Source organism: Caballeronia sp. LZ034LL (assembly GCF_031451215.1).
In the GTDB taxonomy this organism is placed as follows: Bacteria; Pseudomonadota; Gammaproteobacteria; order Burkholderiales; family Burkholderiaceae; genus Caballeronia.
On the sequence record NZ_JARUXR010000004.1, the window covers coordinates 1,009,266 to 1,124,174 of the forward strand.

Below are 114,909 nucleotides of genomic sequence, written 5' to 3' on the forward strand. Positions count from 1 at the left end.
GCATGGCGTGCAGCGTCGGGCGTGTTCAGCGGCGAATCACGCAGCACCGCCGGCACCGACAGCCGCCCGCTGTTCGCCAGGCGGCGTGCGAACGGACAGTCCTTCGCGAGTTCCAGCGTCGCATCGCGGAACAGACGCGAGGCCGCGCTCTTGGGCGTGATGAAGTCGGTGGCGCGGGTCGAGTTGAGGATGTTCTCGTCGGCGGCGTACTCGCGCTCGGATGCGTAGGTATCGAGCAAGGTGTGCGGTGCATCGCCGTTCAGGACGAGCGCGAGCTTCCACGCAAGATTGTCCGCATCCTGCACGCCGCTGTTCGCGCCGCGGGCACCGAACGGCGATACGCCATGCGCCGCATCGCCCGCGAAGATCACGCGGCCATGCCTGAAATGCTCCATCCTCAAGCAGGAGAACGTGTAGACGCTGACCCACTCGAGTTCGAATTCGGCGTCTTCGCCCAGCAGCGCTTGCACCCTGGGAATGACGCGCTCCGGCGCTTTCTCCGCTACCGGATCCGCGTCCCAGCCCAGCTGGAAATCGATGCGCCAGACGTCGTCTGGTTGACGGTGCAGCAGCACCGACTGGTTGCGATGAAACGGCGGATCGAACCAGAACCAGCGCTCAGTGGGGAACGGCGCTTTCATTTTCACATCGGCGATCAGGAAGCGATCCTTGAACGTGCGCCCCTGGCTGTCGAGGTTCAGTGCATGACGCATTGCGCTGCGCGAACCGTCCGCCGCGACCACGTATTGAGCCTTCAGACGGTAAGCGCCATCCGGTGTGTCGATGTGCAGTTCGACATGATCGTCATGCTGAGTCACGCCCGTCACGCTGCTCTTCCAGCGCAGCTCCAGCTTGTCCAGCTGCATCGCGCGTTCGGCGAGAAAGCCTTCGACGTAGTACTGCTGCAGGTTGATGAAGGCCGGCCGTGCATGACCGGTTTCGGGCAACAGGTTGAAGGTGTAGACCAGGTCTTCATGCAGGAACACTTTGCCGACATTCCAGCTCACGCCCTTCTCCATTATCCGGTCGCCACAGCCCAGGCGGTCGAAGATTTCCAGCGTGCGCTTCGCGAAGCAGATAGCGCGCGAGCCTGTCGAGACGGTGTCGTCGTTGTCGATCAGCACGGTGCGTATGCCCTGCTGGGCGAGATCGACTGCCGTCGCCAGGCCGACCGGACCGGCGCCCACCACGACCACCGGATAGGGCATGGGCGCGGGCGCATCGTGATCGGGCGCGCGCTGGTATTCAAAACGCAAAGTGCCGTAATTCGTGGGCATTGAGATCGTCTCCATCGGCGGACCTGAGGCCTCTTCGCACTGTCAAGCAAGCTATCGTCGATTCATTATTGTAGAACTGGTTTTATATTATTGAATTTGCGTTTACCCGGACGTAATTTGGCGGTGTTGGGCTCCCGCTTACATTCATTTACATCCTCGAACGACGGGTTCGTCTTCGCCGAACGTTCAACAGAAACTCCGGCCACACGCTGGCCGGATCCGTCGCATGAACCAAGGGAGATAAAAATGAAGACGAAAGCTTCGATATTGCTGGCCGGTGCAATCGCGTCGGGTGTGTTGCTCTCGGGCTGCGTGGTCGAACCGGCGCGGCCGCCCGAGCCCGCGCCGGTAGCCGAAGTCATGCCGCCGCCGCCGGCTCAGGGATACCGATGGGTGAAGGGGCATTACCGCTGGGAAGGCAACCATTGGCAGTGGGTGCCGGGACACTGGCGTCCGGTCTGAGGCGGGTTGCCTTGGTTGCGTTCTGTAGCCTTCAGGCGGCGACGTAGCCCAGCATCTTCGACACGCGTTGCGCACAGTCGCGCAGCGCGTGGGCGAGGTCGCCGTCCCATGCGCCGTCGAACGAGCCGCTCGGCCCGATTGCCGTGATCGCGAGCACGATATGACGGGCATGATCGAACACCGGCGCGCTCATTGCGCTGATGCCGGCGACGGGTTCATCGAGGGCCCGCGCGATGCCGCGGTCGCGTACTTCAGTGAGCATCGCGTCGATCTGCCCGCGCGTGTAGTCGCGCCGCCGTGTACCGATCTGCAAGACTCCGGCACGCTCGATGGCCACCAGCGCCTCCACGGTCGAGGGCGGCAGCCAGGCGGCGAACACGCGGCCGGTGGCGGTCTGCAACAGCGACATCACAGTGCCGGTGCGCATGGTCACATGAATGGGCACGCTGGCCTGCTGGATATGGACGATCGTCGGTCCATAGCTGCCGGCGGTGGCGAGCGCGACCGTATGTTCAACAGGCGGCCGCAGGTTTGCCACTTCGGCGATCGCGACGCGCACCGGATCGACGCGCTGCAGGCTGATCAGTCCCATCTGCAACGCGAACGGTCCCAGCTCATAACGGCCGGTGGCGGGATCCTGCTGGATCAGGCCGAGATTGCCGTACGACACAAGATAGGGATGTGCCTTCGCCGAAGACATGCCCGCCTTTTTCGCGAGATCGCCCAGCAACATGGGCCCGCCATGATCCACCAGCGCACGCAACAGCGCGCCGCCTACTTCAATCGATTGAATCCCGCGGCGCACTCCGCTCATGCCCGTCCTCGTTCACCTGGTCGAGATGCGCGCGATGATAACCGCAGGCGCCGCAGCGTCAAGCACGCTCACGACTTCGGTCCGAGGCGTGCGATCAGTTCGCGGTGGTTCGGGTAGCGGGCTTCGAGCGCGCCGGCCTCGGCCAGTTCGAACTCGCTGAACTCGAAACCCGGTGCCACGGTACAGCCGACGAGCGCCGCACCGTCCGTACCGCGGCATTCGGCCGCAAACCAGTCGCCGGCTGTAACCACGGCCTGGAACGCCGCGGCCGGATGCATCACCGCATTGCCGAGACGATGCGTGGTCAGCGCACCGTGAGCATCGAGCACGTGGACATCGACAGGATCGCCCGCGTAGAAATGCCAGACTTCGTCGGAACGAATGCGATGCCACGCGGAGTGCGCGCCATCGCAGAGCAGGAAGTAGATGGCGGTGGACGCTGAGCGCGGTTGCGTTTCTCGTTCGCGCGTCACGTTGCCGGGCGCGCGATAGGTCTCGCGGAAATAGCCGCCCTCGGGATGAGGCGCGAGTTGAAGACGCTGAATCCATTCGCGCGGGTCGATGCGTTGGTGCTGCATGGTGGTTCCTTTGTCCTTGCGTTTTGCGTTTTGCGTTTTGCCAGTGCGGTCGTGGTTCGCGTATTCTGCATGCAATCGACCGTATCGTTCGAGTCCTCTCTTTGGTCACTTCCTTCAACTGACGCCACCATGACCCTGTCCTCATCGCTGCTGAACGCCCTCGCCCCGACCGGCACACTGCGTGCGTCGATCAATCTCGGCAATCCGATCCTCGCGCATCGCACGGAGGGCAGCGAGCCGGGCGGCGTGTCCGTCGACATCGCGCGCGAACTCGCATCGCGCCTCGGCGTGCCTGCTTCGTTCACGTCGTTCGACCGGGCGGCGGAGTCCGTCGAGGCCGTCACGAACGAAGCCGCCGACATCGGCTTCTTCGCTATCGATCCGCTGCGCGGCGCGGGCATTGCGTTCACGGCGGCCTATGTGTTGATCGAAGGCTGCTATCTGGTGCGTGAGGAGTCGCCGATCACACGCAACGAAGAGGTGGACCGCGAAGGCAACCGGATCCTGGTCGGCAAGGCCAGCGCCTACGACTTGTTCCTCACACGCGAGATCAAGCATGCGCAGCTGGTGCGCACGGCGTTGTCGCAGACAGTGGTCGAAGAGTTCCTGCGCGATGATCTCGAAGTGGCAGCGGGCGTCAAGCAACAACTGCAGGCCGATGCCGCCCGCCACCCAGGCGTGCGTCTGCTGGACGGCCGCTTCATGGTGATCCAGCAGGCGATGGGGCTGCCCAAGAGCCACGGCGAGGAAGCCGCGACCTATCTGCGCGGCTTCGTGGAAGAAATCAAGCGTTCGGGATTCGTTGCTGCCGCGCTGGAACGGCACGGCATAAGGGGCGCGTCGGTGGCGCCGGGCGCCTGAACGCGTTTCTGCGCGAGCCGCTCATGCAAGCAGACGATCCGGGGAAGATCACGCTCGCCGTGACCGACTGGATCGACGCCACGTTCGAAGAGGACGTCTCCGGCGGACTTGCGGCATTCAATCGCACGCAGCTTGGACCGAGTCGGTATCGCGATCTCGCGGTGTCGGTGTATCGCGGCGACGATTTCATCGGCGGTCTCGCGGGCTACACCGCGTGGGACTGGCTCTTTGTGAAATGGCTATGGATTCGCGATGACGCGCGCGGCCTGGGCTGCGGGACGCGCGCGCTCCAGGCCGCTGAAAGCGAGGCACTGAAGCGCGGCTGCCGGGCCGCCTGGCTCGACACGATCAATCCCGCGGCGCGCGCGTTATACGCACGCTGCGGTTATGAACCGTTTGGCGAGATCGCCGATTTTCATGCGGGGCAGCCGCGGTACTTTCTGCAGAAGCGGTTTGAGGGCGAAAGCGGAGAGTGAGGGGAAGTTGACTTAGACACCGTGGGAGATCACCGCTTGCCCGCCCCTCGGTGTGCACCCGGCGTTTTGCATTACGCATGCATAACGCAAACTGGCAATTTGCGTTTTGAATTGCAAATGCCGAATGCCTTTCTGGCGCTGGGCGCAGCGCATTAGGCATTAGGCAATAGGCAATAGGCACGCACAACGCCACCCCGCCCTTTGCACTTCACATCCCCAACCCCACCCGGAATTTTGCGTTTTGCATTGCGCACGCATAACTCCATTTGGCATTCTGCATCACCCATCCAACCCGAGCCGTTCAGCCACCCGCGCCACGATCGCGCTCCGGGCCGCCAACGACGGCGCAGAACGCTCGCGCACGCGCTCCAGCACTGAAGCGGGCGCGAGCGTCGGATCGCCGGCGTCGAACGGCGGAGCCGGCGCGTATTCCAGTTGCAATTGAATAGCCTGGGCCTCGCTCTCGCCGACCAGTTCGGCCACGAGCGTCAGCGCGAAATCGATACCCGCCGTGACACCGCCGCCCGTGAACAGGTTGCCGTCGCGCACCACGCGCGCCTGCACCGGAACGGCGCCCAACTCCGCCAGCAACGCGTGATAGGCCCAGTGCGTCGTCGCGCGTTTGCCGCGCAACAACCCTGCCGCACCGAGCACGAGCGAGCCCGTGCAAACCGAGGTCACGTAGCGCGCGTTCGCCGCCTGGCTCCGGATGAAGGCGAGCGTCGCCTCGTCTTCCATCAGGTCGCCGACGCCGGCCCCGCCCGGAATGCAGATCACGTCGAGCGGAGGGCAGTCGTCGAACGTGGTGTCGGGCGTCAGGATCATCCCCGCACTCGACTTTACGGGCTCGCGCGTCTTCGCGACGAGGTGAACCTTGGCGTCGGCGAGCTGTGCGAACACGTCGTACGGGCCGGTCATGTCGAGTTGCTGCACGCGGGGAAACAGCAGCAGGCCAATGTTGAGCGTCATCGTCATCTCCTTGCGATTGAGCCGTCGAGCATCGAATAAGTCGATGGTATGCTTCCTCACACTGGCGGAAATGACACATTCCCCACTTTTCACGCCAGACTGACGCTCGGCCTTTGGTTTATCGAATCCAAAATGCATCAAACCACGCCCCGCCCCGTCGACATCCTCGCGTTTCCGAACGTCCAGTTGCTGGATGTCGCCGGGCCGCTCCAGGTTTTCGCCACCGCGAACGATCTCGCCCGGACAGCCGGCCTGCCGTTGCCCTATCTGCCTCGCGTGATCGCCCGGGAGGGCACCGTGAGCGCATCAGCGGGGCTCGGACTGGTCGCCTGCCCGCTTCCGGCAGCGGATCAGGTCTGCGACACATTGATCGTCGCGGGCGGCTGGGGCGTGCATGAGGCGGCGCGTGACCCGCAACTGGTCGAGTGGGTGCGAAGCCGCTCCGTGCATGCGCGCCGCACGGCTTCCGTGTGTACTGGCGCGTTTCTGCTGGCCGCAGCCGGCTTGCTCGACGCGCGCCGCGCCGTCACGCACTGGACGCGCTGCGCGGAGCTCGCCGCGCGCTTTCCTGCGGTGCGCGTAGAAGCCGATCCGATCTTCATCCGTGACGGCGACATCTGGACCTCCGCGGGCATCACGGCCGGCATCGACCTGGCGCTTGCGCTGGTCGAAGACGATCTCGGACGGGCGCCGGCGCACGACGTTGCCCGCCATCTGGTCGTGTTCCTCAAGCGGCCCGGCGGACAGGCGCAATTCAGCACCGCACTGTCCCTCCAGCATGCCGGCGAGCGCTTTGGCGAACTGCACGCCTGGATCGCCGAACATCTCGGGTCCGACCTCAGCGTCAGCGTGCTCGCGGAACGCATGGGCATGAGCGAGCGCAGCTTCGTCCGCCACTACCGCGCCCAGACCGGCATGACGCCGGCGCGCGCCATCGAACGCATGCGGCTCGAAGCGGCGCGCCGCTTGCTGAGTGATACGCGCCTGTCCGTCAAGCGCGTCGCCGCCCATTGCGGCTTCGGCTCGGAAGAGACCATGAGGCGCGGTTTTTTGCGTGCAATCGGGGTACCGCCGCAAACGTATCGGGACAGATTTACCGGCTCCGAGGTCACGCCCGTTGAGCATCTGTAACGGATTCCTGTCCCGCGGCTTTTTTTGCTCTGCCTACTCAAGCCTGTATGCTCGATGCCGTTAGCACTAAAAGTACGTTTGCTTGATACGCGCGCCCTGAGCGCGGCGCGCAGGCACATGTCACTGAACGAGAACCGCCCGTCGCGGGCGGCAACAGGGCCTGGAGCGCCAATGACCGTGTTACCCGCGTACGACGTGCAGGAAGGTTGCGCGAGCGCCTTCGCCGCAGCCACCGCAACGGCAATGGAACAAAACAATTTGGCAAGCGCCGCGCCGTCGATCGAATACCTGCTGCGTCATTTCGCTGCGTCGGGCTGCCCGCAGCAATGGGCGTGGTATCGCGCGGGTGAGCAACTGCATCTCGAGCGGCGCGGAGACGCCTCTTTACCCAACGGCCAACTCTGGCCGCACAGCATCGCCGAAGACTCTCTCGCTGAATGGTGCGCGACACACGGCTGGCACGCATGGCCCACCGGACGAGGCGAAAGCACACTCGGTTGGCTGCTTGCCCCGGCTGTACAACGTGATGACCCGCGTCTCGCCGAACTCGCCCGCACGCTCGGCGAACGTGTCCAGGCCGATGTGCTCGCCCGCGCCCAGCTTACCCAGCGCGTGCTCTATGACATCGCCAATCTGGCAAGCTCGGTACCCGAGCGCGCCGACTTCCTGCGCGGCGTGCATGAACGGCTCGCCACCCTGATCGACGCCGAGAACTTCTATCTCGCGCTCTACGACCGCAAGACCGGCAAGATCACCTATCCGTACTACGTCGACGTGATCGACACCGATGTGGTCGCCGCCGAGAACTACGACATCCTGAATCCGGCGCGCCTGTCGATGACCGGGCAGGTGTTGACCAGCGCCCAGCCCTTGTTCATCACCAACGAGGACATCTGCACGGCGGAACGCGAAGGCCGCTTCTACTGCATCGGCGACCGCCCCGAGTTCTGGATGGGCGCGCCGCTCAAGAATGCATCCGATGAAGTCTTCGGCATGCTGGCGATGCAGGTCTACGACGTCTCGCGCATCTATACCGCCGAAGACCGCGCGCTGTTCCTCGTTGTCGCACGGCACGTCGCCATGGCGCTCGACCGGATCCTGCATCGCGCCGATCTCGAAGAGCAGGTCGCGCGACGCACCTCCGAACTCTCCAAGCTCAACGCCGCGCTGCGTCATGGCATCGCGGAGCGCGAGCGGTCCGAGCACTTGCAGGCGGCGCTCTATCAGATCGCGGAACTGTCGAGCCGGCCAGGCGACACGATGGAGTTCTTTCGCAGCCTGCACGGCATCGTCGGCGAACTGCTCTATGCCCGCAACTTCTACATCGCCCTGTTCGAAACCGATACGGGCGAGGTGTCGTTTCCCTATTACGTCGATGAAATCGTGCAGGAGCGCCCTGCTCCGCGACGCGGGCAGCGTGGCCTGACCGAGTACGTGATCCGCGAGCGGCGTGCGCGCCTGATCGATCATCAGGAGGCGTTGCGGCTCATCGAAGATGGCGCGTTCGAGATCGAGCACAGCGAAGTGCGGCTGCGCTCGTGGCTCGGCATTCCCCTCTTCGACGGCGACGTCGTGCGCGGCGTGCTGGCCGTGCAAAGCTATTCGCCGCTCGTGCGTTATTCGCTGCGCGATCAGGAACTGCTCACGTTCGTTTCGCGCCATATCGACACCGCGCTCTCGCGTCGTCGCGATGCCGAAGCGCTGCACGCCGCCAACCTCGAACTGGAAGCGCGCGTGCAGGCACGCACGCGTGAGCTCGACGACGTCAACGCGCGCCTGCTCTACGAGAACTCGCACGATTCATTGACGGGCCTGCCGAACCGCAGCCATCTGATGCACAAGCTGCGTTTTGCGTGGACCGAGTACCTGAGCCACGCCAATGACCTCTCGGTGATGTTCATCGACCTGGACCGCTTCAAGGTCGTGAACGACAGCCTGGGCCATCACTTCGGCGACATGCTGCTGGTGCAGGCCGCGGCCCGTTTGCGCGATTGCCTGCGCCCCGGCGATCTGCTCGCGCGACTGGGCGGCGACGAGTTCGCCGTGCTCTCGCCGGACGCGCCGGTACGCGAAGCCGTCGCGATCGCCAAGCGCATTCTCGCCGCATTCGACCTGCCGTTTCACATTGAAGAGCATGTGGTGTTTTCGTCGTGCAGCATCGGTATCGTGAGTGCCGACAGCGAGTTCCACACCGAGCCCGCTGACCTGCTGCGCGACGCCGATACCGCGATGTACCGCGTCAAGAACGCAGGCCGCGACAGCTTCGTCGTGTTCAATCAGGAGCTGCGCCGGCAGGTATCGGATCAAGTGGAACGTGAAGGCGCGCTGCGCAACGCGATCAAGCGCGATGACGAATTGCTGCCTTATTTCCAGCCTATCGTCGATGTGAAGAGCGGCGAGGTGGTCGCGCTGGAAGCTTTGATCCGCTGGCAGCAGCCGGACGGCCGTATCGTCGCGCCGGGGGAATTCCTGCCGTCGGTGGAAGGGCTGAGGCTGATCGGACGGCTCGATCTCTACATGCTCGAACGCGTCGCAGCCATTCTCTCCCATGCAAGCTTCGCGCACTGGCCGCCGGTGCATGTGAACTGTTCCAGCTACAGCATGACGCGTCCGGAATTCGCCGACGACGTCCTTGCGCTGCTGCGGCGCTATCGCGTATCGCCGTCGCGCGTATGTCTCGAACTGACGGAAGGCGCGCTCGTTGCCGAGCCGGATCTCGCACGACGCACCATGCAGCGGCTTGCGGACAACGGCATGTCCGTCGTGCTGGATGACTTCGGCGCGGGCTTCTCGTCGCTGAGCTATGTCCACCAGTATCAGTTCACCGGGCTCAAGATCGACAAGTCGTTCATTCTTGAACTGACTGAAAGTCCGCGTAGCCGCGCGATAGTTCGCGCCATCGTGCGCATGGCCGAATCGCTCGATCTCACGCTTGTCGCCGAAGGCGTGGAAGACGCGGCGACACTCGCCGTACTGCGCGACATGGGCGCCGCGCAGGCCCAGGGCTACTTCTTCGACAAGCCCATGCCCCTTCAGGCGCTCACACGTGCATCGCTCGCGCCGCGCGCAACGAACGTCAGCGCCACGCTTTAAGGCATGCCGCCCAGCGACGGCGAAATGATGCTGCCCGGTTCACCCTGCGGTGCGCCGCTCGCTTCATGCGCTGCGCGTGTTTTCAAGGGCGCATGATTCGTTGCGCACGTCTCGACTGAATCGTTCACCAGGCACTGCTGGAAAGCGTCGGCCTTGATCTTTGCATCGAACGAGTAGATGGTGTCCTCCACCTTGACCTCGGTGTCCGAGAGGCGCTCTGCTGTAATGGTCATGTTGTCGCTTCCTTATCACGGTTAATTCCCTGTTTCGACAAGCATCAAGCGCTCCTGCAACACAGGAACGACCGTTGCTGCGAAAAAGAAGTTATTGGCAGATGAACTTGGAGGCGAACCATGGCACAACATCCGGCACATGCGCAGAATCATCGGCATCCCGATGAACCGCGCCCCGACGAAATCGAGCAAGCCCTGAGAGGCGCGGTCTATCCACTGGGCAAGGAAAAACTGCTCGCGCTTGCGAAAAGCAATGGCGCCGACGGTGAAGTCATGGCCGTGCTCAACCGGATGAACGAGCGCAATTTCGACAGTGCGGACGCTGTGTTGCGCGAAGCTACGCGCGTCGAGTGATTTCACGGACTGCATTGAGGAAACCGTAATGGCAGAAAATCATCCGCATGAAGCGCCGCGCGCACCGGGCGGCAATAATCTGAGCAATATCGACAAGCAAGATGTAGACAGGGTAATCCCGAAGCCCGGCGAAGCACTCGAAAAGAATCCTGACAAAACAGACACAGTGCCTGACGATGATGGAAACCCGCCTCGTCCTCTATAAAAAATTTAAATGGACGCTTGGGCAAATTCCAATCGTTTCAGTATCGAAGTCGGGTTAGCATCAAAAGTGCGTCGATCTGGGGTGCGCGGCTATGCACGGCGCCTGGCAACAGTGGAACCGCGCAATGGCCCCGGCAACCGCCAGGCCAGACCAATTGCACAAGGAGGCTCTATGAAGTGGGAAACGCCGAGTTTCACCGATATGCGCTTCGGCTTTGAAATCACGATGTACATCGCCACGCGTTAAGTCGGAGCCTGAATGACAAGACGGCCACGTAAGTGGCCGTTTTGCTTTGATGCCGTCGAGACGACGGACTTATTTACGCGGTATGGACTCAGTATGCCGCTCAGCGGACTCAGGCTTCGCGGCGGGCTCAGGATCCATCCCGCCATGGCCCGCGATTTCCGGTTGATTGCCGGACCCATAAGGCACCTCCGCCGTCTGATGCGGATGTTGATCCAGGCGCCTGTTCTCGGGCTCGATCTCCGCCGCGTTGGGATGTGGTGCGGAAGTCGGCTGCTGATGCCGTTTCTCTTCGCTCTCGCTCATCTTCAGTCCCCTTTCGAAGGTGCATTGATGAGAAACACAGCAACCCGCGTTCCCATACGAACGAATACCACCGAAGCAAGCCTCAAACCGCCTGCGTCGACAACGCCGAACCAATCACCTCATTCGAAACAGCATCCACCGCCTGTTTCACGATGCCGACGATCTCGTCCACCTCGTCGCGCGTCGTCACGAGCGGCGGCGCAAAGCCGAGAATGTCGCCATGCGGCATCGCCCGTGCAATCACGCCACGCTCGAGCGCCGCAGCCGACACCTTCGGTCCCACCTTCAGGCCCGCATCGAAAGGCTTGCGGCCATCCTTGTCGGCCATGAACTCCAGCGCTGCCAGCATGCCCGCGCCGCGCACTTCGCCGACCAGCGGATGCGCATCGAACGCGGCGTGCAGTTGCTGCTGAAGATACGCGCCGACATCGGCGGCATTCTGCGTGAGGTTCTCGCGCTGCAGGATGTCCAGGTTGGCAATCGCGGCGGCGGCGCAGATCGGATGTCCCGAATAGGTCCAGCCGTGACCCATCGGGCCGAATTCGCGCGATCCCTTCTCGATCACGTCCCACACTTTCTCGCCGACGATCACGCCCGACAGCGGCGCATACGCGCTCGTCAGTCCCTTCGCGACCGTGATCAGATCCGGCTTGATGCCGAAGTGCTGCGCGCCCATCTTCGAGCCCAGGCGTCCAAAGCCGCACACGACTTCATCGGAGATCAACAGGATGTCGTGCTTGCGCAGCACGTCCTGAATGGCTTCCCAATAGCCTTGCGGCGGCGCGATGATGCCGCCCGTGCCCATCACCGGTTCGGCGATGAAGGCGGCGATGGTGTCCGCGCCCTCCTTCGCAATCAGCTTTTCGAGTTCCTCGACGCAGTACGCCGTGAACTGCGCTTCGCTCATGCCGGCGGGCGCCTTGCGATACCAGTGCGGACAGACCGTGTGCTTGACCCGCTCGATGGGCAGGTCGAAGTTCTGATGAAAGCTCGCGAGACCCGTCAGGCTCCCGGTCACGATGCCGGAGCCGTGATAACCGCGCTCGCGTGAGATGATCTTCTTCTTGTTCGGACGCCCGAGCACATTGTTGTAGTACCAGACGATCTTGATCTGCGTTTCGTTGGCGTCCGATCCGGACATGCCGTAATACACCTTCTTCATGCCCTCAGGCGACCAGTCGATGATGCGCGACGACAGTTCGATGATCGTATCGGTCGAGTGACCGACATAGGTGTGGTAATACGCGAGCTGCTTCGCCTGCTCATAGATGGCCTCGGCCACCTCCGTGCGGCCATAGCCGATGTTCACGCAATAGAGACCTGCGAACGCATCGATATAGCTTTTTCCCTGATGATCCTGGATGCGAACGCCCTTCGCGCCCGTGACGATCTTGCCGGGCAGCGCGCCGCTCGCGTGATCGTGCGCATGCGTGGACGGGTGCATGAAGTGGGCGCGGTCTTCCGCGAACAGCTGGTCGAGCGATTGATTCTGTTGGGTCATGTCCTTCTCCTTGATTCAGCGTTGTCCGTGTGATGATTCAGGCCGCGCTCGTAAGCGGCAGGCCGAGATTGCCGAGGCAAAAGTATTTCGTTTCGACGAAAGGCTCGAAGCCTTCCGCACCGCCTTCCCGTCCGAGTCCCGATGACTTCATGCCGCCGAAGGGAATCGGCGCGCCGGTGAACTTCACGCCGTTGACCGAGACCATTGCGAAGTCGAGCCGCCGCACGAGCTGGAAGATGGTGTCGATGCGCGTCGCGCAGACATAGGCGGCGAGGCCGTAATCGGTATCGTTGGCGCGTGCGACGGCTTCATCGAGCGTATCGAACGGGGAAATCGCGGAGATCGGCGCGAAGTTCTCTTCGTCGTAAATCCGCATGCCGGGTTGAGCATCCGCGACCACGGTCGGTTCATAGAACCAGCCGCCGAGCGCATGCGGCCGACCGCCCGCCGTCACGCGCGCGCCTTGCGCTTTTGCGTCTTCCACGCGTGCCACCGTGGCGTCGAACGCGGCCTGATGCATCAACGGGCCGACATCCACGTCCGCTTCGAATGCGCTGCCCACGCGGAGCGCGCGCACCGCCGCCGAGTAACCTTCGACGAATGCCTCGTAAAGCGGCCGTGCCACGAGAATGCGGTTCGCCGCGCAGCAGTCCTGTCCGGAGGTCTGAAACTTCGCGCCGACCGCGACGCGCATCGCCTGTTCCAGGTCGGCGTCTTCCGTCACGATGAACGGCGCGTTGCCGCCCAGCTCCAGCGCGAGCTTCTTGATGCCCGATGCAGCCGCCGTTTGTGCCACCAGCGCGCCGACGCGCGTCGAGCCGGTGAAGCTGACGGTCCGTACGCGCTTGTCGCCGACGAGCGTTTCCATGGCCATCTGCGGTTCGCCGAGAACGACGTTGAACACGCCCGGCGGAAAGCCCGCCTCTTCCGCAAGTTGCGCCAGTGCGATGGCCGAGAAAGGCGTCTCGTGCGCGGGCTTGATCACGACCGTGCAACCTGCCGCGAGCGCGGCGGCGGCCTTGCGCGTGATCATCGCGGCCGGGAAATTCCATGGCGTGATGAGCGCGGCAACGCCGACCGGCTCCATCACCGTGCCGAGATGCGCGCCGTCGATATGCGTCGGAATCGTGCGGCCGGCAAGCCGCTTCGCTTCGTTCGCGAACCATTCGATGAAACTCGCGGCATAGGCGATCTCGCCCTTCGCTTCCGCAAGCGGCTTGCCCTGTTCCAGCGAGAGAATGCCCGCGAGATCCGGCAGATGACGCACGATGAGTTCATGCCAGCGCAGCAACAGCGCGCTGCGCTTCTGCTGCGGCATCCAGCGCCACGACTGGAAGGCCCGATCGGCGGCATCGACTGCGCCGGTGATCTGCGCCCGGTCGAGCATCGGCACATGTCCGATGACCTTCTGATCCGCGGGATTGTGCACCGCGATCGACGCGGCGCTGTCGCTGTGAACCCAGCGGCCGTCGATATAGCAAAGCGATTTGAAGAGAACGGGATGACCGAGCAGCATGGTTGTCTCCTTGCTCAAAGCGTGCATTCGTTGAAGTGATCCGATGCATTCACTTTAAGCTTCATGCGCGTCGTGAATTTTTTGTTATGGCGCGGCCCGCGTGGTGTTTTTTCTGTTCATTGCAGCCGTTTCCTGAAGTTATCCGCGTGCGTCGGTCAAAGGATGTCGTCGGCCCAATCCGGCGGACCTTCCGCGCTGTTCTTGACCACCTTGGTGACGATATACGTAAAGTAACGTTCGATGCCGAGTTCCTCGACCAGCAGCGAATCGATGAAACGCTGATAGTGATCGATGTCGCACGACACGACATGCAGCACATAGTCCACGCCGCCGCCGGTCGCATAGCACTGCACGATCTCCGGCGCGGCGTTGACGCGTTCCTCGAAGCGTCGCATGTCCTGCGCCGTATGCCGCGACAGCGTCACTTCAACGACGATACGGCTGCCCTTGAACGCCGCCGTCCAGTCGATGTCCGCACGATAGCCGCGCACGAGACCGCTCTCCTCGAGCTTCTTCACGCGTTCCCAGGCGGGCGAAATCGACAGGTTGACCTCTTCCGCCAGACGCGACTTGGTGATGCGGCCATCCCGCGCGAGGATGCGCAGGATGGCGAGGTCGTAGCGGTCGAGCTTGATCAAGTCACACACCCGCGGGAAGGTTGCGCTCGATCACGTCCGCGAGCACCGCCACGGTGTCGCCGGTCTGGACGAGGCCCGGGAAGTGACGCGCCGCGAGCAGGCCGTCGCGCTTCGCCCGGTATTCGAACGGCGCCGCGCCGGTCCGCGCGATGTCATGCACGCGCGCGAGCACGTCGCCCGCCTTTACCTGTTCGCCGAGATCGCGGCACATTTCGAGCAGGCCACTGTGCTCGCTCGTCGTATAACAGGAGCCATCGGGCATGTCGAGGAGCGTCGTGGTGCGCGCCTCGCCCGCCTGCGCCGGCGCTTTCTCCACGATGCCCGCATACGCGAGAAAGCCATGCACGCCGCGCTCGGCAATCGCCACGCTCTGCGCCGTGGAGGTCCCGCCGCCGCCGAGTTCGGTGGACACAAACACCTTGCCCGCATCCTCGGCGGCACTGTCATAGAGACCGATGCTGTCGAGTTCGAGCATGCGCATCGAATACGGCGCGCAAAACGCGCGCATCGCGGCTTCGCAACACGACTGCTGGGTTGCGTCGTTCAGCACGTGAATCGCCGCGAACGGCAGGAAGTCGAGCGTGCGGCCGCCTGCATGAATATCGAGCACGAAATCGGCGAGCGGCAGCAGATGACGCTGGAAGTAGTCCGCGATCTTCTCCGTCACCGTGCCGTCGGGCCTGCCGGGAAAGCTGCGGTTCAGGTTGCCCGCATCGATCGGCGAGGTGCGCTTACCCGCACGGAACGCCGGGTAGTTCATGAACGGCACGATGATGACGCGGCCGTTCACGTCCTGCGCGCGCAGCGTCGAAGCAAGCTTCGCCAGTGCGATCGGCCCTTCGTACTCGTCGCCGTGATTGCCGCCCGTGAGCAGCGCAGTCGGCCCATCGCCGCGCCGGATCACGGTGATGGGAATCATCACCGCGCCCCATGCGGAATCGTCGCGCGAATACGGCAGCTTGAGGAAGCCGTGCTGAACGCCCTCGGCGTCGAAATCGACGGTCGGGCTGATCGGTGACGCGCGCATGCGCTACTCCTTCACGAACAGTTTGCGAGGCGTGTTGCAGAAGGTCTCGACGCCGGTGTCCGTAATCAGGATGCTCTCCGTGATTTCGAGGCCCCAGTCGTCGAGCCACAGTCCCGGCATGAAGTGAAACGTCATGCCGGGTTCGAGGACGGTCTTGTCCCCGGGACGCAGGCTCATGGTGCGCTCGCCCCAGTCGGGCGGATAGCTCGCACCGATCGGATAGCCGCAGCGGCTGTCCTTCTCGATGCCGAAATGCCTCAGCACCGCAAAGAACGCATTCGCGATGTCCTCGGTGCGGTTGCCCGGCTTCGCCATGGCAAGGCCCGCTTCGATCCCTTCGACCACGGCCTTCTCGCCTTCGATGAAATGCTGCGGCGGACGGCCCAGATACACCGTGCGCGAGAGCGGGCAGTGATAGCGCCTGAAGCACCCGGCGATCTCGAAGAAGGTGCCGGCGTTCGCGGTGAAGACCGAGTCGTCCCACGTCAGATGCGGCGCCGCTGCGTCCGAACCGGTAGGCAGCAGCGGCACGATTGCCGGATAGTCGCCGCCATGTCCTTCGACACCCGTGATGCCCGCTTCATAGATCTGCGCGACGAGATCGCTTTTCTTCATGCCAGGCTCGACTGCATCGAGAATGCGCGCATGCATCTTCTCGACGATGCGTGCCGCCACGCGCATGTATTCGATCTCGCGCGCCGACTTCACCGCGCGCTGCCAGTTGACGAGCGCGGTGGCATCGACGAAGCGCGCCTTCGGCAAGTGCTGCGTCAGCGACGCATACGCCTTCGCGCTGAAGTAGTAGTTGTCCATCTCCACGCCGATGCGCTTGCCATCCCAGCCGCGCCCGGCGATGACCTCGGCGCACAGGTAGTCCATCGGATGGCGCACGGTCGACTGCACGTAGTGATCCGGATAGCCGACGATATTGTCGTGCGCCATGAACACCGTGCGCTTTGCGCCGTTGGCATCCTGGCCGCGCCCGTACCACACGGGTTCGCCATCCATGGCCAGCAGCACGCACTGATGCACGTAGAACGACCAGCCGTCATAGCCGGTCAGCCAGCCCATGTTGGTCGGATCGGTCACGATCAGCAGATCGATGCCCGCCTGCTCCATGGCGCGCCGCGTCTTCGCGATGCGCACGTCATACTCGCTGCGCTCGAACGGCAGGCGTACCACGGGCGCCGTGCCTTGCTTCTCTTGCGTGATCTCGGACATCGTCCCCTCTGTCAAGCGGTCACATCGTTGTGGAAAATGGTCCCTGCCAGCGATGCACGCGCACGCTGCAGCGCAAGCGTCGCGATCGCCGTGTCCTGCGCGCCCGTGCCGGTCAGGTCGCACACGGTCACTTCGTCGTCGTTCGTGCGGCCGGGCGCCTGTTGCGCGATCACCTGCCCCAGTTCCGCGAAGCTCGCCTCCGCGCCGATCACGCCCGCCTCGATCGCGTGATGCAGTTCGCCCAGCACGCGCACCTGCTGCAAGCGGTCGCATACATAGCGCGCGTGCGCCAACACGTCTGGTGCGAGTTCGTTCTTGTGCTCGGCGTCCGAGCCCATCGCGGTGATATGCAGGCCCGGATGAAGATCGCGCGCATGGATCAGCGGCTCGCGCGACGGCGTCGTGGTGACGGCGATATCCGCGTGTTTCAGCGCGTCATGCACGCTGGCCGCGACCTCGCACGGCAGGTCCGCGCAATCGCGTGCGAAACGCGTGGCGCTCTCCGTATCGCGCGCCCACACGGTGACGTGTTCGATCTCGCGCACCATCCGCAAGGCCTGCAATTGCAGACGGGCCTGCTCGCCCGCGCCGATGATCGCCACGCGCTTCGCATCGCGGCGCGAAAGCCAGCGCGCGGCCACCGCGCCCGCCGCGGCGGTGCGCACGGCGGTGAGATAACCGTTGTCGAGCAGCACCGCTTCGGTGAGGCCCGTCTGCGCGGACAAGACCAGCATCAGGCCATTGAGACTCGCGAGCCCGAGCGACGGATTGTTGAAGAAGCCCGGACTCACCTTGATCGCAAAGCTCGAAAAGCGCGGCAGATAAGCGGTCTTTACATCGACTTCGCCGGCATGCTCGGGAATGTCGAGGCGCAGGATGGGCGGCATCGCAACGGCTTCCGTCGCAAGCGAACGGAACGCGGCTTCGACCTGCCCGATGGCGTCGAGATCGAGCGGCACGAGCTTTCGCAATTGCGTTTGCCCGAGCAGCACGGTGGATCGATCGATAGAAGACATAATTCAGGCGGCTCCAATCAGACGGCGATGCGTTTCGATATCGATGTTGCTGCCGCTCACGACGATGACAATCGGCCCGCTCCGCACCGGCACCACGCCGTCGAGCAGCGCCGCGATGCCGACGGCAGCCGCGCCCTCCACGACGAGCCGTTCCTCGCGGTATGCATGGACGATGCCGCGCGCAATCGACATTTCATCGAGCAACACGACGTCATCGATCAACGCGCGTGTCATCGCAAAGGTATGCCGGTTATCGAGGCCGATGCCGCCGCCGAGCGAATCGGCGAGCGTCTCGAGTTCATCGACGAAGACCGGCTCGCCCGCCGCGAGGCTCGCATGCATGGCGGCGCCGCGTTCCATCGAGACGCCGATCAGCTTCGTTTCAGGTCGAATGTTCTTTGCCGCGAAGGCCACGCCGCTGAACAGCCCGCCGCCCGACAGCGGCACGACGATGCTCGCCGTATCGGGCAAGGCTTCGAGAATTTCAAGGCCGATGGTGGCCTGGCCGGCAATCACACGCGGATCGTCGAAGGGCGGCACGAACACGTAGCCTTCCTCGCGCACCAGACGTTGCGCTTCGCGTTGTGCATCGTCCTGGCTCTTGCCCGAGATCACGACATGCGCACCGAGCGCGGCCACGGCTTCGACCTTGTTCTTCGGCACGAGCGATGACATGCAGACGGCGGCTTCCATGCCGAGTTCGCGTGCGGCATGCGCGACGGCGCGGCCATGATTGCCCGTCGATGCAGTGACCACGCGTGTGCCGCCTGCTTCGGCCACCTGGGCCAGCGCGTTGGTCGCGCCGCGCAGCTTGAAGCTGCCGGTGGGTTGCAGCGTTTCGAGCTTCAGATAAACCAGCACACCCGCGATACGCGACAAGCTGATCGAATGAACCAGCGGCGTAGCGATCGCGCGTCCTTCGATGCGCTGACGGGCGCGGTAGATATCGGCGAGCGTGAGTGAGGACATGTGAATCCGGCTTGCATGGCGAGCTTCGATGCAAACCAGTCTAATGTCCTAAAAAATCCTTTTCGATTGTCCTAGTTCATTTAGTTGAAGTCATGCACGTGCGGAAACTGGCCGAACACCTCGCGCATCGTCTCGACGGCCGTGCGGAAGGTGCTCTCGCCCACTTCCGCGCCCACGCACAGACGCACGGCATTGGGCCGCACTGCGCCGCGCACGAGGAACGGATCGGGCGAAGTTACGGCGATATTGCGATTACGTAATTCGCGCGTGATGCGCTCCGCCTCCCACTCGTCCGGCACGCGCAACCACACGGACAGCGCATTCGGATGACTGCCCAGCACATAGTCGCCGAGCACTTCGCGCACCACGCCCTGCCGCGCCGCCAGACGTTCGCGCTGGATCTGCACGAGCCGCGCCGCGGTGCCGTCCGTGATCCAACGCGCGGTGACTTCGGCAATCGGCGAGGTCGCCATCCAGCAGCTCACGCGCAACACGCTCTCGGCGCGTAAGGCGAGCCGGCGCGGCACCGTCATGAAGCCCGTGCGCAGCCCGCTCAGCACCGACTTCGTCATGCTCGTGCAATAAAACGCCAGCTCCGGAATCAGGCTCGCGATGGGCGTCTGCGTCTTCGCGGGCAGCGCGCCATAGACATCGTCCTCGATCACGTACACGCCATAGCGCTCGGCAATCCGCGCGATGGCGCGGCGGCGCGAGTCCGGCATCATCGCGACGGTGGGATTGTTGAGCGTCGGCGTGCACACCAGCGCGCTCACGCGCTCGCTGTCGCACATCTCCTCGAAGTGCTCGGGACGGATGCCGTGCTCATCGAGTTCCAGACCCTTGAGCGTAAATCCGAGCACGTTCGCCGAGCCGATCACGCCGTGATCCGTGAGACTCTCGCACAGGACCGTGTCGCCGGGTCCGACAATCGACGCCAGCGCGAGGAAGATGCTGTGCGCCACGCCGTTCGTGACCAACAAGGTATCCACGTGCGCCGGCATGTTGAGCGAGGCAAGCCATTCCACGCCCGCCTGGCGGTGATTCTCGAAGCCCGCGATAGGCCGGAACGCGCGTATCCACGGCTGGTCCTCGATGGTCGAGAGGGTCGCGCAGACCTTGCGCCACATCGCATCGTGCTCGGGCGTATGCACGATGCGCGCAATCGAGAAGTCGACGACCGAGCGTTCGGCGGTGTCGAGCATGTAGTTGGACATGGTCTCGGTCACGCGCGCCGCGACGAAACTGCCGCGCCCCACTTCACAGCGGATCAGGCCCTGGCGCTCCAGTTCCTTATAGGCGTTGGTCACGGTCTGCACGCTGATCGACAGATCGGCGGCGACTTCGCGCTGCGGCGGCAGGCGTTCGCCCGATGCCAGCGCACCGCTTTCGATGTCCGCGGCCATCGCCTTCACCAGCCGCTTGTACTTGGACTGCACGCCCTGCACGGTGCGCACGGCGTCGCGCCATCGTTCGTTCACACGCTGTTCCTTATATCCGGGTTGACCAAGCATCGTCATGCGCAATAGTGGCGCAAAAGCGCACCCGAAAATAATTGTCCTAGAGCAATCGGAACAAATATATGGCTTTGTATTCTGCGTTCGTGGCTGCGCGGCGAATGCCTTTGAGACCTTTGTGGCAAGGGTTTCCACGAGCTTCCACATGAATGCCCTTCTCCGACCACGCTTGAAGAACCACCACTACGGAAACGATATGAAGACGAAGCGACTGTCTGGATTGCTGGCAGCGGCGTGTGTCACAGCGGCATGCCTGGCCTCCTTTGCCACGAGCGCGAGCGCGGAAACCACCTTGCAGCGCATCCAGCGCACCGGCGAGGTGCGCATCGGCTACGCCAACGAAACGCCCTTCGCCTACACGACGGCCGACGGCACCGTGACCGGCGAGTCGCCGGAGATCGCGAAGAAGGTCTTCGCCAAGCTCGGCGTGAAAAAGGTCGATGCGGTCCTGACCGAATGGGGCGCCTTGATTCCGGGCCTCAAGGCCGGCCGCTTCGACGTCATCGCGGCGGGCATGTACATCACTCCGGAGCGCTGCAAGCAGGTCGCGTTCGCCGATCCGCAATACCAGATCCCCGACACGCTGCTGACGATGAAGGACAACCCGAAGAAGCTGCACAGCTATGCCGATGTCGCCAAGCAACCCGATACGAAGCTCGCGATCATGGCCGGCACCGCCGAACTCGGCTATGCGCGTCAGGCGGGCATCAAGGACGATCAGATCCTCCAGGTTCCGGACACCACGGCGCAATTGCAGGCGGTGCGCGCACGCCGCGCCGATGCCGCCGTGGGCACGTCGCTGACCATGAAGGGCCTGGCATCGAAAGGCGGCCCGCAAGTCGAAGCGGTGAGCCAGTTCAACGACGATCCAAAGCACACGGGCTATGGCGCGCTCGCGTTCCGCCCGGAAGACACCGACTTGCGCGATGCCGTCAACAAGGAGCTGCATCAATGGCTCGGCACGGACGATCATCTGAAGACCGTGGCGCCGTTCGGTTTCGACAAGTCCAATCTGACGACGAAGAAAGCGCCGGAGCTGTGCTCGGGCTGAAGCACGTCACGTCTCGCTACGGCAATTCACAGCGTTTCATCCACTCGCGAGGACCCATGTCATGAGCGACCTCAATGAGCTCCTGCCCCTGATGTGGAAGGGCACGCTCGTCACGATGCAGATTGCCGTGATCAGCATTCTCCTGGCCATCGTCATGGCGAGTGTCGCGACGACGCTGCGCGCCGCGCCCTATCGCCTCGTGCGCTGGGCCGGCAATGCGTACGTGGAAGTGTTTCGCGGCACCTCGCTGCTGGTGCAGCTGTTCTGGCTGTTCTTCGTGCTGCCGCTGCCGCCCTTCGACCTGAAGCTGACGCCCTTCACGGTGGCCATCGTCGGGCTGGGGCTGCATTACGGCGCGTATGGCTCGGAGATCCTGCGCGGCGCGCTGCGCTCGGTGCCCGGCGGCCAGTATGAAGCGGCGCTCGCGCTGAACATGCCGGCAGCGGCGCGGCTGCGCCGCATCATCCTGCCGCAGGCGATGATCAATGCCCTGCCGCCCGCCACTAACCTGATGATCGAGTTGCTCAAGGGAACCTCGCTCGTCTCGCTGATCACGCTCTCGGACCTGACCTTCCGCGCGCGTCAGCTCGACGAAGCAACCTTCAAGACGGCCGAGATCTTCGGCCTTACGCTGCTGATCTACTTCGTGCTCGCACAGATCATCGTCGCGGTGATGCGCGGCTTCGAGCGGCGCGTGAGCAGTCACGTCGCCGTTCGCAAGCCGGCGCGTGCGCTTCCGGGAGCGGCATCATGAATGCGCTCGGACAGCTCTTCGATGTCAAGTACGCGCTGCAGATCCTGCCCGAACTGGCGCGCGCGGCCACCTATACCATCGGCATCACGCTCGTCGGCTTCGCCATCGCTCTCGTGTTGGGTCTCGTGCTCGCGATCCTGCGGCGCAGCGAGATCGCCGCCGTGTCGCGGCCCACCGCGCTGTTCATCGAATTCATCCGCAGCACGCCGCTGCTGATCCAGGTGTACATCCTCTTCTACGTCGCACCGCTCTACGGGCTCACGATGTCCGCGCTGACGGCGGGCACCATCGGCATCGCGGTGCACTACGCGTGCTATGTGTCCGAGGTCTATCGCGCGGGTCTCAACGGCGTGGCGCGCGGTCAATGGGAAGCCTCGTGCGCGCTGTCGCTGTCGCCGTGGCGCACCTATACCGGCGTGATCCTGCCGCAAGCGATTCGCCCGGTGATTCCCGCGCTCGGCAACTACCTCGTCGCCATGTTCAAGGACACGCCGGTGCTGTCGGCCATCACGGTGGTCGAACTGATGCAGCAGGCCAAGAACGTCGGCTCCGAAACCTTCCGCTATCTCGAACCGATCACGATGACCGGGATCTTCTTCCTCATCATCAGCGTGACGTTCGCCTCGGGCGTGCGTCATCTGGAACGGCGCGTGAGGCTGCCATGACCGCAACCCACCTTCAGGAGCACCAGATGAAACGAGATCTCGATCCCGCGCTCGGCGCCGCCGCCGATGCCCGCGCGAAGGCCCCGATGGTGCGCTTTCGCAACGTGACCAAACGCTATGGCGCGCTGACCGTGCTGGACGGTCTCGATCTCGATGTCGCGCGCAACGAGAAAGTCGCGATCATCGGGCCGAGCGGCTCGGGCAAGTCCACGCTGCTGCGCGTGCTGATGACGCTCGATCCGCTCACCGACGGCGTCATCGAAGTGGATGGCGAGCCGCTCACGCATGAACGGCGCGGCGGCGCGCTCGTCGCTGCATCGCCGCGCCATGTGCGGCAGGTGCGCAGCAAGATCGGCATGGTGTTCCAGAGCTTCAACCTGTTCCCGCACATGACGGCGCTCGCGAACACCATCGAAGCGCCGATGAGCGTGCTCGGCCTCTCGAAGAAGGAAGCCACCGAACGCGCCCGCGAACTGCTCTCGCTGGTCGGCCTCGCGGACAAGAACAATCACTATCCGTCGCAGTTGTCGGGCGGTCAGCAGCAGCGCGTCGCGATTGCGCGCGCGCTCGCCATGCGTCCGCAAGTCATGTTGTTCGACGAAGTGACGTCGGCACTCGATCCCGAACTGTGCGGCGAAGTGCTCAACGTGATCCGCCGGCTCGGCGAGGAGCACAACCTGACCATGCTGATGGTCACGCACCAGATGGGCTTCGCCAAGGAATTCGCCGATCGCGTGTGCTTTTTCTCGCAGGGCAAGATCATCGAACAGGCGCCGCCGCAGCAGTTCTTCTCCGCGCCCCAGCATGAGCGCACACGGCAGTTCCTGCGTGCGGTGACCGAAGCGCTATAACGAGGTCACGCGGTCCGCAAATTGCTTCGCGCTCTCCGAACGCAAAACGTGCTTTGATGTTTGAAGCTACCGGAGAGTGCGATGTCCCCCATACAGCATAAGGTTGCGCGTGCCGCGGAGGTCTCCGCCGAACGCGGCAAACGCGTGTGCATCAAAGGCGATGAACCGGACGCGAAGGAAACGCCCATCCTGCTCGTGCGCGACGGCGATGACATTCGCGCTTATACGGCCGAATGTCCGCACGCGGGCGGGCCGCTCGACGAAGGAGCGATCTGCAACGGCCGCATCGTCTGTCCATGGCACAAGGGCACGTTCGCGGTGCGCGACGGCAGTCTCGTCGAACCGCCCGCGCTGAAGGCGCTGACCCGTTATGAAGCCACGGTTAAAGACGGCGATGTCTATGTCGCACTGCCCGCCGTCGATAGCGAAGAGTTCGCATCGAAAGCGCAGACGAATGCGCAGACGATGCTCATCGTCGGCGCGGGCGCGGCCGGCGCCGCTGCATGTGCCGCGCTTCGCGAAGCCGGTTTCGACGGCCGCGTGGTTCTGGCAGGCGGCGACGCGCGCGAGCCGTACGATCGCACGTCGCTGAGCAAGTTCACGCTCGCCGGCGACATGCCGCCGGACGACGTGCCGCCTCTGCTCGATGCGGATTTCTTCGAGAAGCATGACATCGAGCGGCTCGAGTCGGACGTCATGCATCTGGACGTCAGCGCACGGCACGCCGATCTGGTCGACGCCAAGAAGCTCGACTACGACACCGCGCTCATCTGCACGGGCGGCACGCCAAAGCCGCTGACGATGCCCGGAGCGAATCTCGACCATGTCCACCTGCTGCGTACGCGCGAGGATGCACGCGCCATCCTGGCCTCGCTCGAAGGTCACAAGCGCGCAGTGATCGTGGGAGCGAGCTTCATCGGACTGGAAGCGGCTTCATGCCTGAGAAAGCGCGGCGTAGACGTGACCGTGGTCGCGCCCGGCAAGGTGCCCTTCGCGAAGCAGTTCGGCGAGCGTATCGGCGAGATGTTAAGGAAGCTGCATGAGAAGAACGGCGTGGCGTTTCACATGAACACGCGCGTGAGTTCGCTCGTCGGCGGCAATGCGGTGCGCGAAGTGATGCTCGACTCCGGCGAGAAAATTGCCGCCGACATCGTCATCGCGGGTACCGGCGTCGAGCCCGCTACTCAATTCCTGACAGGCGTCGCGCGTAACGAGGACGGCAGCCTTTCCGTCAATACAAGCATGCTCGCCGCGCCCGGTCTTTATGCCGCAGGCGATGTTGCGCAGTTTCCGCTGCCGCGCTCGGGGCAGTCCGTGCGTATCGAGCACTGGCGTGTCGCGCAGCAGCATGCGCGCGTCGCCGCGTACAACATGGCGGGGAGGCCGCGCGACTATGCGGGCGTGCCGTACTTCTGGACCTTCCACTACGACAAGACCTTCGACTATCTCGGACACGTGTCGGAACCGGACAGCGTCGAGATTGACGGCGACCTCGACGCCCAGCACTTCATCGCCTTCCTGATGAAGAATTCGCGAGTGGGCGCCGTGGTGGCCTGCGAATACGATGCCGCCGTATGCAGGCTCGCCGAAGCGATGCGCGAACCGCTCACGCTGGAACAGGCGCGGCGCATCGCGCAGGGCTGACTTGAGGAATCGAGGAACGAAACATGGCCACTACAGCCGGCAAATCCGCCAAGACGCCCAAGCGCAAATCCAGCGGCAGCAAACGCCCGAGCACACGGCAGCGTCATTCGCTTGCCACCGCCCGCAAGAAACCCGCGCGCTCGACACACCGCTGGTCGCATCACGTCATGGAGACAAGCGACGCGATGGATATCCAGCGCGACATCTTCAAGACCGGCAATGCGCAGGAAATCGCCGATTCACTCAAGCGCTCCTCCACGCACAGCACTCGGCGCAAGGGGTCGCCATTCCAGTCGGCGATGTCGATGCTGAACTTTTATATCAATCGCGCGGGCCGCAATCTGCCGAAGTCACGCAAAAGCACGCTCGAGCGCGCCAAGAAGCGGCTGCGCGAGGCGTTCGGACGCAAGCCTTGAGGCGCGGTCGCGCGTGACACGAAACCGCGCGCCTTGAACGATTCAAGGTTGACGCTGCCCGCCCTGATGCTGAGGCAACGGCTGGTTCTGCTGACGCTGGCCACTCTGATTGTCCTGCTGCGGTTGTGCGGGCGGCGGCTCAGGCTGGCCGTGCTGCTGCTGTGATGGGTCCGACGGCTGATTGCCCACTTGCTTCTGCTTGTCGCTCATGTTCCCTCCTGCGCTTTGAACTGAAACACCCATGCGACCTGACGGCCGCTCACGGGTCGCAGCATCGCGCATACCCGGGACGACGAGGAACGTCGCTTGCTCGCTGTGCAGCTGCATGCGCGGGCGATCCGGCCTGCACGCATTCAGCCAAGGAGACAGCGATGGCCCAGCAACCTCCTCTCAATCCCGGCGATGAAGCCGAAGCTGGCGCGCCCGGCTCAGGCGAGGATCTGTGTCCGGACTGCAACGGCACCGGCAAGCTCGACGGTTCGGAGTGCGCCACTTGCGGCGGCACCGGCAAGGTGACACAGGGCATCGGCGGCGGCTGAGCGGATCGGCGGAATGTCCGCTCGTCACACCACAGGAGTCAAGCTTGAAGAAAACATCGAAACAACTCGTGCGTGTTGCAGCCAGCCTTTCCATGCTCGCATGCGGCAGCGCTTTCGCGGCAGGCTACGCCGCCGGCTTCGGCCCCGATCCCGAACTGCCCGCACCGCACAAGGGCTTGATGCCGACCGTGAACATCGCTCCGGCGAAGCCGTGGCAAGCGGGCGAGCAACCGGACGCCGCGCAGGGCTTCCAGGTGACGCCGTTCGCGACCAAGCTCGATCATCCGCGCTGGATCGCCACGCTGCCCAATGGCGACGTGCTCGTCGCCGAAAGCAATGCGCCCGCGCAACACGACGAAAACGCCGGCATCAAGGGCTTCGTGATGAAGAAGGTGCAGAAGCGCGCGGGCGCGGGCGTCGCGAGCCCGGACCGCATCGTGTTGCTGCGCGATACCAATGGCGACGGCATCGCCGACACGCGCACCGTGTTCATCGACAAGCTGCATTCGCCGTTCGGCATGGCGCTCATCGGCGACGAACTCTACGTCGCGGATACCGATGCGATCATGCGCTTCAAGTACGAGCCCGGCATGACGCAGATCACGACGCCGGGCGAGAAGTTCATGGATCTGCCCGCCGGCGAGATCAATCATCACTGGACCAAGAACATCATTGCGAGCCGCGACGGCAAGAAGCTCTATGTGACCGTCGGCTCGAACAGCAACGCGGCGGAAAACGGTATCGATGCCGAGAACGGCCGGGCGCAGATCATGGAAGTGGACATCGCGACGAAGCAGGCGCGGCCGTTCGCCACCGGTTTGCGCAATCCGAACGGCATGTCATGGCAGCCGCAGAGCGGCGCGCTATGGACGGTCGTGAACGAACGCGACGAACTGGGCAACGAACTCGTGCCCGACTATCTCACTTCGGTGAAGGACGGCGCGTTCTATGGCTGGCCCTATAGCTATTACGGCCAGCATGTCGATGACCGCGTGAAGCCGCAGCGCGCGGATCTAGTGCAGTCCGCGATCCTTCCCGACTACGCGCTCGGCGCACATACCGCGTCGCTCGGCCTGACGTTCTACGACGGCAGCGCCTTCCCCGAGCGCTATCGCAATGGTGCCTTCATCGGCCAGCACGGCTCGTGGAACCGCAAGCCCCGCAGCGGCTACAAGGTCGTCTTCGTGCCCTTCCAGGACGGCAAGCCCTCGGGACCGCCGGAAGACATCCTCACCGGCTTCCTCTCGTCGGATGGCCATGCGCGCGGACGGCCCGTCGGCGTGGCGGTGGATCATGCGGGCGGCCTGCTCGTCGCCGACGATGTCGGCAACGCCGTATGGCGCGTCGCGCCCGCCGGGAAGCCGCAGTAGATGGCCGCGCGCAAGCCTAAGCCCAAACACGCGCGCGGGCAGGGCAGCCTGTTTGCGCTCGCGGAGCGGCAGATCGTCGGGCTCTATGACGCCGGCGTGATGTCGCCCGCCGTGCTGCATCATCTCGTCGCGGCTTACGCGGAGAGCGGTATCGACTGGAACGAGGACAGCACGCTGCGCACCGTGGACGGCCATAGCGTGCAGGAAGCGGTGGTCATCGTGATGATGCCGGGACGCGCGCTGAAGACGGCGCGCAAGGACTTCATCTCGGTGGTCGAGCATCTCGCCGGCGCGTCGTCACCTACGGACCAGGCCGAAGACGCACCCGATGACGAAGACCTGTTGAGCCAGCTGAGCGGCGACGGCACACGTTCGTCCACGCGTGCCGCGAAGACAACCGAGTCGTCTCCGAAGCGCGCCGGCTTCAACCCGCTAGTCGGCGCGCGCTCGGTGCCGAGTCACAACAAAGGCTGAGCGCAGTCAATGCGCCACGCCCGGCGCAATCAATTCGAGCAGATCGTCCATGTCGAAAGGCTTCGCAAGAATCGGCACGCCGAGATGCTTCGCGCGTTCGAGTTCATCGGCGTAACCCGTCATCAGGATCAGCTTCTGCGCCGGCAGCCGCTTCGTGATCTGCTCGGCCAGGTCGATGCCGTTCATGCGGCCCGGCATCTGCACGTCCGTCAGCACGAGGTCGAAGCCGTAGCCCTCGCCCAGCAGCGTGAAAGCGCCGTCGGCGCTGTCCTCGTGATGCACCGCGCAACCGAACACTTCGAGCACGGCCATCACGCCCGCCGCCACATCCTGGTTGTCCTCCACCAGCAGCACCGACGTGCCACGCAGCGGATGCGCTTCGTCGTTGGCGTCGGTGGTCGAGCGGGCCGCGGGCAGCAGCGGTTCGATCTCGGTCTCCGGCGGCATGTAAGCCTTCGACATGACCGGCGCCGGCCCGTGATGGCGCGGCAGATACAGCCGGACCGTCGTCCCCGATCCCGCCACGCTGGTAATGCGCGCGGTGCCCCCGGCCTGTTCGCAGGCCGCCAGCACCTGCACCAGGCCGAGGCCCGTGCCCATGCCGCGGACTTTCGTCGTGAACAGCGGCTCGAAGGCGCGCCGCAGCGTCTGCTCGTTCATGCCTTCGCCGTTGTCGGTGATCGAGATCAGCAGATACTCGCCATCGGGGATATCGGTTTCAGCGCCCCGCACCCGCGCGTTCTGGCAGCGGATCAGCACGCGACCGCCCTGCGGCATCGCCTCGCTGGCATTGACCGCGACGTTCACGAGCGCCAGTTCGAGCTCCACCGGATCAGCCGTCACGCACCACAGATCGGGCGACAGTTCCAGCGTCACCGACACCGACGGATGCACCGAAGTCTTCACGAGGCCGAGCAGATTGCGCAGCCATGCCGCCGGCTCGATCAGTTCCTGCTTGAGCGGCTGCTTGCGCGCGACGCTCATCAGCCGTCGCGCCAGCGATTCAGCGCCGGACGTGGCGCGCTCCACCGCGAGCACTTCCGGCTCGACGCCATTAAAGCGCTTGCGCCGCGCCAGCTCCATGTTCGACGCCACCACCATCAGCAGGTTATTGAAGTCGTGCGCGACATTGGCGACGAGGTTGCCGAGCGCCCCCATGCGCCGCAGCTGGCGGCTCGACGCCTCGATGGACAGCCGCGTGGCCACCTCCGCGCGCCAGCGTTCCCACGCGGCCTGTTCGGCGTTCAGGCGGCGGATCGAGAATAGGATCAACAGCCACACGGCGATGCACGGCCCCAACGCAGCCGCCGCCGCGAGCGCGAGGCCGTGGATCCAGTTCGTGTAGATCGCGGAGACCGCGTAGCCCACCGCGACATAGAGCGGATAGTCGCCCACGCGCCGGAAGGCCAGCAGCCGCTCGACGTGATCGACGCTCGACTCCACGCGCAGGCGGCCATACAGCTCGTTGTTGCGGAAGGCGTTCGTAAAGGGCGTGTTGGCGGCGGGCTCGGCGTCGTCGGGCTTGGCGGGATAGCGCGCGAGAATGCCGCCGTCGCGCCGGTACAGGCCCACCACGGCCGCCTGATCGCCGCCGACGAGCTCGTGATAGAAGTCGACGAAGTAGCCCCGCTTCACCGCTATCGACACCACGCCGAGGAAGCGCCCATTGCTGGCAATGCGGCCCATGGTCGTGGTAAAGACATCCGAACGCGCCACCTTGCCGCGCAAGGGCAAGGAGAAGTACGTAACGGGCGCGACGGAGCGCGCGGACTGGAAGTCGTCGCGCTCGGCAATCGAGACGGGCGGCGCCGGGAAATAGCGGCTGTTCGCGAGCAGATTGCCATGCTCGCCGAACACGGATATGGCCGCGATCTGCGCGAGCGTGCTGTCCATCTCGTCGAGCGTGTGATGGAGCGAGGCCTCGCGGCCGCGAATGGCGTCGTCGTTACTGTCGCCGAGCAGATCGACGATGCGGGTCTCGAGTTGCTGGTTCAGGTCGATGACCTTCAGCGCATGCTCGTCCGCCACGCGCGTCAGGCGCTCGGTGAAGTCTTCCGCGTCGGAGAAGCGGCGCTGCAGATCGTAGTAGCCATACAGGGCCAGGCATGCCAGCGGAATGACGATCGATGCGGCCAGCACGCGCAGCAGCATCTTTCGCGTCGAAGCGAAATTGCGTGCGGGCAGCGGCAGATCGTATGTCGCGGTCTCGGTGGAGTCCAAGCGTTGCGCCTCCGGGGATGTCGACCGGTATATCGTAACCGGCGCGCGCCCGGGACGGCACAAGAACCTTGAAGACGCCGGGCCGGGAACCCGGTGTTGCGGCGCGTCACGAGCGCCGCCGCCCGCTACGCCTCAGCCCGCCAGATCCCGCTCCGGGGTCGCCGAGATGCGATGGATGGCCAGATCGGCGCCATTGAACTCTTCCTCGCGATCGAGCCGCAGGCCCACGGTCAGCTTGATCGCCCCATAGACGGCCGTGCCGCCGGCCAGCGCGAGCGCCACCGCGCCCACCGTGCCGATCAGCTGCGACACGATCGACACCCCGCCGATGCCGCCTAACACCTTCTGCCCGAAGATGCCCGCCGCGATGCCGCCCCACGCGCCGCACATGCCGTGCAGCGGCCACACGCCGAGCACGTCGTCGATGCGCCAGCGGTTCTGAACGCAGGTGAACATCTGCACGAACAGCACGCCCGCGACCGCGCCCACGATCAGCGCGCCCAGCGGATGCATCAGGTCCGAGCCCGCGCACACCGCGACCAGGCCCGCGAGCGGTCCGTTATAGGTGAAGCCCGGATCGTTGCGGCCCGCGAACCAGGCGGCGAGCGTGCCGCCGACCATCGCCATCAGCGAGTTGACCGCGACGAGGCCGCTGATCTTGTCGACGGTCTGCGCGCTCATCACGTTGAAGCCGAACCAGCCGACCGCCAGCACCCATGCGCCCAGTGCGAGGAAGGGAATCGACGAGGGCGGATGCGCGGCGATGCGCCCGTCCTTGTGATAGCGCCCGTGACGCGGCCCGAGCAGCACGACCGCGGGCAGCGCGACCCAGCCGCCGAACGCGTGCACGACCACCGAACCCGCGAAGTCGTGGAACGGTGCGCCGAAGGCCTGCGTGAGCCACGCCTGGATGCCGAAGCGCTCGTTCCACGCGATGCCTTCGAGCAGCGGATACAGGAAGCCGACGATCACGCAGGTCGCGAAAAGCTGCGGATTGAACTTGGAGCGCTCGGCGATGCCGCCGGAGACGATCGCCGGAATCGCGGCCGCGAAGGTCAGCAGGAAGAAGAAGCGGACGAGCGCATAGCCATTGTGTTCGGCGAGGATATCGGCGCTGTGCATGAACTGCACGCCGTACGCGATGTTGTAGCCGATGAAGAAGTAAGCGAGCGTCGAGACGGCGAAGTCCACCAGGATCTTGACCAGCGCGTTCACCTGGTTTTCGCGGCGGACCGTGCCGAGTTCGAGGAACGCGAAGCCCGCGTGCATCGCAAGCACCATGGCGGCGCCAAGCAGCAGAAAGAGTGTGTTGGTTCCGGACTGAAGTGCCTGCATGGTCGAGCGGTCGAATGACGAAAGGCGCTCAATTTGCAAGTTCCGGGCCAAGTTGGCGCATGTGGCATCGAAACGGTGCGTATGCGTGGCTCATAGGCGAACAAGGTGGTGCGGCGTGCGCCGTGAGCGATCAACAGGCATTGGTCGAACTTGGTGCAATGCTCTTTCATGTCGCATGAGCCGCACCTATTTCGTGCTTAAGTTTTCAGCGTGAAGGTTGATGAAGGGACATTGCAAGCATTGCAACAAGGCGTCCGCCTGCCTTGACCCGCGAGTATCCTGAAACGCGCGGCAACGTTCGGGAGGCATCCGGCATGGACTCCACATTCGACAACCGAAGGCACGCAGGCCGCAACCTCGCGACACGTCTCAGCGATTACGCCCATCGTGACGATGTCATCGTCCTCGCGCTCCCGCGCGGCGGCGTTCCCGTCGCGTTCGAAGTAGCCCGCGCGCTCGGCGCGCCGCTGGATATCCTCGTGGTCCGCAAGCTTGGCGTGCCGGCGCAGCCCGAGCTCGCCATGGGCGCGATCGCTTCGGGAGAGGCGTTCTTCCTGGACCGGAGCATCGTGGATTACGCGGGCGTGTCGCGGAAGCAACTCGAGCGCGTGATCGCCGGGGAACGTGCCGAGCTGCTCCGGCGCGACCGGCTGTATCGGGGAACGCGTCCGCCGCTCGACGTAAGCGGCCGCGTGGCGATTCTCGTCGACGACGGCATGGCAACCGGCGCGACGCTCAAGGCCGCGGCCATGTCGCTGCGGCACGCGCATCCCGCGAGGATCGTCGCGGCGCTGCCGGTCGCGCCGCTCGATTCGGATGCGCGGGTGGAACACGTGGTGGACGAGTTCGTATGCGTGCTTCGGCCGCGTGCCTTCTTCGGCGTAGGCCAGTTCTACGCCGACTTTGACCAGACCAGCGACGACGAAGTCCGCGACCTGCTCGACGCCGCGCGGCGCGACGCCTAACGCGTCCAGGGTGCACCGGAATCCTCGCTGCTGCGGCCGTAACGTGCGCGCGCTTCCTTCAGCACCGAACGCTCGATCACGCCGTCATCCACGAGCGCCTTCAACGCGGCCAGCACGATCGACACGCGGTCCACCTCGAAGAACGCCCGCAGCGCCTGCCGCGTATCGCTGCGTCCGAAGCCGTCGGCGCCGAGCGTCACATAGCGGCGCGGCACGTAGGCGCGAATGAGTTCGGGCAGCGCGCGCACATAGTCCGTCGCCGCGATCACCGGTCCCTGCGTGCCTTGCAGCGCGCGCGTGACGAACGGCTCGGATGCGTCATCGTCGCTCAGGCGCGCGAGACGTTCGCAGGCCGCGCCGTCGCGATGCAGTTCGGTGTAGCTCGTCACGCTCCACACGGCGGCTTCGATGTTCCAGTCTTCCGCGAGCATCGTGCGCGCCGCGAGCGCTTCATTCAGGATCGCGCCCGAACCCAGCAACTGCACCTGCGCCGCGCTCTCGGCAGCGTCGCCAAGCCGATGCATGCCGCGCAGGATGCCGTCGCGCGTGGCCTCGCTCAGCGTGCCGCCCGGCGCCGAAGGCTGTGCGTAGTTCTCGTTGGTCACCGTGACGTAGTAGAACACGTCGTTCTGACGCTCCATCATCTCCTGCATGCCTTCGTCGACGATGGCCGCCACTTCGTACGCGAACGCGGGATCGTAGGCACGGCAGTTCGGGATCGTCGATGCGCTCAGATGGCTCGTGCCGTCCTGATGCTGCAAACCCTCGCCGCCGAGCGTCGTGCGCCCCGCCGTCGCGCCGATCAGGAAGCCGCGCGAACGCTGGTCCGCCGCCGCAAAAATCAGGTCGCCGATGCGCTGGAAGCCGAACATCGAGTAGTAGATGTAGAACGGCAGCATCGGCAGGTCGTGCACGCTGTAGGACGTCGCCGCCGCGATCCACGACGACACCGCGCCCGCCTCCGAAATGCCTTCTTCAAGAATCTGGCCGCGCGTGTCCTCGCGGTAATAGAGCATCGAACCCATGTCTTCCGGCTCGTACAACTGGCCGAGCGGCGAATAGATGCCCACCTGCCTGAAGAGGTTGGCCATGCCGAAGGTGCGGGCCTCGTCGGCGACGACCGGCACCACACGCGACCCGAGCGCCGGGTCTTTCAGCAGGCTGCCGAGCATCCGCACGAAGGCCATCGTCGTGGACATTTCCTTGCCGGCGGCAGTCAGCGCGAATTGTCCCCAACTGGCGAGCGCGGGCGGCGTGACGCCCTGTGTCGCCTTCGCGCGGCGACGCGGCAGGTAGCCGCCCAGCGCCGCGCGCCGCTCGTGCAGATAGCGCATTTCGGGGGCGTCGGCGGCGGGTTTGTAGAACTTCACCTGTTCGACGTCTTCGTCCGACAGCGGCAGGCGGAAACGGTCGCGAAACGCCTTGAGGTCGTCGAGATCGAGCTTCTTCTGCTGATGCGTCGTCATGCGGCCCTGTCCCACCGTGCCCATGCCGAAACCCTTCATGGTCTTGGCGAGGATCACGGTTGGCTGGCCCTTGTGCGCGAGCGCCTTCGCGTAGGCCGCGTGCAGCTTGCGCACGTCATGGCCGCCGCGGCGCAGACGGTCGATGTCCTCGTCCGACAGATGCGCGGCCAGCGCTGCCAGCTCCGGGTTCTGGCCGAAGAAACGTTCGCGGTTGTAACGGCCGTCGTTGGCGGAGAAGGTCTGGAACTGGCCGTCGACGGTATGCGCAAAGGCGCGCAGCAACGCGTTGTTGCGATCGCGAGCGAACAGCCCGTCCCAGTCCGAGCCCCACAGCACCTTGATGACGTTCCAGCCCGCGCCGGTGAACTGCGCCTCGAGTTCATCGACGATCCGGCCGTTGCTGCGCACGGGACCGTCGAGCCGCTGCAGGTTGCAGTTGATGACGAACACCAGGTTGTCCAGCTGCTCGCGCGCCGCGAGCGACAGCGCGCCGATCGATTCCGGCTCGTCCATCTCGCCGTCGCCGAAGAAGCCCCACACCTTGCGGCCTTCGGTGATCTGCAGGTTGCGGTTTTGCAGATAACGCATGAACCTGGCCTGGTAGATCGAGTTGATCGGCCCGATGCCCATGGAACCGGTCGGGAACTGCCAGAAGTCGGGCATCAGCCACGGATGCGGATAGGAGCACAACCCCGGTCCCGCGATCTCGCGCCGATAGTGCTTCAGGTGTTCCTCGTCGAGAAAGCCTTCGAGGAAGGCGCGCGCATAGACCCCCGGCGACGAGTGCGGCTGGAAGTAGACGAGGTCGCCGCCATGATTCGCGCCCGCCGCGCGGAAGAAGTGATTGAAGCCCACTTCGAACAGATCCGCCGCCGATGCATAGCTGGCGATATGACCGCCCAGCTCGCCATAGGCGCGGTTCGCGCGCACGACCATCGCGAGCGCGTTCCAGCGCAGCACGGCGGCGAGCCGCTCTTCGACGTCGAGCTTGCCCGGATACGGCGGCTGCTGCGCGACGGGAATGGTGTTGGTGTAAGGCGTCGCGCGCGCCCGCGCCGATTCCACCCCGACCGACAGCGCGTGTTCCGCGAGCCGGTCGAACAGATACTGCGCGCGCTCCCGGCCTACGTGCTCCACGACGGCGTCGAGCGCCTCCAGCCATTCGGCGGTTTCCGCGGGATCGACGTCCTCGCGGCCCTTCGCGATGGAAAGAAGCTGGGTGGTTCCGCTCGACAAATCGGTCATGGCGACTCCGCGCTGGCTGATGGTGGCTGGTGGTGACTGATGGATCACACCAGCATATCCATGCTTGCGCAAAATGTGCGTCTCATTTGGCTGTTTCTGCGCTTTGGGATAGTGTGTTTATTCTTTCAAACCGCCCGAAACCGGAATTTCCCGACCATGAGCACGACGACCCGGCAACGTCTCGACCGTATCGATATCGGCATCCTCAACCAGTTGCAGCACAACGCGCGCATCACCAATGCCGAGCTGGCGCGGGCGGTGAATCTCTCGGCCACGCCGTGCTTCAACCGCGTGCGCGCGCTGGAGAAGGCGGGGCTGTTCCGCCAGCATGTCACGCTGCTCGATCCGGAAGCACTCGGCCTCTCGATCAACGTGTTCATCCAGGTGAGCCTGGAGAAGCAGGTCAAGGACGCACTGGCGCGCTTCGAGCAGGCGATCAGCGAACGTCCCGAGGTGATGGAGTGCTATCTGATGACCGGCGATGCGGACTATCTGCTGCGCGTGGTGCTGCCGGACATCGCCGCGCTGGAGCGCTTCATCCTGGAGCGTCTGACCACGCTGCCGGGCGTGTCAAACATCCGCTCCAGCTTTGCGCTGAAACAGGTGCGCTACAAGACCGCGCTGCCCTTGCCCGCCTCCGGACTGACACTGCGCGATCCGGATGCCGCCGAAACGGAATGGACCTGATTATTTCGCCAAACAGGTCAATTCTTCCGATTAAATCGACGGCAAGAGTAACTCTTGCCATGACTCGGAGTGTCATCTATAACTCGTGTGCCACGCGGCCCTGCCACCCGCGAATCCGCGTTCCTACAACGAAGCGCCACGCGAGAACAACAAAATGAACCTCGAGACGGTACGTGTTTTCATCATGACGCGCGGCGTCGATCTGGCGATCATGGTCGTCGGCGCCATCGCGCTGTGGATCATCGGACGCTGGCTCATCGGTCTCGTCACCGGCGGCATACGCAAGCTGCTGTCGCGCAACGGCCGCGTCGATCCGACGCTCGCCCATTACCTCGGCTCCATCGTCGGCGTCATTCTCAACCTGCTGCTGGTCCTCGCGATCCTGCAGATCTTCGGCGTACAGACCACCTCGTTCGCGGCGCTGCTCGCGGGCCTGGGTCTCGCCATCGGCACGGCGTGGGGCGGACTGCTCGCGCACTTCGCCGCCGGCATCTTCATGCAGGTGCTGCGGCCCTTCAAGGTCGGCGATTTCGTGACGGCGGGCGGCGTCACCGGCACCGTCACCGAACTCGGCCTGTTCGGCACGACCATCACGACGCCCGACAACGTCGCGGCCATCATCGGCAACAACAAGATCTTCTCCGACACCATCTGGAACTTCAGCCAGCTGCCGCATCGGCGAGTGGAGCTGACGGCGAAGATCGCAAACGGCGTCGATCCGCTCGACGCCATCGCGCGGCTGAAGGAAGCCGTCGCCCGGATTCCGAACGTCGCGACGACGCCGCCGCCGGATGTCGAAGTGCTGTCGTTCACGCCGGAAGGCCCGTTGCTGTGCGTGCGCCCTTACACCAACACGAACGATTACTGGCAGGTCTACTTCGACACCAACCGCGCGATCATCGAGACCTTCAAACAGGCCGGCTATCCGACGCCGGAAACCCCGCTCGCACGGCGCGTCATCGGCTGAACGCGGCGCTTCCGTTGCTCAAGCCGCACGAACGCGCGCACCGTGCGACGGCAAGCCCCCGAGGCGCGCCGCAACGTGATCGATAAAGGCACGCAGCCGCGGCGCTTCATGACGGCTCTGCGGCCACACGATCTGGAACGTCCCCTCCGTGCTCACGTGCGCGCCGAGCACGGTCCGCAGCAGGCCGGCCTCCAGCGCGTTCTTCGCGACGAAATCCGGCACGCAGGCGAGCCCCAGCCCTGCGATGCACGCAGCCAGCACTGCTTCCATGTCGTTGAAGGCGAGGATGGCGTGGGGATCGAGCGCATAGCTGTGATCGTCGCGGGCGAAGCGCCACGGCTCGGGCCGGCCGCTTGCCGGCGAGCGGAAGCGGATGCAGGCGTGGTCCGCGAGTTCCTCGGGCGTCGCCGGCTCGCCGCGTGCCGACAGATAAGCCGGCGCCGCCACGATCACCGGGCCATATTGCGCGAGCGGACGCGCGAGCAATTGCGAATCGGCGAGACGTCCGGTGCGGATGACCGCGTCATAGCCTTCCTGCGTGACGTCCACCAGACGGTCGCTGAAGTCGATCTCCAGTTCGATGTCGGGATAACGCCGCCTGAACTCCGGCACGAGCGGCAACAACAGCCGGCCGCCGAGCGACGGCGCGCTGATGCGCAGGCGTCCGCGCGGCGACGCGGTGGAATGGAACAACTCGTTCTCGGCGTCTTCGAGATCGGCGAGCATGCGCTTGCAGCGCGCGAAGAAGCGGGCGCCTTCGTGCGTGAGGCCGATGCGGCGCGTCGTGCGGTTCAGCAGCTGCACGCCGAGCTTCGCCTCCAGCCGCATCACGCTCTTGCCCACCGCCGACGCCGACAGCCCCAGCGCGCGGCCCGCCGCCACGAAGCTGCCGGTTTCGGCCGCCCGCACGAAGGCCACCATGCCGGACAGGCTTTCGGTGGAAAGAGAACCGTGCGTGACGGATGCGGCCGCTGCGGGAACCTGAGTCATGTGCGTGATCCAGCGAGAAAAAGAGGCGCGACGATTGCGCCCTGTTCTCTGCATGAACGTGCACGCACGGTTTTTATTCCCCGGCGCCGTCATGACCACCGGCGGCGCTTCAGCCGTTCAGTTCCTCATGCAGGGCCACATATTCCTGCGCGAGCTTGTGACGCGGTTCGAGGTAGATCATCGGCCGCGCGTGCTGATGGCTCTCGCGAATCTTCACCGACGAGGACAGATGTGAATTGAGCACCGGCAGGTCCTCGCCGCGCAGTTCGTCGACGAGTTGCTGCGGCAGGCTCGCGCGCGGCTGGAACTGGTTGATGACGATACCTTCCACGCTCAGGTCCGGGTTGTGATCGTGACGGATCTCCTGCACGTTATCGAGCACCGAATAGAGCGCGCGACGCGAGAAGTCGTCGCAATCGAAGGGAATCAGGCAGCGCTCCACCGCGATCAGCGCGGAACGCGTGAAGAAATTGAGCGCAGGCGGCGTGTCGATGTACACGGCATCGTAGTGTTCGAGATTCCTGAGCGCGTCACGCAGCTTGTAGATCTTGTAGCGCGATTCGAGCTTGCCTTGCAGCGCTTCGAGATTCGGGTGCGACGGCACGATGTCGAGATGCTCGAACGGCGTCTGGTGAATGAAGGACTCGAAGGCGGGTTCGCGAAAGCTGTAGCTCAGCGCGGACTCGAAGAAGCTGGCGAGATTCGGCTGGGCCTCGGAGGCTCGTGTGCCGAGCAGATACTGGCTGGCGTTGCCTTGCGGATCGAGATCGATGACGAGCGTGCGCAGGCCGCGCGACGCGCTGATGGCCGCCAGATTGCAGACGATGGTGGACTTGCCCACCCCACCCTTTTGATTGAAGACCACACGGCGCATCGGCTTATTCTTCCTCGGTTTGTGAACGGTCGTTTGTTCATGTTGCTTTCGGTGGCTTTTTACGGGTCGACCGGTGCCCGGTGGCAAATCTTAGCGCATCAAAATGACCGCCCTTCGACGCTGCACGCCGCGCGCGCCTGTGCGACGATGTTTCGCATGCCCGCCTACCCACGCCACCTGGTGCATCCTGACGCCCCTTCATGGCAGGACGTTGTCACGCAGACCGAACGCGCGCTTGCGTGCGGCGCGCTGCGCTCCTTCGACACCACGCAAAGCGTGATCGAAGACGGCGGCGTGCGCTTCCTGGTCCGGCAGGCCGCGAACCTCCGGCGCAAGGAGGAAGCAGCGACGCTCGCGGCCACATCGACCAGCGCATGGCGCGATCCGTTCTCGCCGTGCGAGGCGGCGTTGCGGGTCGGCGATATCGGCGCGCGGCACTTCCTGCTGCTCAACAAGTTCAACGTGCTCGCGCATCATCTGCTCATCGTGACGAACGACTTCGAAGCGCAGGCGTCGCTGATCGACGAAAGCGATTTCGCCGCGCTGTTCGCGTGTCTCGCGCGCTTCGACGCGCTGGGCTTCTACAACGGCGGCACGATCGCCGGTTCGAGCCAGCCGCACAAGCATCTGCAACTGGTGCCGCTGCCGCTCGACGGCCACGTCCTGCCCGTCGAGCCGTGCATCGAAGCCGCGCGCACGGACGCGCTGTTTCAGGCGCCGCAGCTTGCGTTCAGGCACGCGGCCGCCTGGCTCGCCGACGACGATCCCGTCCGCGCCCACACCGTGTATCGGCAATTGCTGAAGGCGATCGGCGTCGGGCGGGTCGAGATGGCGGGCGTCGCGCGGCAGAGTGCGCCGTACAACCTGCTGGTCACGCGCCGCTGGATGCTGGCCGTGCCGCGCAGCGTGCCGGACGTGCAAGGCGTGGCGGTGAACGCGCTCGGCTTCGCGGGCTCGCTGTTCGTACGCGACGACGCCCAGCGCCGCATCGTCGAAACACTCGGCCCGATGCAATTACTTGCGAACGCAACTATCTCTTGAAATCGGTCGGCGTGACCCGCATGTCCGCATCCAGACATCTGGAGTCATGCCAACATGGGAAGCCGGCCACAATTCATCGATGACCTCGGGCGCGCGCCGCATGCCGCCGCGTCGTCCGCGTCATCCACACACGCCGCGCCGCTCGACGACACCGCCCTGCTCGACGCCTATTCGCGCACGGTGATCGGCGCACTCGAACGCGTGCAGCAAGCTGTTGTGTTCATCTCGGTCGAGCGCGAGCTTGCGGACCCGCGCGGCGCGCGCCGTCAGGCGGGCGGCACGGGATCGGGCTTCATCTTCACGCCCGACGGTTATCTGCTGACCAATAGCCACGTCGTGCACGGCGCGACGCACATCGCCGTCACGCTCGCCGACGGCACGCGCTTCGACGCCGATCTCGTCGGCGACGATCCCGCCAGCGATCTCGCAGTGCTGCGCATCGGTTCGCCGGAGCCGCTGCCGCATGTGGAACTGGGCGATTCGGGCAGCTTGCGCGTCGGGCAGATCGCCATTGCCGTGGGCAATCCGCTGGGCCTCGCGCAGACGGTCACCACCGGCGTCGTGTCCGCGCTCGGGCGCTCGTTACGCTCCATGTCGGGCCGCTTGATTCATGACGTGATCCAGACCGACGCCGCGCTCAATCCGGGCAATTCGGGCGGACCGCTGATCAATTCGGCGGGACAGGTGATCGGCGTCAATACGGCGATCATCTCCGGCGCACAGGCCATTTCCTTCGCCACCGCGATCGATTCGGCCAAGTGGGTCATCATGCAGATCTTCACTCACGGGCGCGTGCGGCGCGCGTATATCGGCGTGGCAGGCACGACCACGCCCATCTCCCGGCGCGTGCAGCGATACTTCGGGCTGGCGTCGGCGAGCGGCGTGCATGTGATGGAAATCGTCAAGGGCAGCCCGGCCGCGATCGGCGGATTGCGTACGGGCGATCGCATCGTCGAAGTGGATGGGATCGCCGTGGACAGCGTCGACGGCCTGCAGCGCACGCTGGATGCGTCGCGCATCGACAAGCCCGTGAAGTTGGCCGTGCTGCGCGGCACGCAGAAGGTCGAGATCGATCTGACGCCGGTCGAGCAGACCGTTTGATGGCTCGAGCCGCATAGGCAGCGTACGACGGCGCCCGCCGCCGTACGCATGTTCACTTCATTCTTCCCGGCCGGTCTCACGCGCGGCTTTACCCCCGCCCCCCGTGACCGGTCTTGTCGACATAGCGAAGACGTTCGCGAGACGCTCGCGCAATGCGGCGGCATCGCGCCGCAAGGGCTCGTTGGCGCTGGCGTCGATCAAGGCATCGATACGCCGCCGCCAATACTCCGGCCGCAGCACCGCATGGTGCGCCGGCACGCGGCGCCCGCTCGTCGCGACGCGCGCCAGTTCGGCAATCATCCGCCCGATATGCACGAGTTCCTCGTGCGCGTAGTGATCGGCGCTCACGGCATGTGTCCTCCGCGTTTCCCTCTTGCTGAACGCACGACCCGAAAGATTTATTCCAATCCGAAAGCTTTTATCGCGAATGGGTCAGGCCCGCTCATTGCGCTAACGAACACATCCTGGCGGCTATGTGCGGCAACAGCCGGTAGGCGCGCCGCCGCTACGGTTCAATGCGAAGGCAGAAGGCAGCGCGCTCACGGGTCGCCCCGTTGAACGATCCTGCCCTGTCGGGGGGAAGGTCCTGGAAAGAGGATTGCCATGAACACGTACAAGAAAAATCAGGCTGCGCCGCGACGCGCAGCTTTCCGTTGCACAGGCCAGCAGCTGGACGCCATCATGCGCTTCGCAGAGGAGCGCAGGCTCGATCAGCAGCCGCTGCATGTGGTGGTCGAGGTCTTCTGGCGCTTCCACGCGCATGCGAAAGCCGCCTGAAACGACGACATGCGTCATGCGGTGATGCAGCGCGCTGCCATCACTGATTCGACAGCACGCGCTCCTTGAGCACCCAGATCGCGGTAGGCACCGCATAATAGCCGCTGACATTGCCGGTGACGAGCTTGCCCGTCAGCTGGATGCGGGCGTTCTCGGTAGGCGTGGCATCGATGATCTGCACCGCCGATACATTCGACTGCTGTCGAGCGTTCTGTCCCGCGCCCGCGCTGAGGACGCATACCGGACTCGCCAGCGACAGCACCCATGCGGGCTTGGCCGAGCTTTCCGCCTCATGCGGCGTCTGCCGCGTAGCGGTGCCTTCGAGCGTCACGACTTCGCCATCGCTGTAGCACGGCGCCGCCGATGCCGCGCGCGCCACCAGCAAGATCGTCAATGCGCAGGCTTTTGCAATCATTCGGACCTCGCGGATGACGCGTCATTCGACGCGCTATGTTGGCCAGGAAGCATTGTCACTTTAGGGTATCGGCCGTGGGGTCGCAACCCGGTGAAATCTCGCGGCGCCTGTGCTGCGCACCACCTTCAGACCTGTCATGCGGGAACGGGTGTTGCTGTCGATCATATGAGGATTACACCAGCGCGGAGGCTTGCCTGAAGCTGCGCGCGACGACATCTGAGGCTGGGATCGCATGAAGACGATCCATCACAGGGGGCGACGATGAATCAGGTCATAGTAGGTGTGTTCGGCTCCTATCGCGACGGACACGAGGCGCTTCGCGCATTGCAGCTCGCCGGCATGCGACGCGACGATGCCCATCTTTACCAGGCACGGCGCGGCGAAGTCGATATCGACATGCCATGGCAACCTGCGCACGACGAAGACGAAGCCGAATATGTTGCACACGGCGAGCATCAGGGCGTGATCGCGCGTAATCACTTCGTGCCCGACGCACCCTTGCCGAAGCCCACGCCTTTGCCATCGACAGAAACCGATGCCGCGCTGCTGCAGCGCACCTTGCTCGTGATTCGCATCACCGGCGATATCAAACCCGCGGCCATCGGCGAACTGATGCACGAACACGGCGCCATTGCCGTGAAGGACGCCAGCGGACACTGGCGCTTTTCACCGTATCGGAACGCTGCCCGAGTCTGAACGCATCAGTGGATGGCTGAGCGCGGTCCTTCGGCGTCCGTTGCGGAATCGGCGGGATCGTCGTCTTCGGGCGGGTCCGCCGCCGCGGCTTCGCTCGCCAGATCGCGGGCAGCCTGCGCCGCGGAAGCCGCACGCAAGCGTCTGCAATGGGCGGAATGCCTGAGCGTGGCGAGCATTCGCACGACTTCGCGTGGCCTGATTCTCATCGACGTCTCCATCTCGATAATGTTGAGAAACTACTTTAAGTTTAGGCGCCCGGACGATGATGGCAAGGAGCAAGCGTGAAACAATCGCCGGCCGAAAACGGTGCGCTCCCTACTGGTACGACATGGTGAAAGTCGCCTTGGCGTGAACGCTGCCCGGCACTAGCGCGCCGGCCGTGCGCACGTAACGCGCCGACAGCGGAATCTGCATCAGGCCGCCCGCCGACGTGCCCGCCGACCACTGATTCAGCGTGCCCGCCGCCTGCGAGTCCGGTCCGAACGCAATCGGGTCGGCGCCGTTCAGGATCTGGATGCCCACGCCCGCTGCCGTCGAGGCCGGCGCGAGCGCCAGGTCGGTGGAGCGGTTTCCGGGATCGATGGCGTCGGTCATCGTGATGTAGACCTTGATGCCCGGCTGGCAGTCCAGTCCCATCGGGACCAGCGTGTCGCCGGTGCTGTCGCCTTCGTTCGACAGGTCGGTCGTCAATGCGTTGGGCAGCGGGAAGTACAGCGCGGGCGTCAGCAGCCGGCAGGTGTTGCCGCTGACTGTCGTCGAACCGGTCAAGGTCTGGGTGGCCGTTACCGTCGGAAAACAGCTTCCCGAGAAATTGACCTTCATGCTCGGCAGGTTGCTCGTGACGCCGCTGGTGACGGGACCGGTGACCACGAGCTCGGCCTTGGTGTAGTGCACGGCGCGGCCATCGGGTCGCGAGAACGACTGCGACAGCGGCGCCTCCGCCAGGCCGCCGGAGAAGTTGCTCGTGATGTAGAAGCGCACGCCGAGGCCCGGCACGCCGCTCTCATACACGTTCGTGTAACCGGGCACGAGCGTTCCATAAACCGTGACGTCCTTCTGGATCGTGCAGTCGACACCGCTCGTGGCAATGCCGGCATTGCCGCTCACGCTTGCGAGATTGGTTCCGATTGCCGTGTCGCGTCCGATCGATACGCTCGCCGGAAAGCTCAGCACCGGCATGCTGCCCGCGTTCGGGAACGTGAGCGTGCCGGCGACGGCTTGGCAGGCTGGAAACATCAATGCGATCAGGCAGAGCGTATTGCGCTTCCGAAAGAACGCGCACAAGTGCTTTACGAAAGCGATCAGAGGGAATTTCACTGCACGCCCGTGCGTCGACAAGATCAGGGCGCTGTTCATTGATACGACATCGTGAACGTGGCCTTGCCGTTGACGCTGCCCGGCACGAGCGTGCCTGACGTGCGGACGTAGCGTGCGGTGAGCGGGATCTGCGCCGCACCGCCCGTCGATGTCCCGGCGATCCATTGATTGACCGTGCCCGCGACGGCTGAATCCGGACCGAAGGACACGGGCGTCGTACCGTTCACGATCTGCACGCCCACGCCCGCCGCCGATGAGTTCGCCGCAAGACTCAAGGTCGACGAACGGTTCGCGGGATTGACGGCGTCCGTGACCGTGATGCCGACCTTCACGCCCGCGGGGCAGTTCAAGCCGAGCGGCAGCGTGGTATCGCCGGTGGTCGCGCCTATGCTGGACAAATCCTTGAAAAAGGCCCTCGGCAAGGTGAATGCGAGCGTGGGGGTCGTCACGCTGCAACTGTTGCCCGTGACCGAGGTGTTGCCGGTCAGGGTCTGGGTGGCGGTGACGGTCGTGATGCAACTGCCGGAGAACTTGATGAACATGGAAGGCAGGTTGCTCGTGGTGCCGCTGCTCACCGGTCCCGTCACGACGAGGTCTGCGCGGGTGTAGTGAAGCGCAGCGTCGTCGGGTACGTAGAACGTCTGAGAGGTTGGAACATCGCTCCAGTTACCGTTGTAATTCGCCGTGATGTAGAACCGGACGCCGATTCCCGGTACTCCCGTCTGGTAGACATTGTTGTAACCCGGCACAAGCGTTCCTTTCACGGTGACGTCCTTGGTGATGGTGCAGTTGGCACCGCGCGTGGCAATGCCCGCATCGCCGGACGCTTCGGAGAGCACGCTTCCCGGCGCCATGTCGCGGCCCGCCGACACCCTGGCGGGAAAGCTCAACACCGGCATGCCCTCGGTCGGAAACGTGAGCGTTCCTGCATGGGCCGGCCGTGCTGCAAGAATCATGACGATGCACGGCAGCGCGTGCAGTCCGGCGAGCATCGTTTGTCCTGACGCCCGTGCGCGCGCCAAGGCGAAAAAAAAGTAGACGGTCTGGATGACTGATCTCTCTAACCACGAAGAAAGACCAAATCCGTTCACACGCGCGGCGCTCATTGATACGACATCGTGAAAGTGGCCTTGCCGTTGACGCTGCCCGGCACCAGCGTGCCCGAGGTGCGGACGTAACGTGCCGTGAGCGGGATCTGCATCGCGCCGCCCGTCGATGTCCCCGCGATCCATTGATTGACCGTACCCGCGACGGCTGAATCCGGACCGAAGGACAAGGGCGTCGTACCGTTCACGATCTGCACGCCCACGCCCGCCGCCGATGAATTCGCCGCGAGACTCAAGGTCGACGAACGGTTCGCGGGATTGACGGCATCCGTGACCGTGATGCCGACTTTCACGCCTGCGGGGCAGTTCAAGCCGAGCGGGAGCGTGGTATCGCCGGTGGTCGCGCCCGCGCTCGGCAGATTCTTGGAGAAGGCCCTCGGCAGGGTGAAAGCGAGCGTGGGCGTCGTCACGCTGCAACTGTTGCCCGTGACCGAGGTGCTGCCGGTCAGGGTCTGAGTGGCGGTGACAGTCGTGATGCAGCTGCCGGAAAATTTGATGAGCATCGAAGGCAGGTTGCTCGTGGTGCCGCTGCCCACCGGTCCTGTCACGACGAGGTCCGCACGGGTGTAGTGGGTGGTGGAGCTATTGGGTACGTTGAAAGTTTGAGTAGTTGGGACATCGCTCCATCCACCGTTGAATCCGAAGGTGATGTAGAAATGGACGCCGATTCCCGGTACCCCTGTCTGGTAGACGTTGCTGTACCCCGACACAAGCGTTCCATTCACGGTGACATCCTTTGTGACCGTGCAATCGACGCCGCTTGTAGCAAGGCCCGCATTTCCCATTGCTTGATAGAGCGACGTTCCCGGCGCCGTATCACGGCCTGCGGACACCGTGGTGGGAAAGCTCAGCACAGGCATGCTGCCCGTAGTAGGGAACGTGAGCGTTCCTGCGTGGGCGGGACGAGCTGCAATGATCAAGGCGACGAACAGCATCGCCAGCGCGGCGAGGCGAATGTTTCGCCGCGACATCCATGCGCGCCAGAAGAAGTTCTGCACGGCGTGCCGCTCGAACCGCGAAGCAAACGCAAGCCCACTCACAAGCGCCTCACTCATTGATACGACATCGTGAAAGTGGCCTTGCCGTTGACGCTGCCCAGCACCAGCGTGCCCGAGCTGCGGACATAGCGCGCCGTGAGCGGCACCCGCATCGCGCCGCCCGCCGATGTCCCGGCGATCCATTGATTGACCGTCCCTCCCGCCGCCGAATCCGGCCCGAAGGACACGGCCGTCGTGCCGTTCAGGATCTGCATCCCGACGCCCGCCGCCGACGACCCCGGCGCAAGACTCAAGCTTGACGAACGATTCGCGGGATTCACGGCATCGGTGATCGTGATGCCGACTTTGACTCCCGCCGGGCAATTGAGATCGAGCGGCACGACCGTGTCGCCGGTGGTCGCCCCGGCGCTCGCGAGGTCTTTCGAATACGCTCGTGGCAACTGAAAATTCAGCGAGGGCGTCGTGACGCTGCACGTGTTGCCGGTCACGGTTGTGTTGCCGGTCAGCGTCTGCGTGTAAGTCACCGTGGGGAAACAGCTGCCGGAAAACTTGATCTGCATGGAGGGCAGGTTCAATGTGGTCCCGCTCTTGACGGGCCCGGTCACGATGAAGTCCGCACGGACATCCTGCTCCACCGTGTTGTTGACAGGAACCGCGTATGACTGTGACACCGGAACCGTCACGAGTTGTGACTTGTAATCACTGGTCACGTAGAAGCGCACGCCAATGCCCTCCACGCCGGACTGATACATGTTCGAGTATCCCGGCACGAGTGTTCCGGTCACCGTGACGTCTTTCTGAACCGTGCAAGTCACATCGCTGACCGAGATGCCAAGATTCTTCATCAGTTGCCAGAGCGTCGTCCCAACAGGCGTGTCCCGGCCGAGCGAAAGGCTCGTGGGAACATCTAAAGCCTGTGCCCCATAAGCCGGATACGTGAGTGTCCCGGCTTCGGCACGCACTATCGGCAACATGACCGCCAGCGAGCCAGCCAAGCGGCTCGACCGAACGCGGGCCATCCGCACACCCTTCATTTGCTCACCCGATCCGATCCCGTGCTCACCGCCACAGGCGCATCCACGCAATGCGTCTCCACCGACGCATACAGCGCGTTCTTCTGCGTCGTCCGTGCCGGCAGCACGTAGTTCACGATGCATTGCTCGGACGCCTGCTCGCCCCACCTCACCACCAGGTTCCCCTGATCCTCGACGCCCCGCGCGAAGATCCGGCTGTCCTGCGCCACGACGCCCACCACCTGCCCCCTGCCGTCCGATACTTCCGCGCCGAACGGCAGCGACTCGCCGTCGATGCGCGGGGCGCGGATCAGCACCGCGCGGCCCGTCATCGTGCGGTACTTGAGCATCACGATGGAGCCGAGGTGCGGCGCCGCCTGATCCGAAGTCGATTCGAATTCCACATCCGGCGACGTGCCCTTCGGATCGATGTCGATGGTGTTCATGTCGTAGGGCGTCAGGAACGGCACGACCGCATAGCCGCGTCCATCGATCTTCGTGCCCGAGGTGCCCGCCACCGTCGCGCCTTCTGCGCCGTGCGCCTCGACGATCCCGAAGGTCTCGCCGACCGTCTGCGACAGGGTCACGCCGCCCGGATGCGCGACGATCGAGCCGCTCACGCCCGCCGACAACTGCGACGTGTGCGCGCTGCCGCTGGCGGACGCCGTGATCTGCGCATACGGCGCGCGATAGACGCCGCTCGCGCCGCCGTTGCCGCTGATGCTCGAGCCATTGGCGCGTGTCTGCGCGGCGTAGAGGTTGTAGGACATCTCGTTGCGCTCGCCCGCCGAGCCGCTCACGCTTTCCTGAAGACTGGTGACGTCATCGCCCGTGTTCAGGTTGACGCTCAACAGCGGCGCGTGCGGCGAGCGGCCGAGCGGCAACGTCACGCTCACCATGACCTCGTCCGACGCCTCGCCGTCCGTCGAGATGGTGCGGCCCGCCGTCACGCTGTAGCTGCCGTAGCGAAAGCTGTTCGAATAGCCGAGCTGATAGAACGTGTCGTGTCCCGAACGATTCCAGTAGTTCTGCGAGGTCAGCGTGCCGAAAACCGTACCGTAGTTCTTCAGCGGCTGATTGACCGTCAGTTGCAGACGCCCGCGCTGACGGTCGCTCACGGTGCCGCCGTTCATCGCGTAGTCGCGCGCGCGGGCTGCGTCGGCGAAACCCAGATAGCCCGAACTCGAATAGCGGTACGCACCGAGCGTGAAGTTGGTATTGGAGTAGTCGATCAGCTTGCTGTAGGCAATGTGCATGCTCTGCCCGCTCATCGTTCCGTAGCCAGGAATCTCCGTGCGCGCGGCGGTCACGTCGGCAGCGAACGCGCCCAGCGTCGTATTCAACGCCGCGCCGAGGTTCGCCGCCACATAGCCGCTTGCCGCAATCGCGCCGCCATACGCCGTGACGAGGTTCGTCAGGCCGCGCTGCAGCGTGAACTGCGTGAAGGTGGGCCGCGAATGCAGCGCGTCGTCGCGCAGCTGGCCCGCGGTGAACGCGAAGCGCGTCGTGCCCGGACGCAGCGACTGCGCCACCGCCGCATAAGGCACGCTGAACGACTTGGTGCGTCCGTCGGCTTCCGTGACGGTCACATCCAGATTGCCGCCATAGCCCGTCGGGTACAGGTCGCGCACTTCGAACGGTCCGGGCGGCACGCTCGTCTCGTAGATCACCTGGCCGTTCTGGCGCACCGTCACGCGCCCGTTCGATGCAGCGGTGCCGCGCACCACCGGCGCATAGCCGCGCAGCGACTCCGGCAGCATGCGGTCGTCGGTCGCGATCTGCGCGCCGCGAAACGCGACGCTGTCGAACACGTCGCCCGTGGTCTGGCTTTCGCCCAGCGTCACCTGGGCCTGGAGACGCGGCACGTCGTGCTGGGCGTAGGTGGCGATGTCGTCGAACTGGGTCGGCTGGCCGGTCGATGAGGTCAGCGACGACTGATGCCGCAGATGCCAGCCACCGAGATTCACGCCCGCGTTCAGGCCGAGATAGCTCTGGGTGGAATGCATGCCGTCGTTCGAAGTCTGGTAGACGTTCGCGCCATAGCTCACGAAGGCCGCGTTCACGCCCTTGTCCCATAGCTCGGGCGGCACGTAGCCGCGCGCCTGGTTGCGCATGTATTTCTGCGGCACCGAGAGCGTGAGCTTTTGCTCGCCGAAGTCAAAATCGACCGCGGCCTCGGGCACGAGCGCGCGCAGGTCGATACACGCGTCGGCCTGCGTCTCGCGTGCGCCGGCCAGCTTCGTGAAGTCGACGCCGGCGCGTTCCAGCATGCCGCGCGTCAGGCAGGGCGTCGCGCTTGCGTCCTTGCCCTGGTCGAGGAAGCGCACCGTGTCGCGCAGGACGCGGTTGCCGTTCATCGAGACATCCACCGGATACACGCCCGGCGACACATAGTTGCTGCGCGCAAGCCGCGCGATATCGACGCGCTGCGGATCGATGCGCAGGTAGGTCGTGTCGAACTCGACGGCCGGCTCCGACGGCGCCGCCGGACTCGTTGCCGCGGCCGCGAACGACGACAATACGAGCGCCATCGCCGGCGTCAGCGTCAGCGTGAATGCGCCGCGGCGGGCGTGCCAACGAAGCTTCCGGCGCAACGTGCCCCGCTTCACACTGCATGTCTCCTGCATCGATTCTCAAATCCATGGTTGTCGGCCCGAAGTCCGACGCGCACGCGAGCGCCCGCCGCACGCCGGCGGCGCAGCGCGTCGATCTCGTGTGTCGGGACTCGAACCCGTTGACGGGCGGGGATGCGCTCAGCCGGAGCGCGGAGGATGACTAATCGGATGCGTCGGCATCGCCCTCGATGGGACTGCCGAGATCGCTGATCGCCATGTAATGGACCTTGCCGGCATGCACTCCGCTCATCTTCGGCACCGCGATGATTTCGGTGCCGCGCGGCGCGACCATGCCGCCCATCTCGTTCTTGTAGTGCTTGCCTTGCGCCTCCACGCCGATCTCGCTGAACGACACGTAGTAGGCAGTCGGGTTCGTGACGGCGAGCGCGTCGCCGCCGCCTTGCGGCGCGGGCACGATCTTCCAGGCCAGCGCGCGCGGCGCATCCTCGGGCACGCCCGGCAGCTTCATCGGCCGGACGAATACCTTGATGCGCGTACGGTAGGCGAGCTGCAGCGTGTTCTGGTCGGTTTTGGGCTGCACTTTCGGCGGAACGTCGAGCACGTTCAGCCAGTACACCGACTCGCGATCCTGCGGCAGCGCGTCGCCGCCGTACATCACCCGCAGCGTCTGCGACTTGCCCGCGTCCATGCGGAAGATCGGCGGGGTAATCACAAAGGGCGTCTTGACGTCGCCGGGCGCGGCGTCGGCGCGGCCGTCGTCGATCCATACCTGGACCAGGGAGGGAAAGCGGCTGTCGTTGTTCAGCTTGACCGTGACTTCACGCTGATCCAGCGGATAGACGACCCGCGTGCCGCCGATCGTCACGCTCGCGGCCGCCGTGCCCGCTACGCTCGCGAAGCAGATGCCGAGGCATGCGGCCGCTGCGATGCGCCGCTTGTTCCTGTTCATGTCGAGTGCCTGTTTCTCAATGACCACGCTGTGACTGACTCATGCCGGGCGCGCCCACGCGCGCGCCCGGAACCTGCTTGCCGCGATGCGGTTACTGATAGGTCATCGTGTACTGCGCCGAGGTCGTCACGTTGCCCGCCGCGGCCTTGCCGGTCGCGTAGTACTGCGCGAAGTAGTTCAGCGTGGCCGCGCCGCTGGCGATCGTCGCGCCGTTGGTGGCCAGGTCGTTGTTCGCGTTCGTCAGGATGTTGATCGGCTGCATGTTCACGTTCAGCAGGCGGACCTGGACATTGGTCGCCGGCGTCGTCAGGGCCTTGTTCACCAGATTGCCGCTTGCCTGGTCCACCGTCGGGCCGTTCTCGAAGCGCGCGACTGCCTTGGTGGCAGCGCCCGTGCAGCCACTCAGCGTCAGCTTGATGTCGCCGAGATTGGACGTGCCGGCGGTCGTGCCCGCCGACGCCAGCGAGCCGGCCGTCACGGCCGGCAAGAGCACGGTGATGTCGGCCTGCGTGCCGCTGGCCTTGCCGTTGATCGAGCAAGTAGTGTCGGTAACGACGCCGTTGATGGTGATGGTGCCGTCAGCGGCCTGTGCGATCGTCGACGAAAGGGCGATGAACGCTCCGGACAAGATCGCGGCTGCGACGGAAAAGCGCTTCTGCATGGTGTGCTCCACAACTGGGACGGGTGAGTTCCTGTGCGATCGGCACGCGCGGCCCGCGTGCCATATCGCTGCTTCGAACGCCGGATGTTTGCCGAGCAACTTTGTTATCGGTCGACTGGTTGCATGACATCCGACGTCCAGTGAATCGTAGAGACAGCGCCCTAGGAATGATCTAGTCGAAGTCTGAAAAATGACGAAGGCATCATGAGATTTCGAACCGCATCGCATCCGTGTCCGAACCGTCTAGTTAATTTTTTGGGTCCGTGACGGTGACGCAACAAGACCGCACACCACATGACTGCGTCCTTGCAGCACCCTGACGATGACCGGAGAATGATGTAAGGCTGGAAAGGCCGTTCACTTTCAGAATCCCGTTCCATGATCCGCAGCTACGCGGCAACCGGTCGGACCAACTCACGGACATTCGATGGCAAGCTTGGGGAGCAAGGCGCGATACCGCATTGATACCGATAACACCGGCGCCGGCATCGCCATCATGATCCTGACCACGGCGACCTTCGCCGCCAGCGATTCGACGGTGAAGCTGATCGGCACGGCGGTTCCGCTGCTTGCGCTCTTGTGGGTCCGTTACTTGTTCCAGATGGTGGTGCTGGGCGTCTGGCAGGTGCGGCGCGGCGCGTTCGGCCTGTTTCGAACGGGCAGCGTGAAGCTGCAGATCGTGCGCGCGGTGCTGCTCCTGACCAATTCAGCGTGTACCTTCGCGGCCCTGCGGCATTTGCCGCTGCCGGTGACCACGTCGCTCGCGATGCTGGCGCCGCTGATTTCCACGCTGCTCGCCGCGCTCGTGCTGAAGGATCATGTCCCGCGCAGCAAATGGGCGATGGTCGTGCTCGGCTTTATCGGCATGCTGCTGGTGGTGCGCCCGGGCGGTAGCCAGTTCGACTGGAATATCGTCTATCCGATCGGCTCGGCGACGACCTTCGCGTGCTTCCAGGTGATCTCCAGCCATCTCTCCCGGGTCGACGACGCCATCACCACCAACTTCCTCACGGCGTTCGTCGCGACGCTGGTGCTGTGCGTACTCGTATGGATGGATCAGGCGGAGACGCTGCCCGCGATTGCGCGCGTACGGCCCGGAAGCTGGGCGCTGGTGGCGTTGATGGCGACCTTTGCGACGGTCGGCCAGTTGCTGATGCTGCAGGCGTTACGGCGCGCGCCGCTGGCCGTGCTCACACCGTTCTCCTATGGCCAGCTGGCGTTCGCGGCGTTCTTCAGCTGGCTGCTGTTCGGCCAGGTGCCGGATGGCTGGATGGCGTTCGGGATGTGCGTGATCGCGGCGAGCGGCATCGGCACCGTGCTGCTGCACGGGCGCGGGCAGCCGGCGCCTGCGATGACGCCGGAAGCCTGATGACGCGGAAATACGGCGGGAGAAGCGCGCTCAGTTGACTGCCTGAGACTGCGCATGCACCGGAGCCTGGCGGCTCTGGCCGGTGCACAGCCAGTGCACGTCGAGGTCGAGCGCGCGGGCGATGCGATTGAACGCCGCCAGCGGCGGCACCGTGATGCCGCGACGCCAGAATTGCACGTCGTGCTCGCTTACGTCGAGCCAGTTGGCGGCTTTTGCGGAACTGATGTTTGCCTTGTGCATGGCCCGGTCCAGACGCGCGGCCATTGCGCGCCGCAGGGCGTTGTCTTCTTCGCTGCGTTCAAGGTGGCCCAGGGTTTGAGAATGTTGCCCCATCTTCTTCAAGTCTCTCGATTTATATATATGCCGTTCAGCGCCGGCTGATTTGCGCGAGGGTGAATCCTATAGAGGCAAAGTGACGGGCTGGTGACACGGTTTGCGTCGAAATCCTTACCCGGCATTACGCCTTTCTCCTCGTTTGCTGCGGTGCGTGATTTTTTCAATTCCGACATCAATGCGTCAACTAGGGAAACATCGCATTCGGTAATAATTGGCTTAGGTGTTTACCAGCGTTTCGGCCAAAGCGCCGCCAGTCAAGGGATTGCGCGAACGAGCGTGCGCTCCGCACGGCCCTGAATAATTTTTCCACCGATGAAATATTGTTCAGAATTAAACGATCGATTCTGCCCGTCAGGCGTAATACGTGATGTGTGATCAAATCGCGTATATCGCGCAAGTGCATTTGCTTATTTCCCTCTGATTATTTTGACGAATATCGGAATGGTTTAATGTCTGATGGGAAACACGTAATTGACACGCAAAGCCGTTTCTTTAAAATGGGTCGCTCGCTGCACCGCACCAATCATCGCGCGTCCCGCGCCATTACGTATCAACCCACCTGGAGTCGAGAATGAGCAGTCTTGCGCCGGAAAAGGTAGTCGAGTCGCAGAAGGCGGGAGTAGACGCCACGTTTGGTCTCGCCACGCGGGCGGTCGGTGGCTTTGAACAACTGGTCGATCTGAATACACGCACCATCAGGACCGCGCTCGACGAACAACAGGCGTTCGTCGTCCGTGCGTTCTCGGCGCGCGGTCCGCAGGAATTCTTCACGCTGCATAACCAGAATCTGCAGGACGCCGCCCAGCGCACGCAGGCGTACTGGACGCAAGTCTACGAAATCGCTGCGGGCGTCCGTGGCGACTACATCGAAGCCGTGCAGGATCAGCTCGGCAAATCGCAGCGCAACGTCCAGGCGTTTGTCGACAGCCTGGCGAGCCATGCACCCGCCGGCAGCGAAGCCGTGGTGAATGCGTGGCGCTCGGCCATCGATGCCGCGACGGAATCCGCCAACTCCGCCTACGAAGCCGCCAGGAAGGCCGCCAAGCAGGTCGTGGACGCCGCGCAGAGCGACGCCGAAGTGGCGAGCGGCGCCGTCGTGCGCGCCGTGCCCAAGACGGCTACCGCGAAGAAGTAAGTTTCTTTCAGCGGCAATCGAGAGAACAAACAAAGGCGGGCATGACCCGCCTTTGTTGCGTCTGGGAGGCAGATCCGGTGATTCAGCCGCCCAGCGACTTCAGCACCAGTTCATGCGAACGCCCGATCCACACCGCGGCATCGCGATGATCCGACAGCGCGTCGCCGGTGTTGGGATGCATGAACACATCGAGCGCGCCATGATTGAGGGTCAGCCATTCGAGCATCGGCGCGAGCAGTTCGCCGCCGAAGGCAAGCTGGAACGACCACAACGGATGCGGTCCCACAGGCCGCTCGTGGAAGCGGCCCAGACGCAATGCGCCGCTTTGCAGCAGATCGGAGAAATGCGCTTCGATGACCAATCGCAGTTGCCAGGCGGCGTCGCGGGTGTGTGCATCGAAATAGACGTGGGCGTGCCAGTCAATGATGCTGCGGGTGTGCTTCGCGTCCATCTTGTCAGTCCTGCGCGGCGTAGTGCGGAACGCCGATTCTATCCTCCGGACCGCGCCCGCCGCGCGGACCGGCGGTCCTAGTATCGGCCGCTGCTGCTGCCCGAAGACGAACCCTGCGACATGCCGCTGCCATCGCTTTGACAACCCGCGAGCAGACCGGCGAGCAAGGCGACGACGATCGTGGCGATTCTGGCGCACTTCATGACACACCTCCGGACGAGTTAAGAATGGGCGCGGCGTATCGGCCGCTCCCTGATCAAACGCGCGAGCCCGCCGCGATATTCCCCGCGCGCGCCGTGCGACAATTCGCGCCGCGCATCGGCCGATGCGCGTCCAACCCGGCACACACGCGATGAAGCGCTACCAGGCCCTGGCCGACACAATGGCCGCCGAGATCCGCGCGGGCCGCTTGCCTGTCGGCGCGCGGCTGCCCTCGGTGCGGCATCTGACGACGCAATACGGCGTCGGGCAGTCGACGGTTTTCCGCGCCTATTACCTGCTCGAGGAATGGGGGCTCATCCGCGCTCGCGAACGCTCGGGCTACTACGTCGCGCCGGGCGCGATGCTCGCCGCGCCGCGCGCCGGGCACACGCAGACGGTGCTGGCCGAGCCCGCGCCAATCGACGTCAGCAGTCTCGTGTTCTCCGTGCTCGACGCGCTCAAGCGTCCCGATGTCGCGCCGCTCGGCTCGGCGTTCCCGGCGCCGCAACTGTTTCCGCTGGCGCGGCTCGCGAAGTCGCTCGGACAGGCGGCGCGGAGCCTCGATCCGTGGAGCACCGTCGCCGACATGCCGCCGGGCAATGAAACGCTGCGGCAGCAGATCGCGCTGCGTTACGTCGGCATGGGGATCGCGCAGCCGGTGGAGACGCTGATCGTGACGAACGGCGCGCTGGAGGCGCTCACGCTCTGCCTGATGGCCGTGACGAAACCGGGCGATGTCGTCGCGATCGAATCGCCCTGCTTCTATGCCGCGCTTCAGGCGATCGAGCATCTCGGGCTGCAAGCGGTCGAGATTCCCGTCGATCCCGAAGAAGGACTGGATCTCGCCGTGCTCGCCGAAGCGCTCGCGCGGCATCCGGTGCGCGCGTGCTGGTTCATGACAAATTTCCAGAACCCGACCGGCGTGACGCTGTCGGTCGCGAAGAAGCGCGCGCTGGTGGAACTGCTCACGCGGCACGACGTGCCGCTGATCGAAGACGATGTCTACGGCGAGCTGCATTTTGCGCAGGACCGGCCGCCGCCCGCGAAGGCGTTCGATACCGAGGGGCTCGTGATGCACTGCGCGTCGTTCTCGAAGACGCTCGCGCCGGGCTACCGGCTCGGCTGGGTCGCGGCGGGCCGCTACGCGCAGGCGGTGCGCCGTCTCAAACTGATGACGACGCTGTCGACCAGCATTCCGGTGCAGGCGGGCATCGCCGATTACTTGCAACACGGCGGCTTCGACCGGCATCTGCGCAAGCTGCGCGGCGCCCTGCTCGCCCAGCGCGGCGCGATGGAAACGGCGATTGCGCGCTGGCTGCCGCCGGAGGTGTCGTTCGTGCGGCCGGAAGGCGGCTATTTTCTGTGGCTCAGGCTGGCGGCGGACGTCGATGCGATGCAGTTGCACAGGCGCGGGCTGGAGCACGGCGTCAATGTGACGCCGGGGCCGATTTTCTCCGCGCGTCATGCGCATGGCAATTACGTGCGGATCAACTTCGGGCATCCGTGGTCGGGGCAGATCGAAGGGGCGGTGAAGGCGCTGGGGGAGTGGGTGCGGGGGGAGAGTTAGGAAGATGCATTCAGGGGCATTCCTGGCGTGACGCAAGTGAGGGACGCTGGTTCTTGCGTGCTAGAATTCTCGCCGTATCTACGTACCACTCCGTCGGACTTATTGAATTCAATAGCAACAGTTTTGGACAGTTCGTCTGCGGCCTACAGTGCTACCCATGCTGGATAGAGGGTAGGCAAGTGAAGGTTCCGATAGTTTGGAGAACGTGGTTGTCTCAACTTGTGTCTCGCGAGCCAGCCGAAATTTGAATCTCTATTGCCTCTGCGGGTGGAAATCGCGCTAGATACGAATTTTCCATATCGAGGAGATCCAGTTCGATCTCCCCGTTTGAGATCAGCAAAAATCATTCGCAAACATGTTTGCGTGGCTGCGACGAGGAGTTGCGGGGATGGTCTTGACCCCGCCGTGACAGTCCGGAAAATCTCCGGCGATGATTGTTTCGTCACCGTCGCCAAAGCTCACGTTGAAGTGCCGGCTCTTGTCGATTTGCCTTCCGAATCTGAATAATCCGTTCACGTGGCAAGCAGCGTTATGAGGCGCAGCCGTGTCGAAAAGCGCATGACGTTCATTCCCGTATACGAAATGCATCTGCTTGTCGTCGACAAAATATTTTGTCTGGTAGACGGATCTTGCCCGCTTACGCCGACGCTTGATCAGTCGAGTCAATAGCATCTCGAGTTCGCCTGCAAAGGCCGTGGAACGGCTCTCCTCGTTCACTAGCTGAATGATTTGCACAAGTTCCGCAGCTTCGAAATTGCGAAGTGGCAACATCAACGCTTGTTCCTTTTCCGCGTCGTGCATCATGGCTCGAAGCGCGAAGAAGTTTCGAAACAGCGGAGAGAAATAACTTCCAAAGAAATTCTTGAAGTTCCTCAGCCTCTTGTCCGCCGTGTCGAACACGGCGGCGAAGATTGCGCGCGAGACGTGCTGGACGTGATGTGCATGCTTCTTCTCGACGAGCAGAATGACCGCATCCATCCCCTTGATATGCGAGAGCAGATACTTGTCGAAACTCAAGGACGGAGTCGACGGATCGAATATCGAAATCTTGAAATGAATCGGGAAATCCGGCCCGGATTTTCCCTTGAACAAATCCTGGGGAATCAGTCTCTCACGCTGCTGGCTTACGGTTTCGTTGATTTCTTTTTGTGACGAAACCAGGCAAATCAATACTTTTATTTCCGGGACAGCTTCACAAGCACCGAAACCGGAATCGTGATCTTCTCGATTTCTTCGTCAGGAAGCGCCGACAAGATTTCCAGAAGCGCAATCGCCTTGTTGTGTCTGCGCTGTGTTTGAACTGCACTCCCGACTTCTTCAGCCGTCCCGGGCTGCGAGAATTCAAATTCTGCGTCTATCGGCGCCAACGCCACTTTCGCTATCTGCGAATCAGCGCAACCGCGAAAGCGCGAAAGCGCTGGTTATGCATATCCCCATGCTAGACTGCTGTACATGCATACAGTACCCGAGCCCGCCTACACCGTTGCCGTTCGCGCGCTGTGCGAATTCACGGCAAAGCAAGGCGATCTCGACCTGCGCTTCACCCCCGCACCGAGTGCTCAGGAAGGCATCGCCGGTCATCTGACCGTGACGGCAAGGCGGCCCGCCGGTTACCAGAAGGAAATCACCCTCGCCGAAACCCACGGCCCGCTCAGCGTGCGCGGCCGCGCCGACGGCTACGATCCCGCGCTGAACCGACTCGAAGAGATCAAGACCCATCGCGGCAAGCTCGACGCCATGCCGGCCAATCATCGTCACCTGCACTGGGCGCAGGCGCGCGTCTACGGGCATCTGATGTGCCGCAAGCTCGGGCTCGCCGAAATCGACATCGCGCTTGTGTACTTCGACATCGTCGATCAAACCGAAACCGTGCTGGTCGAAACCCAGACCGCGCACGCGCTCGCCGAGCATTTCGACACGCAATGCGCACGTTTCATCGCTTGGGCGCGGCAGGAACTGGCGCACGGCGCGGCCCGCAATCAAGCGCTGGATTCGCTCACCTTTCCCCATGCCGATTTTCGGCCCGGCCAGCGCACGCTCGCGGAGGCGGTGTATCGCGCGGCCGTGTCGGGCAAGCGGCTCGTCGTGCAGGCGCCGACGGGCATCGGCAAGACGGTCGGCACGCTGTTCCCGCTGTTGAAGGCCTGGCACGGGCAGCAACTCGACAAGATCTTCTTTCTCACCGCCAAGAGCGCCGGCCGGCAACTCGCGCTCGACGCGCTGACGACGCTGGCCGCACGCCCGTTGCGCGTCGTCGAACTCGTCGCGCGCGACAAGGCCTGCGAGTATCCGGGCCGCGCCTGTCACGGCGACGCCTGTCCGCTCGCGCGCGGCTTCTACGATCGCCTGCCCGGCGCGCGCGCCGCCGCGCTCGAGCGCGCGCTGCTCGACCGCGCGTCGATCGCCGACGTGGCGCGGGCGCACGAAGTCTGTCCGTACTATCTGAGTCAGGAACTGGCGCGCTGGGCCGATGTGATCGTCGGCGACTACAACTATTACTTCGACACCAGCGCGATGCTGTTCGCGCTCGCGGAGGCGAACCGCTGGCGCGTCGCGGTGCTCGTCGACGAGGCGCATAACCTCGTCGAACGCGCGCGCGGCATGTATTCGGCGACACTCGACCAGCGCGCCTTCGAGGCCATGCGCCGCGGCGCGCCTGCGTGGCTGAAGAAGCCGCTCGGCCGCGTCGCGCGCAGCTGGAACGAGACGACGCGCGAGCAGCGCGCCGCCGACACCGACTACGTTGCCTACCCGCAAGCGCCCGCCGCTTTCCTCGGCGCGCTGACTCAGGCGGTCTCGCACATGACCGAGGTACTCGCCGATCAGCCCGACAGCTTCACGCCCGAGATCCTCCGCTTCTATTTCGACGCCATTCACTTCGCGCGCATCGCTGAACGCTTCGGTACGCATTCAATCTTCGACATCGCGCTGGAGCGCTCGCACGGCGGCAAGCGTCCGGCTGTGCTGTGCCTGCGCAACGTGGTGCCCGGGCCGCATCTCGCGCCGCGGTTCGCGCGCGCTCACAGCGTCGCGCTGTTCTCCGCGACGCTCACGCCCGCGCACTTCTACGCCGACACGCTCGGCCTGCCCGAGTCGTGCGTGCGCGTGGACGTCGAGTCGCCGTTCGACGCCACGCAGCTCGACGTCCGCGCCATCGCCGATGTCTCGACGCGTTATCGCGACCGCGCGGATTCCGTGGCGCGCATCGCCGATCTGATCGCCGCCCAGTTCTTCCAGGCCGAGGGCAATTACCTGAGCTTCTTCAGCAGCTTCGAGTATCTGACGCAGGTGGCGGCCGCGCTGATCGAACGCCATCCGTCGATTCCCTGCTGGCAGCAATCCCGCGCGATGAGCGAGGCGGAGCAGCACGCGTTTCTCGAGCGCTTCGTGCCGGACGGACGCGGCGTCGGCTTCGCGGTGCTGGGCGGGGCGTTCGGCGAGGCCGTGGATCTGCCGGGCACGCGGCTGGTCGGCGCGTTCGTCGCGACGCTCGGCCTGCCGCAGCTGAATCCGGTCAACGAGCAGATGCGGGCGCGCATGCACGAAGCTTTCGGCGAAGGCTACGCCTATACGTACCTGTTTCCGGGCTTGCAGAAAGTGGTGCAGGCGGCCGGGCGCGTGATACGCGGGCCGCTCGATCGCGGCGTGCTGTATCTGATCGACGACCGCTTCGCGCGCGCCGAGGTGCGGCGTCTGCTGCCGGCGTGGTGGCAGGTGAAGGTGCTGCGACATCGTGACCTGGCGCAGATCGACAGCGACCATTTAGACCGGCGCGATGCCGCCGTTAACCGATGCAATCGCGGGCATTCGCTTTGCTTCTCTTCGGCGCCTCGGGGACACACATGATCCCTGCCAGGCCGTAGAGCCCTCATCTGGAGAACCCCACATGTCCACCGTTCACTCCCCGCGACATCCGGACGCGCTCGACATGCTCGAAGCCGATCATCGCGCGCTCGAACAGCTGTTCGACGCCTTCGACCGCGCCGGCGCCGCCGCGCCGGAACACAAGCAATCGCTGGTGCAGCGCACGTGCGAACTGCTGACGATCCATGCGATCGTCGAAGAAGAACTGCTCTATCCGATGGCTCAGGATGCGCTCGCCGCACAAGGGAACATCGACGTCGACGAAGCGTATGTCGAACATTTTCTGATGACTTCGCTGATCGATCGTCTGGCGTCGCTCACGGCCGGCGAAGACGGCTTCGACGCCACCTTCAGGATGTTGAAGGAACATGCGGGGCGTCACGTCGCGGAAGAAGAAACGATGCTCTTTCCCGAACTTCGTCGCGCGCAACTCGATCTCGTCACGCTCGGCGCCCGGATGGACGCGCGGCGGAACGCGCTGCGGGGGCGTATCGACGAGACGGCCATGACGGCGCTGCCGCACTAGACCATTCACGTTCTCGAATTGCGGCGCAAGACCCGGAGTGCGTGACGCGCGCGTGGCGAGCAGAATCACGCTTTTCGGAGATCCAGCATGAACTTGTCTGTTTCAACGGCGCCGGCGGTCAGCGAGCGCATCGACGCGCTCGACTGGGCCAGCCTTGAAGCACAACTCGATGCCTTCGGCTCTGCGACCGCGCCAGGACTGCTTTCGCCCGCAGAGTGCGAGGCGCTGGCCGGGCTTTACGATCGGGAAGGCGGCTTTCGGAGCCGCGTCGTGATGGAGCGGCATGGTTTCGGGCGCGGCGAATACAAGTACTTCGCGTATCCGCTGCCTGATGTGATCGGCGAGATGCGCCGTGCCGTCTATCCGCATCTCGTGCCGGTGGCGAACGGGTGGAACGAAATCATGGGCATCGACACGCGCTATCCACGCGAACACGATGCGTTCATCGACCGCTGCCATCGCGCAGGGCAGACGCGTCCCACGCCGCTGCTGCTGCGCTACGTGCCGGGCGATTTCAACTGCCTGCATCAGGACCTGTACGGCGAGCACGTCTTTCCGATCCAGATGGCCATCTTGCTGTCAGCGCCGCAACGCGATTTCACCGGCGGCGAGTTCGTGATGACGGAACAGCGGCCGCGCATGCAATCACGCGCGGAAGTGGTGCCGCTCAGTCAGGGCGATGCGGTGCTGTTCGCCGTGCATCATCGGCCGGTGCAGGGGACGCGCGGGCCGTATCGGGTGAACCTCCGGCATGGCGTGAGCCGCCTGCGTTCGGGACGGCGGCATATGCTGGGGGTGATTTTTCACGACGCGAGTTGAGCGGGCTTCGTCGGCCCTTTCGCGTTCCGCTCGGCACGAACGAAGCCGATTGTCTGAAAAGCAACCGTCAGTCCGCCAACCGTTCGCCATTGCTCGAAAATAGCCTGAAATTCGTGGACCAATTTCAGGTAAAAATCGCTGGATGCACACAAGAAACACGATCCCGCCCGCCTTCCCGAACGACGGAGAAATGGTCGAAGTTCTCGACAAGGTCGCGGATCTGCGGGCTGCGGCAGCGCATTTATCGGCCGGTGCCGGGCCGGCACCGCGCGCCGTTCTGGCGCCGCTGCTCCGCGCGATGAACTCGTACTACACGAACAAGATCGAAGGACAGCAAACCTACCCAGCCGATCTCGAAGCGGCAATCGAACAGAATTTCTCAAAAGAGCACGAGACGCACCGGCGGCAGCAGCTCGCCATCGCTCACATGCGGCTCGAAACCGAACTGGAGCCGCTTGCGCGCCAGTTGTCATGGGCCGAGCAGTTCGGCCGCGACTGGATTGGCGGTATCCATCAAAAGCTCTACGAGCAACTGCCGGAAGAGTCGCGTGTCATTCTCGACGCAAAAGGGCAAGCGCGCGGCGCGCTGGTCCCCGGAGCGCTGCGCGATATCGACGTGATCGTAGGCGGGCATCTCGCGCCTCCCGTTGCCCTGCTGCCCGATCTGCTTCGTCACTTCGCTTTTCGTTATGGCGTCGAGCAGTATTCCGTCAGCAGGAAATTGGTCGCTGCCGGCGCGTCACTGCATCGCCTGTCCTGGATCTATCCTTTTGCTGACGGCAACGGACGGGTCAGTCGATTGCAGAACCACTTGCTGCTCGTGCATCTGGGCTTGACTGACGGTCTATGGTCGCCCATGCGAGGCCTGGCCCGGCGACAGGAAGACTACTACGCAGCGCTCGGCGCGGCCGATCAGCGGCGTCGCAACGACACCGATGGCCGAGGCAACCTGAGTTCCAGCGGCCTGACGGAGTTTTTGACTTTCTGGCTCGATGTCTGCACCGATCAGGTCACGTTCATGGCCAGCCAACTCGATTTCGCGACGCTGGAGCATCGCTTCAACAGTCTGGCCTTGCAGGTCACGCATGATTTCGGCCGCAACATGTCCCACTCGCGCGCTGCCATTCAACCCGAGCAACTAGGGCGCGCGCTTTACCGTCTGTTCCAGATTGGAAGGCTCGATCGTGGGGAATTCAAGGCCCTGCTCGGCGCGGCGGACCGCACTGCATCGCGGGCGATTGCGCAACTGCTCGCCCTGCGGCTGGTGAAAACCACCAGCCGGGTCGGTTCCATCGAACCCGCGCTGCCGTTTTTCAGCCTGCGCTTCCTGTTCCCAGGGCTTTGGCCGGAGAGTGAGAGCGTCCCTCTACCGCGTGTTCCTACGGTCGAAGCACGCAGGCCCGATTGACCATTGCGGTCACATCAAGCTGAGTCAGAACCCAGGCCCGTCCTACTCATTCTCCTCGAAGTAGTGCCCGAACCGCGCCTGCTTCGTCTTGATATAGCGCTCGTTTTCCTCACGCATCGGAATTGCCAGCGCGACGCGTTCGCACACGGGAATGTCATGCTTGAGCAGCGTGTCGAACTTCGACGGGTTGTTGCTCATCAGGCGCACGGACTTCACTTTCATCGCCCGCAGGATGGCCGCGGCGGAGTCGTATTCGCGGGCGTCGTCCGGGAGACCGAGGTGCAGGTTCGCATCGACGGTGTCGAGTCCCTGTTCCTGCAGCGCATACGCGCGAATCTTGTTGGCCAGTCCGATGCCACGGCCCTCATGCCCACGCAGATACAACAGGATGCCGCGGCTTTCGGCGGCGATGTAGCGCAGCGCGAGATCCAGCTGCTCGCCGCAATCGCACCGATACGAGCCGAACACATCGCCGGTCACGCATTCGGAATGCAGACGCGTCAGCACCGAATCGCCATTGCTCACGTCGCCCATGACAAAGGCGATGTGCTCCACGTTCGTATGTTTCACGCGATACACATACGAACCGAAGGTGCCGTAGCGGGTGGGAATGGTGGCGGTGGCGACGAGTTCGACATCCGCGCACGCGTCGCACTCGCCAAAACGGGGTTGGGGATCCTTCACGTCCTGCGAGGGAGAAGCGGTTTTCATAGTCAATCAGCAAGTCCACGGCGCCCGGTCAGGCCAGACAGTACGCGCCGACCGAGGGTTGCCATGGTAAAGCCCATCAGGAAAGTTTGCTGATTGTCTCATGAGGTGCACCGTCTCCCGCACTAATGCGTACGAACGTTCCGACGCACGAAACACCCTTCACGCCCACGCGGCCTCAGGCGGGCGCGTCGAACGTGCCGGGACTCGCGTCGGTGGCGCGCCATTCGGGCTTGCGCACCGGATCCGCCTGCTGGAGCCCGGCCCGCACGCCGGCGGCGTCGAGATCGGCCGTATAGACGGGCGTGGCCGGCTGCTGGCGCCAGGAATCGTCGATCGTTCCGGCATCCACCGCGTCGAAACCCATCTCCTCCACCAATTGCATGACGAGCGTCTTCGCCTGAGGGTCGTCGCCCGCGACCGGCAGCGCGATGCGCCCCGCTTCGCCCGCCGGCTTGCCGCGATTGCGCAGATGCTCCGCGTAGATGTTGTTGAACGCCTTTACCACCGGCCGGCCGATCTGCTGCTCGACCCAGCGGCTCTCCGGCAGCCCTTGTTCGATTCCGTCGATACGCCCGTCACGCTGGCGCGGATAGTAATTGCCGGTATCGATGACCACGACACCCGCCGGCACGCCCGCGAACAGGTCCTTCGGCAGATTCGGCACCTTGGCCTCGGGAATCGTCACCACGATGACTTCCGCACCCGCTACCGTGTCACGCGCCTCGGCCGCCGTCGCGCCGGTCTCGCGCGCCACGTCGGCAAGCGATGCCGGTCCGCGCGAGTTCGCGATGCGCACGTCGTGCCCCTTCTCGCTCCAGCGCAACGCCAGCACCGCCCCGATATTCCCCGCTCCGATGATGCCGATTTTCATGACGCCTCCTTGAATATTGACAATGTAAAAAGCTGCTAAAAAGGAACCGCGAACGATGCGCGCAATCAGAATGCCGTGTGCGGGAAAACATCCAATATCGACCCGATAGGCTCGCCCTATCCCGACAATAAAATCAATCCACTTCGCAGCAACGATAGCTTTACTGTATAGTTCACTTACTTCTTCAACACCACTCCAAAAGGAAACTGGTAATGCCCATCATCAACAGCCAAGTCAAGCCGTTCAAAGCAACCGCCTACCACAACGGCGATTTCGTGACCGTCACCGATGAAGACCTGAAGGGCAAGTGGTCGGTGTTCGTCTTCTATCCGGCGGACTTCACGTTCGTGTGCCCGACCGAACTGGGCGACCTGGCAGACCGCTACGAAGAGTTCAAGAAGCTCGGCGTGGAAATCTACTCGGTGTCGACCGACACGCATTTCACCCACAAGGCATGGCACGACACGTCGGACACGATCAAGAAGATCGAGTACCCGATGATCGCCGATCCGACGCTGGCCATCTCGCGCGCGTTCGACGTGCTGATCGAGGAAGAAGGCCTGGCGCTGCGCGGCACGTTCGTGATCAACCCGGAAGGCGAGATCAAGCTGTGCGAAGTGCACGACAACGGTATCGGCCGCGACGCTGGCGAACTGCTCCGCAAGGTTCAGGCTGCCCAGTACATCGCCAAGAACCCGGGTCAAGTGTGCCCCGCCAAGTGGACGCCGGGCGCTGAAACGCTGACCCCGTCGCTCGACCTGATCGGCAAGATCTAAGACCCGCGCCTCCAGCGAGTCGAATGGGACGCACCGCGCGCAAGCGGCGCGTCCAGCAACACCCCAACGCTTACGCTGCGGCGCTGAGAACTTCAGCGCCGTATCGAAGCACGCCTGTACCAGTCACGGAACGGACCTCGCCATGCTCGACGCCAATCTCAAGAATCAGTTGAAAGCCTATTTGGAAAAGGTCACCCGGCCGATCGAACTCGTCGCCTTCCTCGACGACGGCGACAAGTCGCGCGAGCTGAAAGGCCTGCTCGACGACATCGCCTCGCTGTCCTCGCGGATCAGCGTCGTCCAGAAAGATGATGCGGGCGCACGCCGGCCGTCGTTCACGATCGGCGAGCCGGGCAAGCCCGCGGGCATCCAGTTCGCCGGCATCCCGATGGGCCACGAATTCACGTCGCTCGTGCTGGCGCTGCTGCAGACCGGCGGCCACCCGATGAAGCTCGACGACTCGACCGTCGAACAGATCCGCAATCTCGACGGCGACTTCGCCTTCGAAACGTATTTCTCGCTGACGTGCCAGAACTGCCCGGAAGTCGTGCAGGCGCTGAACATGATGGCGCTCATCAATCCGCGCATCAAGCACGTGGCCATCGACGGCGCGCTGTTCCAGAAGGAAGTGGAAGACCGCCAGGTCATGGCCGTGCCGACGATGTTCCTCAACGGCACCAGCTTCGGATCAGGCCGCAGCGGCGTGAAGGAAATCCTCGCGAAGCTCGACACGGAAGCGCCCGCTCGCGCCGCGAAGGAAATGGAAAACAAGCCGGTGTTCGACGTGCTGATCGTCGGCGGCGGCCCGGCCGGCGCGGCAGCCGCGATCTACGCGGCGCGCAAGGGCATTGCGACGGGCGTCGTCGCGGAACGCTTCGGCGGCCAGACACTGGACACGATGGCCATCGAGAACTTCATCTCGGTGCAGGAAACGGAAGGACCGAAGTTCGCGACCGCGCTCGAACAGCACGTCAAGAGCCATGAAGTCGACGTGATGGACGTGCAGCGCGCCGACAAGCTCGTGCCGGGCCGCATCAACGAGATTCATCTCGCGAGCGGCGCGGTGCTGAAGGCGAAGACCGTGATTCTCTCGACCGGCGCGCGCTGGCGCGAAATCAACGTGCCGGGCGAGCGCGAGTATCGCGGCCGCGGCGTGGCCTACTGCCCGCACTGCGACGGCCCGCTCTTCAAGGGCAAGCGCGTGGCGGTGATCGGCGGCGGCAACTCGGGCGTGGAAGCGGCCATCGACCTCGCGGGTCTGGTCGCGGCGGTGACGCTGATCGAGTTCGGCACCGAGCTGCGCGCCGACGCCGTGTTGCAGAAGAAGCTGCGCAGCCTGTCGAACGTGACCATCGTGACGAACGCGCAGACCACGGAGATTTTCGGCGACGGCAAGAAGGTCAACGCGCTGGCCTACACAGACCGCGCGTCGGGCGACAGCCATCGCGTGGAACTGGAAGGCGTGTTCGTGCAGATCGGCCTGGTGCCGAACACCGAGTGGCTGAAGGGCACGGTGGAGCTGTCGAAGCACGGCGAGATCGTCGTCGATGCGAAGGGCGCGACCTCGCTGCCGGGCGTGTTCGCCGCCGGCGACGTCACCACGGTGCCGTACAAGCAGATCGTGATCGCGGTCGGGGAAGGCGCGAAGGCATCGCTCTCCGCGTTCGACCATCTGATCCGCTCGTCGGTGGACGATGAAGCCGTGGTCGAAGAAGCCGTGACGGCTTGATGCTCGCAGCCCGCGTGCCTCGCATGCGGGCTGGTGTCACGAATTGTCACGAAGACCGGAAGCGAACGGGGCAACCCGTTCGCTTTTTTTGTTCATGAGGCAGCGCCGTTGGCAGGCTTCGGTTCCAGCACCAGCGGAAACGTCACCTCGAACACGCTGCCGCGACCCTTCGCCGAGTCGAAACGCAACTCGCCATCGAGCGCCCGCGACAGTTCCTTGACGATCGCCAGGCCGAGTCCCGCGCCGGGGATGTCGTCATCGGCGGCGCGCTCGAACTCCTCGAACACGCGCTCCTGATCGTCCGGGCCAATGCCGACGCCCGTGTCCGCGACCAGCAGTTTCCAGCGCTCGCCCGGCACGGCGGACATGGAAAACACGATCTCCCCCGCCGACGTGTATTTGATCGCGTTCGACAGCAGATTCAGCGCCACCTGCTTCACCTTCAGTCGGTTCGACGTCACCGCGCCGAGTTCGGCATCGAGCTGGCCGATGAGCTTGAGCCCCTTCGCCTCGGTGGACACGCGGCAGGACTGCATGAGTTCGTCGAACAGGCCGACGGGATCGAACGACTCCACGGTCAGCAGCGAATCGTCGCCGAGAACCTTCGAGTATTCGACCATTTCGTCGACGAGCGTCGCCATGTCGGCGACCTGGCGGTTCGCGAGCCCGAGCGCCGTATCGCGCTTGGCCGGCGAACGCGAGGCCAGCTGCAGCGCGGTGGAGAACACATTCAGAAAATTGCGCAGGTCGTGGGCAACGCGGCGCGTCACCTGCATGCGCGTTTCATACAGTTCGCTGATGAGCTTCTGCCGGAGCGTCAGCTCGTAGTTGGCGCGTTCGAGCATGCCGGTGTATTCGTCGAGCTTGCGGTCGCGTTCGCCCACCGCCTCGCGGATCGATGCCAGCGTGACGAAGCTCACCACTTCGTCGGTCATCAGGCGCGCATGCTCTTCGTCGGCGCGGGAGAAATCGTCGTGGGTGCTCGCATACTCGCCGATCGCAAGCAGCAGCACCTGCCTGAACAGATCCAGCTCGCGCACCAATTCATCGACACGATAGCCCTGCTGCCAGCGCCATTGTCCATGCTGGCGCGCATTGCGTTCGATGGCGCCTTCCTGGTCGCGCATGTTGCGCGACTCCAGCACGATGCAGATTTCGTTGAAAATGTCCGGCAGGTGATCCGCGAGTTGCCGGTACGTGAGCTGGTCGGAGTGTTCGACTTCCTGATCGCCGAACACGAGCTTCATCCATTGCTCGGTAAGCGTCTGCTGCTGTGCGCGCAGCGCGGCCACGAGGCCGTTCGAGCTGCCGACTGACGTGTCGCTCATCTGCCGATTTCCGTTTTGAGGGCGCCGCATGAAGCCGCGCAAGGTGGCCTTGATTTACAGTCGAAAGCACTGCGCCGGTGCGGCTTGCCTGTCATCGCCCGCCGCCCGCGAACGCCACGCCAGTATAGGACGATGCCTGTTCGCGAAGGGGTAATTCCGAGCGACAAATGGGCTTCACGATGAACGTATCGGTAAGCTGTACGTGCGCCACGTCAGCAAGCTCTTCAAGAGCGCCGCCTGGCGGGGAACCAAAGCACGCGTACGGATATGTATCCTTTCGGATATCGCCATCTTTCGACCCACATGAAGGGAGCCTGACATGACGACGCCATCGGCGGACTGGCAAGCCGCGCAATACTCCGTGTTCGAGGAACAGCGCACGCGCCCCGTGCGCGACCTGCTCAGCGCCACGCATGCCGCGACGGCGTGCACGGCCGTGGACCTCGGCTGCGGCCCGGGCAACTCGACGCAGACGCTGCTCGACTTCGCGCCCGATGCGCACATCACCGCCATCGACAACTCCGCCGACATGATCGCCGCCGCGCGCAAGCGCCTGCCGCAGATTGCGTTCGAGCTTGCCGACATCGGCGCATGGCGCACCGACAGCCTGTATGACCTGATTCTCGCGAACGCCTCGCTGCAATGGCTGCCCGATCACGCGACGCTGTTTCCGTCGCTCGCGGCCAGGCTCGCGCCGGGCGGACGGCTCGCGGTGCAGATGCCCGACAATCTCGACGAACCCGCGCACCAGGCGATGCGCGCAGCCGCCGCCGACGGCCCCTGGCGCGGCAAGCTCGAAGGCGTCAAGCGCACGGCGCGGCACGGCGCCGAGTGGTACTACACGCGGCTCAAGCCGCAGTGCGCGCAGGTCGACGTGTGGCGCACCACGTATCACCATCCGCTCGAAGGCGGCATTGAAGGCATCGTGGAATGGTTCAAGGGCAGCGCGCTGCGGCCGTTCCTCGCGAAGCTCGATGCAGACGAAGGCGAAGCCTTCCTCGACCGTTATCGCAAAGGCCTGCGCGCCGCCTACACGGTGCAGGACGACGGCACGGTGCTGTTGCCCTTTCCGCGGCTGTTCATCGTCGCGACGCGCTGAGAGCGCTGGACTTCACTGCACGCGGCTCTGTTCCCGCAGCATCTGCGCGAACTGCCGCGCCGCCGGCGACAGCGCCCCGCCCTTGCGTGTCACGATGCCGAACGTCTGCGACTTCGACTTCATCCGCACCGGCAGGATGCGCAGCATGCCGTGGCGCTCGAACTCGCGGGCCACGCTCGCAGGCAGGATCGACACCAGTTCGGCGCTCTGCTTGAGCAGGCTGACGGTCAGCAACGGCGAGGCGGTGGAGATGGGATTGACCGGCATCGGCAGGCCGGCGAGGTCCAGTTCGCGTTCGAGCAGCGCGCTCATCGGCATGTAGGTGGGATAGGTCACCCAGCGGTAGTGCGCGAGATCGGCGAAGCCCACTTCGCGCGCGCCGGTGCGCTCGTGCCCCTGTCCGACGACGATGCACAACGGTTCGTCCATCAGCGGCTGATAGTGATACTTCGACGGCTGATCGGACACGCTGGAGCGGCCGATGACGAGATCGACACGGCCGTCGTCGAGCATCGGCAGCATGCGGGCGCTAGTGTCCTCGAGCACTTCGATGGCGAGATCCGGATGTTTCGCATGCATTTCGTTGACGATCGGCGCGACCACGCCCGGCACCGCGCCCATGATGGTGCCGACCGTCAGCCGTCCGCCCGTCCCTGCGCGGATCTGCGCGAATTCATGACAGAGCGAATTCAGGTCGGCGGCCAGCACGCGCGCGTAGCGCACCACGCAGCGGCCAAAGGGATTCGGAATCAGCCCGGTCTTGGCGCGCTCGAACAGCGGCGCTTCCAGCATCGATTCGAGCTCGGCCAGCGCCTTGCTGGCGGCGGACTGCGTCATGGCCATCGCGCTCGACGCCTTGTGCAGCGATTTATGGTCGTCCAGCGCGATCAGCAATTGCAGCTGCTTCATCCGCAGCCGCGACATCAGCACGTCCAGTGTGTTCTTCATGCTCTGGCGCCCCGCGCGACGCGTCCGGCGCGCCCGGGGTGATTCCTGAAAGCGATCATGCGATGGAAAGGTTTCACTATACAGCCCGGCGTCGGACGCCGTATAGTCGGCGCAGGGAGCGGTCATCGTACAACTGGCGCCAAACGGCACCAACAGGCGCCAACAGGCACCAGCGGACCGCCATGAATCCATTCAAGCAAGGACGAGACATCATGCAACTCACAGGCAACCTGCTCATCGGCCAGGAATCGCGCTTCGGCTCGAACGGCTCCATCAAGGCCGTCAACGCCTCGACCGGCGCGGCCATCGAACCGGCTTTCGGCGGCGCCACGGCCGACGACCTCGAACGCGCATGCGCGCTCGCGTGGACCGCGTTCGACCAGTACCGCGAGACTTCGCCCGAAGCCCGCGCCACCTTCCTCGAAACCATCGCGCAGAACATCCTCGACATCGGCGACGACCTGATCGAGCGCTGCATGATGGAAAGCGGCCTGCCGCGCGCGCGTATCGAAGGCGAGCGCGGCCGCACCGTCGGTCAGCTGCGCATGTTCGCGGGCGTAGTACGCAACGGCGATTTCCTCGGCGTGCGCATCGACCCGGCCCAGCCGGAACGCAAGCCGCTGCCGCGCGTCGACCTGCGTCTGCGTCACATCGGCGTGGGCCCGGTCGCCGTGTTCGGCGCGAGCAACTTCCCGCTCGCGTTCTCGGTCGCCGGCGGCGACACCGCATCCGCGCTGGCCGCCGGCTGCCCGGTCATCGTCAAGGCGCACTCGGCGCATCCGGGCACGTCGGAACTCGTCGGCCGCGCGCTGCAAAAGGCCGTGAAGGATTGCGGCATGCCCGAAGGCACGTTCTCGCTGCTGTTCGACAGCGGCCGCGACATCGGCCAGGGTCTCGTCAAGGACAACCGCATCAAGGCGGCGGGCTTCACGGGCTCGCGCGGCGGCGGCACGGCGCTGATGAAGCTCGCCGCAGCCCGCACCGAACCGATTCCCGTCTATGCCGAAATGAGCAGCATCAACCCGGTCCTGCTGTTCCCGAGCGCGCTGAAGAACCGCGCGGAAGGCATCGCCAAGGCCTTCGTGGGTTCGCTCGTGATGGGCGCAGGCCAGTTCTGTACGAATCCGGGTCTGGTGCTCGCCATCGACGGTCCGGAACTCGACGCGTTCATCGCCGCCGCCGCTACGGCGCTCAAGGAAACGGCTGCGCAAACCATGCTGACGCCGGGCATCTGCAAGGCCTATCAGGGCGCCGTGACGCGCGCCGCCGAGCACGCGGGCGTGACGACCGCCGCGCGCGGCGTCGAGCAGAAGGGCGAGAACCAGGGCCAGTCGGCGCTGTTCGTCACTACCGCCGATGAATTCCGCAAGAGCCATGAACTGCAGGAAGAGATTTTCGGGGCGTCGTCGCTGGTGGTGCGCTGCCCGGATCTCGCCGCGATGCGCGAGCTGATCGAGTCGCTGGAAGGCCAGCTGACCGCGGCGCTGCATATCGATGAAGCCGATCACGCCGACGCACGCACTTTCCTGCCCGCGCTCGAACGCCGCACCGGCCGCATCCTGGTGAACGGTTTCGGCACGGGCGTGGAAGTCGGTCACGCGATGGTGCACGGCGGCCCGTATCCGTCGACGGCGGATGGCCGTTCGACCTCGGTCGGCAGCCTCGCGATCAACCGCTTCCTGCGTCCGGTCAGCTATCAGGACCTGCCTGACGCGCTGCTGCCCGACGCCCTCAAGACGGAGAACCCGCTCGGCCTGAACCGCCGTATCGACGGTACGCTGCAACTGGCGAAGTAAAGACTTTCAAAGCTGCGGCACGGGCCGCTGCGCAGCACGCGCGCAGCGGCCCGTGTTGCTTTTGGGCAGCGCATGCAGCAATAACGATCGCCTTCCGGACAATGCTTCGGAACCCTGAGAAAGCGGTTTATCGCCGGAATCGCAAGGGTCTCGGACGATGCGTCGGCGAGATGCAACAAGACGTTTCAGATGTCGCCAGCCATGACACGCGCGATTTGCTTTGCCATCAGTGGTTTATCCTTCAGTCACGCCCCCTTGTCGGCAAACGGCTAAGGAATGGCGGCTCAAAACCGCCGGGCCGATCCCAAAATGTCAGAAACATAGTGAGCGAGAGAGCGAGACGTATCGCGCGATGCCTGCTCCGGCGCCGCCCATCCGTAGCGATCCGACGCTTTCACATCCATATCCGGGCCATGTGCCGGACACCGCGTGACGTGTCCGGTCACGATACGAGGCGGCGCGATGGCCAATTGGCCGTCCTGCCGCGTGAGTCATTCATGATTCGACGGCCCGAGATAGGTGCGAAAGGCAATTGACGTCCGAAAGCGGTTGAACCATATTCGGGCTGACGTTTCCGGTCGCGGTATGCCACGCGAGGAAACCGTACGAAGGATTGCTGCCGCGGGACTCCGTCCCGATGTTGAGATGCCGCTTGAGCGCGCATCCGGCGGCCACGCGAACAGGCAACCTCACGCACATGTCCTTCGAGGGCTTCAAGCATGACCACGCGTTTGACGTTTCCTGCATCGATGTTCTCCGTCGTCTGCCAGCGGTGCGGCAGCACGATGCGCAAGAACGCCGACAGCTGTCCCAATTGCGGCGCGGACCGCACCGCTGCGCTCGGCGCAAGGCGCGCCGCCGCCCCGGCCTCGGCCAACTCCGGCATGTTCGAGCAGACGGCTTCGGCCTCTGCCGCAGCTTCCGCTTCGGCGGGCGCGTCGCTCGACGGCGCCGACCGCGCCGAACCCACGCTGCGGCCCGGCTGGCCGGCCTGGGATGCCAAGCGCGCGAGCGAACGCATCGCGCAGAAAGCGGCGGAATACCGCGCGCGGCGCGCCGAAATGCACGCCCGCAGCGCCTACGCCGATTCCAGCAATGACCCCGACGCCCTGCCCGGCTCCGACCGCTGGAGCCGCAACAAAACGTTCATTGCGGCTGCATGCGGCGCCGTGCTGCTGGCCGGCGCGGCGTTCTACCTCCAACAGTCCGGTTCCTCTGATAGCGGCGACACCGACTCCGCCGATCACAGCGTCTCCGGCGCGATCGATGCGAAGGTGGGTTCGCTGGTGCGCGGCGCCATCGACACGGGCAACACGGCGACCACCGCGATCACGCCTGCCAGGCGCACGCCGTCCGAACCCCGCGCGCTGACTCCCGGCGATCCGCTGAGCGGGGTGCGCACCGCGCTCGACCAGCACGATCTCGGCGCCGCCCGCGCGCGCCTCAAGGCGCTTCCGGCACAGCAGCAGACGCGCGAGGAATATGAAGCGCTCAAGGACGAAATGATCAAACGCGAGTTGCAGCGCGACGCCGCGCTGCAACTCGCGCGCGCCTGCGAACGCACGTCCGCATGGGCATGCGTGCAGCAGAACGCGGGCGAGGCGCTGGCGCTCGATGGCGGCAACATCGAATCGCAGGCCATGCTGGAACGTGTGATCTCGCATGCGGGCTGGCTGGCGCCGAGCGCATCGGCGGCGCTGGCGAAGAAGACGCCGTCCGCGCCTGCGGCCAACGCAACTGCCCCCGCACCTTCGGTGAACGCCGCGAACACGACGCCGAAGCCGGTAGTCGGCGCTCCTGCGCAGGCAAACGTTGCAGCCGCTGCGCCCGCGGCGAAGCCGAACAGCGCCGCGCAGAAAGCGGCCGAGCGGCAGCGCGCGGCGCAACGCACCGCGGCAGCGCGCGCGGCGGCGGAAGAAGCGCGCGCCGACAGCGCGTACGATTCGCGTGCGGAAAAAATCGCGCGCGCCCAGGTAGCGACCAATGCGATCACGGCGGCGACGGTCGCACCGTCGCCATCGGTCGTCGCGAAGGTTCCCGCGCCTGCGGTTGTCACGCCTCCGACACAGGTGCAGGCGCCCACGCAAATGCAGGCTGCTGCACAGCAGCCCGCACAGCCGGCTGTCAGAACCACGCCGGCTCCGGCCGCACAGGCAGCGACGCAGGCGCCGGCGCCCGCGCCAACCCAGGCAGCAACGCAGGCACAGCCGGCCGTCAAAACCCCGGCTCCGGCCGCACAAGCTGCCGCGCCGCGCGCACCCTATTACCTCGGCGAAGAAGAGCCGAAGTCCTCCGCGCCGTCCGCCCAGCCCGCCGCGCGCGCCGCGAATCCGCGCACGCCCTACTACCTCGGCGAAGACCCGCCGCAGCAGGCAGCGCCCGCCGTGCGATCGGCGGTGCCGCGGCCGCCGCAATCGACGGGACAGAGCAGTTCGATCGAGCCATCCGCCCTCACCGTCCCCACGACGGCCGCGACGACCTCGGCCGCCACCACGGCCGCCGTGCCGAAGCCGCCGGCGGCGGTCGCGCAGCCCATGCCGAACGTCGTCGCGCCGCGCGCGGCGGCCGCCGCGGCAACGGCGACGGCGACGGCGCCGCCAGCGGCCGCGACCGTAAGCCCCGCGACGACGCCGGCCGTCGCGCCGCGCAGTGCGCAGTCCGCTGCGACCGCGGCCTCGCCGCAATTCGCGCCGATGCCGGCGGGCGCGCATCTCGACTCCGACAAATCCGAGGAGCTCGAGCGTGCCATCAAGCAGTATGGCTGGAGCAGCAACGGCGACTCGAGCCGAAGCCAGAAGCCGTTGCAATAAGCGATCAGCAAGCGACAACAGACACGACAGACGACAGCCAGCAGCAAGCCTGACCCGCGCACAAGAAAAACAATCACGAGCGCCAAGACGAAAACAAGCAGAGCACGCAGATCAAACAGAACAAGAACGAGCAGAGACAGCGGCAGCAGCAAAAAAGCAGCAAAAGAACAGCAGAGACAGCACCGAAAGCACCAAAAACGACGACGCACGGCACACACCGCCTTTCGCGCAACGCGCCTCGGGCCGCATGTGAGTGACCACGCACGACCGGATTGCGCGCCAACCGTACGCAGAAATGTTTCGTACCGACAACGCGCGAGTTTCAGAGCAGACGTCCAACTCCGACCAAGGGACAATCATGTTCATCAAACAACGCATGAGCAATGCCGCACGGGGCCTGCTTGCGCTCGTCGCCGTCACGGGGATCACCGGGTTCGCCGGCGCACCGCTCAGCTTCGCGGCCGATCCGATTCCCTACAAGATCACCACAGGTCAGGAGCGCGGCACCTATATCCAGATCGGACAGGATCTGTCGAAATTCGTGGCCGAACCGGCGGGCATCGAGCTCGACGTGCTGCCGTCGAAGGGCTCCGCCGAAAACGTCCAGCGCATGCGCTACGAGCCGGGCGTGAAGTTCGCGCTAGTGCAGTCGGACGTGTACCAGGCGTACATGGACATGGCGACTTCCGGCAACGCGGAAGCCGGCAAGATCATCAAGCCGCTGCGGCTCATCATGCCGCTCTACGACGAGGAGATCTATTTCGTCGCGCGCGCCGATTCGCCGATGAAGAACATCCAGGAGATCAAGGGCAAGAACATCAGCGTGGGGCCGATCGGCAGCGGCACGGCGCAGTCGGCCGAAACGCTGTACCGGCTGATGTTCGGCGAACCGATCGCCGACGCCAACGAGCAGCATCTCAACAACGAGGATTCGCTCGCGAAGCTGATCGTCGGCAAGATCGACGTGGCGGTGATCGTCGCGGGCCAGCCGGCCAAGCTGTTCCAGGACATGAATCCGGAACTGCTGAAGCAGATCAAGCTGCTGCGTCTCGATGCCAGCGCACCCGAAACCGCGCGCGCGAAACAGACCTACTTCCCGGCCACGATCCGCACGTCCAGTTATCCGAACTGGATTCAGGAAGACACGCCGACGCTCACCGTCAAGGCCTTCCTCGTGACCTACGACTACGGGCTGAAGGGCACGGTCGGCGCGCTGTCGAAGTTCGCGGATTCGCTGTGCACCAACTTCGACACGCTGCAGGCGCAAGGGCATCCGAAGTGGAAGCAGGTGCATCTCGAACTGCCGCCGCTCACCCGCGGCTGGAAATACTATCCGCCGATGGAGAAACACCTGCGCGCCTGCATCGCGCAACGCACGGCGGCGGCGGAGCAGTCGCAGAACCCGACGCGGCAGGTGTCGGCGCGTCAGCAGGATGGCGCGATGCAGCGTGTTAAGAAGGCGACGTGTTCGGCGCAGGAGAAGCTGCTGTTGTTGTGCGATCAGTGATTCGCCGTGACGCGGACCGGACCGGCCACCGTGATTGACGCGCGTGGCCGGCAGAGCGAGCGGAATAATCCGCGGACGCATGGCGCGTGACGAAACCAATCACGGCCGTGCGTCCGCATCGACAAGAAAAGCGTTTTTTGAGACACGGTTTCGGGTTAAAACCTGCCTACGGGTCGGCGATGACCCGAAGGAGCCGTGACCGTGCCCAGATCCCAGTATTGCGCGCCGCTGTGCCGCGCCTCGTTTCGCAAGAAGAAGGCTGTCGTGCCCGGAGAGCGCACGCGCCGAAGCCAGCTCGAGCCGGAGGTCCAGCACACCCATACACAGCCTTTGCCGGGCGTTTCATCGGCGAGTCTGGACGCGTGGGACGCATCGGCATTTTCAGATCCCGCAACCCTCAAAGACAGCGATTACGCTGCGTTCCGCCTGCTCGTGCACACCGTCCACTGCGGCGAACTCGAACGCGAAAACGGCATGCAGCTGTTCCGCGAGGGTACGAAGGCGCTGAGTCAGTGGGACACGATCAGCGCCAGCGTGATCGATGAGAACCACCGCTTCACCTACGCAACGGTGGGTGTCGTGCTGCGTGCTCCCAAGCAGAACGTTGTGCTGACCTCGTCCAGCGACATGGATTTCGATGGCAACGAAGGCAATTTCGATCGTCTGCGAAGCTGGCTGATCCCCGGTCACGCTGCCCGAATCCAGGCGATGCCCGCTCATGGACGCAATGGGCTACTGGTGCGGCACATCCTCGATCAGGCGGGCCGACATCCATTCGTTTCGCCCGAGAAAGTGCTCGAAGGCACCAATAGATATCATCGGGAATACAACGAAGTCATCGTGATGACGCGTCCCGACGTCTTCATCCAGCGCGGCGCATTCGACAGTGAGCGGCCGCTCAAGACCGGGCCGGTCGAAATCGCGGCGATCTTTCGCGCCCGGGGCGAGAGCAAAGCCGTCTTTCCGAACGCCAACAAGGAAGCGCTCATCGCCGAAGCCATACGGCTGGCACAGGAAAACCTGGGCGACCTTCCATTGCTCGAAATCCCCGGCATGGTCACGAACATCGATTGACGCTTCAGGCGCCCAGCAACGCCGCGAGCCGCGTCATGCCTTCTTCGATGACCGCTTCCGCCGTTCCGCCATAGCCGAGCAGCACGCCTTGCTGCATCGGCTGTCCTGCATAAAACCCGCGTATCCCGGCGATCCCCACCGACACGCCCCGCGCCGCCGCGACGATCTCGTCCTCGCGCCACGGCGCCTTGAGCCGCGCGACCAGATGAATGCCCGCCGACGCCGGCAGCGGCTCGAACCACGGCGCGAGCGCACCGTTCAGATGCGCGAGCAACCGCGCGCGCCGCCCCGCATAGGCCTTGTGCATGCGCCGCAGATGCCGCGCGAATTCGCCGTCGAGCATGAATGCGCCGAGCGCCGTCTGCGTGAGCATGCAGCCGTGCCAGTCGCAGATTTGCCGGGCCTGCCACAGCGGCACGGACAGGCTCGGCGGCGGCACCACATAGCCCAGCCTGAGATCGGGAAAGAGCGTCTTCGAAAACGTGCCGACATACGCCACGACGCCTGCATGATCCAGACTCTTCAGCGACTCCATCGGCCGTCCCTCGAAGCGGAATTCGCCGTCGTAGTCATCCTCGACGATCACCGCCCCGCGCCGCGCCGCCCATTCGAGCAACGCGACGCGCCGTTCGAGACTCATCGGCATGCCCAGGGGGAACTGGTGCGACGGCGTCACGTAGACGAGCCGCGTGTTGCGCAGCAGCCTGCTGACGACGATGCCCTCGCCGTCCACCGGCACGTGCGCGAGCCGCGCGCCCATCGACGCAAACAAGGCGCGCGCCGGCGGATAACCCGGCTCCTCGACGGCGACGACATCGCCGGGACGGATCACCACGCGCGCCAGCAGATCGAGCGCCTGTTGCGCGCCCTGCGTGACCAGCACGTCCTGCCAGTTGCAGGTCACCGCGCGGCTGAACGCGAGATAGCGCGCTATGCCCAGCCGCAGTTCCTGTTCGCCGCCCGGATCGCGATAACCCGCCACGCCGCCGCCCGCGCGCGCCTGCGTGCGCAGCGCGCGGTTGACGCAGCGGCGCCACGCGTCGTGCGGAAACAGCGTCCGGTCGGTCACGCCGCCCTTGAAGTCACAGTCGAGCGGTTCGCCGGCGGGCGGCATCGGCATGGTCATGCGCTCGGGCAACTGGCGCCACATGCCGGCCGCACGCGCGCGGGCCGACTGCGGTTCGGCGCGCGCGCCGGGCAAACGCGCGAGGCCATCGGCGACGAAGGTGCCGTCGCCCGCGCGGGTGCGCAGGAAGCCCTCGGCGATCAGGCGCTCGAACACGTCGAGCGTGGTCTTGCGCGACACGCCGAGCTGGGCGGCGAGATCGCGCGTGGAAGGCAGGCGCGCATGCGCGGCGAGCCGCCCTTCGACGATGCCCGCGCGCAGTTGCGCATAGATCTGGCCGGTGAGGTCGCGACGGCCGTGCAGCGTGATATGGATGTCCACGGTTTCGAGAGTGCGCGCGGTGTTGAATGGGCTTGCGACGAACGCGCTGACCGGCTTATCCCGCCGCGCCGAACACCGCCTGGCACAAGGTCGCGCCCTGCTCGCTGAGCCACGCGCTGCCGGTGCCGTCCTCGTTGATCGTCACCTGCACCAGCCCCGCCTCTTCGAGCCCGGTCAGCTGACGCCTGAGCGTGCTCATCGGCAGCCCGGACTGCTTCGCCAGTTTCGCCAGCGACCAGGCGCGCTGCGGCGACCCTTCCCGCGCGCGCCACAGTTGTTCCAGCACGGCGACCAGCGCCGGATCGATGTCGTCGCTCATCTTCTGTCTCCCTTCTCCCTGTGCGCGGCGATCTCGCCCGCCAGCGCGCCCAGCCGCCGCAACGCGGCTTCGCTCTGCGCCGTCCACGGATAGCTGTAGTTGAGCCGGATGAAATGGCTGAAGGCATTGCGTGTCGAGAACATGTAACCCGGCCCGACCGTGATGCCGCAATCGAGCGCCGCGCGATAGAGCCGCATCGAATCGACGTGTTCCGGCAGTTCCACCCACAGCACATAGCCGCCCTGCGGCGCCGAGGTGCGCGTGCCCGCCGGAAAGAAGCGCTCGACCAGCGCGGTCATGATGCGCGCCTGCTGCCGGTAGAGCCGCCGCACGCGCCGCAGATGGCGGTCGTAGCCGTCCTGGCGCAGATAATCGGCGATGGCGATCTGCGGCACGGAGGGCGTCGTCAGCGTGTTGAGGAACTTGAGCTTCTCGACCTGCGCCCGGTAGCGCCCCGGCATCGCCCAGCCGATCCGGTACGACGCCGTCAGGCTCTTCGAGAACGACGCGCAATGCAGCACGAGGCCCTTGGTGTCGAAGTTCTTGAGGGTCGTCGGGCGCGTGTCGCCGTAGTAGAGCTCGTGATAGACATCGTTCTCGATGACGGGAATGTCGTGCTCCGTGAGCAGGTCCACGAGCGCGCGCTTGCGTTCGTCGGGCATCTGGAAGCCGAGCGGATTCTGGAAGTTCGGCATCACCATGCACGCGGCAATCTTGCGCTTCGCGATGATCTGCGCGAGCGCCTCGACATCGATGCCGTCGACGGGATGCGTCGGCACTTCGATCGCGCGCATGCCGAGCCGCTCGATCGCATGCAGCATCGCGTAATACGTGGGTGACTCGACCGCGACCGTATCGCCCGGCCTGGCGACCGCCTGGAGGCTCAGGTTGATCGCCTCGGTCGCCCCGACCGTGATCACGATCTCCTCGGGATTCACCGGCACGCCGTTCTCCGCGTAACGCCGCGCAATCTGCCGGATCAGCTCGGGATTGCCGGGCGGCAGGTCGTCGATCAGATTCCAGCTCGAATGGCGCCGCGCGATGGCGTTCGCATACTGGTTGATGCGGCGCCAGGGAAACGGCTCGGGATCCGGATACGGCGAGCCGAACGGCACGGCGTCGTGCGCGCGGATGCTGCGCAACGTCGACAGCACCAGCCGGCTCACGTCCACTTCCGACGCCGTGGCGCTCACCCGCTTCGGCGCGGCATGCGCCACGCCCGCCGGCGGTTTCGCGCGCACGAAGTAGCCGGATTGCGGCCGCGTCTCCAGCACGCCGCGGCTTTCCAGGATCGCGTAGGCGTGCAGCACCGTCTTGATGCTCACGCCGTGCTGCTGGCTCGCCTGCCGCACCGACGCGATCTTCTCCCCCGCCGCGAACACGCCACGGCGCACGGCTTCCTCGATTTCGTCGGCGAGCTTTTCGTAGAGTTTCAATGGGCGCTGTTCCTTGGAGACGTCGCGGCGGGCCTGACTGTGCAGTCTAGGGCAAAACGCCGCAACTGTATCCCTCGAATTTCGCTTTTTCTGTGCGCCGCGTTCGTTTCGGGACACAGTAGGCTTCTCTAATTGCATGCTCAGCCTGATCCGAACGCCATGAAGAAGCCCGAAGCCCGCATCGAACCTTATACGCACCCGGCCGCGGGCTGGGGCGCGTTGAAGCAGGTTGCCATCAACCTCGTCAAGGAGCGCGTGGCGGGCGGGAACTACCGGACGCTCTTCAAGCAGAACCAGCCCGACGGCTTCGATTGCCCCGGCTGCGCGTGGCCCGACCGCGAGCACGGCTCGACCTTCGAGTTCTGCGAAAACGGCGTGAAGGCCGTCGCCGCCGAGGCGACCAGCAAGCGCGTGACGCCGGCGTTCTTCGAGCAGCACACGGTGAGCGCGCTGATGGCGCAGACCGACTATGAACTGGAACAGCACGGCCGGCTGACCGACCCGCTCGTCTACGATGCGAAGCGCGACCGTTACGTGCCGATCGAATGGAACGATGCATTCGAGCTGATTGCGTCGCACCTGAAGCAGCTCGACGATCCCGACCGCGCCGCCTTCTATACCTCGGGCCGCGCCAGCAACGAAGCCGCGTTCCTGTACCAGTTGTTTGTGCGCATGTACGGCACCAACAACTTTCCCGACTGCTCGAACATGTGCCACGAGGCGACGAGCCGCGGCCTGCCGCATACCGTGGGCGTCGGCAAGGGCACAGTGACGCTCGACGACTTCGAGCACGCCGACACGCTGCTGCTGTTCGGCCAGAACCCCGCGACGAACCATCCGCGCATGCTCGGCGAACTGCGCGAGTGTGCGAAGCGCGGCGCGACCATCGTGTCGATCAACCCGCTGAAGGAGCGCGGCCTCGAACGTTTCGCGAGCCCGCAGCACACGCTCGACATGCTGTCGCCGAAGGGCGTGAAGATCAGTTCGGTGTTCATCCGCCCGAAGGTGGGCGGCGACTTCGCGCTCATCAAGGGCGTGGCCAAGCGCGTGATCGAACTGGACGATGCGGCCGTGGCGAACGGCGGTGAACGCGTGCTGGATGTCGCGTTCATCGCGGAGCACACGGTGAATTTCGACGCCTTCGCCGACGACCTGCGCGCCGAAAGCTGGGATGCGATCCTCGCGGAATCGGGCGTGGAGCGTGACGACCTGCTGAATCTCGCCGATATCTACGTGAAGGCCCGCGCCGTCATCTCGACGTGGGGCATGGGCCTCACGCAGCACAAGAACTCGGTGCCGACCATCCAGCTGCTGTCGAACCTGATGATGATGCGCGGCAATATCGGCCGGCGCGGCGCGGGGCTGTGCCCGGTGCGCGGCCACTCGAACGTGCAGGGCGACCGCACGGTGGGCATCGAAGAAAAGCCGACCCAGGACTTTCTCGACCGGCTCGGCGCGGCCTACGACTTCGAGCCGCCGCGCGAGCATGGCTACGACGTGGTCGAAACCATTCACGCGATGCTCGAAGGCAAGGTGAAGGTGTTCATCGGGCTGGGCGGCAACTTCTCGATCGCGACACCCGACACGCCGCGCACCTGGGAAGCGATGCGCGCATGCGACCTCACCGTGCACATCACGACCAAGCTCAACCGCAGCCATCTGGTGCACGGCCGCGACGCGCTGATCCTGCCGACGCTCGGCCGCACCGAAATCGACCTGCAGAACGGCGTGCCGCAAGGCGTGTCCGTGGAGGACTCGATGAGCATGGTGCACATCTCGTACGGCATGAACAAGCCGGCCTCGCCGAACCTGCTTTCCGAGGTGGCGATCGTCGCGCGCATGGCGCAGGCGACACTGGGTTCAAGCAAGGTGGAATGGCTCGCGCAGGCGGGCAACTACGCGCTGATCCGCGACGGCATCGAGAAAGTGATCGACGGCTTCGGGCGCTACAACGAGCGTCTCAAGCAACCTGGCGGCTTTCATCTGGGCGTGGCCTCGCGCGAGCGGGTGTGGAAGACGCCGAGCGGCAAGGCGCAGTTCATCGTGCATGCCATTGCGCACGACACGCCGATCCACCGCGCCCGCGCGCGTCACGGCGAGCGCCTGATGACGCTGATGACGACCCGTTCGCACGACCAGTACAACACGACCATCTACGGTCTCGACGACCGTTACCGCGGCGTGTACGGCCAGCGTCATGTGCTGTTCGCGAACCGCGATGACATCGACATGCTCGGCTTCGAACCGGGCGAACGCGTGGACATCACGAGCGTGTGGGACGACGGCGTGGAGCGCCGCGTGAACGGCTTCACATTGGTGGAATACGACATTCCGCGCGGCTGTCTCGGCGCGTACTACCCGGAAACGAATCCGCTCGTGCCACTGTCATCGATCGCGGATGGCGCGGGTACGCCGACCTCGAAGTCCATTCCGGTGCTGCTGACCCGCTCCGTCGACGCCATGGCTGCCGTCGCTGCCTGAGCGCCACGCGGCGGATGCGCCGCTCGAACGCCCGCACGCCGCTGAAACGGCAGTGGATGAACACGCCCAGCGCGGCGAAGATCGCCAGGCCGGCAATCCAGCCGCCGGCGAAGCTGTGGAACCTGCCGCTGAACCAGACGATGCCCGTCATGGCCACGCCGAATACCGTCATCACGATGGCGAACGGCGGGCAATGCTCATGTTCGACCCTGACTTCACTCCAGGCGCCCAGCCGCTGGCGGTAGCCGCTCACGGAGTGCCGGTTGAGGGCATGACTCATCGGGTTCTCCGTCGTCTCGCTACGATTGCCTCGAAGCAACCATACGAAAACGAAGAACCCGTCGCTATCGGACGAATCCGAAACTGCGGCGCGACGCCTTACTTGGCGCCGGCGAACTCCTGCACTTCGGCATCGGCTTCGCCGGCGAGCGGCACCACGCCCGACGGCCCCGAGGCATGCGGATGCAACAGCAGCGCAACCAGCCCGCTCCAGCCCGTCTGATGCGAGGCGCCGACGCCGCGCCCGTTGTCGCCATGAAAGTATTCGTGAAACAGCACGAGATCGCGCGAACGCGGGTCCGCCTGCAATTGCGGATAGGCGCGCATCACGGGACGCTCGCCGTTTGCATCGAGCAGGAACAGCGTGCTCACGCGGCGCGCGAGTTCATCGGCGATCTGCGCAAGCGAAAACTTCTGGCCTGACCCGGTCGGATATTCGACGCGGAAGTCGTCGCCGTAATAGCGGTGGAACTCGCGGATCGATTCGATCAGCAGGAAGTTGACCGGCATCCACACCGGGCCGCGCCAGTTCGAATTGCCGCCGAACACGCGCGAGTCCGACTCGCCCGGCAGATAGCGGATGCTGAAGCTTTCGCTGTTGTGATAGAAGACGAACGGGTTGTCGAGATGGACCCGCGACAGCGCCCGCACGCCGTGATCCGAAAGGAACTCGGTTTCATCGAGCATGCGCTTGAGCAGCGCCTTCATCCGATGCCCCCGCAGCAGCGACAGCAGCATGCTGTTGCCGCGCCCCGCGATGTTCCAGCGCGACACGAGCTTGGCCAGATCCGGACGATGTTCGAGGAACCAGTGCATGCGGTCGCGCAGTCCCGGCAGCGAACCGTGCACGCGCGGCTCCAGCACATGCACGGCGAACAGCGGACTCAGCCCGACGATCGAACGGATGCGCATCGGCACGTTGCTGCCGTCCGGCAGGCGCAGCTTGTCGTAGAAGAACTCGTCTTCCATGTCCCACAGGCCGGTATCGCAGTCGTCCTCGCAGCTCACGGCCTCGGCGATGTACAGGAAGTGTTCGAAGAACTTCACCCCGATGTCGATGAACACCTTGTTCTCATGCGCGAGTTCGAGCGCGATGCGCATCAGGTCGAGCGCATAGGCGGCCATCCAGGCGGTGCCGTCGGCCTGGTCGATGTGACCGCCGGTCGGCAGCGGCGACGAGCGGTCGAAGATGCCGATGTTGTCCAGCCCGAGAAAGCCGCCCTGGAAGATGTTCTTGCCGTCGGCGTCCTTGCGGTTGACCCACCACGAGAAGTTCAGCAGCAGCTTGTGGAACACGAGTTCGAGGAAGTCGCGGTCGCTCTTGCCGGTGATCGCACGGTCGATCTCGTAGACCCGCCACGTGGCCCACGCATGCACCGGCGGATTGGCATCGCCGAAAGCCCATTCGTAGGCAGGCAGCTGGCCGTTCGGATGCTGATAGCGGTCTTTCACGAGCAGCAGCAATTGCCGCTTGGCGAATGCCGGGTCGATCAGCGCGAAGGCCGCCGCATGGAACGCGAGATCCCACGACGCGTACCACGGGTATTCCCACTTGTCCGGCATCGACACGATGTCGGCATTGCACAGGTGCCGCCAGTCGATGTTGCGCCCGAAGCGCCGCTGCTTCGGCGGTGTGGGCTGCAAGGGATCGCCGTCGAGCCAGCGGGTGACGTCGAACTGGTAGTACTGCTTCGACCACAGCATGCCGGCCAGCGCCTGCCGCTGCACGAGCCGCTGATCCACGCCGGCGATGTCGTGCTGGAGCGCGCCGTAGAACTCGTCCGCTTCGGCGATGCGGCGCTCGAACAACGCATCCGCGTCGAGCGGCACGGCATCAGGCGCCGACTCGGGCCGCCAGCGCAGATAGACCACGGCGCGGCCGTGCGGCTCCAGCGCGAGATGCACATGAGCCGCGGCGCGTGTGCCGGAGGCGCGGCGAATGGCGTTCTCGTCGCCGTTCACGAGGTAATCGTTGAAGCCGTCCTTGAACGGCCCTGCGCCGTCCATGCCGTGCAGGCGCCGGACATTGGTTTCGTTTTCGCAGAAGAGCCAGTCCACCGCCGCGCCGTCCGCTGACCACGCCGTCACCACCATCGGCTCGTGGCCGGTCTGTTCGGCGAGCACATAGGTGCCTTCACCTTCCACCGTCTCCTGCGTCAGCGACGGCTTCACGGGCGTGGGCCGCCACGACCAGCTGTTGCGCGCCCAGATCTGCGGCAGCACGTCGAGCACGGCCGCCACCGCGCCGCGATTCTCGACGGTCACGCGCATCACGATGTCGTCGGGCGTGTGCTTCGCGTATTCGACCTGCACGTCGAAGTAGCGCTCGCCGTCGAAGACACCGGTATCGAGCACTTCGTATTCGGGCACTTCGGCGCTGCGCCGGCCGTTTTCATCGACGAGATCGGCATAGGGAAACGCCGCATGCGGATACTTGTAGAGCATGCGCATGTAGGAATGCGTCGGCGTGCCGTCGAGGTAGAAGTACAGTTCCTTGACGTCTTCGCCATGATTGCCCTCCTGGTTCGTCAGACCGAAGAGTCGCTCCTTGATGATCGGGTCCGCGCCGTTCCACAGCGCCAGCGACACGCACCAGTTGAGCTTGTCGTCGCCGAAGCCGGCGAGACCGTCCTCACCCCAGCGGTAGGCGCGGCTGCGCGCGTGATCGTGGGGAAAGTATTCCCAGGCGGTGCCGAACTCGCTGTAATCCTCGCGCACCGTGCCCCACTGGCGTTCGCTCAGGTACGGTCCCCAGCGCTGCCAGTGCGCGCAATCGGCCGAATGGAGCCGTGAGCCCTCGACGGTGTCGATCTGATTGACGGGGCGCGATTTCGGCATGAACGTCTCCTGATGTGCGGCCGCGCAGCACCTCGCCCGGAGCGTGTCCAGGCCATGCGCGAACCCTCTGGCAAGAGCCGTAATTTAGCGCGTTTGGGCACGCGGCGCGCGCGCCCTGTTCACTCCGCGCCGAGCAGTTTCTCGATGCGCAGCAGCTCCGCGAGCGACCACGCCTGGAACGGCGTGCCGCCGGGCGTGTGGGGCGCGTCGCCATCGGCGACTTCGCTGAGGTGATCCAGCCCGTAACGGTCGAGATGCGCGTACAGCGGCGTCAGGAAGCGCTCGCGCGCGCCCGCCCCGCCATGCACGCGCACCCACGCCTCGACGAACGGCCCGAGCAGCCACGGCCACACGGTGCCCTGGTGATACGCGCCGTCGCGATCCAGCACGCCGCCGGCGTAATGCGGCCGGTACGCCGGGTCCGCGGGCGCGAGCGTGCGCAGGCCGAGCGGCGTCAGCAGTTGCGCTTCGACCTGCGCGACGACCGCGCGCGCCACTTCGCCGTCCACCAGCGCGAACGGCAGCCCGCCCACCGCGAAGATCTGGTTCGGACGCACCGCGCGATCCACCTTGCCGGGCTCGTGATCGGCGTCGACGACGTCGTAGAGCGTGTGCGTGGCCGGATCGACGAAGCGTGCGGTGAACGCGCTGTGCGCGCGGTCGCGCAGCGTCTGCCATTGCGCGTTCCATGCCGAGCCCGCCGACAGCGCGTTGATCCACAGCGCCTGCACCTCCACCGGCTTGCCGATGCGCGGCGTCACGACCCAGTCGCCCGCCTTCGCGTCCATCCACGTGAGCTGCACGCCGGGCACGCCCGCGCGCAGCAGACCGTCGCTGTCGGCGGCGATGCCGAAGCGCGTGCCGCGCGCATAGCCGTCGAGGATCGCGCCGGCCGCGCGTTGCAGGCGGCTTGCCGTCGCGGCGTGCGCGTGACCCGTCGCGAGATAGTCCTGCACCGCGACGACGAACCACAGCGATGCATCGACGGAGTTGTATTCCGGCAGCCCGCCGCTGTCGGGAAAGCGGTTCGGCACCATGCCTTCGGAGATCGTGTCGGCCCATTCGAGCAGGATGGACTCGGCTTCGTCGCGGCGGCCCGACGCCAGCAGCAGACCGCGCATCGAGATGAAGGTGTCGCGGCCCCAGTCCGTGAACCACGGAAAGCCCGCGATGATCGTGCGGCCGCCGCTGCGGTTGACCACATAGGCGTCGGCGGAGCGCTCGAGCCGCGAGGCGAACGCTGCGCGCCGCTGCGTTTCGGCCGTGGCGAGACGCGTTGCATGCGCGAGCGCGGTCTCCGTGTCGGGCCGCTCCGCGCCGGTGTGGGCGTGCAGAATCATGACGGCGTCGGCGTGCGCGAGGTCGAAATGGAACACGCCCGGCGCCGCGAGGTCTTCGATGAAATCCAGACCGCGCTCGCGTTCGCGGGCATAGCAGAAGTTGCGATACCAGTCGGGCGCATGCTCGTACGCGCCGTTCGCTTTCACATCGATGACGGGCAGATCGCCATAGGGATGCCACTGCACGCGCTCGCCCGCGACAGTGGCATCGAAGGCGAACGCGGGGTTCTCGTGGTGCAGCGCATGGTAGTCGCGTCCGGAGACGAGCGGCCGCACGTGCAGACGCGCGTTCCCGTTCTGCCAGGCGGACGGCGGCGCGCCTTCGACACGCCAGCGCAACACGGTCGCGCGGCTCTCCTTCGCGACGAACACTTCCGCCACGATCACGGCCGCGTCCACGCCTACGCCCACGCGAAAGCGCCACGTAGGCCAGGGCGATGTGTCGAAGGAAAGCAGGCTGGCGCGGACATCGGGATAAAGGACGTCGGGCGCGTACCGCTGCATGGTCAGCGGATAGCGCTGGCTGTCCGCGTCGAGCCATGCCTCGACGCCGTTGACGAGCGTGACGCGTCCTGCCGGCGGCTGCGTCGCCGCGAGCAGCAGCGCGTGATAGCGCCGCGTGCGCAGGGTGCCCACCGTGCCCGAGGCAAAGCCGCCGAAGGCGTCCGCTTCGAGCCATTCGTCTTCGAGACGCGCGTCATCGAGGGGCGCGTGGTCCGTGCTTTCGATGCGTGTCATAGCGCGGCCTTGCGGTACTTCAGGCGATAGTCGTTCAGCGTGCGCCGCGCGCGGCTCTGGATGGCGTGCTGCATCTGCGGCGTCCAGCCCAGCAGCCAGCCGCTCGGCCCGAGTGCCTGACGGCTCCAGCGCCAGAGATCGAAGACGTCGGTGTGTTCGGCGATGAGGCCGTCGCGGATCGCGAAGCGCGCCTGGATCTCGTTGACGACGGGCCTGCCGGTCGCGGAATACGTATAGCGCGCCACGGCCCGCGCGCTCGCCACCTGGCCGATGGACTTGATGCTGTCGAAGGACAGCGAGAAGTCGGCGGCCCGGCCGAGCAGCATGCGCCACATGTCGCCGGCTTCCCTGCCCCGCAGCACGCCGAACGCGGGGTCCTGGAACAGGATGTCGGGCGCGTAGCAGGCGGCCATCGCTTCGGCGTCGAGACGCTGGAACGCGGTGTAGAACTGTTCGATCAGGGCGTTGTTGGGTTGGGGCATGAGATACGTTGCGCGCGCAAGAGGTTGAGGTGCGACGTCCGGCCGGCTGCTGCTCAGGGGGCCGGGTGCGCACATCATATCGCTGGCGGCGCGGGCGGGTTCGGTCATGTGTCCGCGAGATATCCCCTTACCGCCCGGGCCATGGCTCCGCAGGGAATAGTGCTCGTCCGCGCAATTTCATCGGTTGGCTCGTTGGCGCGGCAGGAAGAGCCGAAACACAAGAAGGAAAACCGCATCATGGCAATACCAGCAATAACCGGCAAGGAATCGTTCTGGGGCACTGTGCAGCCGAAAGAAAATCAAGTGTCGCTGATCAACAAGAGTCCGACCTTGCAAGGAGATCTGAATGACTACGCCAAGGCGTACGCCGCAGGCCAAGCCAAGGCTTTCGCGATCGGCGCGGACGACGCAAGTTACTTCCACGGGAGCGATCCGCGCATCGTGCTCGGCAAGAATTTTGTCGACATGAACGACAACGACTGGGTCGCTGGGCTGTCGCACGAACTCGGCCATTTTGAAAATCATCAGGCTGACAAGGCCATGGCCGAACAGTACGGTACGGCAATCCGTGACCCGGGAGCTTACGATACACGGGCGATGATCGGCCTGCGCAGCGAGGGCGAAGCGTTGTACAACAACTGGAAAGTCGAGCACGAGATTCTCGACAACACCGCAAAAGGCGGCGAACCCGGTACGCGCATCGGGATCTATGGCGACTGGCCTGATCACACGCTCGAGCAGATGTTCCAGTACTCGCACAAGGCCAACGTGGCGGCAGGCCAGTCGGATGAGCAGGACAGGAACATCATGGTGGACAGGGCTGCGGCACTCAACGCGTTGCAGCAACCAAGCGAAGACCCGACGAAGAGCTACTACGACTTCTACGGTGGCGCAAACAAGAGGGTCGTCGCTCCTGGGCTGGGCACGCCTACCGCGGTGCAACTGACCGATCCGAACGGTGACGGCAAGATCACGTCGATGACCGAAACCTATGCATCCGGCATGCAGGGCACGCAGAACTACGGCCCCGACGGCAAGCTCACATCAGCGAACGTCAAGGATGGCGACGGCAACGTGCAGACGCGCACCGAGTATGCGCGGCAGAATGACGGCGCCTACTCGGCCACGACTTACGATGGTCAAGACGTGACGACGGAAAAGGACGACTTCGACAAGGACGGCGCGGAGGTTGCTCATACGTACGGCAAGAAAGGCGCGGAAACCACCCAAGCCTACGATTCTTCCGGTGCACCGAAGGGCGAGGCGGCTGCCTCTGCCTCATCGTCCGCCTTGGACGCGCCTGACGCGGCACTGCCGAAATGGCCGCAAACGGCGCAAGTCAATGACGGCGCGCAAGCGCCAGACGCCGGCATCGAAGAACAGTCCTTCGCCGAGAACAACACGGATCCCGACGCCGGCTGATCCGCATGAACTTCAGGCGCCGATGCTGCCATCGGCGCCTGTTCCTTCCTTCGGAGCAGCATCGTGACCGCGTGGATCAGGATGCCGGGTCCGCGCAGACATCGCTCGCGGGCCCGCACGGGCTCGCAGCATCCGCGAAATATCCCCTTACCGCCCGGGCCATGGCTCCGCAGTGAATAGTGCTCCATCCGCGCACTTCCATCAGCTGGCTCATTGGCGCGGCCAGATGAGCCGAACGCAACAGGAGCCCGCATGGCCATACAACCGGTAACCGGCAAGGAGTCGTACTGGGGCGACGTGCATCCGACAGAGAACCAGGTCAGGCTCATCAACCAGAGTCCGACGATGCAGGCAGACCTCCAGGATTACGGCGCGGCAGTCAGCTCGGGAGATATCCAGCCGATTGCAGTCGGCCCGGACAAAGGCACCTATTTCGAAGACGCTACGCAGCACCGGATCGTACTCGCCCACGACTTTGCCGGGTTATCCGACGGCAACTGGATCGGGGCACTTTCACACGAACTCGGCCATTTCGAGAGTCGCAGCAATGACCGGGCGTTTGCGACCCGCTATGGCGTCAATCCACGCGATCCCGAAGCGTTCGACGTGAAAGCGATGCTGGGTTTGCGCGGCGAAGGCGAAGCGATCTACAACAACTGGAAGGTCGGCCAGGAGATCTTGCGGAACACCTCGACGCCGGAGCATCCCGGGATGCTCATCAACATGACGGGCGAACAACCGGGCGGCCCAACCCAGCAAGCGCTCGACAGTCTGCACGCATCCGATCTGCAGTCGGGCCTGTCCGACGAGCAGGACAAGAACAGACTGATCGACAGAGCGGCGAGCATCAACGCCACAGAAACGCCCAGCAACGCATCGAGCGATTACTACGACTACTACGGTGGCGCAAACAGGAGAGTCGCGCCGCCCGGACTGGGTTCACCGACCGCCGTGCAACTGAGCGATCCGGCTAGTGACGGCAAGATTTCGTCGATGAACGAAACCTACGCATCCGGCATGCAGGGCACGCAGAATTTCGGGGACGATGGCAAGCTCACCTCCGCCGACCTCAGGGATGCCAACGGCAACCTGCAACAGCACATCGAGTATGCGCGGCAGACGGGCGGCGCCTACTCGGCCACGATTTCCGATGGTCAAGGCGTGGTGACGGAGAAGGACGATTTCGACAAGAACGGCGCGTCGGTTGCCTACACGTACGGCAAGGACGGCACGCAAACCACGCAGGCCTACGATTCTTCCGGCAAGCCACAAGGCGACACGGTCACATCAACTTCACCGCCTGCCGCGACCACTCCTCCCGCCCCCGACCTACCGGAGTCGACGCAAAAAGCGCAAACCTATGACGGCGCGCAAGAACCCGACGCCGGCTGATCCGCACGAACCGCAGGCGTTCACAGCAGCGTCGTGACCGCGTGGATCAGGATACCGACCGCGCCGCCCACCAGCGTCCCGTTCACGCGGATGAACTGCAGATCCCGCCCGATGTTCAGTTCGACGTCGCGCACGAGCGTCGCGTCGTCCCACTGCTTGACCGTGGCGGCGATATGCTTCGCGATGCCGTCGCGCAACTCCGGCGCCAGCGCCTTCAGCGCGTCGCGCATGTGCTCGTTGATCGAATCGCGCAGGGCGGGATCGTTGCCGAGCGCCGCGGCGAAACCGCCCGCCATCGCGACCACCTTCATGTGCAGCGCCGAGTCGGGCCGCCTGATGTCGGCATCGAGCCATGCGACGAATTCGTCCCACAGACCGTTCACGTAGTTACGCAGTTCCGGCCGCTCGAGCCATTCGCGCTTGTGCTCGTCGATGCGCGCCTTGAACGCCGGGTCCGTGCGCAGACGTTCGACAAAACGCGCCACGGCGGCATCGAAGGCCAGCCGGCGTTCATGCTCCGGATCGCTGCTGACGTCATGCAGCCACTGGTTCGCGCCGCGCACCAGTCCCGCCGCGAACTTGCTGCCGAGATCCTCGGCGTTCAGTCCGACGAAGCCCAACATGCCCACCAGCTTCGGATACTCCTCGCCCGCCACCGCGACGATGCGCGCCGCGAGCATCTCCTGCACCTCGGGCTTGTCGAGCCACGCGGCCATCTGCGTGAGCCCTTCGTCGAGCAGCAACTGATGCCGCCGGTCCGAGGTCAGCGACGCCAGCACGCCGCCCGCCGCGCCCGCCAGATCGAACTGGTCCGCGCGGCGGCGCAGCGTGTCGTGCAGCATGGTCTTGATGCGGTCGTCATCGGCGAAGGACAGCAGCTGGCCCACCGCCGTCACCGCCTTCTTGCCGAGCAGCTCGGCGTTCTTCGGCTCGGCGAGCCAGAGCGACAGACGGCTCGCCGGATCGAACGCGTTCACGCGCGCCACCAGGGCATCGGTGCCGAGAAAGCGGTCGCGCACGAACGCGGCAAGGTTGTCGCCGACACGCGCCTTGTTCGCCGGCAGGATCGCAGTGTGCGGAATGGGCACACCGAGCGGATGGCGGAACAGCGCGACCACCGCGAACCAGTCGGCGAGCGCGCCGACCATCGCGGCCTCCGCGAACGACGATACCCACGCCCATATCCCCACATCGTGCCGGCTCTTGGCGAGCGCGAACAACGCGCCCGCCGCGATCAGCAACGCGAAGGCGAACCACTTCATTCTTTTTAGCGCAACGGCTTTGTCCTGCGTTTCCATCTGGTGTGCTTTCAGGGTTTCGAAGAGGCCGCCAGCATACCAGCCCGTTTCTGCAAGGAAAGCAGCGCGTCCATGGCGCGCGGGGCATCGTCGGCGGGCACGAAGAGATGATCGTGATACGCCGCCGCCATCACGTTGCAGCTGATGCCCGCTTCGCCGAGCGCCTGCGCGAACGCCGCCGTCAGTCCCACCGCATGCAGGTCCGAATGCACGGTCAGCGTGATCCACGCCGCGCGGAACAGCGGCGTCAGCCCCGCCGCGAGCGCTGCGTGTTCCTCCATCACGACCGTTAGCCCCTCGCGTTCGCGAAACGTCGCGATGACGTCGGCGCTCGCAGGCGCGCTTTCTGGCGTCACCGATACGAACACATAGACGCCCGGCTGAAGCTCGGGCTCCATCGAAGCGATGAGCGCATCCAGGTCACGCAGCATTTTCAGCGGGCCTCGCACGTGCCAGCACCGGCCGCAACGCCGTGCCCGTGTGGCTGCGCGGATGCGTCGCCAGCGTGTCCGGATCCGCCGCCGCGACGATCATGCCGCCGTTCACGCCGCCTTCCGGACCGAGATCGAGCACCCAGTCGGCTTCGGCGATCACGTCGAGATCGTGCTCGATGACGATCACGCTATGTCCGCCGTCCACCAGCCGGTGCAGCACGCGAATCAGCTTCGCGACGTCGGCCATGTGCAGGCCGACCGTCGGCTCGTCGAGCACATAAAGCGTGTGCGGCGGCTTCTGGCCGCGCCGCGTGATGTCGTCGCGCACCTTTGACAGTTCCGTCACGAGCTTGATGCGCTGCGCCTCGCCGCCGGAGAGCGTCGGCGAAGGCTGGCCGAGCGTCAGATAACCGAGACCGACATCGCGCAGCAATTGCAGCGGATGCGCGATGCTTTGCATCGACGAGAAAAATTCGACGGCTTCGTCGATCTCCATCGTCAGCACTTCGCCGATGTTCTTGCCGCGCCACGTCACCGCCAGCGTTTCCGGATTGAAGCGCTGGCCGTGGCACACGTCGCACGGCACCTTGACGTCCGGCAGAAAACTCATCGCGATGGTGCGCACGCCCTGGCCCTCGCAGGCCGGGCAGCGTCCCTCGCCCGTGTTGAACGAGAAACGCGACGGCGTATAACCGCGCGCGCGGGCTTCGAGGGTATCGGCGAACAGCTTGCGGATGGTGTCCCACATGCCGATGTACGTAGCCGGACACGAGCGCGGCGTCTTGCCGATCGGCGTCTGGTCCACTTCGAGCACACGGTCGATCGACTCGAAACCGCTCACGCCGCTGCATCCCTGCCACGCATGCTTGACGTCGAACTTCGGCCGCGGCGCTTCGCGCGCGAGCACGCTGGCGCGCGATCCCGGCGCCGGCTTGTCCGCCTGCGCCGACTTGCGCGCGCGCCGCACCGCCGGCGACGACAGCACCGAGCGGCCGACTGCGTCGAGCAGGTTGGTCATCAAAACGTCGCGCGCGAGCGTCGACTTGCCGGAGCCGGACACGCCCGTGATCGCGACCAGCCGGTTCAGCGGCACGCTCGCCGTCACGTCGCGCAGGTTATGCAAGGTGGCGCCTTCGACCGTGAGCCATTGCTCCGGCACGGCAGCGCGCTTCGCGGTAGCTGCGCGCACTTCGCGGCGCGGCTGCAGCGGATGCACGATCGGGTTGGCGAGGAACTGGCCGGTCAGCGACGCCTTGTGGGCCGCGAGATCTGTCACGTTGCCCTGCGCGACCACCGTGCCGCCGCGCTTGCCCGCGCCCGGCCCGATGTCGATGATGTGATCCGCACGGCGGATCGTGTCCTCGTCATGTTCCACAACAACGAGCGTATTGCCCTTGTCGTTGAGCTTCTTGAGCGCGGACAGCAGGATCAGGTTGTCGCGCGGATGCAGGCCGATAGTCGGCTCATCGAGCACGTAGCACACGCCTTGCAGATTGCTGCCGAGCTGCGCGGCAAGACGGATGCGCTGCGCTTCGCCGCCGGAGAGCGTCGGCGCGGCGCGGTCGAGGCTCAGATAGCCGAGCCCGACTTCCTCGAGGAACTGCAGGCGCCCTTCGATTTCGCTCACCACGTCACGCGCGATATCCGCGTCACGCCCTGTCAGCCGGAGCGTCGAGATCCATTCGCGCGTATCGCTCACCGTCCATCGGCCCACTTCCGTGATCGGATAGTTGCCGAACGTGACCGCGCGCGCGACGTCGTTCAGCCGCGTGCCTTCGCAATCCGGGCACGGCTGATCGACGATGTCGTCCGGCTCCTGATCCACCGAGCCGATGGTCTGTTCGCGGCCGCGATCGTCCTGTGCGAACAGCGTGTCGTCGAACGCGGCGCGTTGCTCGCGCGTCAGCTTCACGCCGGTGCCCACGCAGGTGTTGCACCAGCCGTGCTTGCTGTTGTACGAGAACATGCGCGGATCGAGTTCGGGATAGCTCGTACCGCACACCGGGCACGCCCGCTTGGTCGAGAACACGCGCATTTCTTCCGCGCCGCGGCGCTTGCCGTCGGCCCAGGAGCCGTACAGATCGTCCAGCGGCGCGAGCAGATGCATCACGCCCTTGCCGATTTCGAGCGTGTCGTCGAGCAGGCGGCGCAGCTCGCCTTCGTTGTCCGGGGTCACGATCAGATCCGCCACCGGCAGTTCGATCGTGTGTTCGCGGAAACGGTCGAGCTTGGGCCACGGGCTCACCGGCAGGAACTCGCCGTCCACCCGCAGATGCGTGTTGCCGCGCGCCTTCGCCCACTTCGCTAGATCCGTATAGACGCCCTTGCGGTTCACGACGAGCGGCGCAAGCAGCCCGACGTGCGCGCCCTTGAAGTCGCGCATGATCTGCGCGGCGATCGATTCCGAACTCTGCGACTGCACCGGCGTGCCGTCGTGAATGCAGTGCTGGATGCCGAGCTTCACATACAACAGGCGCAGGAAGTGCCAGACTTCGGAAGTCGTCGCGACGGTGGACTTGCGCCCGCCGCGCGACAGGCGCTGCTCGATGGCGACCGTCGGCGGAATGCCGTACACGGCATCCACTTCCGGACGGCCCGCCGGCTGCACGATGGAACGCGCATACGCATTGAGCGATTCGAGATAGCGGCGCTGGCCTTCGTGGAACAGGATGTCGAACGCGAGCGTCGACTTGCCCGAGCCCGACACGCCCGTCACCACATTGAACTTGTTGTGCGGGATATCGACGTCGAGCGACTTCAGGTTGTGCTCGCGCGCATTGACGATGCGCACCACGTCTTCGCCCTGCAACGCGCGCCGCGCGCTCGCCACTTCGGCGGCGAGTTGCAGCGGCACGCCGGCGCGCTCCGCGGCGCCCGGCGCCATGGCTTCTTCATAGTCGAGCAGCGCCCGGCCGGTATGCGAGTGTTCGCAGGCGGCCACTTCGTCCGGCGTGCCGACACACACCACCTGACCGCCGCCGTCGCCGCCTTCAGGACCGAGATCGATGATCCAGTCGGCGGCGCGGATCACGTCGAGATTGTGCTCGATCACGATCAGCGAATGGCCGCGTTCCAGCAGCCGGCCCAGCGCGCGCATCAGCTTGGCGATGTCGTCGAAATGCAGGCCGGTGGTCGGTTCGTCGAACATGAAGAGGCGGCTTTCCGCTTCGCCGCCCTTCTTGCCCTTGGTGCCCTGCGACGTCTCCGCGAGAAAGCCCGCCAGCTTCAGGCGCTGCGCCTCGCCGCCCGAGAGCGTCGGCACCGGCTGACCCAGCTTCACGTATTCGAGCCCGACATCGACGATCGGCTGCAGCACGCGCAGCACTTCCTTGTCTTCCGCGAACAGCTCGACCGCTTCGCTGACGGTCAGTTCGAGCACATCCGCGACGCTCAAGTGCCGCCCGCCGCGCTCGATCTTCACTTCGAGAATCTCGGCGCGGTAACGGCGGCCATCGCAGTCCGGGCAGCGCAGGTAGACATCGCTCAGGAACTGCATCTCGACGTGCTCGAAGCCCGAGCCGCCGCAGGTCGGGCAACGGCCATCACCGGAATTGAAGCTGAACATGCTCGCGCTGTAGCCGCGCTGGAGCGCGAGCGGCGCCTTCGCGTAGAGCTTGCGGATTTCATCGAACGCGCCGACGTAACTCGCCGGATTCGAGCGTGCCGTCCGGCCGATCGGCGATTGATCGACGAACACGACATCGCTCAGCTGCTCCGCGCCCTTCAGGTCGCGGAACGCGCCCGGCGCTTCCGTCGCCTTGCCGAAATGGCGCATCAGCGCGGGCGCGAGTACGTCCTGGATCAGCGTCGATTTGCCCGAGCCCGACACGCCCGTCACGCAGACGAGTCGCTGCAACGGAATCTCGACGGTGACGTCGCGCAGATTGTGATCGCTCGCGCCTTCCAGCACGAGGCGCGGGGTGTTCCTGTCGACGGCGCGCCGGTTCCAGTCCGACGCATGCGCCACCTGCTTGCGGCCGCCGAGATAGGCGCCGGTGAGCGTATCGGTGGACTGGATGTCGCCGGGCGTGCCGTCATAGACGATCTGCCCGCCGCGCTCGCCCGGACCCGGTCCCATGTCGATCAGACGATCCGCCGCGAGCATCACCGAAGGATCGTGCTCGACGACGACGAGCGTATTGCCCGCGTCGCGCAGCCGGTGCATGGCCTCGACGATGCGGTTCAGGTCGCGCGGATGCAGCCCGATGCTCGGTTCATCGAGCACGAACAGCGTGTTCACCAGCGACGTGCCGAGCGCGGTGGTCAAATTGATGCGTTGCACTTCGCCGCCGGAGAGTGTGCGGCTCTGGCGATCGAGCGTCAGATAGCCCAGGCCGACGTCGCACAGATACTTGAGGCGCGTGCGCACTTCGGCGTGCAGCAGCTTGAGCGCTTCGTCGAGCAGGGTGGACGGCAGCGTCAGCGAATCGAAGAAGCGGCGGATGCGTTCGATCGGCATCAGCATCAGGTCGTGCACGGTCAGCCCGGGCAGCGCTTCGAGCTGCGCGCGCGTCCACTCGACGCCTTGCGGCATGAAGCGATGCGCCGGCGACAGCACGGCATCCGCCTGTTCCTTCGTGCCCAGGCGCCACAGCAGCGATTCAGTTTTCAGGCGCGCGCCGGCGCAGACCGGGCACGGGGTGTAGCTGCGGTATTTCGACAGCAGCACGCGGATGTGCATCTTGTAGGCCTTCGACTCCAGATAGTCGAAGAAGCGCTGCACGCCGTACCACTGGTTCTGCCACTTGCCGGTCCAGTCGGGCGAACCCTTGATGACCCAGTCGCGTTCCTCCTGCGTCAGCTCGTTCCAGGGCACCCCGAGCCGGATGCCCGCTTTCGCGCCGTAGCGCACGAGATCGTCCTGGTTCTCTTTCCACGCGGGCGTTTGCAGCGTCTTGACCGCGCCTTCGCGCAAGGTCTTCTTCTCGTCGGGAATCACGAGCCCGTAATCCACGCCGATCACGCGGCCAAAGCCCCGGCAGGTCTCGCACGCGCCGTAGGCCGAGTTGAACGAGAACAGCGCCGGCTGCGGGTCTGCGTAGCGCAGGTCGCTCTCCGGGCTGTGCAGGCCCGTGGAGAAGCGCCAGATGTCCGGCTCGCCCTCGTCTTTGAGCACGTAAATGTCCACCCGGCCGGTGCCGCGCAGCAAAGCGCTTTCGATTGCCTCCAGCGCGCGCGAGCGTTCGGTGTTCTGCAGCCGGAACCGGTCCGCGACGACGTCCAGCATCTGCCGTCTGCCGCTCGCGGTTTCGATATGGCGCTTCGCCTGCACACGCGTGTAGCCGCTCGCGGACAGCCATTGCTCGACTTCGGCGTCGCTGGCGGTGTCGGGCAGTTCGACCGGGAACGTGATCGCGAGACGCGGATCGTCCGCGCGCGTGCGTTCGAGCAGTTCGGCGTAGATCGTCTCGGGCGTGTCGTGGCGCACGCGGTGCGAGGTCTTTTTGTCGAACAGTTCGGCGGCGCGAGCGTAGAACAGTTTCAGATGGTCGTTCAGCTCGGTCATCGTGCCGACGGTCGAGCGCGAGCTGCGCACCGGATTCGTCTGGTCGATGGCGATGGCGGGCGGCACGCCGTCCACGCGCTCCACTTGCGGACGGTCCATCCGGTCGAGGAACTGGCGCGCGTAGGCGCTGAAGGTTTCGACGTAGCGGCGCTGGCCTTCCGCGTAGAGCGTGTCGAACACGAGGCTCGACTTGCCGGAGCCGGACGGGCCGGTCACGACGGTCATCTGGCCGGTGTGCAGGTCGAGGTCGAGATTCTTGAGATTGTGCTGACGTGCGCCGCGGATGCGGATTGCGTTGTTCGATGCCAATTTGTCAACCGGTTCAATGAGTTGGGCGGCCGTTCACGGCCTCGGGCGAGGTGCGCGCGGGTTCAAAAGCGCGCAGCTGCCGCAGCGAACAGTACTGTACACGCATACAGTGGTTGTCGCCAAACGTGTCGGGAGTGTCTGCCTGGGGTGCGCAAGACGCTCGCCTGATCGACGGTTCACTCCAGATGGCGGAGCACTTCGGCAGCCACGGCGTCGGGGGCTTCGCGCAGCGGAAAATGCCCCGCCCCGTCGATCACGACGCGCCGGTAACCCGCCAAAAAACAGCCTTCCTGGCCTTCCGAACTGGCCGGTTCGTCGCAGGCATCGGCGCCGCCCTGGATCATCAGCGCCGGCACGCTGATGCGCTCGATCGTCCCGAGACGCGCGTACAGGTCGGAGAGTCTCGGATCGGACGGCTGATCGCCGCGCCAGCGCCGCCGATACGCGTTGAGCGTGATCGGCACCCAGTCGGGATTCTCGAATGAGCGCGCGGTGATGTCGAATTCGGCCTCGTCGAACCAGCCGGGCGGCGACCACGTGTCCCACTGGATGCGCGCGAAGCCCTTCGGATCGGCGGCGACGGCGTCCGGGCCGCCATCGAGCGACATGAACCACTGGTACCAGAAACGTCGCGCCTGAGAAAAATCCGGCAAGTGGAACGCGCCGCGCGGCTGGTAGGCCAAGGCGAGCGCGGCCATGCGGCGCACCCGCTCGGGAAACAGCGCGGCGAGCGTGTAGGCGGCGCGCGCGCCCCAGTCATGACCGACGACATCGAATTGCGCGATGCCGAGCGCGTCGGCGAGATCGATTGCATCCTGGGCAAGCGCGACGCCGGAGCCGTCGCGAACCGTGTCCGGCGAGAGGAAATGCGTGCCGCCCGCGCCGCGCAGCTCCGGCACGATGGTGCGGCGGCCGGCGTCGTTGAGGCGCGCGGCGATCGGGTTCCAGGCGCGGGCGGCATCGGGCCAGCCGTGCAGGAGAAGCGTGACCGGACCGTCGCGGGGGCCGGAATCGGCGTAGGAGATGTCGAGCGTCGGCGTGCGGGCGTGGAGAGCGAAGTCAAGCATGGCGAGACTCCTCAACGGGAACGCGAATGGGGGAAGGTCATTCTAGCGACGCGGCGTGAGGCGTGCTTGGCGTGCCCGTCCCCGCTCAAGCCCCGATCAGCACCCCGCTTCTGATCGGCGTCTCGCCGGTTACGCGCCCCATCGGCGCTCCGGCGGGCACGAAGCGGATCGCGCGCCGCATGTAGAACACGCCGTCGTTACGCGTGGTGACGGTCGTCACCGCGTCCGTGATCGGATCGACGATATCGAACACCGGATCGCCCGCCCGCAGCCGCGCGCCCACCTTCGCCCGATATACGACGATGCCGCTCACCGGCGCCGTCAGCTGTTCGCTGCCCGCGAGCGGCGTCGCGGGCTGTTCGAGCGGCGGCGGCGTCTGCGCTTCACCCTCGATCACGCCGCGCCCGATCAGGAACTGGACGATGGCCTCGGCATCATGCGCGGCGGTGTCGTAATCGACGTCACGCTGGCCGCGATACTCCACCGTCGCCGCGAGATTCGGCGCGGCGAGCGGCACGGCGTCGCCCAGACGCTCGCGAACCTGGTTCCACAGGAGCGCGTGGACTTCATCGAACGACTGGCCGCCGGAATCCGTCGCGAGCAGCACGCCATTGGCGTCGAGGTAGCGTGCGAGCGGTTCGAGCGCCGGCCAGCTCGCCGGGCTTGTGTACAGATGCACGGTCGCTTCGAGCGAGCAGTGCAGGTCGAGCACGATATCCGCCTGCGACGCGAGCCTCAGCAGCACGAGCCGCAAGTCTTCGAACTCGTTCTTCACCGTCGTCTCGCCGAGCAGCGCGAGCAGCGCGGCGCGCAACAGACGCGCGTTGTGCGCGCCATCGTGCGGCGAGAACGGCGCCGCGACACGCTCGATCAACGCCGCCGCGGTCGGCAGCGGAAAGCCGCGGTTGAAATTTTGGCCGCTGTTCGCCTCGAAGCGCCCGAGGAACTGCCCGAGCACGTGCTGCGACAGCCCGATGGGATTCGCCACCGGCACCAGCACCACGCCCCCGCGCAGGCGGCCTTGCGCCTCCACTTCGGCGAGCCGCTTCTTGAGAGCCCAGGCGGCGAGCATCGCGGGCGTTTCGTCGGCGTGCAGCGATGCCTGGATGTAGACCTGCTCGCCCGCGCCCCGCGCGTCGCCGAAATGAAAGCTGACGAGTTCGCGCGTCGTGCCGAGCGTGGTCGAGAGAAGGGAATCGCGCTGAATGTGCATGATCAGTCGCCGTAGACGTCGAAGTCGAAATACTTGCGGGCGATCTTCTGGTACGTGCCGTCGGCGCGCATGTCTTTCACCGCGCGATCGACCTTGGCCTTGAGCGTGGTGTCGTCCTGCCGCATGCCCATGCCGACGCCGTGATCGCCCATCGAGAGCGGCTCGCCGACGAACGCAAAGCCCGCGCCGCGCGGCGTCTTCAGGAAGCCGTGCTCGGCCTCCACCGAACCGAGCAGCGCGGCATCGATACGGCCCGCCGTGAGGTCGTTCAGCACGCCCTCCATGCTCTGATACGGGACCACCTCGACGCCGCCCGGCGCCCAGTTCTTCATCGCATAGGTCTCGAACTGACTGCCGCTCTGCACGCCGATCCGCTTGCCGCGCAAGCCGTCCGCGCTCGCCGTGAGCGGCGCGCCCTGCTTCGCGATCAGCCGCGAGCGGAACTGGAACAGCTTGTTGGAGAAGGCGATCTGCTTCATGCGCTTGTCGGTGATCGCCATCGACGACATGATCCCGTCGATCTTGCGCGCCTGCAGCGCCGGAATCATCCCCGAGAATTCGAGCTCGACCCACTGGCAATGCATGGCGATGCGGCGGCAGATTTCATCGCCGAGATCGACGTCGAAACCGGCGACGTGGCCGTCGGGCGTCTTGACGTCCATCGGCGGGTAGCCGGGATCGATGCCGAGCCGCAGGGTGTCGGCGTCCTTGGCATGAGCGGGTGCGGCAGCCGCGAGGACGGCGGCCAGCATGAGGGCGTGGAATCGGGGCATGGGGCGCGGTGATGAGGTTATCCAGGGTCTCGATACTACGAGCGCCCGATGCCCACCAGAAGAGGCAGTTTGCTTATCATGTTCACTTTTTGTGATCGCCCTGCCGCGAGCCCTGCCGATGGAACTCACCCTCACTCAATTGCGCATGTTCATCGCCGTGGCGGACGCGGGCAGTGTGCGCGCGGCGGCACGGCGGCTCGATGTCGCCCAGAGCGGCGTCACGCAGCACATGCGCAAGCTGGAAGCACAGGCCGGTGGCCCGCTGTTCGAGCGTGACGTGCGCGGCGCGCGCCTGACGCCAATCGGCGAGCGCTTGCGCGTACGCGCCGAACTGATTCTCGGCGAGTGCCGCAAGACCGAAGACGAGATGCGTCAGCTTCAGGGCGATCTGACGGGCCGCGTGGCGCTCGGACTGTCCGCCGAAGCCACGATGCGGCTGTTTCCCGCGTTACTGGAGAGCTATCGCGAGCGCTGCCCGCGCATCGACGTGCACCTGACCAGCGCGACTTCACGGATGCTGACGTCGTGGGTCCGCGAAGGCCGTCTCGACTTCGCGCTTGCGCTGATCGCGCCGGACGCGGACGTTCACGACATGGAAACGACGCCGCTGTTCGAATCGGATGTCGCGGTGATTGCGCGTCGCGATCATCCGCTCGCGCGAGCACGCACGCTCGCCGACCTGCACGACGCACAATGGGTCAGCACGCGGCAACTCAGCGGCGAGACAGCGGGCAACCGGCTGTCCGCGCTCTTCGAAGACGCGCGTTTGCCCGTGCCGAGCATCGCCGCGACGACCGAAGCCGTGTTCGATACGCTGCATTGCATCGCCGCGAGCGATTATCTCGGCCTGGAACCGGCGGGCCTGGCGGCTCACCCGTTCTTTCGCGACCACGTGACCGTGCTCAAGATTGCCGAGCGCGCCGCGAGCACGCCGGTCTGCTTGGTGCGGCGCGCGGGCGTGCCGCTGACGCCCGCCGCCCAAGAACTCGCGACGATGGCGCTGTCGTACTCGCGAATCGCCCGCAAGCGCCGCGCTCAGCGCGACGCGTGACGCGCGCGTGATCCTTTCGATGCCGCCGCGGCATTGGCCCGGCGCGTCGCCCAGCCCTTCTTCGCCGCCGCCGAACGATCCGCAGCCGAACGCCGGCTTGCCGCCGCATGGGTCTGCCGCGACAGCGCCTTGGGCGAGGCGGCCCTCGTGCTCTCCCGCTTCAACGCGCGGGTAGACGCTGCGGAGCGCTTCGCCTTCGACTCGGTACTCGGGCTCTTCTTCGTGCGATGCGCGGCCTTGGTGTCCTGCGCTGCCTTCTTGCGGGTGGCGGCGGAGGTCGTGCTCTTGCTGGGCGCCTTCATCTTGACGCCGGAGCGGCGCGCCTCGGACAGACCGATCGCGATGGCCTGCTTCGCCGACTTCGCGCCGTGCTTGCCTTCGCGAATATGGTCGATCTGCTCCTTCACGAACGCGCCTGCCTGGGTGCTGCCAGACTTGCCTGCACGCTTCGCTTGCGAAGCGCGTGCGAGGGTTTTCTTTTCGGGCATGTCGGACCTCCTCGGGTGAAGTGGAACTGCGCTGAACGGACGAGCAACGCATGTGCCCGCAAACGTTTGTCGCGACATCGCAATCCGACGATGCCCATTACATTTCCTTACCGCCGACACGCACGCCCGGCACTGCGCGGACATGCCAATCGTTTGCGTTGTTGCATCGCGATGACGGCAATCGTTTTCGATCCGCTGACAGCGTCATCGAACTCCGAACCCGGCGTTCGGACCTTTTTCACCAAATAGGTTAAAGCCGCTCAGGGTCACGCCGTTAACGGGCTTATCCATAGCACCCAAGTCGAGTTGAATTAAGGCCTGTTTCGCCTTTTGTTCCAGCGATTGGCCCGGGCCGCCGTGGATATGATCCAAATCGGTAAGCATCCCCTCTGGTACTGCAAGCCCAAATCTCACTCATCAAGGAAAGCAACATGCAGAAATTCATCAAGGCCTTCGTGCGCGACGAGCGTGGCGTCAGCGCCATGGAATACGCAATTCTGGCCGGCATCGTCGTGATCGCGCTGGTCGCCGCAGGCTCGTCGTTCTCGACGGCCATCGGCAACCTCTGGTCGGGCATCACCGGCGCGATGACCAGCTCCACGCCGGGCAGCAAGTAACGCACGGCTCGCACGAGATGACGGAGATCCGGAACAGACTTTCCCGGATCTCCTTCTCTCCCCGACGTTACGTTTCACCTTATGACCTCACCATCGTGCCGACCCTGTCCGTTGTCATCCGTGTCCTCGTCCTCTGCGCCCTTGTCTGGCTCGCGGTGTATGACGTGCGTGCGCGACGCCTGCCGACGAGCATTGTCCTCACGATCGGTGCGCTCTTCTTTGTCGATGCGTTCATCGCGGGCATGCCGCTCGACGATGTCGTGTCGCACCTCACGCTCGCTGTCATCGTCTTCCTCGTGTGCGCGGTGCTGTTCATTGCCCGCATGCTCGGCGGCGGCGACGCCAAGCTCGCTTCAGTCATTTTCCTGTGGGTGGGATTCGGTCTCTCGCTGGCCACGCTGACGCTCATCTCCGTGATCGGCACTGTCGTGTCGCTCGTGAGCCTCGCGACCCGCAACATGAATCCGGCCCAACGTTTCATGCCGCTGCGCGCACTGGCGATGTTTTCCGCCGCGCGCGGGGTTCCCTACGGCGTAGCCCTCGCTGCCGGCGGCGGCCTCGTCATCGTGCTGCCTGCCCTGCTGCATTTCATTTCGACGCGATAGGACGGCGTCCCTATGTCCAACATCATCAAATTTGCCGTGTTGCTGGTCGGCGCGCTGCTGATCGCGCTCATCGTGCGGGTCGTGCTCGCGAGCGCCTCGCGTTCGTCGACGCCGGTCGTCACGACCCAGAAGGTGCTGGTCAGCGCCGCGGCCCTGCCGCAGGGCCTGCTGCTGCGCGACGAAGATCTCGCGTGGAAGCAGATTGAAAAGGCGCAGACGCCGCCCAACGCCATCATCTCCGGCGACACCAACGCGCCCGACCTGAAAGGCGCGCTCCTGCGTCATCCGGTCGAAAGCGGCGCGGTGCTGGTCGCCGACGACGTCTTCCTGCCGAGCGCGCCGGGCTTTCTCGCCGCGACGCTCAAGCCGGACATGCGCGCGGTGTCGGTGGCCGTCGACGACGTCTCCGGCAACGCGGGCCTCATCCAGCCGGGCGACTACGTGGACCTGCTGCTGACCCAGCAAATGGAACGCCGCACCGAGTCGCCGGATCTCGCGGTATCGAGCGAAACCGTGGTCGAGCATGTGCGCGTGCTGGCCGTGGGATCGGAGATCAAGCGTCCCAAGAATTCCGGCGACGGCGACGTCGCCATCAGCCGCGCCCGCACCGTGACGCTCGAAGTCACGCCACGCATGGGCGAGGTCGTTGCGGTTGCCGCGCGCCTGGGCAGCCTGTCGCTCGCGCTGCGCAGCTTCGCCACCGTGCGCCGCGATCCGGGCTCGCCCGCGTCGGCCCCGGCGGCCGAAGTGCGTGCGCCCATCTGGGCCGGCGACATCTCGCGCGCCGTGCGCGAACTGCCGCGCCAGCGCACCGCGCCGAGCGGCGCACCGAGCGCCGCCCCGGCCCAGCCGCGCGTCGTGACCATCTATCGCGGTTCGGAGAAGTCCGACACGGCGAGCGTCGCGCAGGCAGGCGGCGGTCAGGGCGTGCCGCCCTTGCCGACCGTGCCCGAACAACGATAACGCCATGCCCAGGTTCGAAAGCGTGTCATCGCCAGGATTCACATTCATGAAAATGCAGTTCAGTTCGAGTCGCACCGCCCGCGCGCAAGCCGTGTCGATCGCCATGGTCGCCGCAGCGCTGGCGGGCGTCAGCGTCGGGGCACAGACGGCGCGCGCCGCACAGCCGGCGAGGCTGGCGCCGGCCTACGGCGCGCAGCCGGGCATGACGGAATCGTCGCTGCAGGGTTCCCTGACGCTCGACGCCGGCAAGGGCACGATGCTGCAACTGGGCGAGAACGTGACCTCGGTGTTCGTGGCCGACCCGACCATCGCCGACGTGCACGTGCCGTCGCCGCGCGCCGTGTTCGTGCTCGGCAAGAAGACCGGCACGACGACGCTCTACATCATCGGCGCGAACAACAAGCCGCTCGCGCAGCGCACGGTGGTCGTGTCGCGCGACATGATCTCGCTGCGCAGCATGCTGGCCGCGCGTTTCCCGAACTCGAACATCCAGGTCGGCACGAGCCAGGGCTCGCTGCAGATCTCCGGCCAGGTGCCGACCGCCGCCGATGCCGACGCCGTGGTCCAGGCGGTGTCGCCGTATCTCGCCGAGCGCGAAGTGCTGGTCAACCGCATGACGGTGGACCGTCCGTTGCAGGTGCAACTGCGCGTGCGCATCACGGAAGTGGACCGCAACGTCACGCAGCAGCTCGGCATCAACTGGCAGGCGATGGGCAACGCCGCCGGCAACTTCTATAGCGGCCTGTTCAGCGGCCGCTCGATCTACAACCTGAGCCAGCCGATCACGAGCGCCAACGGCAGCGTGACCTACCCGGTCAACCTGCCGAGCAACAACGCCTATTCGATCCTCGGCGGCTTCAAGACGAACAACGTAGACATCCGCGCGCTCGTCGATGCGCTGAACCAGGAAGGTCTCTTGACCGTGCTGGCCGAGCCGAACCTCGTCGCGCTGTCGGGCCAGACCGCGAGCTTCCTCGCCGGCGGCGAGTTCCCGATTCCGGTGTCGCAGACCAACGGCGCGATCAGCGTGGAATTCAAGCAGTTCGGCGTCAAGCTCGACTTCACGCCGACCGTGCTGTCGGACCGGCGCATCAGCCTGAAGGTGCGCCCGGAAGTCAGCCAGATCGACACGACCGCGAGCGTCACCACCGGCGGCATCACTGTGCCGGGTCTTTCGGTGCGGCGCGCCGACACCACCGTGGAACTGGCGAGCGGCCAGAGCTTCGCGATCGGCGGGCTGCTGCAGAGCAACACTAGCGACGTGGTTTCGCAGGTTCCCGGCCTCGGTTCGATTCCGGTGCTCGGCAAGCTGTTCTCGTCGACCAACTACCAGAACAACAAGACCGAGCTCGTCATCATGGTCACGCCGTACCTGGTCGAGCCGACCGATCCGGGCCGGCTGCGCACGCCGCTCGATTCGCTGATCTCGCCGTCGAGCGATGTCGAGTACAGCTTCCGGCGCCAGAACGGCGGCGCACCGGCGCAGGCCGGACAGCCGCGACTTGTCGGCGCGGCCGGCTACGTCTATTGAGCCCGTCATGAAACACACACGACTGCCTTCCCTTCTCATCGCCGGCGTGTTCGCCGTCGCCGCGAGCGGCTGCTTCAAGCCGCCGCGCAACATGCCGAACGAAACGGTGATCGGCTACGACGGCACCCACGCCGTGCCGCCGGACTGCGACAGCCTCGCGCGCCCCTCGCTGCTGACCGACGCCGGCATTCGCCGTCCGAGCATGCAATGGGGCTGCGCGACCTACACCAACCTGGCCGCCCAGCTTGCGCGCCCCGAAGACGGGGTCCATCCGCAAACGCTCGACGGCGCGAATGCCGCGGTGGCGGCGGGCGCGGTGCGGCGCTACGAAACCGGCAAGGTGATTCCGCTCGACAAATCGACGTCGCGCGACAGCAAGTGATGCAACGCAAAACAGCCAAAGGCAGACCAGGCCAGCCATGAGCACAGAGCTTTCCTTTTCGAAGTCCAAGTCGAGCGCGCGTAACGCCGACTTCATCGCCTTCGTGTCCGATCGCAAGACGGAGCAGATCGTGAAGAGCTTCGTGCTCGAACAGGCGATGCCGCACGCGCATATCGTCGTGGGCAGCGTGGACGACGCCATCGCGCATCTGGCCCGCGTGGACCGCGCGCCGCTCTTCCTGCTGGTGGACCTGCAGGAATCCGTGATGCCGCTCTCCGACCTCGGCCGTCTCGCCGAAGTGTGCGAGCCCTCGGTGCAGGTGGTGGCGCTCGGCGAGCGCAATGACGTCGGCCTGTTCCGCAGCCTGCTCAAGATCGGCGTGCGCGACTATCTCGTCAAGCCGATCACCGTCGAGCTGCTCAAGCGCACGGTGAACGTCTCCGAAGGCAAGGTCAGCCCGGTGATGCTGGCGCGCGCCGGCAAGACCATCGCGTTCACGGGATCGCGCGGCGGCGTCGGCGTCACGACGCTGGCGCTCAACGTGGCGCGGCACCTGTCCGAAGACACGCACCGCCGCGTCGCCTATGTCGATCTGAACCTGCACGGCGGCGCCGCCAACTCGATGCTCGGCCTGCAAAGCAACAACGGCCTCGTCGACGTGCTCCAGAACGTGCACCGTCTCGATCCGCAATACGTCGAGCGCACGCTCGTTGCCAAGGGCAGCCGTCTCTTCATGCTCTCGGCGGAACTCGAATACGGCGCCGCGCGGCCGTTCGGCGCGGGCGCGCTGCCGCGCGTGCTCGAACTGCTGTGCGACAGCTTCCACTACGTGATTCTGGACATCGGTCCGATGAACGACGCGCTCGCCCAGGAAGCGCTCGATCATGCCGCGCGCGTCTACCTGATCGCCGACCGCTCGGTGCACTCGACCCGCGAAACGATTCGCCTGCTGCGCCACATCGAGGACCGCGACAACAATCCGCCGACCTCGCTGCTGGTCAACAACCCGAATGCCGTCACGGGCGGCAAGGTGCAGATGAACGATTTCATGGCCGCGATCGGCCGCAACGTGCTGTATGAAATTCCCTTCGAGGCCAGGTCGCTCGCCACCGCCGAGAATCTCGGCGAAGCGCCGAAGGACAAGACCGCGAACGGCTTCAACCAGATGATCACGCGCATCGGCGGCGACCTGACCGGTCAGCAGATGAACGCCGAGCGCTCGTTCTTCCAGAAGCTCAGGCTCAGGAGAGGCTGATGTTCGGACAGAAACAGGTTCCCCGTCCGGCGCCCGACGCGGACGCGGCGCCCGGCGCCGAAGCCGCGGTCGCGGCCATCGCCCCGGCGCCCGCTCCGCCGCCGCCGCCGCGCCCGCACGCGCCGGAAGGCAACGACGTGCTCGTGCGCTCGGACCTGTTCAAGATGATCCGCACCGGCGTGTTCGCCTCGATGAATCCATCGGCGGCGGTCGGCAAGACGCGCGAGCAGATGAAGCCGGGCGTCGAACAGCTCGTGCTCGAAGTCGCGGAGCGCGAGCGGCTCAACATCACGATCTCGGAACAGGCGCAGATCGTCGGCGAACTGCTGAACGACATGTTCGGCCTCGGTCCGATCGAACCGCTGCTCGCCGACGACACCATCACCGACGTGCTGGTCAACGGCCCCGATCAGGTCTGGGTGGAACGGCACGGCCGTCTCGAACTCACCAACTGCAAGTTCCGCGACAACACCCACGTGACCAACGTGGCGCAGCGCATTGCCGCGGGCGTGGGCCGTCGCGTCGATGAAAGCAGCCCGATGGTCGATGCCCGTCTCGCCGACGGCAGCCGGGTGAACGTCGTGCTGCCGCCGCTCGCGATCCACGGCGCCTCAATCTCCATCCGGAAGTTTTCCAAGCGAAACATCACGCTGCATCGCATGTCGCAGCAAGGCAACCTCTCCTCCGCGATGGCCACCGTGCTCAAGCTCGCGAGCACCTGCCGCCTCAATATCATTGTGTCGGGCGGCACGGGCTCGGGCAAGACGACGCTGCTCAACGCGCTGTCGCACTTCATCGGCCATGGCGAACGCACGGTGACGATCGAGGACGCGGCCGAACTCCAGCTCGTGCAGCCGCACGTGGTCAGCCTCGAAACCCGGCCCGAGAATGCCGAAGGACTGGGCGCGGTCACTCAGCGCGATCTCGTGCGCAACGCGCTGCGGATGCGTCCTGACCGCATCATCCTCGGCGAAACCCGCGGCTCCGAAGCCTTCGACGTGCTGCAGGCCATGAACACGGGCCACGACGGCTCGATGACCACGATCCACGCGAACACGCCGCGCGACGGCATCACGCGTCTCGAATCCATGGTGATGATGGCGAACGGCAACCTGCCGCTGCTGTCGATCCGCCGGCAGATTGCCAGCGCAGTGCACATGATCGTGCAGATCGAACGGATGCGCGACGGCATGCGCCGCGTCACGCGCATCACCGAACTGGTGGGCATGGAAGGCGACGTGATCATCACGCAGGACCTGTTCGCGTTTCATTACGACGCGAGCGCCTACAGCGAGGAAGTCAAGGGCGTGTTCGAAACGGGTTCGGTGCGGCCCGCGTTCGCTGCCCGCGCCGCTTACTACGGCCTCGAAGACGCGCTGCTGGAGGCGATGCGCCCATGAGCCGCGTCGACCTGCTCACCTTCGGCGCGTTCGCGGTCGTCCTGCTGGCCGGCATCATGATGCTGGTGCTCCAGGACATGCGCAAGCAGCAGCCCGACGCGCGCATCCAGGCCCGCGTGAAGGCGGATTTTCCCGCTACGGGCCAGCACGTCCGCGACGCGCGCCACGACGTTTCCGATCTCTTCACCGTCAGCCGCAACGACAATGTGATCTCGCGCTGGTTCGGCCCGAAGATAGCGCGCCTCAAGACCGTGGCGGGCGCACGCGGCTTGCGCATCGTCATCATCACGGCGGTCGTGGCCGAGATCGTCGCGCTGCTGATGTCGAATCTCCTGCCGCTGCCCGCGCTCGCCAAGCCTGCGTTGCTCGCCGGCCTGCCGCTGCTCGGCGCGGTGCAGTCGTACCGCTTTCTCGTCGAGCGCTTCAAGCGACGCTTCCTCGAAGGCTTCCCCGATCTGATCGACCTGATCGTGCGCGCGGTGCGCGCGGGCGTGCCGGTCACGCACGTGATGGGCGTCGCCTCCAACGAGTGCGCCGAGCCGCTGAAGAGCGAGTTCAAGCTGATGGGCGACGCGCTGAAGGTGGGCCTCGATCTCGAAGAAGTGCTGGACACGGCGGTGCTGCGCATCGGCATTGCGGACTTCTCGTTCTTCTGCGTCTGCCTGCTGCTGCAACGCGAGACCGGCGGCCAGCTCGGCGAAACGCTCGAAAACCTCGCGGGCATCGTGCGCCGGCGCCGCGAGATTCGCCAGAAGACCCGCGCGCTCACCGGCGAAGCGCGCATCACGACGAAGATTCTCGCCTCCGTGCCGTTCGTCATCCTGGGCAGCATGTTCCTGCTCAATCGCGCCTATCTGATGGTGCTGTTCGATACCTCGACCGGCCAGAAAGTGCTGATGGCCGCCGCCACATGCCTGGTGATCGGATTGAGCGTCGTTCACAAGATGTCGAAACTGGATACCGCGCGATGAGCCAGGCGAACCTCGAAAACCTCATCAACCTGCTGATGCTGCTCGCGCTCGTCATGGCGATCCTCGTCTGGTGGGCAACCAAGCATGGCGGCCAGCGCGGCCGCATCGCCGAGCGCACGCGCCAGGCGGCCGTCGTACAGCGCAACGAAAGTACCCTGGCCGCCGAGGAAGACGACGACGACAGCTTCAGGACGCGCGTGCTGCATCGTCTGGCGCGGCTCGGCGACCGGCTGCCGTTGTTCGACGCCAAGTATCGCGCCAAGCTGCGCAAGCAGATGATCCGCAGCGGCTATCGCAGCCAGTCGGCGGTGTCGACCCTGCTGGCGGTGAAGTTCGTCGTCGGGCTGATCTGCGCCGCGTTCACCGTGATGCTCGGCTCGCGTATCCCGGTCGTGGGCGGCTATCCCGCCGTGCGCGGCATCATGATGCTGCTCGTGTTCGTGGTCGGCATGATCCTGCCGGAATACGTGCTCGCGTTCTTCGCGTCGCGCCGCCGCAAGGCCATGGCTTCGTGCCTGCCCGACTCGCTCGACCTGCTCGTGATCTGCACCAACGCGGGCAACAGCCTGGGCGTCTCGATCCGCCGCGTGTCCGATGAAATGAAGACCATCTGCCCGCCGCTGTCGAGCGAATTCAAGCTGACCGCCGACGAACTCAAGCTCTCCGGCGACAGCGCACGCGCACTGCAGGCGCTGGCGGACCGCATCGACCTGCCGTCGATCCGCGCGCTCATCTCGACGCTCACGCAGTCGATGCGCTACGGCACCCCGATCACCCAGGCGCTGCGCACGCTGTCGCATACCGAGCGGCTCGCGCACATCGTCTCGCTCGAAGAAAAGGCCGCCAAGCTCGCTCCCAAGATGGCCGTGCCGATGATGATCTTCATTCTTCCCGCCGTGATGCTCATTGCCGCGGGCCCGGCCGTCATTCAACTCATGAGCGTGTTTGCAACGCGATGAATACCCGAACCATTCCACTTCGCGGCATGCGCCGCTTCGGCGCGGCGCTCTGCTGCGTCGCCATCGCGGGCGCGCTGGGCGCCTGCACGACCACCCGCCAGACGGTCGATACCCGTCCCATCACGCGCAACTCCGCGCCGACCACGATGAGCGAACTGCGCATCGCGGACACGGCGCTCGAGTCGGGCAACATGGAACTCGCGACTTCGCTGTACGAAAAGGCGGTGCAGGCCGATCCCCATTCGATCGCCGGCCTCACCGGACTCGGCAATACGCTGTATGCGGTGGGCGACTTCACGCGCGCGGGCGTCTACTACGATCGCGCCAGCCGGGTGGACGGCAACGCGGCCGCGCCGCTGATGGGCCTCGCCCGCGTGGCGATGCGCCAGCGCCGCTTCGACGACGCGATCACGACCTACCGGCGCCTGCTCGTCATCACGCCCGACGAGCCGCTGGCGTCCGCCGGCCTCGGCGCGGCCTATGACATGAAGGGCGATCACGCGGCGGCGCAGGCCGTGCTGCGCACCGCGCTGAAGAAGAATGTCGGCGATCCGCTGATTTCCGTGAACCTCGGCCTCTCGCTGACCCTCGGCGGCGATCCGCGCGAAGGCGCGAACGTGCTGCTCGACGTGACGCGCTTTCCCGCCGCGCCGCCGCAGGCCCGCCAGGATCTCGCGCTCGCCTACGGCCTGATGGGCAACCGCGAGGCCGCCGCCGAAATCCTGTCGCGCGATCTGCCCAAGGCGTCGGTCGAGGACAACCTGCGTTACTACGACCTGCAGCGCGAACTGATGTCGCAGCGCACGTCGGCCGTCTCGTCGTCGCAGCCGGGCGCGCCCGCCGCCATCCCGACGGCGCAGGTGCAGACCACCCGCCTCAAATGAAAGCCCTGGCGCGCCAATTTCTGCGTGACGAGCGCGGCATCGCATCGATCGAGTTCGCGGTCGTTGCGTTCATCTCGGTCATTCTCATCGTCGGCACGGTGGAACTGGCGCTGGAGATGATCGTCGATGCCACCGTGCAGATGGCGGCCCAGGAAGCGTCGCGCGTCGGCCTGACGACCACGGCGCCCGCCACCGGCACGCGCCAGACCGCGGCGCAGGCGACCATCGACCAGATGCTCGGCGGCTGGAAGAAGATTGGCGCGACGGTGTCGATCACCGAACTGAACTACGGCACCTACGGCAACCTCGGCAGCTCGACCTACAAGCCGACCTCCGACATGGGCGGCTACGGCGACGTCATCGCCTACAACATCCAGCTCAAGATGCCCGGCATCACCGGCATCCCGAAGATGTTCGGCATCAACGAGCTGACGTTCGAGCGCAACTACATCGTGCAGAACGAAAAATGATCACGCTCACCGGAACATGGCGCGCCCTGGCGGCGAAACTGCGCGGACTGCTGCGCTCGGAGCGCGGCAGCGTATCCATCGAATTCGTCATCATCGTGCCGATGATGCTGCTCGTGATGCTCGGCTTCACCGAGGTCTACATGTACATGCGCGCGGTCAGCGCGGTGGACCGTACGGCCTTCACGCTGGCCAACTCCATCGGCCAGATGACCTCGATCATCGCCGACAGCACCGACACCACCGACGCCAACAGCTACGGCTCCATCTGGCAGGACGCGCTGCTGCTCGCGGCGCCCTATGAGCTGAAGGCGAACGGCATGGTGTACGTCTCGTTCGTGTGCGATCCGGATTCGTCGAGCAAGTGCAAGAACATCGACACGACCATGACCAACGCCACGCCCAAGATCCAGTGGACCGCCTATCCGACCTCGTGGACCAACACGAAGAGCACGCTGCCCTCGCGCGTGACGAGTGCGTCCCCGCTGCCGAGCACCTGGCCGTTCCGCACCGGCGATTCGGCCATCATCGTGGAAGTGTTCCTGACCTACAACCCGTTCCTGATGACCTCGCATTTCATGTCCGGACTGCCGGGCCAGCAGACCGTGTATCGCCGCGTGTACGTCCGGCCGCGCGCCGCGCGCGCCTTCTATTGACGCTTGCGAGGCCA

The 114,909-nt window shown here is 65.1% G+C and carries 105 protein-coding genes; 54 read left to right on the top strand and 51 right to left on the bottom strand.

What is annotated here, in order from left to right:
• Positions 1–1,277 (bottom strand): FAD-dependent oxidoreductase (locus QCE83_RS32050; protein ID WP_309820489.1); only part of this gene is annotated, 1,277 nt, incomplete at its 3' end.
• A gap of 246 nt (positions 1,278–1,523) precedes the next feature.
• On the opposite strand from QCE83_RS32050, the gene QCE83_RS32055 reads away from it, so the two are divergent.
• Positions 1,524–1,739 carry a YXWGXW repeat-containing protein gene (locus QCE83_RS32055; RefSeq protein WP_309820490.1) on the top strand — a complete coding sequence of 72 codons (216 nt, stop codon included), beginning with the start codon at positions 1,524–1,526 and terminating at the stop codon, positions 1,737–1,739.
• A 31-nt stretch (positions 1,740–1,770) separates the two neighbouring features.
• Here the strand turns inward: QCE83_RS32055 and QCE83_RS32060 are convergent, their stop codons facing one another.
• On the bottom strand, positions 1,771–2,553 hold the full coding sequence (locus QCE83_RS32060) for an IclR family transcriptional regulator (protein WP_309820492.1): 783 nt from the start codon (positions 2,551–2,553) through the stop codon (positions 1,771–1,773).
• 68 nt (positions 2,554–2,621) lie between these two features.
• The gene (locus QCE83_RS32065; protein ID WP_309820495.1) at positions 2,622–3,131 is read right to left on the bottom strand and encodes a cupin domain-containing protein; all 510 of its coding nucleotides are present in this window, start codon (positions 3,129–3,131) and stop codon (positions 2,622–2,624) included.
• Positions 3,132–3,260: 129 nt separating this feature from the next.
• Here QCE83_RS32065 and QCE83_RS32070 point away from each other — a divergent pair, with 129 nt between their 5' ends.
• Both QCE83_RS32070 and QCE83_RS32075 read left to right on the top strand, forming a co-directional pair.
• Positions 3,261–3,992: an ABC transporter substrate-binding protein gene (locus QCE83_RS32070; protein ID WP_309820497.1), complete on the top strand. Its 732-nt coding sequence runs from the start codon at positions 3,261–3,263 to the stop codon at positions 3,990–3,992.
• 23 nt (positions 3,993–4,015) lie between these two features.
• Positions 4,016–4,468, top strand: a complete 453-nt coding sequence (locus QCE83_RS32075) for a GNAT family N-acetyltransferase (RefSeq protein WP_309820500.1) — start codon at positions 4,016–4,018, stop codon at positions 4,466–4,468.
• A gap of 279 nt (positions 4,469–4,747) precedes the next feature.
• On the opposite strand, the gene QCE83_RS32080 is transcribed toward QCE83_RS32075, so the two are convergent.
• Positions 4,748–5,437, bottom strand: a complete 690-nt coding sequence (locus QCE83_RS32080) for a DJ-1/PfpI family protein (RefSeq protein WP_309820502.1) — start codon at positions 5,435–5,437, stop codon at positions 4,748–4,750.
• 132 nt (positions 5,438–5,569) lie between these two features.
• Between QCE83_RS32080 and QCE83_RS32085 the strand changes: the two genes are divergently transcribed.
• A complete protein-coding gene (locus tag QCE83_RS32085; protein ID WP_309820504.1) occupies positions 5,570–6,568 on the top strand; it encodes a helix-turn-helix domain-containing protein in 999 nt (332 codons plus the stop codon).
• Between the two features lie 171 nt (positions 6,569–6,739).
• Complete coding sequence (locus QCE83_RS32090; protein ID WP_309820506.1) at positions 6,740–9,661, top strand: EAL domain-containing protein; 2,922 nt, start codon at positions 6,740–6,742, stop codon at positions 9,659–9,661.
• On the opposite strand, the gene QCE83_RS32095 is transcribed toward QCE83_RS32090, so the two are convergent.
• On the bottom strand, positions 9,658–9,894 hold the full coding sequence (locus QCE83_RS32095; protein ID WP_309820509.1) for a hypothetical protein: 237 nt from the start codon (positions 9,892–9,894) through the stop codon (positions 9,658–9,660). The genes QCE83_RS32090 and QCE83_RS32095 overlap by 4 nt on opposite strands.
• Positions 9,895–10,014: 120 nt before the next feature.
• Between QCE83_RS32095 and QCE83_RS32100 the strand changes: the two genes are divergently transcribed.
• From QCE83_RS32100 to pqqA, 3 genes are all read left to right on the top strand, one after another.
• The gene (locus QCE83_RS32100) at positions 10,015–10,248 is read left to right on the top strand and encodes a DUF2795 domain-containing protein (protein ID WP_309820512.1); all 234 of its coding nucleotides are present in this window, start codon (positions 10,015–10,017) and stop codon (positions 10,246–10,248) included.
• A 28-nt stretch (positions 10,249–10,276) separates the two neighbouring features.
• The gene (locus QCE83_RS32105; protein WP_309820514.1) at positions 10,277–10,453 is read left to right on the top strand and encodes a hypothetical protein; all 177 of its coding nucleotides are present in this window, start codon (positions 10,277–10,279) and stop codon (positions 10,451–10,453) included.
• A 171-nt stretch (positions 10,454–10,624) separates the two neighbouring features.
• Positions 10,625–10,699, top strand: a complete 75-nt coding sequence (pqqA, locus tag QCE83_RS32110) for a pyrroloquinoline quinone precursor peptide PqqA (protein WP_008353049.1) — start codon at positions 10,625–10,627, stop codon at positions 10,697–10,699.
• Between the two features lie 385 nt (positions 10,700–11,084).
• Here pqqA and QCE83_RS32115 read toward each other — a convergent pair whose 3' ends face one another.
• From QCE83_RS32115 to QCE83_RS32150, 8 genes are all read right to left on the bottom strand, one after another.
• Positions 11,085–12,503: an aspartate aminotransferase family protein gene (locus QCE83_RS32115; protein WP_309820517.1), complete on the bottom strand. Its 1,419-nt coding sequence runs from the start codon at positions 12,501–12,503 to the stop codon at positions 11,085–11,087.
• A gap of 37 nt (positions 12,504–12,540) precedes the next feature.
• A complete protein-coding gene (locus QCE83_RS32120; RefSeq protein WP_309820518.1) occupies positions 12,541–14,019 on the bottom strand; it encodes an NAD-dependent succinate-semialdehyde dehydrogenase in 1,479 nt (492 codons plus the stop codon).
• 155 nt (positions 14,020–14,174) lie between these two features.
• Positions 14,175–14,657 (bottom strand): Lrp/AsnC family transcriptional regulator, encoded by a 483-nt coding sequence (locus QCE83_RS32125; RefSeq protein WP_309820520.1) that lies wholly within the window; start codon positions 14,655–14,657, stop codon positions 14,175–14,177.
• 1 nt (position 14,658) lies between these two features.
• A complete protein-coding gene (gene doeB, locus QCE83_RS32130) occupies positions 14,659–15,684 on the bottom strand; it encodes a N(2)-acetyl-L-2,4-diaminobutanoate deacetylase DoeB (protein WP_309820522.1) in 1,026 nt (341 codons plus the stop codon).
• 3 nt (positions 15,685–15,687) lie between these two features.
• Positions 15,688–16,905, bottom strand: coding sequence for an ectoine hydrolase DoeA (gene doeA, locus QCE83_RS32135; protein ID WP_309820525.1), 1,218 nt, complete (start codon positions 16,903–16,905; stop codon positions 15,688–15,690).
• Positions 16,906–16,916: 11 nt separating this feature from the next.
• Positions 16,917–17,912: a cyclodeaminase gene (locus QCE83_RS32140; protein ID WP_404986167.1), complete on the bottom strand. Its 996-nt coding sequence runs from the start codon at positions 17,910–17,912 to the stop codon at positions 16,917–16,919.
• A 12-nt stretch (positions 17,913–17,924) separates the two neighbouring features.
• A complete protein-coding gene (gene eutB, locus QCE83_RS32145) occupies positions 17,925–18,890 on the bottom strand; it encodes a hydroxyectoine utilization dehydratase EutB (protein WP_309820529.1) in 966 nt (321 codons plus the stop codon).
• Between the two features lie 80 nt (positions 18,891–18,970).
• Complete coding sequence (locus QCE83_RS32150; RefSeq protein WP_404986010.1) at positions 18,971–20,401, bottom strand: PLP-dependent aminotransferase family protein; 1,431 nt, start codon at positions 20,399–20,401, stop codon at positions 18,971–18,973.
• 199 nt (positions 20,402–20,600) lie between these two features.
• Between QCE83_RS32150 and ehuB the strand changes: the two genes are divergently transcribed.
• The 6 genes from ehuB to QCE83_RS32180 all read left to right on the top strand — a co-directional run bounded on the left by ehuB (position 20,601) and on the right by QCE83_RS32180 (position 25,785).
• Positions 20,601–21,455, top strand: a complete 855-nt coding sequence (gene ehuB, locus QCE83_RS32155) for an ectoine/hydroxyectoine ABC transporter substrate-binding protein EhuB (protein ID WP_309820534.1) — start codon at positions 20,601–20,603, stop codon at positions 21,453–21,455.
• A 61-nt stretch (positions 21,456–21,516) separates the two neighbouring features.
• Entirely contained in the window at positions 21,517–22,209 is a 693-nt protein-coding gene (gene ehuC / locus QCE83_RS32160; protein WP_309820536.1) for an ectoine/hydroxyectoine ABC transporter permease subunit EhuC, read from the top strand.
• Positions 22,206–22,874: an ectoine/hydroxyectoine ABC transporter permease subunit EhuD gene (ehuD, locus tag QCE83_RS32165; RefSeq protein WP_309820538.1), complete on the top strand. Its 669-nt coding sequence runs from the start codon at positions 22,206–22,208 to the stop codon at positions 22,872–22,874. The genes ehuC and ehuD overlap by 4 nt, the downstream gene beginning before the upstream one ends.
• Positions 22,875–22,900: 26 nt before the next feature.
• Entirely contained in the window at positions 22,901–23,725 is an 825-nt protein-coding gene (gene ehuA, locus QCE83_RS32170) for an ectoine/hydroxyectoine ABC transporter ATP-binding protein EhuA (RefSeq protein ID WP_309820540.1), read from the top strand.
• A gap of 81 nt (positions 23,726–23,806) precedes the next feature.
• Complete coding sequence (locus tag QCE83_RS32175; RefSeq protein WP_309820542.1) at positions 23,807–25,369, top strand: FAD-dependent oxidoreductase; 1,563 nt, start codon at positions 23,807–23,809, stop codon at positions 25,367–25,369.
• Positions 25,370–25,392: 23 nt separating this feature from the next.
• Positions 25,393–25,785 carry a DUF3175 domain-containing protein gene (locus QCE83_RS32180; RefSeq protein WP_309820545.1) on the top strand — a complete coding sequence of 131 codons (393 nt, stop codon included), beginning with the start codon at positions 25,393–25,395 and terminating at the stop codon, positions 25,783–25,785.
• Positions 25,786–25,827: 42 nt separating this feature from the next.
• Here the strand turns inward: QCE83_RS32180 and QCE83_RS32185 are convergent, their stop codons facing one another.
• Positions 25,828–25,995 carry a hypothetical protein gene (locus QCE83_RS32185; RefSeq protein ID WP_309820547.1) on the bottom strand — a complete coding sequence of 56 codons (168 nt, stop codon included), beginning with the start codon at positions 25,993–25,995 and terminating at the stop codon, positions 25,828–25,830.
• 161 nt (positions 25,996–26,156) lie between these two features.
• On the opposite strand from QCE83_RS32185, the gene QCE83_RS32190 reads away from it, so the two are divergent.
• The 3 genes from QCE83_RS32190 (at position 26,157) to QCE83_RS32200 (ending at position 28,168) form a co-directional block, all read left to right on the top strand.
• Positions 26,157–26,324 carry a hypothetical protein gene (locus tag QCE83_RS32190; protein ID WP_309820549.1) on the top strand — a complete coding sequence of 56 codons (168 nt, stop codon included), beginning with the start codon at positions 26,157–26,159 and terminating at the stop codon, positions 26,322–26,324.
• A gap of 92 nt (positions 26,325–26,416) precedes the next feature.
• Positions 26,417–27,694 (top strand): sorbosone dehydrogenase family protein, encoded by a 1,278-nt coding sequence (locus QCE83_RS32195; RefSeq protein WP_309821201.1) that lies wholly within the window; start codon positions 26,417–26,419, stop codon positions 27,692–27,694.
• Positions 27,695–28,168 carry a hypothetical protein gene (locus tag QCE83_RS32200; protein WP_309820552.1) on the top strand — a complete coding sequence of 158 codons (474 nt, stop codon included), beginning with the start codon at positions 27,695–27,697 and terminating at the stop codon, positions 28,166–28,168.
• Positions 28,169–28,174: 6 nt separating this feature from the next.
• Here QCE83_RS32200 and QCE83_RS32205 read toward each other — a convergent pair whose 3' ends face one another.
• Positions 28,175–30,388, bottom strand: a complete 2,214-nt coding sequence (locus tag QCE83_RS32205; RefSeq protein WP_309820555.1) for an ATP-binding protein — start codon at positions 30,386–30,388, stop codon at positions 28,175–28,177.
• Positions 30,389–30,520: 132 nt separating this feature from the next.
• Positions 30,521–31,723 (bottom strand): ammonium transporter, encoded by a 1,203-nt coding sequence (locus tag QCE83_RS32210; protein WP_309820558.1) that lies wholly within the window; start codon positions 31,721–31,723, stop codon positions 30,521–30,523.
• Positions 31,724–32,037: 314 nt separating this feature from the next.
• Here QCE83_RS32210 and QCE83_RS32215 point away from each other — a divergent pair, with 314 nt between their 5' ends.
• Positions 32,038–32,688, top strand: a complete 651-nt coding sequence (locus tag QCE83_RS32215; RefSeq protein ID WP_309820560.1) for a phosphoribosyltransferase — start codon at positions 32,038–32,040, stop codon at positions 32,686–32,688.
• Here QCE83_RS32215 and mdeB read toward each other — a convergent pair.
• Positions 32,685–35,399 carry an alpha-ketoglutarate dehydrogenase gene (mdeB, locus tag QCE83_RS32220; RefSeq protein WP_309820563.1) on the bottom strand — a complete coding sequence of 905 codons (2,715 nt, stop codon included), beginning with the start codon at positions 35,397–35,399 and terminating at the stop codon, positions 32,685–32,687. The two genes, QCE83_RS32215 and mdeB, sit on opposite strands and share 4 nt — an antisense overlap.
• Before the next feature lie 156 nt (positions 35,400–35,555).
• On the opposite strand from mdeB, the gene QCE83_RS32225 reads away from it, so the two are divergent.
• Complete coding sequence (locus tag QCE83_RS32225) at positions 35,556–36,086, top strand: Lrp/AsnC family transcriptional regulator (RefSeq protein WP_309820566.1); 531 nt, start codon at positions 35,556–35,558, stop codon at positions 36,084–36,086.
• 154 nt (positions 36,087–36,240) lie between these two features.
• Positions 36,241–37,053, top strand: coding sequence for a mechanosensitive ion channel family protein (locus QCE83_RS32230; RefSeq protein ID WP_309820568.1), 813 nt, complete (start codon positions 36,241–36,243; stop codon positions 37,051–37,053).
• Between the two features lie 18 nt (positions 37,054–37,071).
• Here the strand turns inward: QCE83_RS32230 and QCE83_RS32235 are convergent, their stop codons facing one another.
• Both QCE83_RS32235 and QCE83_RS32240 read right to left on the bottom strand, forming a co-directional pair.
• Complete coding sequence (locus tag QCE83_RS32235; RefSeq protein ID WP_309821202.1) at positions 37,072–37,974, bottom strand: LysR substrate-binding domain-containing protein; 903 nt, start codon at positions 37,972–37,974, stop codon at positions 37,072–37,074.
• Between the two features lie 178 nt (positions 37,975–38,152).
• Positions 38,153–38,917 carry a ParA family protein gene (locus QCE83_RS32240; protein ID WP_309820570.1) on the bottom strand — a complete coding sequence of 255 codons (765 nt, stop codon included), beginning with the start codon at positions 38,915–38,917 and terminating at the stop codon, positions 38,153–38,155.
• Positions 38,918–39,073: 156 nt separating this feature from the next.
• Here QCE83_RS32240 and QCE83_RS32245 point away from each other — a divergent pair, with 156 nt between their 5' ends.
• Positions 39,074–39,958, top strand: coding sequence for a phosphorylase (locus tag QCE83_RS32245; protein ID WP_309820572.1), 885 nt, complete (start codon positions 39,074–39,076; stop codon positions 39,956–39,958).
• A gap of 54 nt (positions 39,959–40,012) precedes the next feature.
• Positions 40,013–41,059 carry a trypsin-like peptidase domain-containing protein gene (locus QCE83_RS32250; RefSeq protein WP_309820576.1) on the top strand — a complete coding sequence of 349 codons (1,047 nt, stop codon included), beginning with the start codon at positions 40,013–40,015 and terminating at the stop codon, positions 41,057–41,059.
• 57 nt (positions 41,060–41,116) lie between these two features.
• Here QCE83_RS32250 and QCE83_RS32255 read toward each other — a convergent pair whose 3' ends face one another.
• Both QCE83_RS32255 and QCE83_RS32260 read right to left on the bottom strand, forming a co-directional pair.
• Positions 41,117–41,407 (bottom strand): hypothetical protein, encoded by a 291-nt coding sequence (locus tag QCE83_RS32255; protein WP_309820578.1) that lies wholly within the window; start codon positions 41,405–41,407, stop codon positions 41,117–41,119.
• A gap of 469 nt (positions 41,408–41,876) precedes the next feature.
• Positions 41,877–42,251, bottom strand: coding sequence for a hypothetical protein (locus QCE83_RS32260; RefSeq protein WP_309820580.1), 375 nt, complete (start codon positions 42,249–42,251; stop codon positions 41,877–41,879).
• 261 nt (positions 42,252–42,512) lie between these two features.
• On the opposite strand from QCE83_RS32260, the gene QCE83_RS32265 reads away from it, so the two are divergent.
• Positions 42,513–42,947, top strand: a complete 435-nt coding sequence (locus tag QCE83_RS32265; RefSeq protein ID WP_309820582.1) for a hypothetical protein — start codon at positions 42,513–42,515, stop codon at positions 42,945–42,947.
• A 5-nt stretch (positions 42,948–42,952) separates the two neighbouring features.
• Here QCE83_RS32265 and QCE83_RS32270 read toward each other — a convergent pair whose 3' ends face one another.
• The 8 genes from QCE83_RS32270 to QCE83_RS32305 all read right to left on the bottom strand — a co-directional run bounded on the left by QCE83_RS32270 (position 42,953) and on the right by QCE83_RS32305 (position 51,567).
• Positions 42,953–43,153, bottom strand: a complete 201-nt coding sequence (locus tag QCE83_RS32270) for a hypothetical protein (RefSeq protein ID WP_309820585.1) — start codon at positions 43,151–43,153, stop codon at positions 42,953–42,955.
• A gap of 109 nt (positions 43,154–43,262) precedes the next feature.
• On the bottom strand, positions 43,263–44,183 hold the full coding sequence (locus tag QCE83_RS32275; RefSeq protein ID WP_309820586.1) for a fimbrial protein: 921 nt from the start codon (positions 44,181–44,183) through the stop codon (positions 43,263–43,265).
• Positions 44,184–44,299: 116 nt separating this feature from the next.
• Entirely contained in the window at positions 44,300–45,256 is a 957-nt protein-coding gene (locus tag QCE83_RS32280) for a fimbrial protein (RefSeq protein WP_309820588.1), read from the bottom strand.
• Between the two features lie 110 nt (positions 45,257–45,366).
• A complete protein-coding gene (locus tag QCE83_RS32285; protein WP_309820590.1) occupies positions 45,367–46,095 on the bottom strand; it encodes a fimbrial protein in 729 nt (242 codons plus the stop codon).
• Between the two features lie 326 nt (positions 46,096–46,421).
• Positions 46,422–47,363, bottom strand: coding sequence for a fimbrial protein (locus QCE83_RS32290; RefSeq protein WP_309820592.1), 942 nt, complete (start codon positions 47,361–47,363; stop codon positions 46,422–46,424).
• A gap of 35 nt (positions 47,364–47,398) precedes the next feature.
• Positions 47,399–49,990, bottom strand: a complete 2,592-nt coding sequence (locus QCE83_RS32295) for a fimbria/pilus outer membrane usher protein (protein WP_309820594.1) — start codon at positions 49,988–49,990, stop codon at positions 47,399–47,401.
• Positions 49,991–50,156: 166 nt separating this feature from the next.
• On the bottom strand, positions 50,157–50,906 hold the full coding sequence (locus tag QCE83_RS32300; RefSeq protein WP_309820596.1) for a fimbria/pilus periplasmic chaperone: 750 nt from the start codon (positions 50,904–50,906) through the stop codon (positions 50,157–50,159).
• 91 nt (positions 50,907–50,997) lie between these two features.
• Positions 50,998–51,567: a fimbrial protein gene (locus QCE83_RS32305; RefSeq protein WP_309820598.1), complete on the bottom strand. Its 570-nt coding sequence runs from the start codon at positions 51,565–51,567 to the stop codon at positions 50,998–51,000.
• 427 nt (positions 51,568–51,994) lie between these two features.
• Between QCE83_RS32305 and QCE83_RS32310 the strand changes: the two genes are divergently transcribed.
• A complete protein-coding gene (locus QCE83_RS32310; RefSeq protein WP_309820601.1) occupies positions 51,995–52,936 on the top strand; it encodes a DMT family transporter in 942 nt (313 codons plus the stop codon).
• A gap of 30 nt (positions 52,937–52,966) precedes the next feature.
• On the opposite strand, the gene QCE83_RS32315 is transcribed toward QCE83_RS32310, so the two are convergent.
• The gene (locus QCE83_RS32315) at positions 52,967–53,269 is read right to left on the bottom strand and encodes an XRE family transcriptional regulator (RefSeq protein WP_309821203.1); all 303 of its coding nucleotides are present in this window, start codon (positions 53,267–53,269) and stop codon (positions 52,967–52,969) included.
• A 574-nt stretch (positions 53,270–53,843) separates the two neighbouring features.
• Here QCE83_RS32315 and phaP point away from each other — a divergent pair.
• On the top strand, positions 53,844–54,407 hold the full coding sequence (gene phaP, locus QCE83_RS32320) for a TIGR01841 family phasin (protein ID WP_309820603.1): 564 nt from the start codon (positions 53,844–53,846) through the stop codon (positions 54,405–54,407).
• A gap of 82 nt (positions 54,408–54,489) precedes the next feature.
• Here the strand turns inward: phaP and QCE83_RS32325 are convergent, their stop codons facing one another.
• Positions 54,490–54,858, bottom strand: coding sequence for a DOPA 4,5-dioxygenase family protein (locus tag QCE83_RS32325; RefSeq protein WP_309820605.1), 369 nt, complete (start codon positions 54,856–54,858; stop codon positions 54,490–54,492).
• A gap of 77 nt (positions 54,859–54,935) precedes the next feature.
• Positions 54,936–55,061 (bottom strand): hypothetical protein, encoded by a 126-nt coding sequence (locus QCE83_RS32330; protein ID WP_309820607.1) that lies wholly within the window; start codon positions 55,059–55,061, stop codon positions 54,936–54,938.
• Between the two features lie 149 nt (positions 55,062–55,210).
• Here QCE83_RS32330 and QCE83_RS32335 point away from each other — a divergent pair, with 149 nt between their 5' ends.
• Positions 55,211–56,626, top strand: a complete 1,416-nt coding sequence (locus tag QCE83_RS32335; RefSeq protein ID WP_309820609.1) for a PLP-dependent aminotransferase family protein — start codon at positions 55,211–55,213, stop codon at positions 56,624–56,626.
• A 333-nt stretch (positions 56,627–56,959) separates the two neighbouring features.
• Here QCE83_RS32335 and QCE83_RS32340 read toward each other — a convergent pair whose 3' ends face one another.
• Positions 56,960–57,796, bottom strand: coding sequence for a hypothetical protein (locus QCE83_RS32340; RefSeq protein WP_309820610.1), 837 nt, complete (start codon positions 57,794–57,796; stop codon positions 56,960–56,962).
• Between the two features lie 282 nt (positions 57,797–58,078).
• Here QCE83_RS32340 and QCE83_RS32345 point away from each other — a divergent pair, with 282 nt between their 5' ends.
• The 4 genes from QCE83_RS32345 (at position 58,079) to QCE83_RS32360 (ending at position 63,243) form a co-directional block, all read left to right on the top strand.
• On the top strand, positions 58,079–60,472 hold the full coding sequence (locus QCE83_RS32345) for an ATP-dependent DNA helicase (protein WP_309820612.1): 2,394 nt from the start codon (positions 58,079–58,081) through the stop codon (positions 60,470–60,472).
• Positions 60,473–60,512: 40 nt separating this feature from the next.
• Positions 60,513–61,016 carry a hemerythrin domain-containing protein gene (locus QCE83_RS32350; protein WP_309820614.1) on the top strand — a complete coding sequence of 168 codons (504 nt, stop codon included), beginning with the start codon at positions 60,513–60,515 and terminating at the stop codon, positions 61,014–61,016.
• An 87-nt stretch (positions 61,017–61,103) separates the two neighbouring features.
• Positions 61,104–61,835 (top strand): 2OG-Fe(II) oxygenase, encoded by a 732-nt coding sequence (locus QCE83_RS32355; RefSeq protein WP_309820615.1) that lies wholly within the window; start codon positions 61,104–61,106, stop codon positions 61,833–61,835.
• Positions 61,836–62,025: 190 nt separating this feature from the next.
• Entirely contained in the window at positions 62,026–63,243 is a 1,218-nt protein-coding gene (locus QCE83_RS32360) for a Fic family protein (protein ID WP_309820616.1), read from the top strand.
• Positions 63,244–63,285: 42 nt separating this feature from the next.
• Here the strand turns inward: QCE83_RS32360 and ribA are convergent, their stop codons facing one another.
• A complete protein-coding gene (gene ribA / locus QCE83_RS32365; protein ID WP_309820618.1) occupies positions 63,286–63,954 on the bottom strand; it encodes a GTP cyclohydrolase II in 669 nt (222 codons plus the stop codon).
• A gap of 175 nt (positions 63,955–64,129) precedes the next feature.
• Positions 64,130–64,981, bottom strand: coding sequence for an NADPH-dependent F420 reductase (locus QCE83_RS32370; protein ID WP_404986170.1), 852 nt, complete (start codon positions 64,979–64,981; stop codon positions 64,130–64,132).
• Positions 64,982–65,037: 56 nt separating this feature from the next.
• Between QCE83_RS32370 and ahpC the strand changes: the two genes are divergently transcribed.
• A complete protein-coding gene (gene ahpC / locus QCE83_RS32375) occupies positions 65,038–65,601 on the top strand; it encodes an alkyl hydroperoxide reductase subunit C (RefSeq protein WP_309820620.1) in 564 nt (187 codons plus the stop codon).
• A 142-nt stretch (positions 65,602–65,743) separates the two neighbouring features.
• Positions 65,744–67,330, top strand: a complete 1,587-nt coding sequence (gene ahpF / locus QCE83_RS32380) for an alkyl hydroperoxide reductase subunit F (protein ID WP_309820621.1) — start codon at positions 65,744–65,746, stop codon at positions 67,328–67,330.
• A gap of 92 nt (positions 67,331–67,422) precedes the next feature.
• Here ahpF and QCE83_RS32385 read toward each other — a convergent pair whose 3' ends face one another.
• Positions 67,423–68,658, bottom strand: coding sequence for a HAMP domain-containing sensor histidine kinase (locus tag QCE83_RS32385; protein ID WP_309820623.1), 1,236 nt, complete (start codon positions 68,656–68,658; stop codon positions 67,423–67,425).
• Positions 68,659–68,977: 319 nt separating this feature from the next.
• Between QCE83_RS32385 and tam the strand changes: the two genes are divergently transcribed.
• A complete protein-coding gene (gene tam / locus QCE83_RS32390; protein WP_309820626.1) occupies positions 68,978–69,757 on the top strand; it encodes a trans-aconitate 2-methyltransferase in 780 nt (259 codons plus the stop codon).
• Between the two features lie 12 nt (positions 69,758–69,769).
• Here the strand turns inward: tam and QCE83_RS32395 are convergent, their stop codons facing one another.
• On the bottom strand, positions 69,770–70,705 hold the full coding sequence (locus QCE83_RS32395) for a LysR family transcriptional regulator (protein WP_309820628.1): 936 nt from the start codon (positions 70,703–70,705) through the stop codon (positions 69,770–69,772).
• A 212-nt stretch (positions 70,706–70,917) separates the two neighbouring features.
• Between QCE83_RS32395 and QCE83_RS32400 the strand changes: the two genes are divergently transcribed.
• The 4 genes from QCE83_RS32400 (at position 70,918) to QCE83_RS32415 (ending at position 77,892) form a co-directional block, all read left to right on the top strand.
• Entirely contained in the window at positions 70,918–72,501 is a 1,584-nt protein-coding gene (locus tag QCE83_RS32400) for an aldehyde dehydrogenase (NADP(+)) (protein WP_309820630.1), read from the top strand.
• Between the two features lie 719 nt (positions 72,502–73,220).
• Complete coding sequence (locus QCE83_RS32405) at positions 73,221–75,311, top strand: zinc ribbon domain-containing protein (RefSeq protein ID WP_309820632.1); 2,091 nt, start codon at positions 73,221–73,223, stop codon at positions 75,309–75,311.
• A 358-nt stretch (positions 75,312–75,669) separates the two neighbouring features.
• Complete coding sequence (locus QCE83_RS32410; RefSeq protein WP_309820634.1) at positions 75,670–76,818, top strand: TAXI family TRAP transporter solute-binding subunit; 1,149 nt, start codon at positions 75,670–75,672, stop codon at positions 76,816–76,818.
• Positions 76,819–77,013: 195 nt separating this feature from the next.
• The gene (locus QCE83_RS32415) at positions 77,014–77,892 is read left to right on the top strand and encodes a hypothetical protein (protein WP_309820636.1); all 879 of its coding nucleotides are present in this window, start codon (positions 77,014–77,016) and stop codon (positions 77,890–77,892) included.
• A gap of 4 nt (positions 77,893–77,896) precedes the next feature.
• Here the strand turns inward: QCE83_RS32415 and QCE83_RS32420 are convergent, their stop codons facing one another.
• The 3 genes from QCE83_RS32420 to QCE83_RS32430 are packed head-to-tail and all read right to left on the bottom strand — an operon-like array spanning position 77,897 to position 81,094.
• Positions 77,897–79,339, bottom strand: coding sequence for a PLP-dependent aminotransferase family protein (locus tag QCE83_RS32420; protein ID WP_309820638.1), 1,443 nt, complete (start codon positions 79,337–79,339; stop codon positions 77,897–77,899).
• 55 nt (positions 79,340–79,394) lie between these two features.
• The gene (locus QCE83_RS32425) at positions 79,395–79,658 is read right to left on the bottom strand and encodes a helix-turn-helix domain-containing protein (RefSeq protein WP_309820640.1); all 264 of its coding nucleotides are present in this window, start codon (positions 79,656–79,658) and stop codon (positions 79,395–79,397) included.
• Positions 79,655–81,094: a PLP-dependent aminotransferase family protein gene (locus tag QCE83_RS32430; protein WP_309820642.1), complete on the bottom strand. Its 1,440-nt coding sequence runs from the start codon at positions 81,092–81,094 to the stop codon at positions 79,655–79,657. Before QCE83_RS32430 ends, QCE83_RS32425 begins: the two co-directional genes overlap by 4 nt.
• Positions 81,095–81,253: 159 nt before the next feature.
• On the opposite strand from QCE83_RS32430, the gene QCE83_RS32435 reads away from it, so the two are divergent.
• Together QCE83_RS32435 and QCE83_RS32440 are read left to right on the top strand one after the other, a co-directional pair.
• Positions 81,254–83,575 carry an FdhF/YdeP family oxidoreductase gene (locus QCE83_RS32435; RefSeq protein WP_309820644.1) on the top strand — a complete coding sequence of 774 codons (2,322 nt, stop codon included), beginning with the start codon at positions 81,254–81,256 and terminating at the stop codon, positions 83,573–83,575.
• Between the two features lie 56 nt (positions 83,576–83,631).
• Positions 83,632–83,820, top strand: coding sequence for a hypothetical protein (locus QCE83_RS32440; RefSeq protein ID WP_309820646.1), 189 nt, complete (start codon positions 83,632–83,634; stop codon positions 83,818–83,820).
• 133 nt (positions 83,821–83,953) lie between these two features.
• Here the strand turns inward: QCE83_RS32440 and QCE83_RS32445 are convergent, their stop codons facing one another.
• From QCE83_RS32445 to QCE83_RS32455, 3 genes are all read right to left on the bottom strand, one after another.
• A complete protein-coding gene (locus tag QCE83_RS32445) occupies positions 83,954–86,692 on the bottom strand; it encodes an MGH1-like glycoside hydrolase domain-containing protein (RefSeq protein ID WP_309820648.1) in 2,739 nt (912 codons plus the stop codon).
• Between the two features lie 119 nt (positions 86,693–86,811).
• Complete coding sequence (locus QCE83_RS32450) at positions 86,812–88,770, bottom strand: amylo-alpha-1,6-glucosidase (protein WP_309820651.1); 1,959 nt, start codon at positions 88,768–88,770, stop codon at positions 86,812–86,814.
• On the bottom strand, positions 88,767–89,252 hold the full coding sequence (locus QCE83_RS32455; RefSeq protein ID WP_309820653.1) for a nuclear transport factor 2 family protein: 486 nt from the start codon (positions 89,250–89,252) through the stop codon (positions 88,767–88,769). The genes QCE83_RS32450 and QCE83_RS32455 overlap by 4 nt, the downstream gene beginning before the upstream one ends.
• Before the next feature lie 141 nt (positions 89,253–89,393).
• Between QCE83_RS32455 and QCE83_RS32460 the strand changes: the two genes are divergently transcribed.
• The gene (locus tag QCE83_RS32460; RefSeq protein WP_309820655.1) at positions 89,394–90,674 is read left to right on the top strand and encodes a hypothetical protein; all 1,281 of its coding nucleotides are present in this window, start codon (positions 89,394–89,396) and stop codon (positions 90,672–90,674) included.
• 252 nt (positions 90,675–90,926) lie between these two features.
• Positions 90,927–92,066 carry a hypothetical protein gene (locus tag QCE83_RS32465; RefSeq protein ID WP_309820657.1) on the top strand — a complete coding sequence of 380 codons (1,140 nt, stop codon included), beginning with the start codon at positions 90,927–90,929 and terminating at the stop codon, positions 92,064–92,066.
• 20 nt (positions 92,067–92,086) lie between these two features.
• On the opposite strand, the gene QCE83_RS32470 is transcribed toward QCE83_RS32465, so the two are convergent.
• The 6 genes from QCE83_RS32470 to QCE83_RS32495 all read right to left on the bottom strand — a co-directional run bounded on the left by QCE83_RS32470 (position 92,087) and on the right by QCE83_RS32495 (position 102,666).
• A complete protein-coding gene (locus tag QCE83_RS32470; RefSeq protein WP_309820659.1) occupies positions 92,087–93,328 on the bottom strand; it encodes a DUF445 domain-containing protein in 1,242 nt (413 codons plus the stop codon).
• 47 nt (positions 93,329–93,375) lie between these two features.
• Positions 93,376–93,795: an ACT domain-containing protein gene (locus QCE83_RS32475; RefSeq protein WP_309820660.1), complete on the bottom strand. Its 420-nt coding sequence runs from the start codon at positions 93,793–93,795 to the stop codon at positions 93,376–93,378.
• Entirely contained in the window at positions 93,785–99,613 is a 5,829-nt protein-coding gene (uvrA, locus tag QCE83_RS32480) for an excinuclease ABC subunit UvrA (protein WP_309820662.1), read from the bottom strand. Before uvrA ends, QCE83_RS32475 begins: the two co-directional genes overlap by 11 nt.
• A gap of 176 nt (positions 99,614–99,789) precedes the next feature.
• Positions 99,790–100,680, bottom strand: a complete 891-nt coding sequence (locus QCE83_RS32485; protein WP_309820664.1) for an alpha/beta hydrolase — start codon at positions 100,678–100,680, stop codon at positions 99,790–99,792.
• A gap of 85 nt (positions 100,681–100,765) precedes the next feature.
• Positions 100,766–101,893 (bottom strand): M14 family metallopeptidase, encoded by a 1,128-nt coding sequence (locus tag QCE83_RS32490; protein WP_309820667.1) that lies wholly within the window; start codon positions 101,891–101,893, stop codon positions 100,766–100,768.
• 2 nt (positions 101,894–101,895) lie between these two features.
• On the bottom strand, positions 101,896–102,666 hold the full coding sequence (locus QCE83_RS32495; protein WP_309820669.1) for a transporter substrate-binding domain-containing protein: 771 nt from the start codon (positions 102,664–102,666) through the stop codon (positions 101,896–101,898).
• Positions 102,667–102,784: 118 nt separating this feature from the next.
• Between QCE83_RS32495 and QCE83_RS32500 the strand changes: the two genes are divergently transcribed.
• On the top strand, positions 102,785–103,717 hold the full coding sequence (locus QCE83_RS32500) for a LysR substrate-binding domain-containing protein (protein WP_309820671.1): 933 nt from the start codon (positions 102,785–102,787) through the stop codon (positions 103,715–103,717).
• Here QCE83_RS32500 and QCE83_RS32505 read toward each other — a convergent pair.
• Positions 103,702–104,205, bottom strand: a complete 504-nt coding sequence (locus QCE83_RS32505) for a DUF6496 domain-containing protein (RefSeq protein ID WP_309820673.1) — start codon at positions 104,203–104,205, stop codon at positions 103,702–103,704. The two genes, QCE83_RS32500 and QCE83_RS32505, sit on opposite strands and share 16 nt — an antisense overlap.
• A gap of 204 nt (positions 104,206–104,409) precedes the next feature.
• Entirely contained in the window at positions 104,410–104,589 is a 180-nt protein-coding gene (locus QCE83_RS32510; protein WP_309820674.1) for a hypothetical protein, read from the bottom strand.
• Between the two features lie 47 nt (positions 104,590–104,636).
• Between QCE83_RS32510 and QCE83_RS32515 the strand changes: the two genes are divergently transcribed.
• The 12 genes from QCE83_RS32515 to QCE83_RS32570 all read left to right on the top strand — a co-directional run bounded on the left by QCE83_RS32515 (position 104,637) and on the right by QCE83_RS32570 (position 114,895).
• Positions 104,637–104,822 carry a Flp family type IVb pilin gene (locus QCE83_RS32515; protein ID WP_309820676.1) on the top strand — a complete coding sequence of 62 codons (186 nt, stop codon included), beginning with the start codon at positions 104,637–104,639 and terminating at the stop codon, positions 104,820–104,822.
• A gap of 95 nt (positions 104,823–104,917) precedes the next feature.
• Positions 104,918–105,427, top strand: coding sequence for a prepilin peptidase (locus tag QCE83_RS32520; protein WP_309820678.1), 510 nt, complete (start codon positions 104,918–104,920; stop codon positions 105,425–105,427).
• 12 nt (positions 105,428–105,439) lie between these two features.
• Complete coding sequence (cpaB, locus tag QCE83_RS32525; protein ID WP_309820679.1) at positions 105,440–106,390, top strand: Flp pilus assembly protein CpaB; 951 nt, start codon at positions 105,440–105,442, stop codon at positions 106,388–106,390.
• A 46-nt stretch (positions 106,391–106,436) separates the two neighbouring features.
• Positions 106,437–107,921, top strand: a complete 1,485-nt coding sequence (locus tag QCE83_RS32530) for a type II and III secretion system protein family protein (RefSeq protein WP_309820681.1) — start codon at positions 106,437–106,439, stop codon at positions 107,919–107,921.
• 7 nt (positions 107,922–107,928) lie between these two features.
• Positions 107,929–108,303 (top strand): CpaD family pilus assembly lipoprotein, encoded by a 375-nt coding sequence (locus QCE83_RS32535; RefSeq protein ID WP_309820683.1) that lies wholly within the window; start codon positions 107,929–107,931, stop codon positions 108,301–108,303.
• Between the two features lie 37 nt (positions 108,304–108,340).
• A complete protein-coding gene (locus QCE83_RS32540; RefSeq protein ID WP_309820685.1) occupies positions 108,341–109,558 on the top strand; it encodes an AAA family ATPase in 1,218 nt (405 codons plus the stop codon).
• Positions 109,558–110,958, top strand: coding sequence for a CpaF family protein (locus tag QCE83_RS32545; RefSeq protein ID WP_309820687.1), 1,401 nt, complete (start codon positions 109,558–109,560; stop codon positions 110,956–110,958). The genes QCE83_RS32540 and QCE83_RS32545 overlap by 1 nt, the downstream gene beginning before the upstream one ends.
• The gene (locus QCE83_RS32550; protein ID WP_309820690.1) at positions 110,955–111,929 is read left to right on the top strand and encodes a type II secretion system F family protein; all 975 of its coding nucleotides are present in this window, start codon (positions 110,955–110,957) and stop codon (positions 111,927–111,929) included. The genes QCE83_RS32545 and QCE83_RS32550 overlap by 4 nt, the downstream gene beginning before the upstream one ends.
• Positions 111,926–112,888 (top strand): type II secretion system F family protein, encoded by a 963-nt coding sequence (locus QCE83_RS32555; protein WP_309820692.1) that lies wholly within the window; start codon positions 111,926–111,928, stop codon positions 112,886–112,888. Before QCE83_RS32550 ends, QCE83_RS32555 begins: the two co-directional genes overlap by 4 nt.
• A complete protein-coding gene (locus QCE83_RS32560) occupies positions 112,885–113,772 on the top strand; it encodes a tetratricopeptide repeat protein (RefSeq protein ID WP_309820694.1) in 888 nt (295 codons plus the stop codon). Before QCE83_RS32555 ends, QCE83_RS32560 begins: the two co-directional genes overlap by 4 nt.
• A complete protein-coding gene (locus tag QCE83_RS32565; RefSeq protein WP_309820696.1) occupies positions 113,769–114,242 on the top strand; it encodes a pilus assembly protein in 474 nt (157 codons plus the stop codon). The genes QCE83_RS32560 and QCE83_RS32565 overlap by 4 nt, the downstream gene beginning before the upstream one ends.
• Complete coding sequence (locus QCE83_RS32570) at positions 114,239–114,895, top strand: TadE/TadG family type IV pilus assembly protein (protein WP_309820699.1); 657 nt, start codon at positions 114,239–114,241, stop codon at positions 114,893–114,895. Before QCE83_RS32565 ends, QCE83_RS32570 begins: the two co-directional genes overlap by 4 nt.
• Positions 114,896–114,909: the final 14 nt, after the last annotated feature.

Coding starts and splice junctions, on each gene's coding strand:
- QCE83_RS32180 (WP_309820545.1), top strand. CDS start 25,393: ATGGCCACTACAGCCGGCAAATCCGCCAAGACGCCCAAGCGCAAATCC.
- QCE83_RS32150 (WP_404986010.1), bottom strand. CDS start 20,401: ATGCTTGGTCAACCCGGATATAAGGAACAGCGTGTGAACGAACGATGG.
- QCE83_RS32070 (WP_309820497.1), top strand. CDS start 3,261: ATGACCCTGTCCTCATCGCTGCTGAACGCCCTCGCCCCGACCGGCACA.
- QCE83_RS32085 (WP_309820504.1), top strand. CDS start 5,570: ATGCATCAAACCACGCCCCGCCCCGTCGACATCCTCGCGTTTCCGAAC.
- QCE83_RS32560 (WP_309820694.1), top strand. CDS start 112,885: ATGAATACCCGAACCATTCCACTTCGCGGCATGCGCCGCTTCGGCGCG.
- QCE83_RS32230 (WP_309820568.1), top strand. CDS start 36,241: ATGAACCTCGAGACGGTACGTGTTTTCATCATGACGCGCGGCGTCGAT.
- QCE83_RS32410 (WP_309820634.1), top strand. CDS start 75,670: ATGTTCATCAAACAACGCATGAGCAATGCCGCACGGGGCCTGCTTGCG.
- QCE83_RS32455 (WP_309820653.1), bottom strand. CDS start 89,252: ATGCCCCAACCCAACAACGCCCTGATCGAACAGTTCTACACCGCGTTC.
- doeA (WP_309820525.1), bottom strand. CDS start 16,905: ATGTCCGAGATCACGCAAGAGAAGCAAGGCACGGCGCCCGTGGTACGC.
- QCE83_RS32385 (WP_309820623.1), bottom strand. CDS start 68,658: ATGAGCGACACGTCAGTCGGCAGCTCGAACGGCCTCGTGGCCGCGCTG.
- QCE83_RS32395 (WP_309820628.1), bottom strand. CDS start 70,705: ATGAAGAACACACTGGACGTGCTGATGTCGCGGCTGCGGATGAAGCAG.
- QCE83_RS32305 (WP_309820598.1), bottom strand. CDS start 51,567: ATGCAGAAGCGCTTTTCCGTCGCAGCCGCGATCTTGTCCGGAGCGTTC.
- QCE83_RS32565 (WP_309820696.1), top strand. CDS start 113,769: ATGAAAGCCCTGGCGCGCCAATTTCTGCGTGACGAGCGCGGCATCGCA.
- QCE83_RS32445 (WP_309820648.1), bottom strand. CDS start 86,692: ATGCCGAAATCGCGCCCCGTCAATCAGATCGACACCGTCGAGGGCTCA.
- QCE83_RS32300 (WP_309820596.1), bottom strand. CDS start 50,906: ATGAACAGGAACAAGCGGCGCATCGCAGCGGCCGCATGCCTCGGCATC.
- QCE83_RS32055 (WP_309820490.1), top strand. CDS start 1,524: ATGAAGACGAAAGCTTCGATATTGCTGGCCGGTGCAATCGCGTCGGGT.
- ehuA (WP_309820540.1), top strand. CDS start 22,901: ATGAAACGAGATCTCGATCCCGCGCTCGGCGCCGCCGCCGATGCCCGC.
- QCE83_RS32425 (WP_309820640.1), bottom strand. CDS start 79,658: ATGAGCGACGACATCGATCCGGCGCTGGTCGCCGTGCTGGAACAACTG.
- ahpF (WP_309820621.1), top strand. CDS start 65,744: ATGCTCGACGCCAATCTCAAGAATCAGTTGAAAGCCTATTTGGAAAAG.
- QCE83_RS32310 (WP_309820601.1), top strand. CDS start 51,995: ATGGCAAGCTTGGGGAGCAAGGCGCGATACCGCATTGATACCGATAAC.
- QCE83_RS32555 (WP_309820692.1), top strand. CDS start 111,926: ATGAGCCAGGCGAACCTCGAAAACCTCATCAACCTGCTGATGCTGCTC.
- QCE83_RS32065 (WP_309820495.1), bottom strand. CDS start 3,131: ATGCAGCACCAACGCATCGACCCGCGCGAATGGATTCAGCGTCTTCAA.
- QCE83_RS32270 (WP_309820585.1), bottom strand. CDS start 43,153: ATGAGAATCAGGCCACGCGAAGTCGTGCGAATGCTCGCCACGCTCAGG.
- QCE83_RS32500 (WP_309820671.1), top strand. CDS start 102,785: ATGGAACTCACCCTCACTCAATTGCGCATGTTCATCGCCGTGGCGGAC.
- ahpC (WP_309820620.1), top strand. CDS start 65,038: ATGCCCATCATCAACAGCCAAGTCAAGCCGTTCAAAGCAACCGCCTAC.
- cpaB (WP_309820679.1), top strand. CDS start 105,440: ATGTCCAACATCATCAAATTTGCCGTGTTGCTGGTCGGCGCGCTGCTG.
- QCE83_RS32250 (WP_309820576.1), top strand. CDS start 40,013: ATGGGAAGCCGGCCACAATTCATCGATGACCTCGGGCGCGCGCCGCAT.
- QCE83_RS32210 (WP_309820558.1), bottom strand. CDS start 31,723: ATGCAGGCACTTCAGTCCGGAACCAACACACTCTTTCTGCTGCTTGGC.
- QCE83_RS32100 (WP_309820512.1), top strand. CDS start 10,015: ATGGCACAACATCCGGCACATGCGCAGAATCATCGGCATCCCGATGAA.
- ribA (WP_309820618.1), bottom strand. CDS start 63,954: ATGAAAACCGCTTCTCCCTCGCAGGACGTGAAGGATCCCCAACCCCGT.
- QCE83_RS32440 (WP_309820646.1), top strand. CDS start 83,632: ATGAACACGCCCAGCGCGGCGAAGATCGCCAGGCCGGCAATCCAGCCG.
- QCE83_RS32095 (WP_309820509.1), bottom strand. CDS start 9,894: ATGACCATTACAGCAGAGCGCCTCTCGGACACCGAGGTCAAGGTGGAG.
- QCE83_RS32120 (WP_309820518.1), bottom strand. CDS start 14,019: ATGCTGCTCGGTCATCCCGTTCTCTTCAAATCGCTTTGCTATATCGAC.
- tam (WP_309820626.1), top strand. CDS start 68,978: ATGACGACGCCATCGGCGGACTGGCAAGCCGCGCAATACTCCGTGTTC.
- QCE83_RS32060 (WP_309820492.1), bottom strand. CDS start 2,553: ATGAGCGGAGTGCGCCGCGGGATTCAATCGATTGAAGTAGGCGGCGCG.
- QCE83_RS32335 (WP_309820609.1), top strand. CDS start 55,211: ATGAAGCGCTACCAGGCCCTGGCCGACACAATGGCCGCCGAGATCCGC.
- QCE83_RS32570 (WP_309820699.1), top strand. CDS start 114,239: ATGATCACGCTCACCGGAACATGGCGCGCCCTGGCGGCGAAACTGCGC.
- QCE83_RS32490 (WP_309820667.1), bottom strand. CDS start 101,893: ATGCACATTCAGCGCGATTCCCTTCTCTCGACCACGCTCGGCACGACG.
- QCE83_RS32240 (WP_309820570.1), bottom strand. CDS start 38,917: ATGCGCCGTGTGGTCTTCAATCAAAAGGGTGGGGTGGGCAAGTCCACC.
- QCE83_RS32470 (WP_309820659.1), bottom strand. CDS start 93,328: ATGAAGTGGTTCGCCTTCGCGTTGCTGATCGCGGCGGGCGCGTTGTTC.
- QCE83_RS32075 (WP_309820500.1), top strand. CDS start 4,016: ATGCAAGCAGACGATCCGGGGAAGATCACGCTCGCCGTGACCGACTGG.
- QCE83_RS32360 (WP_309820616.1), top strand. CDS start 62,026: ATGGTCGAAGTTCTCGACAAGGTCGCGGATCTGCGGGCTGCGGCAGCG.
- QCE83_RS32235 (WP_309821202.1), bottom strand. CDS start 37,974: ATGGTGGCCTTCGTGCGGGCGGCCGAAACCGGCAGCTTCGTGGCGGCG.
- eutB (WP_309820529.1), bottom strand. CDS start 18,890: ATGTCCTCACTCACGCTCGCCGATATCTACCGCGCCCGTCAGCGCATC.
- ehuC (WP_309820536.1), top strand. CDS start 21,517: ATGAGCGACCTCAATGAGCTCCTGCCCCTGATGTGGAAGGGCACGCTC.
- QCE83_RS32355 (WP_309820615.1), top strand. CDS start 61,104: ATGAACTTGTCTGTTTCAACGGCGCCGGCGGTCAGCGAGCGCATCGAC.
- QCE83_RS32450 (WP_309820651.1), bottom strand. CDS start 88,770: ATGACACGCATCGAAAGCACGGACCACGCGCCCCTCGATGACGCGCGT.
- QCE83_RS32515 (WP_309820676.1), top strand. CDS start 104,637: ATGCAGAAATTCATCAAGGCCTTCGTGCGCGACGAGCGTGGCGTCAGC.
- QCE83_RS32530 (WP_309820681.1), top strand. CDS start 106,437: ATGAAAATGCAGTTCAGTTCGAGTCGCACCGCCCGCGCGCAAGCCGTG.
- QCE83_RS32540 (WP_309820685.1), top strand. CDS start 108,341: ATGAGCACAGAGCTTTCCTTTTCGAAGTCCAAGTCGAGCGCGCGTAAC.
- QCE83_RS32535 (WP_309820683.1), top strand. CDS start 107,929: ATGAAACACACACGACTGCCTTCCCTTCTCATCGCCGGCGTGTTCGCC.
- QCE83_RS32505 (WP_309820673.1), bottom strand. CDS start 104,205: ATGCCCGAAAAGAAAACCCTCGCACGCGCTTCGCAAGCGAAGCGTGCA.
- QCE83_RS32105 (WP_309820514.1), top strand. CDS start 10,277: ATGGCAGAAAATCATCCGCATGAAGCGCCGCGCGCACCGGGCGGCAAT.
- mdeB (WP_309820563.1), bottom strand. CDS start 35,399: ATGACCGATTTGTCGAGCGGAACCACCCAGCTTCTTTCCATCGCGAAG.
- QCE83_RS32550 (WP_309820690.1), top strand. CDS start 110,955: ATGAGCCGCGTCGACCTGCTCACCTTCGGCGCGTTCGCGGTCGTCCTG.
- QCE83_RS32115 (WP_309820517.1), bottom strand. CDS start 12,503: ATGACCCAACAGAATCAATCGCTCGACCAGCTGTTCGCGGAAGACCGC.
- QCE83_RS32545 (WP_309820687.1), top strand. CDS start 109,558: ATGTTCGGACAGAAACAGGTTCCCCGTCCGGCGCCCGACGCGGACGCG.
- QCE83_RS32315 (WP_309821203.1), bottom strand. CDS start 53,269: ATGGGGCAACATTCTCAAACCCTGGGCCACCTTGAACGCAGCGAAGAA.
- QCE83_RS32260 (WP_309820580.1), bottom strand. CDS start 42,251: ATGATTGCAAAAGCCTGCGCATTGACGATCTTGCTGGTGGCGCGCGCG.
- QCE83_RS32175 (WP_309820542.1), top strand. CDS start 23,807: ATGTCCCCCATACAGCATAAGGTTGCGCGTGCCGCGGAGGTCTCCGCC.
- doeB (WP_309820522.1), bottom strand. CDS start 15,684: ATGCGCGCGTCACCGATCAGCCCGACCGTCGATTTCGACGCCGAGGGC.
- QCE83_RS32280 (WP_309820588.1), bottom strand. CDS start 45,256: ATGCTCGCCGGACTGCACGCGCTGCCGTGCATCGTCATGATTCTTGCA.
- QCE83_RS32200 (WP_309820552.1), top strand. CDS start 27,695: ATGGCCGCGCGCAAGCCTAAGCCCAAACACGCGCGCGGGCAGGGCAGC.
- QCE83_RS32215 (WP_309820560.1), top strand. CDS start 32,038: ATGGACTCCACATTCGACAACCGAAGGCACGCAGGCCGCAACCTCGCG.
- QCE83_RS32275 (WP_309820586.1), bottom strand. CDS start 44,183: ATGTTTCCAGCCTGCCAAGCCGTCGCCGGCACGCTCACGTTCCCGAAC.
- QCE83_RS32185 (WP_309820547.1), bottom strand. CDS start 25,995: ATGAGCGACAAGCAGAAGCAAGTGGGCAATCAGCCGTCGGACCCATCA.
- QCE83_RS32330 (WP_309820607.1), bottom strand. CDS start 55,061: ATGAAGTGCGCCAGAATCGCCACGATCGTCGTCGCCTTGCTCGCCGGT.
- QCE83_RS32090 (WP_309820506.1), top strand. CDS start 6,740: ATGACCGTGTTACCCGCGTACGACGTGCAGGAAGGTTGCGCGAGCGCC.
- QCE83_RS32510 (WP_309820674.1), bottom strand. CDS start 104,589: ATGCTTACCGATTTGGATCATATCCACGGCGGCCCGGGCCAATCGCTG.
- QCE83_RS32400 (WP_309820630.1), top strand. CDS start 70,918: ATGCAACTCACAGGCAACCTGCTCATCGGCCAGGAATCGCGCTTCGGC.
- QCE83_RS32245 (WP_309820572.1), top strand. CDS start 39,074: ATGCCCGCCTACCCACGCCACCTGGTGCATCCTGACGCCCCTTCATGG.
- QCE83_RS32475 (WP_309820660.1), bottom strand. CDS start 93,795: ATGCTGCGTGACCTGGATGCGCTCATCGCTTCGATGGAGCCCGAGCTT.
- QCE83_RS32325 (WP_309820605.1), bottom strand. CDS start 54,858: ATGGACGCGAAGCACACCCGCAGCATCATTGACTGGCACGCCCACGTC.
- QCE83_RS32080 (WP_309820502.1), bottom strand. CDS start 5,437: ATGACGCTCAACATTGGCCTGCTGCTGTTTCCCCGCGTGCAGCAACTC.
- QCE83_RS32460 (WP_309820655.1), top strand. CDS start 89,394: ATGGCTCCGCAGGGAATAGTGCTCGTCCGCGCAATTTCATCGGTTGGC.
- QCE83_RS32405 (WP_309820632.1), top strand. CDS start 73,221: ATGACCACGCGTTTGACGTTTCCTGCATCGATGTTCTCCGTCGTCTGC.
- QCE83_RS32350 (WP_309820614.1), top strand. CDS start 60,513: ATGTCCACCGTTCACTCCCCGCGACATCCGGACGCGCTCGACATGCTC.
- QCE83_RS32225 (WP_309820566.1), top strand. CDS start 35,556: ATGAGCACGACGACCCGGCAACGTCTCGACCGTATCGATATCGGCATC.
- ehuB (WP_309820534.1), top strand. CDS start 20,601: ATGAAGACGAAGCGACTGTCTGGATTGCTGGCAGCGGCGTGTGTCACA.
- ehuD (WP_309820538.1), top strand. CDS start 22,206: ATGAATGCGCTCGGACAGCTCTTCGATGTCAAGTACGCGCTGCAGATC.
- QCE83_RS32265 (WP_309820582.1), top strand. CDS start 42,513: ATGAATCAGGTCATAGTAGGTGTGTTCGGCTCCTATCGCGACGGACAC.
- QCE83_RS32485 (WP_309820664.1), bottom strand. CDS start 100,680: ATGCTTGACTTCGCTCTCCACGCCCGCACGCCGACGCTCGACATCTCC.
- QCE83_RS32195 (WP_309821201.1), top strand. CDS start 26,417: ATGCTCGCATGCGGCAGCGCTTTCGCGGCAGGCTACGCCGCCGGCTTC.
- QCE83_RS32190 (WP_309820549.1), top strand. CDS start 26,157: ATGGCCCAGCAACCTCCTCTCAATCCCGGCGATGAAGCCGAAGCTGGC.
- QCE83_RS32495 (WP_309820669.1), bottom strand. CDS start 102,666: ATGCCCCGATTCCACGCCCTCATGCTGGCCGCCGTCCTCGCGGCTGCC.
- QCE83_RS32345 (WP_309820612.1), top strand. CDS start 58,079: ATGCATACAGTACCCGAGCCCGCCTACACCGTTGCCGTTCGCGCGCTG.
- QCE83_RS32465 (WP_309820657.1), top strand. CDS start 90,927: ATGGCCATACAACCGGTAACCGGCAAGGAGTCGTACTGGGGCGACGTG.
- phaP (WP_309820603.1), top strand. CDS start 53,844: ATGAGCAGTCTTGCGCCGGAAAAGGTAGTCGAGTCGCAGAAGGCGGGA.
- QCE83_RS32435 (WP_309820644.1), top strand. CDS start 81,254: ATGAAGAAGCCCGAAGCCCGCATCGAACCTTATACGCACCCGGCCGCG.